We start from the raw sequence: 110350 nt of genomic DNA, 5'->3' as shown, positions 1-110350 counted from the left end.
GTATATGACAGCTTCATCGCCTATCCGGTGCCGCGCAACCTTAACTATGCGTGGACCTTCGGCGGCATCCTCACGATCATGCTGGTGGCGCAGATCCTGACCGGTATCGTGCTGGCCATGCACTATACCGCCGACACCAACCTCGCCTTCAATTCGGTCGAGAAGATCATGCGCGACGTCAATTCGGGCTGGCTGTTGCGCTACATGCATTCCAACGGCGCCTCGTTCTTCTTCGTCGCTGTCTACATCCACATCTTCCGCGGGCTTTATTACGGCTCCTACAAGGCGCCGCGTGAGCTGCTGTGGATCCTCGGCTGCATCATCTATCTGCTGATGATGGCGACCGGCTTCATGGGCTATGTGCTGCCCTGGGGTCAGATGAGCTTCTGGGGCGCCACCGTCATCACCGGCTTCTTCAGCGCCATTCCGCTGGTCGGAAACTGGATCCAGGAACTGCTGCTCGGCGGTTTCGCCGTCGACAACCCGACGCTCAACCGCTTCTTTGCGCTGCACTATTTGCTGCCGTTCATGATTGCCGGCGTCGTCGTGCTGCACGTCTGGGCGCTGCATGTGGTCGGCCAGTCGAACCCGACCGGCATCGAGGTGAAATCGAAGACCGACACCGTTGCCTTTACGCCCTATGCGACCATCAAGGATGCATTCGGCATGATCGTGTTCCTGTTCTTCTTCGCCTATTTCGTCTTCTACCTGCCGAACTTTCTCGGCCATCCGGACAATTACACGATCGCCAACCCGCTGAAGACGCCGGCCCACATCGTGCCGGAATGGTACTTCCTGCCGTTCTATGCGATCCTGCGCGCGATCACCTTCAACATCGGGCCGATCAACTCCAAGCTCGGTGGCGTGCTGTGCATGTTCGGCGCCATCGTCATGCTGTTCCTGGTGCCGTGGCTCGACACCTCCAAGGTGCGCTCGGCGGTCTACCGGCCCTGGTACAAGCTGTTCTTCTGGCTGTTCGTCGCCGACGCTGTCCTGCTTGGCTGGCTTGGCTCGCAGCCGGCGGAAGGCGGCGGTCTGTTGACCCTCCTGATAGGTGAGGTCTCGGGCAACTACGTTGGCTACGCTCAAGCGGCGACACTGTTCTACTTCGCCTTCTTCCTCGTCATCCTGCCGGTGCTTGGCCTGATCGAGACGCCACGCAGACTGCCGAATTCGATCACCGAGGCGGTGCTGGAGAAGAACAAGGGTGCCGGAGGGGGACATCCGGCCGGTGCGACCGCGGCGCCGGAAGCCAAAGGCTGAGTGAGAATCTAAGGGGATTTGGCATGAAAAAGATTCTCACCTCGCTCGCCCTGCTAGGCGTGTTTGCCGCTGGCATCGGAGCCGTCGGCAGTGTGGCGATTGCCGCTGAAGAGGCGCACAACGCGGCGGCACCGACGCATTTCCCGATCCACGAGCCGAAGGAGATGGACTGGACTTTTGCCGGTCCGTTCGGCACCTACGACCAGGCGCAGCTGCAGCGTGGCTTGAAGGTCTACAAGGAAGTCTGCTCGGCCTGCCACTCGATGAATTTGGTGGCGTTCCGCACGCTGGAGGACCTCGGCTATTCGGAAGCGCAGATCAAGTCCCTGTCGGCTGAGTACACCATCCATGATGGACCCAACGATGCCGGCGACATGTTCGACCGGCCGGGCAAGCCGTCCGACCATTTCCCGGCGCCGTTCGCCAATGAGGAGGCGGCTGCCGCTTCCAACGGCGGCGCTGCCCCACCGGATATGTCGCTGCTGGCCAAGGCCCGCGGCGTCGAGCGCGGCTTCCCGCGCTTCGTCTTCGACATATTCACGCAATATGCGCAGGGCGGCCCGGACTACATCCATTCGCTGCTGACCGGCTACGACGAGACGCCACCTGCCGGCATGGTGATCCCCGAAGGCACCCACTATAATCCATACTTCATGTCCGGCGTGTCGCTGAAGATGCCCAAGCCGCTCTCCGACGGCCAGGTCACCTACGATGACGGTTCGCCGCAGACGATCGACCAGTATTCGCGCGACGTCTCGGCGTTCCTGATGTGGGCGGCCGAGCCGCATATGGAAGACCGCAAGAAGACCGGCTTCCGCGTGCTGGTGTTTCTGCTTCTGTTTGGGGCGCTGATGTATCTGACCAAGCGCAAGGTATGGGAAGGCGTGGCCCACTAACCGCCGCTACCCCTGTGAAATCGGAAAGGGCGTCTTCGGGCGCCCTTTTTGCTTGCCGAAGCGGGCAGGGGGCTGTCGCCTTGGGTGCAACCACCCGCCTGGTCGAACAAGTCCGTTGGCAGGGCGCCATGTGATTGGTATGCACGCGCGACCGGTGATGAAGGATTGCCGGCGATAAGACACCTGGGAATCGATGATGCGGCTACGCGACTGTCACAACTTTTCCGATTTCCGGCGCATGGCCCAGCAGCGGTTGCCTGGGCCAATCTTCAACTACATCGATGGCGCGGCCGACGACGAGGTCACCTATCGCCGCAACACCGAGAGCTTCGAGCGCTGCGACCTCGTTCCCAACGTGCTGCGCGGGGTAAGCGAGATCGACATGTCGGTGACGGTGATGGGCCAGAAGCTGGCCATGCCCGTCTATTGCTCGCCGACCGCCTTGCAGCGGCTGTTCCATCATCAAGGCGAGCGCGCGGTGGCCAAGGCTTCGGCCAAATTCCGCACGATGTTCGGCGTGTCCTCGCTCGGCACTGTCAGTCTTGAGGAAGCGCGCAAGATCAGCAGCAGCCCGCAGGTCTACCAGTTCTATTTCCACCGGGATCGCGGCCTCAACCGGGCGATGATGCAGCGGGCGAAAGCGGTTGGAGTCGAAGTGATGATGCTGACCGTCGACAGCATCACCGGAGGCAACCGCGAGCGCGACAAGCGCACCGGCTTTGCCATCCCCTTCAAGCTCAACCTTGCCGGCATGCTGCAGTTCGCGCTGAAGCCGGGCTGGGCGATCAACTATTTCACCCATGAGGGGTTCAAGCTGCCGCAGCTCGACGAGCATGTCGACATGGGCGGCGGCACGATGTCGATCAGCCGCTACTTCACCGAGATGCTCGATCCGTCGATGACCTGGGACGATGTTGCCGAGATGGTCAGACTGTGGAGAGGTCCGTTCTGTCTCAAGGGCGTCATGTCGGTGGAGGATGCCAAGCGCGCCGTCGAGATCGGCTGCAGCGGCATTGTGCTGTCCAACCATGGCGGCCGGCAGCTGGACGGCTCGCGGGCGGCGTTCGACCAACTGGCCGAGATCGTCGATGCCGTCGGCGACAGAATAGACGTCATCATGGATGGCGGCGTGCAGCGCGGCACCCATGTGCTGAAGGCGCTGTCGCTCGGCGCCAAGGCTGTTGGCGTCGGCCGCTATTATCTGTTCCCGCTAGCGGCGGCCGGCCAGCCGGGCGTAGAGCGGGCGCTGGAGCAGATGCGGGTCGAGATCGAGCGCGGCATGAAGCTGATGGGCTGCAGTTCGATCGAACAATTGTCGCGCAACAACCTCCGTTTCAGGTAATCTCGACCCATGAAATCCTCGCTCGAAGACACGCTGCTCGCCGCGATCCGCACCATTCCGGACTACCCCAAGCCCGGCATCCTGTTTCGCGACATCACCACTTTGCTCGGCAATGCGCGCGCCTTCCGCCGCGCCATCGACGAGCTGGTGCATCCCTATGCCGGCCAGAAGATCGACAAGATCGCCGGCATCGAGGCACGCGGCTTCATCCTCGGCGGTGCGGTCGCGCACCAGCTTTCGGCCGGTTTCGTGCCGATCCGGAAGAAGGGCAAGCTGCCTTACGAGACGGTACGCGTCGCCTACAGCCTGGAATACGGGCTGGACGAGATGGAGATGCACAAGGACGGCGTTGCGCCGGGCGAGAAGGTGATCCTGGTCGACGACCTGATCGCGACCGGCGGCACGGCGGAGGCGGCGGTCAAGTTGCTGAGGCAGATCGGCGCCGATATTCTTGCCGCGTGCTTCGTCATCGACCTGCCGGATCTCGGCGGACGGGCGAAGCTCGAAGCGCTGGGCGTGCCGGTGCGGACGTTGATCGGGTTTGAGGGGCATTAGGGAGTAGGGAGTAGGGAGTAGGGAGTAGGGAGGGAAGCTCCGCATTCCGTGCAAGGCGCAGCACCCACTGCTGCCTAATCCCTACTGCCTAAAACCTACCCTCTACCCAGCCTTCACCAGCACGGCGCTGTCGAACTCCAGCACCTTGTCGCCTGCCGAATCGGAACCTTCCGAGCGCAGCGCCAGCAGGCGCCAGCCGGGGCGGGTGGCAAGCGGGCGGTGGGACAGGGCCGTGCGCATGAAGGTGACGGTTTCTCCGGCATAGACCGGCTTTGGCCATTTCAGGTTCCTGAAGCCGGGGGAGGGGCCGAATTCTGGTACCGGGCCGGGTCCGGTCCATTGAGAAGCGTCCATAGGATTTTTGAGATTGAGCTTCATCCAGGTGGCCGCGGTGTGCCAGCCTGAGGCGCAGAGGCGGCCGAACACGCTTTTCTTCGCCGCCTCCTCGTCGACATGAAAGACCTGTGGATCGTATTTGCAGGCGAACGCCTTGATCGCCTCGGCTTCGAATGTGTGCGAACCGAGGTTGATGGTATCGCCGATGCGGAAGAACGCGTCGAGGCTCATGCGCCGGCCTCGCGGGTCAAGAACATGACAGTGTTCTCAAGTTCGAAGACGCTTTCACCGCGCTGGTTGAACAGTTCGCTGCGCAAGGTGACGAGGCCGAGCTGAGGCCTGGATTTCGACAGGCGCCTGGCAAGCACGCTGGTGCTGCCGGCCAGCGTGTCGCCGGCCAGCACCGGCTTCTTCCATTTGACCTGGTCGATGCCGGGCGCGCCTTGCGCGGTCGAGTCGAGCAGGAAGGCGTCGCACAGCATGCGCATGAAGATCGCGCAGGTGTGCCAGCCGGAGGCGGCCAAGCCGCCAAGGATGCTGGCCTTGCCGGCGGCTTCGTCGAGATGCATCGGCTGCGGGTCGAATTCGGTGGCGAATTCGATGATTTCGGCCGCACTCACCTGCTTGGCGCCGAGGTCGATCGATGCGCCCTCGGTGAAATCCTCGTAGGCCCAGCTTTTTGCGGTCATGATCCCAATCCGGTTGTACGATCACCGGGCATCCGGATGCCGTCCGGGCGGCGTTTGGTCAAGCGAATTCTATTGGGCCTACAACCAGCCGCGGCGGCGGAAATACCAGAACGGCAGGATCGCCGACAGGATCATCAGGCCGATGGCGAAGGGATAGCCGAGCTCCCATTTCAGCTCCGGGATGACGTCGAAATTCATGCCGTAGATCGAAGCTACCAGCGTCGGCGGCAGGAAGATGACGGCGGCGACCGAGAAGATCTTGATTATGGCGTTCTGCTCGATCGAGATCATGCCGAGCGTCGCGTCGAGCAGGAACGAGATCTTCTGCGACAGGAAGGTGGCGTGGTCGGCGAGCGACAGCACGTCGCGTGATACTGTCTTGATGCGGGCGCGGACGTCCTTGCTCATCTTGATCTGGGTCGCGACATGGGCAAGGAAGCCGGTGAGGCGCTGCAGCGAGATAAGGCTGTCGCGGATCGAGGAGGCAATGTCCTCCTTGCGGCCGATGGCCTTGAGCAGTTCCTGGAAGTCGCGATTGCGCTTGTTCACCTTGGTCGACCGCGCTTCGAAGATATCGCGCGAGATCGTCTCGATGTCACGGCCGGCGCGTTCGAGAATATCGGCTAGGCGATCGACGATCGCCTCCAGCAGGCCGATCAGGATGGTGTTGCCGGTGGTGCAGCCTGTCGCCACCTTCTCGGCGCGCAGGGGAAAGGTCTTGAACGCCTTCGGCTCATGATAACGGATGGTGACCAGTCTCGGGCCGGCAAGCACAAAGGTAACCGGTGACATCAAGGGATCATCGATTTCGGTCTGCGCCGGCAAGGTGGCGGTCATGAAGTAGGCGCCGTCCTCGATGTAGAGGCGGCTCGAAATCTCGATCTCCTCCATCTCCTCGCGCGTCGGGATGGCAACGCCGAGCCAGGTCTCGATCGCTGTTTCTTCTTCCTTGGTCGGGTTGAGAAGGTCGGCCCAGACGACGTGATCGCCATTGGCCACGAGATCGTCGGCGGGGCGCAGGCGGTCATTGCCGACGACGAAGGCCTTGATCATCGCCGCTCTCCATTGGTTGAGCCCAAGAGGTTCCGTTCGATAGCGATGGGTCTTGCACGCGCGGCAGTTCCCACGGCCACGGCCAGTCGGATGCAGAGGGCCTTAGACCCGGTGCCAAGGGCAGTCAAGCGAAGCGGCAGGCTGGCTCCTCCACTTGACGCAGCTGTGATCGGCCGCGGTCAGCGCGCGAGCCGCGAGATGCCTCGGCGTCTCAGGTGTTGAACTTGAACAGCAGCACGTCGCCGTCCTGGACGACATATTCCTTACCTTCGTCGCGCGCCTTGCCGGCCTCCTTGGCCGCCACTTCGCCGCCCAGCGTGACGTAGTCGTTATAGGCGATGGTCTGGGCGCGGATGAAGCCGCGCTCGAAGTCGGTGTGGATGACGCCGGCGGCCTGCGGGGCCTTGTCGCCCTTGTGGATGGTCCAGGCGCGCGTCTCTTTCGGCCCGGCGGTGAAATAGGTGATGAGATGCAACAGATCATAGCCGGCGCGGATGACCTTGTTGAGGCCGGGTTCGTCGAGACCGAGCGACGACAGGAACTCCATCTCTTCTTCGTCCGAGAGCTGGGCGACTTCGGCCTCGATCGCGGCCGAGATTACGACGGTGCCGGCGCCCTGCGCTGTCGCCATCTTTTCCACGGCCTTGGTGTGCTCGTTGCCGGTGGCGGCGTCGGCTTCGGCGACGTTGCAGACATAGAGCACGGGGTGCGAGGTCAACAGGTTCAGCCCCTGCAGGATGCGCAAATCCTCGGCTGAAATGCCCTTGAGCAGGATGCGGGTCGGCTTGCCGGCCTGGAGGAGCTCGAGTGCGGCCTCCATCATCGGCAGCACGGTGGTTGCTTCCTTGTCCTTGCTGCCGGCGCGCTTGCGGAACTGCACGATGCGGCGCTCGAGGCTGTCGAGGTCGGCAAGCATCAACTCGGTCTCGACTGTATCGGCGTCGGCGACAGGGTCGATCTTGCCCTCGACATGGGTGATGTCGTCATCCTCGAAGCAGCGCAGCACGTGGACGATGGCGTCGACCTCGCGGATGTTGGCGAGGAACTGGTTGCCCAGCCCTTCGCCCTTGGAGGCGCCGCGCACCAGGCCGGCAATGTCGACGAAGGAGATGCGGGTCGGGATGATCTCTTTCGACTTGGCGATCGCGGCGATCTTCTGCAGCCGCGGGTCAGGCACTGCCACCTCGCCGGTGTTCGGTTCGATGGTGCAGAACGGATAGTTGGCGGCCTGCGCCGCCGCCGTCCTGGTCAACGCGTTGAAAAGCGTCGACTTGCCGACGTTGGGCAAGCCAACGATACCGCATTTGAAACCCATGTTCGTCCGGTCCTATCGGGAAACTAGAAATTTGATGAGGGCTATGGGCGATAGGGGTAAGGAACGTCAAGCCCTGCGGTCCCGATCCTATCGAAGCTCAGTCCTTCTTGCCGAACAGCTTCTTCAACATCGCCGCCATCGGGCCGCTTTCCGGCAGCTTGGCTGGCGCCTGCTGCGGTCGGGCCTGGCGGATGTGGCTTTGAGCCTTTGGACCTTCAGCCTTCGGCGCCTTGGGCGGCGGCCGGTCGTCGTCGCTGGTCGGCACCAGCTTGTCACGCAGGGCCAGAGTAATGCGGTTCATGAAGGAACTGTCGTCGCCCTTGGCCAGCAGCCCGGCATCGTCGGCGATGGTGTCGAGCAGCACATCCAGCCACTCGCGATCGGCCTTGGCGAAGTCGCCGAGCACATGGCCATGCACCATTTCCCGGACGCCGGGATGGCCGACGCCGATGCGCACGCGGCGAAAATTCTTGCCGACATGCTGGTCGAGCGAGCGGATGCCGTTGTGGCCGCCGGCGCCGCCACCGACCTTGACCCGCAATTTGCCGGCGGGCAGGTCGATCTCGTCATAGAAGACGGTCAGCGCCTCGGGGCCGAGCTTGTAGAAGCGCAAGGCTTCGCCGACCGCCTGTCCCGACAGGTTCATGAAGGTCTGCGGCTTGATCAGCAGAATCTTCTCGCCGGCAATCGTGCCTTCGGCGATCAGGCCCTGGAACTTCTTCGACCAGGGCGAAAACGAATGGCGGCGGGCAATTGCGTCCGCCGCCATGAAGCCGACATTGTGCCGGTTATCAGCGTATTTCGCGCCCGGATTGCCGAGGCCTGCAAAGACAAGCATCGTGAACTCCGGGCCCGAAAATTACTTCTCTTCGGCAGCAGGGGCCGCCGCTTCGGGGGCTGCCGCTTCCGCCGTCTCTTCCGTCTCCGGCTTCATCGCCGAGGAACCGGCAATGGTCGCGATGGTGAAGTCGCGATCGGAGATCACCGGCTTGACGCCGGCCGGCAAGGTAACCGCCGAGATGTGGATCGAATCGCCAATGTCGGCGCCGGTGAGATCGACGGTGATGAATTCCGGGATCGCATTGGCCGGGCAGTGGAACTCGACTTCGTGACGCACGATGTTGAGCACGCCGCCGCGTTTGATGCCGGGCGACTTGTCTTCATTGATGAAGTGGACAGGCACGTCGACGTTGACCTCGGTGTCCTTGCCGATGCGCAGGAAGTCGACATGGACCGGGAAATCCTTGACCGGGTCGAGCTGGAAATCCTTGGGCAGAACCTGGATTTTCTTGCCGTCGACATCGATCGTGGCGATCGTGGTCAAAAACCCGCCGCCATGGATTTTGTAGAAGACGTCCTTGTAGTTCAGCGCAATCGCCAGGGGAGGCTGTCTGTCGCCGTAGATAACTGCAGGCACTTTACCGTTGCGGCGAACTGCACGGGCGGACCCCTTACCGACCTGTTCGCGCGCTTCGGCCTTGAGCTCGTAAGTATCGTGGCTCATGGCATTTCCTTTCGCGTTTTATGGAGCGTTTGCGGTGGCAGTGTGCCTGGACCGTAAACGTCGAAAGCCGCCAGGCCTGGATGTCCGAATGCCAGAAACCGCATACGCGGAGCTTTGTTCGGGATCACAAGGGAAGGCAGCCTTCCGCCGCGTTGCCTCCAAGGGTGTCTACGCGGGTGGCGGCTCTATAGCGGAAGGCGGGCAGGCGTGCAAGCCATGGCGGGCAAGGGCGGCCGATGCCTGCGTTGGGCGCGCCGCATTGCGCTCAGGCCGGCAGGTCGGTGGGCGGATTTGATCCGTTTCCCTTGGCGCCACCGAGCGTGGACAGAGCGCTCAGCAGTTTCGTCCGGTCCTTGCCGATCATGAGCACGCCGCTGTCGGGCGCCAGCAGCGCCGAGAACGGCAGCATGGCGGCGCCGATCGAGGACGCTTCGGGGCCGAATTGCCCCGGCACGATCTCCGGCGCCACGATGCCGATGGCGCTGGCCTGGTTGAACTGGGCCTGCACCCTTGCCAGCAGTTCGAGATGGATCGGCCTGGGCAGGATCGAGTCGAGAACGATGGCCTCGATATCGATGATGGAGGTGATGGCGATGATCGCCTCGACCAGCGCGCTCGCGCAATCGTCGATCCATTCGAACAAGGGCGCGCGCGCCTCGGGCGGCAACGGATCGAGCTCTCGCACGCGGTTGATCACCACGCCGCGCGACCTCAGGTGATTGACCAGCACATAGATCGAGGCGCGATGCAGCAGGCTCTGGTAGCGCGCCGGTTTGGCCGCGACCGAATCGAGGCTCGAGGGCGAGACCGGCAAGGGCCCGAGTGCTGCGGTGTTGCCATGCGGGCCGGTATGGACCCTGCCGCCTTGCACCAGGCCGCCGCCGACGAAGGTGTCGATCGAGATGTGCATGAAATCGCGGAAGCGGGCGCCGGCGCCCTGGACAAGTTCGGCCAGCGCCGCCGACGTGGCGTCGTTTTCCACGAACACCGGCGTCTTTGCCGGCGTGGCAAAGCATGTCGTCAGGTCGATCGCTTCCCAGCGGCTGCCGAGATCGTCGGGAAAGCCGAGTTCCTCGCTCCAGCCGCCGAGGAAATAGGGGGAGGCAATGCCGACGCCGACGATGCTTGCATCGCCAAGTCCGTCGACGAGTTTCTCGAACGTGGCCAGCGCCATGTTGCCGGCCTTCAGCACCAGATCAGGATCGGGGAAGCGGTATTCGTGCGACTCTCTTGCGCGGATTTCACCGGCGAAGTCGACCAGAACGGCTTCCAGCGCACGCCGGCCGATCTTGATGCCGACGCTGTAGATGCGCTCCGGCGTCAGCCGGTACAGCGTGGAGGGCGAACCGCGCTGCCCGAACCTTTTTCCCACTTGCTTTACGAATCCGGAAGATTCCAAGCCGTCGACGATGGCAGCGACGGCCGCCGGCGTCAGGCTTGCCGCGCGCGCCAGATCGGACTTGGAGGCTTCCTTGAGGCGACGGATGGCGTCGAGCACGAAACGCTCATTATAGTGCCGAACTTTGACAGAATTGCTGCCTTTCCCTGACAAAACCCGAACACTCCCCAAATGTCCCGTTCCCGGCGCGAAGCCCGCAAACCACCTGCGGCCGAGCGCACCCTGCGGTGCCTATGCTGGCGGCGACAGTGCGCGTCGGAACCATGGAAGTCAATTTTGCCGTTGCGCCTTTGCGCTATTTAATATAGCAAATTGAAAAAATAACTAGGCAGGGAGGAGACGTGCTGCACTCGGGCACACAAAGCGAAGCCGACGCTGCGGTGGTGCGGGCTGTTCCCATTGCCCTGGTTCAGGCGACGAAGGCTTTCGGCGGCACGATTGCGCTCAAGGACGCCTCCTTCGAATTGCGCTCCGGCGAGGTGCTGGCGCTGCTTGGCGAAAACGGCGCCGGCAAGAGCACCTGCGTGAAGCTTCTGGCCGGCGTGCATTCCCCCACCAGCGGTCACGTCGAGGTCGACGGCAAGCCAGCAGCTTTCCATTCGCCGCATGACGCGCAGGCGGCCGGCATTGCGGTCATGCACCAGCATCCTGGCTTGTTTCCCGATCTGTCGGTGGCGGAGAACATCTATCTCGGCCACATGCCGCGCGACCGCTTTGGCGGCATCGACAATGCCGCCATGCTGGCCGGCGCCCGCAAGGTGCTGGCTACCGTCGGGCTCGACGTGCCGGCGGCAACGCGGCTGGGAACACTGCGTACCTCTGAACAACAACTGGTCGAGATCGCCCGCGCGCTGTCGCTGGATGCCCGCGTGCTGATCATGGACGAGCCCACGGCGGCGCTGTCACAGCGCGAGGTCGAGCGGCTGTTTTCCGTCGTTGCCGATCTCAGGCTGCATGGCGTGGCGATGATGTTCGTCGGCCACCGCATGGATGAAATCTTCCGCATCGCCGACCGCATCGCCGTGCTGCGTGACGGGCGCCTGATCGGCGTCAAGCCGAAGGCCGAGCTTGGCCGCGCTGCCGCCATCAGCATGATGGTCGGGCGTGAAGTCACCGACCTCTATCCCGAACGGCGCCATGCCTCAGGCGCGCTGGTGCTGGAGGCGAAGGGACTTTCGCGCGCCGGCGGGTTTGCCGGTATCGACCTCAAGCTTCACGCCGGCGAGGTGCTGGGGCTTGGCGGCCTGGTCGGCAGCGGACGCACCGAGATTGCGCGCGTGCTGTTCGGTATCGACCGGCCCGACGCCGGCGAAATCCTGATCGACGGCAAGCCCGTGCAGTTCGCCTCGGCGCGCGACGCCATGGATGCGCGCATCGCCTATGTGTCGGAAGATCGCATGGGCCAGAGCCTGGTGATGGATTTCTCCATCCTCGACAATGCGGTGCTACCTGTTCTCGACAAGGCCGCACAACGCGGTCTCTACGGCACCGACCGCGCCATCGGTCTGGTGGCGGACTGGCTGAAGCGCATGAAGCTGCGCTTTTCCGGTTATGGGCAGCCGGTGAAAGAGTTATCCGGCGGCAACCAGCAGAAGGTGGTGCTGGCCAAATGGCTGCGCACCGAGCCGCGCGTGCTCATCCTCGACGAGCCGACGCAAGGCATCGATGTCGGTACCAAGGCGGAAGTGCATGCAATGATTGCTGACCTTGCCGCGCAAGGCATGGCGATCCTGCTGATCTCGTCAGAGATGCCCGAACTGATCGGCGTGTGCGACCGCATTATCGTGCTGCGCGAAGGCCGCCAGACTGCCGAGTTTTCGCGCGGGCAAGCCACGCAGGAAAAAGTACTGGAAGCGGCGACCAGGACCGATGAACGTGCCGGCCAGGCAGCGCAGATAGAACGCGCCGCCGAGGAGGAAAAGGCAAAAGGACCGTTCGATTTTCTGAAGCGGCGGGAATTCGGCCTGCTTGCGGCAATGCTCGCCGTCGCCATTCCGGTCACCATCATCAACCCGCGCATGGTGAGCGCGGCGAACCTCACCGCTGTGTCGATGGACGCGGCCTTGCTGATTGTCGCCGCACTGGCGCAGATGCTGGTGCTGATCACCCGCAACATCGACCTGTCGATCGCAGCTGTGATCGGCCTCTCCGCCTATATGGCGGCCAGCATGGTTCAGGCCTATCCCGGATTGGACATCGGCATCGGCCTGATCACCGCCTGCGCCGTCGGCGGCTTTGCCGGACTGCTCAACGGCCTTGTCGTTACCAGGGGAAAGATCCCGGCCATCGTCGTTACGCTGGCTTCGATGTCGATCTTCCGCGGTTTCAACTCGATCTGGGCGGCGGGCGACCAGGTCAGCGCCGACGAAGTCACGCAAGCCTGGCTCGACATGACCGGGCTGAAGATCGCAGGCGTGCCGCTGATCGTCATCATCGCTATTGTCATCCTGTGCGCCGGCTATGTGCTGCTCTATCGCACCGCAACCGGGCGCGAGCTGTTTGCCACCGGTTCCAACCCGGACGGCGCAAGGCTGATCGGCATTCCGGTCGACCGGCGCATCCTGCTGGCCTTCGGCATGGCCGGCCTGCTAGGCGGCCTGTGCGGCGCCCTGTGGGCTTCGCGCTACGCCACCATCGATGCCCGCGTCGCGCTCGGCTTCGAACTCACGGTGATCGCCTCTGCGGTGGTCGGCGGCGTCGCCATCCGCGGCGGCTCGGGCACGCTGCTCGGCATCATCCTTGGCGCGCTCACGCTCTTGGTCATCAAGAACGGGCTGACGCTGGTGCGTGTCGACCCGCTCTGGCTGCAGGGCGTCTATGGCCTGGTGATCCTGGTTGCCATCGGCATCGACACCTTCATCGCGCGGCGTGCCGAACAGGCAAGACAGGCGAGGGCGAGATGAAAAAGTTTATCCGCTCGATCGACTTCTGGGATCTGCTGCTGGCGACCGCCTGCCTCGCTGTCTTCGTCTATGCGGCGGTCTTCGTGCCGAATTTCGTTTCCGGCTTTAACCTTTCTCAGCTGGCGGCGAGCGCCTCGGAAAAGGCGTTGCTGATCCTGCCGATGACGCTGCTCATCATCACCCGCGAGATCGACCTGTCGATCGCCTCGGTGCTGGCGCTGACATCCGTGGTGTTTGGCCTGCTCGTCCAGGGCGGCGTGCCGACGCTGGCGGCCATTCCGCTGACGCTGGTCTTCGGCGGCCTGCTCGGCGCCTTCAATGGCTATCTGGTTTCAGGGCTGGGGCTGCAGTCGCTGGTGGTGACGCTCGGCACCATGGCGCTCTATCGGGGCATTGGCTACATCCTGCTCGGCACCGGTTCGGTCAACATATTGCCGCCGGCGGTCGTCGATTTCGGCATCAGCAATCTGCCGGGCACACAAATCCCGTGGACCATCGTGCCGTTCCTGCTGCTGGCGCCGATCTTCGCGGTGGTGCTGTAGAAGACGCCGACCGGCAAGCGCATCTATGCGCTCGGCGGCAGCCCCGAAGTGGCGCGTTATTCCGGCATCGATACGCGCAAAATGGTGCTGAAGCTGTTCGTCGTTTCGGGCATGGTCGCAGCCATCGCCGGCATCGTCTACACCGCGCGCCTCTCCAACGCCCGCGCCAACAATGCGCTCGGCATGGAGCTCGATGTCATCACCATCGTGCTGCTCGGCGGCGTCAGCGTCTTCGGTGGTAAGGGGCGGCTCACGGGGGTCATGCTGGCGCTGCTGTTGATCGCCATCATCCGAAATGTGCTGGCGCTCAACCAGATCGGCGGCGACGCTCAAGGCATGATCATCGGCCTGCTTCTGATCGGCTCGCTGCTGGTCGGCAATTACTGGCGCTCCCTGGAGGAGCGGCTGTCAAGATCGCGCGTCCTGCGCGAAACCAAGGGGTGATCTCGGGCCCCTTTCTTCAAGCCCGAATTCTGACGGAGGAGACACAATGAAAGCGTTTAGAATAGCCCTGCTCGCATCCGCGGTTCTGCTTGCGCCGGCCTCGCTGGCCTACAGCCAGGAATGCGCCAAGGAACCGGTGACCGTCGGCTTCCTGCCCAAGCTCGACACCGATCCCTACTTCAAGGTGGCTTTCGGCGGCGCCGAAGAGGCGGCGAAGGAAATTGGCGGCACCGCCACCCAGGTCGCCCCGTCGCAGGCGACGGCCGAGGCACAGATCGAATTCATCAACAGCCTTGTGTCGCAGAAGGTCGGCGTCATCGCTATCGCCGGCAACGACGCCAATGCCGTTGCGCCTGCGCTGAAGCGCGCCGTTCAGCAAGGCGTCCGGGTGATCTCGTACGATTCCGACGTCGCGGCCGATGTGCGCGCGGTGTTCGTGAACCAGGTGAAGGGCGACAGTCTGGCCGAAATGATGCTGGAAAGCGCATTCAACCTCAGCGGCGGCGAAGGCGAGTTCGCCATCCTGTCGTCGACGCCGACGGCGACCAACCAGAACGCCTGGATCGACTTCATGAAGGCGAAGATGGCGGCAGAGCCGAAATACGCCAAGATGAAACTGGTGCAGGTCGCCTATGGCGAGGAGAGCGAGCAGGTCAACCAGCAGCAGGCCTTGGCGCTGGTGCAGGCGTTTCCGGATCTCAAGGTGATCATCGTGCCGGCAGGCATAGGCCTTCCGGCGGCCGCGCGCGCACTCGAGGAAGCCGGTATGATCGGCAAGGTCAAGCTGACCGGCCTTGCGCCGGCCACTTTGATTTCGAAATACATCAAGGATGGCGCTGCCCAGGATATCTGGTGGAATGTCACCGATCTCGGCTACCTGACCTATCAGGCGGCCCAGGCGCTGGCGCAGTGCAAGATCACCGGCAAGGAAGGTGAGAAGTTCACGGCAGGCAGGCTCGGCGAGTACACGATCGGCGCCAGCGGCGAACTGATCCTTGGCCCGGCCAAGATCGTGACGCCGGAAAACCTGGCCGAGTTTAAGTTCTAAGCCTCCCAAGGCCCGGCGGGCGCCGGTTCAAGCCGGCGCCCGCTCGTTCAATTGTCAGTCGAAAAGCGTGAGGGCGACGATGAAACTCTTGCTGGCAGGCGAGACCTTCGCGGCGACGACGTCGGTCGCTGCCGGCGGCGACGTTCTGACAAGTGCGACATGGGTGAATGGCGCGACGGCCTTCAATGCCGCCCTTGCCGCAGAGCGCATAGCGGTGACGCAGATCGGTGGCGATCGCTGTGCGGCCGAATTTCCGTATGACCTCGACGCGCTGGCCGAATACCAGGCGGTGGTGATCTCCGATGTCGGCGCGCTGACCTTGCTGGTCACGCCGGAGGCCCGCGCCGGGCGCATCGGCGTCAACCGCCTCGACGTCCTCAAGGCCTATGTCGAAGGCGGCGGCGGGCTGATGCTGGCCGGCGGCTATATGGGGTTCCAAGGCCTGTTCGGCACGGCGCGTTTCCACGACACCCCGGTCGAGGACGTGCTGCCCGTGCGCTGCCTGCCATTCTCGGACGGGCTGGAAGTGCCGCAAGGCCTGCAGCCGTCGATCCTTCAGGCGTCGCATCCGATCCTTGCCGGTGTCGCGGGTCCGTTGCCGCCGATCCTCGGCATGAACAAACTCGATTTCAGGCGCGACGGCTCGTCCTAGCTTCTGGCGACCTGCCAGTATCGCGGCACGGACTGGCCGCTGCTTGCGGTTCGTGAGCATGGCCGTGGCCGCACCGTCGCGTGGGCGACCGACATCGGCCCACACTGGCTGTCGCAGGACTTTTTGGGATGGCCGCTCTACGGCAAGCTGATGGGCAACGTCGTGCGCTGGCTGGCCGGCAAGGATTAAGCCTGGCGTGTTTGTAGGGCAGCTAGTCCGGCTTGCTGCTCAACGCTTCGCGCAGCGCCTGGATCCGCCGATTCAAGGCATCGAGATCAGCCATCGTCATGCCCGAGCGTTCGATCAGGGTTTCGTTGAGGCAGTTGCACTGGACGAGCAGCGCGCGGCCGGCAGGCGTCAGGTCGACCTGCACCTGGCGCTCGTCCGTCTGGCTGCGCTGGCGGGTGACGAGACCGGCCTGTTCCATGCGCTTCACCAGCGGCGTGATGGTGCTCGATTCCAAAGCGAGCCTGTGCGCAATCGAGCCGACCGACATCCCGCCGGCTTCGGCAAGTGCGTTCAGCACGAGATATTGCGGATAGGTGATGCCCATCTCGTCCAGCATGGGCTTGTAGGTGCGATTGATTGCCATGCTGGTGGCGTAAAGCGTGAAGCAGAGCTGGTTGTCCAACGGGAGAGGCACGAGGCATTCCTTTGCCGACTGAGCACATCAATATGTACCACGAAAAATGATATCGCGATACATATTTTCTGTAGACAAGGATTTGGACCTGCGCTAGTCGTATGGTTATCGCGATATTGATTATCGCGGAAGCATTCAATGGAGAGCGAGATGACCAAGCCCGGCAGCAGCACGATCACCACCAAGGACGGCACCGAAATTTTCTACAAGGATTGGGGAACGGGACAACCCATCGTCTTCCATCACGGCTGGCCGCTGAGCAGCGACGACTGGGACGCCCAGATGCTGTTCTTCCTGTCCAAGGGCTACCGCGTCATTGCCCATGACCGGCGCGGCCATGGCCGCTCCACCCAGACCGATACCGGCAACGAGATGGACACCTACGCCGCTGATGTCGCGGAGCTTGCGGCGCATCTCGACCTCAAGGACGCGATCCATGTCGGCCATTCCACCGGTGGCGGCGAAGTGGCCCGCTATGTCGCGAAGTACGGTTCCGGTGGCCGTGTCGCCAAGGCCGCACTGCTCGGCGCGGTGCCGCCGATCATGCTGAAGACGGCGGCCAATCCGGGTGGCCTGCCGATCGAGGTGTTCGATGGTTTCCGCTCCGCCCAGGCAGGCAACCGCGCCCAGTTTTTCCACGATGTTGCGGCCGGCCCGTTCTACGGCTTCAACCGCCCCGGCGCCCAGGTGTCGCAGGCTGTCGTCGAGAATTGGTGGCGCCAGGGCATGATGGGCGGCACCAAGGCGCATTATGATTGCATCAAGGCGTTCTCGGAAACCGACTTCACCGACGATCTGAAGGCCATCGACGTGCCGGTGCTGGTGATGCATGGCGACGACGACCAGATCGTTCCGATCGCCGACTCCGCGCTGCTGGCTGTCAAGCTGCTCAAAAAGGGCGAGCTCAAGGTCTACAAGGGCTTCCCGCACGGCATGGCGACGACCCATGCCGATGTCATCAATGCCGACCTCCTGGCCTTCTTCAAGGCGTAGAACCGTTCAGTTGAATAGACATCGTCCAGTCGGATAAGCAAGGCACCCGCCGCCGGGCGGGTGCCTTTGCTTTCATCGAAATGTCAGCGAGGCGGTGCCTTATTTATCGAGAAAACCAGTGATCAGCTTGACGGTCGCGTCGGGATTTTCCTCCATGATCCAGTGACCGGAGTCGGGCACGATGCCGCTCGTTACATCGGTCGCAACAAGCCGCAGGAGATCGGCCTGCGTAGTGCCAGCGGATTTTTCACCGCCGACAGCCAGTAGCGGCATGGTCAGTTTGCCGCCGGCGGCAAGCATCGCCTGGTTGTCGATCGCGTCCTGGTCAAACGCCTTGAACTGCTCGAAAGCGTCATGCATCGCATGCGGGCGGGCATAGAGTTTGGCGTAGTGCCTGCGCGTCGCCTCGTCGATCTTCTTGGGGTCAGCCGACAGCTCGTTGTAGAAGCGGTCGAGATAGATGCGCTCGCGCCCCGCGACCAGCCGCTCCATATCAGGGCCGCGGAAGTTGAAGTGCCAAAGCAGCGGGCTTTGCTTGATCTTTTCCCAGTCGCCTATGCCGGGCAGCGGCGCGTCGATGATAACCCATTTGGTGATGCGCTTGGGATACTGAGCGGCGAGCGCATAGCCGACCATGTTGCCGATGTCGTGGGTGACGAGATCTGCCTTGTCGATCTTCAGGGCATCCAACACGCCGGCGATGTCGACGGCCTGGTTCTTCTTGGCGTAGCCCGCTTCCGGGTGGGCCGACAGACCCATGCCGCGCAGGTCCGGCACGATGACGGTGTGGTCCTTTGCGAGGGCGATGGCCGCGGCGCCCCACATGTCTCCGGTATCGGCAAAGCCGTGCAGCAGCACGACGGCGGGACCCTTGCCGCCAACGCGCACATAGAGTTTGGTGCCGTTGGTTTCGACGGACTGCGTCTTGAAACCCGGTGGAAAGGGAACGATGCGTGCCGTCGCCGGCAGGGTAACAAGAAGCACACCCAATACGGCCAATACGATCTTGCGCATGTCATCCCCAGAGACGTCGAAGGCCCCAAGCCTTCGTTGATGACTATCTCTAGCAGGCTTTTCAACCAGCGCATGGTGAAAGAATCACAGAGGGCGCAGCAATGCCGCGCCCTGCGTCAAATCCGCAAAATCGACCGGTTTTATCTGGCCGCCGCTTGCGCCTTCCTGGCTTCCATCATGTTGGGCAGGAACACCGTCAGCAGGCCGAGCAGCGGCAGATACGAGCAGATCTGGAAGACGAAATCGATGCCCTTCATGTCGGCGACGACGCCGAGCACGGCGGCTGCAATGCCGCCCATGCCGAAGGCGAAGCCGAAGAAGATCCCGGCGATGGTGCCGACACGTCCCGGCACCAACTCCTGCGCAAACACGACGATGTTGGAGAAGGCCGAGGACAGGATCAGGCCGATCAGCACCGTCAGCACCATCGTCCATTCGAAATTGGCGTAGGGCAGCGCCAGCGTGAACGGCAGCACGCCGACGATCGAGAACCAGATCATCGCCTTCTGGCCGTAGCGGTCGCCGAACGGTCCGCCGAGCAGGATGCCCAGCGCCGAGGCGCCGAGGAACAGGAACAGCATGACCTGGCTCATCTGCACCGACACGCCGAACTTATGGATGGAATAAAAGGTGTAGTAGCTGGAGAGCGAGGCGATGTAGGCGTTCTTGGTCAGCACCAGCAGCGTCAGCACCGCCAGCGCTCCCATCACCTTCTTGCGCGGGAAGGGGGAGACGAAGCTTGCCGCCTTGCGATTGCCCTGCGCGGCGCGCATCCGGCTGTACCAGCCGCCGACCCGCGACAAAACGATGATGCCGATCAGAGACCCGACGGCGAACCATGAAATGCTGGTCTGGCCGAAGGGCACGACGATGAAGGCAGCGAGCAGCGGCCCCATCGACTGGCCGAAATTGCCGCCGACCTGGAACAAAGATTGCGCCAGGCCAAAGCGGCCGCCGGAGGCAAAGCGGGCAATGCGCGAGGATTCCGGATGGAAGATCGCCGAGCCGATGCCGATCAGCGAGGCGCCGACCAGAAGCAGCGCATAGTGGCCGGCATAGGCGAGCATGATCAGGCCAATCAGCGAGGACGCCATTCCGTAGGGCAGCGAATAGGGCATTGGCCGCTTGTCGGTGATCATGCCGATGACCGGCTGCAGCAGCGACGCCGTGACCTGGAACGTGAAGGTCAAAAGACCGATCTGCCAGAAATCGAGACCGTAGTTCTCTTTCAGCAGCGGATAGATCGCCGGCAGCAGCGATTGCATGATGTCGTTGATGCCGTGGCAAAAGCTCACCGCCAGAATGACGGTGAAGGCGGTCGCCTGGGCTGAAGGGAGGCTGGCGCTTGGCTGCGGTGCAATGCTGGTGGCTGTCGTATCGGTCAAGGCAGGCTCCGAGGTCTTTTTGGCGGGTGTTTGCCCGCGGGCAGGCTTGGCGGCCGCTCCCGCGGACCGCCTTAAGGACGCTCGTCTGAAGCGCTTGGGCGACGCCCCTGCGGAGCGCCTTGGGGATGGCTGCCTTATAAGCCGCTTGCCAGGCGACTTCTTTCGTGGTTTGGTCCAATAGTTTCGCAAGTGGGCCATAGCCGATGCCACATGGCAGGGACATCTTCCGCGCCGGCAATGCCGATCTCGGCCGATTGCACGAAAGCCGCTGGCAGTGGCTGGAGGAGGTTTCCGGGCCGGCGGTGGCTTTGCCGACCGAATATCCCGACGGTTACCTCGTGCCGCAACACCGCCACAGCCGCAGCCAGCTGCTGCATGCGCTGGTCGGTGTCGTGCTGGTGACGACCAGGTACGGGCGCTGGATGGTGCCGCCCGACCACGCAATGTGGATACCGGCCGGCACCGAGCATTCTGTCGAAATGCTGGGCGACGTCTCGATGCGCTCGGTCTATGTCATGCCGGGCGCTATCCCCGGCCTGCCGGAAGGTTTGCGCGTCGTCGGCATCACCGAGCTGATGCACAGCCTGATCGTCGAATCGGAAAAGCTGCCGCAAGGCAGCGAACTGGAAGGCCGCGGCGGGCTGATCATGAACCTCTTGCTGCACGAGATCCCGACCTTGCCGGAACGGCCGCTCGGGCTGCCGTTCCCGTCCGACCCGAAGCTGGCGGCGCTCTGCCGACGCTTTGTCGCGGCACCTTCGCCGCACGCCACGATCGACGAGTGGGCGGATGCCGCAGGCATGAGCCGCCGTTCGTTCACCCGCGCCTTCCAGCGCCAGACCGGACTGTCCTTGTCGACTTGGCGCCAGCAGGCCTGCCTGTTTGCGGCCCTGCCCAGGCTCGCCGATGGCGAGCCGATCACCAGGGTGGCGCTCGACCTCGGTTATGACAGCGTGCCGGCATTCATAACCATGTTCAAGCGCATGCTTGGCGCCTCGCCGCGCGGCTATATGCGCGGCGCCCGCGACGAAGGCATGCGGCGGGCTCAGCCTCGACTTGAGGCCCCGGCGCCGTAGCGCCAGGAAAAGCCCGCAGTACTTTGCCGTAGGCCCTAGTCCAGCTGAACGCCGCTGGCCTTGACGATCGGTTCCCATTTGGCGAGTTCGGCCTTCACATGCACTCCAAGCTCTTCCGGGGTGGAGGCCACGATCGAGGCGCTGAACTGGGCCATGCGGGCGATCACATCAGGGTCTTTCAGGGCTTCAACTGCCGCCTTCTGAAGAACGGCGACGGCCTCCGGCGGCGTGCCTGCGGGCGCGAACAGAGCGTTCCAGCTGTAGGTTTCATAGCCGGGAATGGTTTCGGCAATGGCCGGTATGTCGGGGAAGGAGGGAACGCGCTCCTTGGTGGTGACGCCAAGCGCTCTCAGCGTCCCGCTCTTGATATGGCCCGATGAAGAGGGGAGGTTGTCGAACATCATCGGCACCTGATTGCCGATAACGTCGTTCAAGGCCGGTCCGGCGCCCTTGTAGGGAATGTGCTGCATGCTGACGCCGGCCATCGTCTTGAAAAGCTCGCCGGAGAGATGGAGCGGGGTGCCATTGCCTGATGAGGCGTAGGCATATTTGTCCGGGTCCTTCTTCAGCATCTCGATCAGTTCCTTGACGTCCTTGGCAGGGAATTCAGGGTTCACGACCAGGACGTTTGGCACCAGCACGAGCAACGATATCGGCGCAAAATCCTTCTCCGCATCGTAGGGCTTTGTCTTCAGGATCAGCGGGTTGAGCGCGTGGGTTGCGACCGTGCCCATCAGGATCGTGTAGCCGTCCGGTTCGGCTCGGGCGACCTGGGCAGCGCCGATGCTGCCCCCGGCGCCGCCGACATTTTCGACGACAATCTGCTGGCCCAGCTTTTCGGACATCTTGTTGGCGACTAGGCGCGCGACCAGATCCGTCGAGCCACCGGCGGAAAAGGGGACAACCATGGTGATGGTCCGGTCCGGAAAATCGGCGGCCCAGGCCGCCGGTACTGAAAGGGTGGCTGCAATGGAAACCGCGAGCCCGAGCAAAGTCCTACGCCGCATCTGCTACTCCTCCGTTGATTGGAGGGGCAGTATGGCCATGGTGAACTCCTCGCACAATGCAACCATGGACTGACTGCCCGCCTCAGGAGATCGGGCTTGACACCGATGCTTCGGTTGGCGTGCGCGAGAACGCCTCACCCCTCAGTTCAATCAGCCTTGGTCCAGCTGAAAACAAGCCATTTGTATCGTGACGTCTCTTCAGGCTCGGCCGTGTAGGTCATCTGCATGTCGCCGCCCTCGGTGTAGATGTCGAGCCTGGGTGCCGTGTCCAGTTCGAGCCACACGGAATCGTTCTTGAACGACCATGTCCCGCACCAGACGCAAGGCCCCGATGCCGGGTCACCCGGTTGGTGAAAATTGTAGCGGCCGTCCGCCGTGATCTCCAGATAGTCGAAGGCGCCATAAAAGGCGGTCACAGTCTGCTGAAACAGCCGCTTCCTGGTGGGGCTTCGCCGGCTCTTTCAGATCACGCGGTGGCCGGATTGCGGACCCTGCGATGCTCCATTTGCCGATGAAATCCTTTTCGGTGGGAAGAAATTCCGTTTGCGCCTGCGCGGTCGAAACCGGAGCGATTGTCGGCGCATAGGCCGCGCTGGCGATGCCGATTGCGAGAAGCATTCCTGCGATGCCTGCAGCCTTGATTCGATTGCGCATCAGCTGGCTCCTTTCACGACGGTTTGGGGCAGATTCCAAAAACGAGATTACCCCCGAGCCAGGCCCGGGGGCACGCTTTTGGGCAACATGGATTAATCGAACAGGCTCGACACGGACTCTTCGGTCGCCGTGCGCGAAATCGCCTCGCCCATCAGGTCGGCGATGGAGATGACGCGGATGTTCGGGGCGTCGAGCACGCCTTGCGTCGGCTGGATGGAATCGGTGATCACCAGTTCCTGCAGCTTCGAGCCGCTGATGCGGGCGACCGCACCGCCCGACAGCACGCCGTGGGTGATATAGGCGGTGACGCTGGTAGCGCCGTTGGCGAGTAGCGCATCGGCGGCGTTGCACAGCGTGCCGCCGGAATCGACGATGTCGTCGATCAGCAGGCAATCCTTGCCGGCGACCGCGCCGATGATGTTCATCACTTCGGATTCACCGGGACGTTCGCGGCGCTTGTCGACGATGGCCAGCTGTGCGTCGAAGCGTTTGGCGAGCGCGCGGGCGCGCACCACGCCGCCAATATCGGGCGAGACGACGACGACATTGGCAAGCTGTTTGTATTTTGCCTTCACGTCACGGGCCATCACCGGCACCGAGAACAGATTGTCGGTCGGAATGTCGAAAAAACCCTGGATCTGGCCGGCATGGAGGTCGAGCGTCAAAACGCGGTCGACGCCAGCGCGGGTGATCATGTTGGCGACCAGCTTGGCCGAGATCGGTGTGCGGCCCGAGGCCCGGCGATCCTGCCTGGCGTAACCGAAATAGGGGATGACCGCGGTGATGCGCTTGGCCGAGGAGCGCATGAAGGCATCGATCATGATGAGCAGTTCCATCAGATGATCGTTGGTCGGGAACGAGGTCGACTGCAGGATGAAGACATCCTCGCCGCGCACGTTTTCCTGGATTTCGACGAAGATTTCCTGATCGGCGAAGCGTCTGACGCTGGCCTTGCCCAGCGGGACATTGAGATAGCGGGCGACCGCTTCGGCCAGCACCCGGTTGGAATTGCCCGCGAAAAGCTTCATGCACCGTTCCTGGCGAAGGATGGGGAGGTCCTCTTAATCGGGCTTGTAGCGAGCCGTGCCGGTATTGCAAGCCTCGTTGACGGGAATCCGCCGGCTAATCTCAAAAACGTCAACAGTGAACGGAAGCCGGTAACAGGCGGATCAGCCGGCGCTGCCGCCGAGCCAGGCCGCGAACTGGTCGATCGTCTGGTCGGCGATCGCCTGCATGGTAGCGGGTGCAACCGCGGGCCAGCCTTCGGCGGCATTGACCGAGGGCGCCTTCTGCTGGCCATTGATGCGGTGTAGCCGGTTGCCGGCGGGGTCATAGACGTCCCAGACATAGATAACGGTGGTGTCCTTGCCTTCCGTCATCGTCGAGAAGTAGCCCTTCAGCACATGGGTGGCGGCCTGGTCGGCGCTGCCGGCAAGGGTGATGCCGCGCTGCTTGGCGCGTGTCTGCAGTTCGGCCGTCAGCGGCGTTGCCGCTTCCACGGAGGCGCCGACGATCGGCGCGATCTGCAGCCGGGTCTTCGACAAAGCGGCGGCGCTCTGCGCGGGGTTGGCGGGTGTCGTGGCGCCGACGACCGGCGCTGGTGTGGCGGCGGGCGCGATGCCCGGGGCAGCCAAGGGCTGAGCCGGTTGGGCCGAGGCTGCCGGCGGCGTGATGGCGGACGGCTCAAGGACGTCCTTGGCATTGGTGCAAGCGGCCAGCACGAGCGCTGCGAGCAATGACACGGTCGTCACATGCGATCGTCTCATCTGCCCGAAAACTCCTTAGTCGCGAACGCCCCCGCGTGGACCAACCATTATGGATTCACTGTACGATCAAGTCGAGATCATGGCGTGAAAGCGGCTTCGGCTGGGATTCGGTGGTCAGGTAGGTGCGGCCAAGCGTCATCGCCGTCTCGGTTTCGGAGTCCATGATGATCATGTGCGCGAACAATGTCATGTTGGGCGCGATCGGCTCGGGATTGCCCTGGTAGAACATCGGCATATCCATCCAGGACGGGGTGAAGCGGGCGCCGACGGAATAGCCGCAGGCGTTCAACCGATGCTTGGTCAGGCTGTGCGCCTCCAGCGTGCGGGCATGCGCGTCGAAGACGTCGCCGAAGGTGTTGCCGGGCGTCATCGCCTTCTCGACCGCCAGAAGAGCCGCGCGGGCGGCGTCGAACAGCTCCTGATGGCGCTTCGACGCCTTGCCGGTCAGCACGGTGCGCATCATCGGCGCGTGATAGTGATGGAACACGCCGGCCCATTCGAGCGTCAGCTGATCGTTCTTGGTCAGCTTGCGGCGCCCGGCCTTGTAGCGGCAGAGCAGCGCGTCGATGCCCGAGCCGATGATGAATTCATTGGCCGGATAGTCGCCGCCGCCGGCAAACACCGCGCCCTGCATGGCGGCAAGGATCAGCGCTTCGTCGCCGCCCTGCTTGATCAGCGGCAGGGCCGCGTCGAGCGCGTCGTCGGAAAGGTTGGCGGCCTTTTCGGCCTTGGCGATTTCAGCCGGGCTCTTGAACAGGCGCAGACGGCCGACAATACCGGAGGCGTCGGCGATCTGGCCGAAGGTCTGCAGCTGCTCGTCGACGCGGCGGCCATTGAAGGCGGTCAGGCCATGGGTGTCGTATTCGACGCCGATGCGGGCGCCGAGGAGATTGAGGTCGTTGAGCAGGTTGCGCAGGTCGACCGCCGGGTTGGCGCCGTCGCGGTCGGTCCACAGCACGATGTTGTCGATGATCGATGTGTGGCGCGCCTGGCGCAAATCGGCCGAGCGGGTGAGCAGCACCATCGAGCCGTCAGCCTTCACAACCAGGCACTGGAAGAAACAGAAGCCGAACGTGTCGTAGCCGGTTAGCCAGTACATGCTCTCCTGGGCGAAAAGCAGTACAGCATCGAGCTTCTTTTCCGTCATCTCGATCATCAACCGGTCACGCCGGGCGTCAAATTCCGACCGTTCGAAATGCAGCGCCATTATCCCTTCTCCAAAACAATTGCCGAAACCTGCCGACCGTAGTCCGGTTCCTTGCGATGCGTCGCGCGCCGGTAGGAAAAGAAGAGATCCTCCTCGGCATAGGTGCAGCGGCCAAGCCCCTGCGCGGTCACGCCAGCCTTCTTCAGCCGGTCGACCGTATAGAGGTTGAGATCGAACATTGCATGCGCCGGATTGGCCGAAGGCGCGAAATAGCCGATGTTTTCGGCATCGGCTTCGACGAAACGGGCGACGAATTCCGGCCCGACCTCGTAATTGTCGGGGCCGATCGAAGGACCGAGAACCGCAATGATGCGCTCACGGCGGGCGCCGAGGCTTTCCATCGCGGCAATGGTGTTTTCAAGCACACCGGTGAAAGCGCCCTTCCAGCCGGCGTGTGCAGCGCCAATGATGCGCGCTTGCGCATCGGCGAACAGCACCGGGCCGCAATCGGCCGTCGAGGCGCCGATGGCGATGCCCGGCCGGTCGGTGACGATGGCGTCGGCCTTGGGCCGCGGGCCGGGAAAGGGTTCCCTGGCAATAACGACATCGGGCGAGTGGACCTGATGCGCGGTCAGGAGATGGCTGGCCGGCACACCCATCCAGGCAGCGACGCGGCGGCGGTTCTCGGCGACCAGCATCTGATCGTCATCCGACCCGGTGCCGATGTTAAGTCCCTGATAGATGCCGCCGGAGACGCCGCCGATACGGGTGAAATAGCCATGGCGGATACCTCGCGGCTTGGCCGCTTCCAGCAGCGGCGAGCGAACAGGATCCGGTTTGGTCTGATTCAGCATGGATGGGTTTGTTGTCCGCGCCGGCGTTTTCGTCAAGGCGAAGTTCGGCCGAGTGATTGCGACAGTGCTGCTGCGTCGACTTTGCATTGGCCAAAAGCAGGCATGCGACCACAAGCGACATGGCGGGACGGCTTGTAACGATCTCCGAGGGTCAGACTGGCTGATGCGGCAGGATTTTCAGGATTTTGAACAGCGTGCCCATGCCGTCGGGTCCGGCCAGGCGCTCGACGGCATCGGCAATGGTTTGTCGTGCCTCTTGGCTTGCCTGGCTGCCCAACTGGCCAGCTCGCTCAAGCAATCCCATGCCAAGCAGAAAGTCGCCCTGCGTCGCCAATTCCACATCGAGGCCATGCGCCCGCACGACGGCGGCCAGTGCCGCGAAGTCGACATGGGCGGTGAGATCGGCTTCGCCGGGATTGGCCAGCACATCTTCGGGGGCGTGCCTGCGCACGGCCTGCAATGTGTCGCCGAAACCGGGCTGGAGATGGCCGTAATCGGGGAACAGCCCGGCGCCGCCGTGGTCGGCTATGCGTTCGGCAATGGTCGCCATCAGTGCCGCGCGGGCCGGTGCTATTTCGAAAATAGAGCCTTGTGGCGCCTCGGCGGCGTCTTCCGGCAGCAGCGTCGCCTCGACCGAGCCGGCGCCGGCGAAGAAGCTCAACTCGTCTGAGACATCGAGGCCGATCACCCGTTCGCGCCAGCCGGCGCCGGCGCGGATGAACTGGCGGATCGGCACAGCGTCGAACAATTCGTTGCCGACAATCAGCAACGGCGCCTGCGGTAGTGTGGCGATGGTTTCGTGCCAGCCGAGCTCAACCGAAGTTTCGGCAAGCGTCTGCTTCTGGATTTCAGTCAGCCGCGGACTGGTCTCGACCAGAGCGAAGGATGCTCCGGCGGCGATAGCCGGATCGAGCCGCGTCAGGGTGCGAAGCATGTCCTTCATCAGCGTGCCGCGGCCAGGCCCGATCTCCGCGATGGTGACCGGCAGGGGTCGGCCGATCGCCAGCCAGGCCTGATAGAGCCAGACGGCGACGAGTTCGCCGAACATTTGGCTGATCTCGGGTGCGGTGACGAAGTCGCCGGCGGCGCCGAACGGCTCGCGCGTGGTGTAGTAGCCGTCGCTGGGATCGAACAGGCAGAGCGCCATGTACTCGTTGACCGGGAGGGGGCCGAGCGCGCCGATCAGGTCGACGATGCGGGTCTTCAGCCGTGTCATGCCGGCTGTGGTTGCGGCGCCGGTTTGGCTGTGGCCATCGCCCAGATGCCGGCCAGCACCATCGGCAGCGACAGCACCATGCCCATGGTGAGCCAGCCGCCGAGGAGGTAGCCGAGCTGCTGGTCGGGCTCGCGGAAGAACTCGACGAAGATGCGTGACAGGCCGTAGCCGCAAATGAAGGCGCCGCCGACAAAGCGCGGCGTCTTCAGCTTCAGCCGCGAATGGGTGAGGAAGCGCAGGACCAGGAACAGCACCGCGCCCTCGAGCAGCGCTTCGTAGAGCTGGCTCGGATGGCGAGGCTCCAGGCCCGCGACACAACCCGCCACGGTCTGCTGGAGACGCTCGTTGCAGAAGACGACGCCCCACGACACGTCGGTCACGCGACCCCAGAGTTCGGCATTGACGAAGTTCGCGATGCGGACGAGGCCGAGCCCGACCGGCACGCCGGCTGCCACCACGTCGAACAGCGTCCAGGTGCGGATGCCGCGCTTGAGGGAAAACAGCGTCATGGCGAGGATGACGCCAAGCAGGCCGCCATGGAACGACATGCCGCCCTGCCAGACGGCGAAGATGTCGAGCGGGTGGTCGATATAGCGCTTTAAATCGTAGAAAAGCACATAGCCGGTGCGTCCGCCGAGCACGACGCCGACGGCGGCCCAGACGATGAAATCGTCGAGGTCGATCGGCTTCATCGGCAAGACGCCATCAGGCCACAGCCTTGTGTTGGTGACGAGCCGCTTGGCGTACCACCAGGCGAACAGGATGCCGACGATATAGCCGATGCCGTACCAGTGCACAGCCAGCGGGCCGATCTGAACCAGGATCGGGTCGATGTTGGGGAAGGACAGCGACGCCATCGGCAGCGGGAAATAGTCGTTCAACAGGATCTCCTGGGAGGGCTCGCGTTAGGGCGCGGACCATGCGGCAGGGTTTTGGCGGGGTCAAGGCAAGGTGACGACAGCCTGATCGTCAGAGATAATGGGCTCAACCCTGCGGCTTGCCGGCGACCAATTGCCTGAGCGCATCGTTGATCCTGTCTTGCCAGCCGGGGCCATCTTCCTGGAAATGGTCGAGCACGGCGCGATCGATCCTGATCGAGACAAGCTCGCGAACGTTTGGTGCGGCGGAGGGTTCGCGAATGGGAGGCGCGGGTTTCTTGACCGGCTTGAAGGCCGCTTCAGCGGCTTCCATCGGATTGGTCGGTCGGCGCGGGGGCGTTGCCATTGGTTGATCCTGAATGAGAGTGACTCTTGCCTGGAGCAAGTCGTGAGGAAAACTAGGCCGCTGGTCTGTGAAGACCAGTAACTTCACTTGGTTCTCTCTGCCATTGCCCTGTATTTGGCTTCAAGCCTGTCCAGCACCTCGTCGCCAGGCTAGACCCGGCCCGCACTGGCATCCGAAATGCCCTTTGCGAGTGCTGCATCGAGTGCTGCAAAGCGCTTCTCCAAGTCCGCACTGTCCGTCACGGCAACCGTCGTTCCAAGAATCCATTTGCGATAATAGCAATCTGTCGGCCGGACCGTGAGCCAAATCGCGTCCGACATGAAGCCGCACCAGCTTCAACGTTCTTGCATTCCGCAGGCAGTGCCACTACGTCAATTCCAGCAAGCGAGGATTTGCCATGTCGACCGGACCGAACCGCATTCTCGATGAATTCGCCAAGCTGATGACCGATGCCGCGGGTGCCGCACAAGGCGTGCGCCGCGAGGTGGAGACTGCCTTCAAGGGGCAGGCCGAGCGCATCCTCAACACCATGGATGTGGTGCAGCGCGAGGAGTTCGAGGCTGCCCGCGACATGGCTGCCAAGGCCCGCGAAGAAAACACCAGGCTGGCCGCCCGCATCGATGCGCTCGAGGCCAGGCTTGCCGAATTGACCGGACAGGCCGCACCTGTGGCTGCGGCAAAGCCCAAAGCAAAAAAATAAAATTTGAACTTTTCCACAAAGCACAATCCGAAAAAATGCTTTGCCGTGAATCGTTTACCGGCGATGCATGAATCTTTGTGACAGCGCCTTTCCACATGCTGATGACGCAGTGCGAAAAATTAGGCTGTTCACGCGACTCCCGATCAATAGACTGAATTTGTTGCATGATTCGGAGCAGGGTCATGCGGCCGGGCGGTGGGGTCCGGTCCGGGGTCTTTGTGTCGTGAAGTCCTGGCCGTCCGAGTTCAAGACAAGATTGTTCGTCGTGTGTGCCCCGCGGAGCGTGTGGCGCTCCCCTGAACACAGGAAGCATTCCATGGAACTTCTCGAACTCGAATTCTCCCGCGAAATCCATCCGGTGGATGTCATCGAGCAGGTCGCCCATAACAATGACTGGTCCTTCGAACGGGCCGGCGATGACGAAATCTCGATCTCGGTTGCCGGCAGCTGGACCGACTATCACGTCTCCTTCTCATGGATGGAGGATTTCGAGGCGCTGCATCTGGCCTGTGCTTTCGACATCAAGGTGCCGGAAGCCCGCGCGCTGGAAGTGATGCGGCTTTTGTCGCTGATCAACGAGCAGATGCTGTTTGGCCATTTCGATCTCTGGGAGCAGGAGGGCGCGATCATGTTTCGCCAGTCGCTGCTGCTCGCCGGCGGGGTCGAACCGTCGAGCCAGCAGGTCGAGGTGCTTTTGTCGTCGGCGCTTGAAGCCTGCGAGTGCTATTTCCAGGCCTTCCAGTTCGTTGTCTGGTCGGGAACCTCGGCCAAGGATGCGCTGGCCGGCGTCCTGTTCGAGACCTATGGCAACGCTTGAGCTTCCATGAGTTCGAGCAGCGCGCGCAAGCCCGAGATCAGCTTTGCCGATTTTGATCGTGTCGACATCCGTGCCGGCACGATCGTCGAGGCCGAGCCTTTCCCCGAGGCGCGCAAACCCGCCTTCAAGCTGAAGATCGATTTCGGCCCTGAGATCGGCGTGAAGAAATCCTCGGCACAGATCACGAAATACTATGCGCCGGAAACGCTGGTGGGACGGCAGGTGTTTGCGGTGGTGAATTTCCCGCCGCGCCAGATCGGTCCGTTCATGTCGGAAGTGCTCACGCTCGGCTTCCCTGATGAGGAAGGCGCCGTGGTCCTTGGCGCCATCGAGCGCAAGGTGCCGGACGGCGGCAGGTTGTTTTAGGAAGATTGCGTCAGGCGGCCAGCTTGCGCCTTGTGCTCAGCGCCTCTTCGACCGTGTCCATGAACATTTCGGCGCAGGCTTTCCAGCTGTAGCGCATGGCGCGTTCGCGCGCCTCGGCGCGGTCGACATTGAGCGCGGCGAGCGAGGCCTCGCGCAGATCGGTCGACACCGCGCCGCCGATGCCGTCGCCGACAATGTCGATCGGTCCGGTGACCGGATAGGCGGCCACCGGCGTGCCGCTGGCCAGCGCCTCGATGATGACGTTGCCGAACGTGTCGGTGCGGCTGGGGAAAACGAAAACATCAGCCGAGGCGTAGATCTCGGCCAGCTCATCGTTCGGGCGATGGCCGAGGAAGTGCGCCTGCGGGTACTTCGCCCTGAGCCTAGCCAGTTCCGGTCCTTCGCCGACGATCACCTTGCTGCCGGGCAGGTCGAGATCGAGGAAGGCGCTCAGGTTCTTCTCGATGGCGACGCGGCCGACGCACAGGAATACCGGGCCGGGAAAGCCGAGGTCCTTCTTCTTGTCCGGGCGGAAGTGATCGGTGTCGACGCCCCGCGTCCACGGCCTGAGCTTGGTGAAGCCTCGCGACGCAAGGTCCTCCGCCAGCGACTGGGTGGCGACCAGCGTGCCTTGTCCCGAATTGTGGAAATCACGCAGCCAGCGATAGGCCCAGCTCTCCGGCACCGGCAGGCGGGCGCTGAGATATTCGGGAAAGCGGGTGTGATAGCTGGTGGTAAAGGGACGGCCAGCATTGCGGCAATAGCGCCGCGCCATGATGCCGAGCGGGCCTTCGGTGACGATATGGATATGGTCGGCCTTGCGAGCCTCGATCAGCCGCGCGACATGACCGGGCGTGGTCAGCGCCAGCCTGATGTCGGGGTAGGTCGGCAACGGCAAGGTGCGAAAGATGTTCGGGGTCAGGAAGTCGACCGCAACGTCGAAGGTTTTCAGCGTTTCGGTGAGCCGCTCCAGCGTGTGGACGACGCCGTTGACTTGCGGCCGCCAGGCGTCGGTGACCATCAGGATGCGCATGGCGGTCCTTTGCTCGGGTCGACGGTTGCCTTGATGCGATAGCGGTACGGGCCGGCTGCCCTCGCTTCGCTCCACCGCACCCGGGCATGCACGAGGTCGAAGTAAGGCGGCTGAGCCGAATCAACTGAGGTCGCGCGCTTCATGCGCGCTCTTGACCATGGTTTCATGACGGGCGGATGAAGGTGGTTTTTGGCCGAGCCCGCCTTCCAGATCATGCTTTGGTCAGGCGGGCACCTTGATCACCGCCCGCAGGCCGCCGAGCGGGCTGTCTTCCAGCATGATGTCGCCGCCATGGCTGCGGGCAATATCGCGGGCGATAGAGAGACCAAGGCCGGTGCCGCTGGCGTCGAGGTTGCGCGCCTCGTCGAGCCGCACGAACGGTTTGAACACGTCCTCGCGCTTTTCCGGCGGGATGCCCGGACCGTCATCGTCGATGGTGACGACGAGTGAGCCGCGGCCGTGATCGGCGCTGATCTCCACCGTCTTGGCATAGCGCAAGGCATTGCCGGCGACATTGGACAACAGCCGGGCGAAAGCGTGCGGGCGCACATGCACGTCCGGATCACCGGCAAGCACGGTCGATAGCTTGCGCTTGTGCAGCGACGCCTCCTCGCCGAGCTTTTGGAAATAGGCCTCGAGATCGAAATGGCCGGCATCTTCCGACGCTTCGCCGCGGGCAAAGGCGATATAGCCTTCCAGCATCGACTGCATGTCGTCGATGTCCTGGTTGAGCGCGGCCTTGGTCTCGGGCTTGCCGCCAGCCAGCGCCAGCTGCAGCTTGAAGCGGGTGAGGATGGTTCTGAGATCGTGGCTGACGCCGGTCAGCATGGCGGTGCGCTGTTCCAGCTGGCGTTCGATGCGCTCGCGCATCTGGATGAAGGCAAAGCCGGCCCGTCGAACCTCCTCGGCGCCGCGTGGGCGGAAATCGCGCGGCATCTGCCGGCCCTTGCCGAAGCTTTCGGCGGCCTCGGCCAGAGACAGGATCGGCCGGATCTGGTTGCGAAGGAAGGGGATGGCGATCGTCAGCAGCACCAGCGACGTCCCGACCATCCAGATCAGGAAGATGTGGGTGTTGGAGGCATAGGCCTGGCTGCGGCGCACGAAGACGCGCAGCACCTTGCCCTCGAGCTGGATGCGGACCTCGACGATGTTGGAATTGCCGACCGTGTCGATCCAGAACGGGCGGTTGATCTGGCGGGTGATCTCGGTGGAAAGGACGTCGTCAAGGATCGAGAAGAAGGGCTTGGGTCCAGGCGCCGGCAACGGGTCGGGCGGCAAGAGGTCGACCTTCAACTGCATGCGGTCCTGGGCGATGCGGATGATGTTGGCGTAGTCGCCATCATGCGGATAGGTCTCGATCATGTCGATGATCGCGGCGATGTCGCGCACGGTGGCCTGCGACAGGCGCTGCGTCACGGTTGCCCAGTGGCGTTCCATGAAGTCGAAGGCGACGACCGACTGCAGAAGGATCATCGGCGCGATGACGATGATCAGCGAGCGGGCATAAAGCCGCTTGGGCATATAGAACGCAACCAGCCGCCAGAACCGCTTCCAGGCACGCGGCATTGCTTTCAGCGCGCGTGATACGCGCGCGCCAAAGCCGCCTTGTTCCGGCCGTTCCAGTTGCGTGGTCGCCATTTATCCTTCCGCTGGGTCAATGGCCGCTGGTCGATGGCCACATATCTATGGCCAAAGGGCGGCCGTCAGCGGCATTCTATTCCACGCTGAGCCGATACCCAATACCGCGCACCGTCTGCAGCCAGACCGGATTGGACGGATCGCGCTCGATCTTGCGGCGCAGCCGGTTGATCTGAACGTCGATGGTGCGCTCGCCGACTTCCGAATCGTCGCCGACAAGCTCATGGCGCGGGATGGTTTCGCCGGCCCGCGCGGCAAAGATCGCCAGGATCTCCTGCTCGCGGTCGGTCAGCTTCAGAGCCTCGCCGCCCCGCTTCAGCTCGCGCCTGGCGATCTGGAAGGTGTAGGGGCCGAAGACCAGCTGCTCGACCTTGGGCGTCGTCGCCGGGCCGCCGCGGCGCAGGATGTTGTTGATGCGCAGGATCAGTTCGCGCGGGTCGAAGGGCTTGGGCAGATAGTCGTCGGCGCCGGCCTCGAGCCCAGTGATGCGGCTGTCGGTTTCCGATAGCGCGGTGAGCATCAGGATCGGTACGTTCTTCTCCGCCCGCAGCGCCTTGGTGAGGTCGACGCCGGTCTCTCCGGGCATCATGACGTCGAGGACAAGGAGGTCGAAGTCGAGTCCTGCAAGCTTTCGCCTGGCCTCGCCGGCATTTCCGGCGACTGTGACGCGAAAACCATTTTCGGTCAGATACTGCTTGAGCAAATTGCGAATGCGGGTGTCGTCGTCGACCACAAGCAGATGCGGCGCGTCATCGTCCGGCGCCGTCGGCTGGTCCACCCTCTCAATGGTCTCCATGGCTTTTCCCTGACATGTTTGCAGGCACAATGTCGATCTGCGCCCTTAGTTCCGGATTGACCATGGCTTCCAGGAATCGTTCGATCAAGGGACGCTCGCTGGCTCCGGAATCTTCCAATGCAGCACGGATGCGGCGTGACTGTGGCCGCGCCAGGGCCAGCGCCAGGGCGCGCCCCTTGGCTGTCGGATAGAGCTCCCGCTGGCGGCGGTCGCGCGGACCCTGCAATTGCACGATATGGTCGGTGTCGATCAACTGCTTGAGCACCCGCGCCAGGCTCTGCTTGGTGATCTTGAGCACGTCGAGCAGTTCGGCGACCGTCAGTCCCGGCCGGCGGTTGACGAAATGCAGCACCCGGTGATGGGCGCGGCCAAAGCCGTAATCGGCCAGGATCTGGTCCGGATCGGAAGTGAAATCGCGATACGCAAAGAAGAACAGTTCGATGATGGCGAAGTCGATGCCGTCCTCGTCGGTGATCGGCGTCTTGATCGGTTTTCCGGCAGCTGGGCTTCGATCCGTCATCATTTCTCCGTCCATAGAGGGAAATATGTCAGTACTATTGACGTAATTCCCCTGCAATGGTAATTTTTGGCAAGCTTTTGGGCGGATTGCGAACGAAAAGGCAAGGGAGTGCGGTTTTTCCGGAACTTCCTGAGTTTGCCAGAGTTCGATTCTCCGCTTACGCTTCAAGGGCCGCCCGACGCGGCTGTCGCGCAACAAAAACAACACCAATGATATGCGGGTCGCCGCCCGCGGGAGGTTTCCATGGCATCCGTTCCCTTCGACCAACTGGACGGCTTCATCTGGATCAACGGCGAGTTCGTCAAATGGGCCGACGCCAAGATCCACGTGCTGACCCACGGCCTGCACTATGCCAGCGCCGTCTTCGAGGGCGAGCGCGCCTATGGCGGTGCCATCTTCAAGCTCAATGAGCACACCGAGCGTCTGCATGAATCGGCGCGCCTGCTCGGCTTCAATATTCCCTATTCCGTGGCCGAGCTCAATGACGCCTCGACCACGCTTCTGAAGAAGCAGGGTTTCCAGGATGCCTATGTCAGGCCGATCGCCTGGCGCGGCAGCGAACAGATGGGCGTGTCGGCGCAGAACAGCCGCATCAACTGCGCCATCGCCATCTGGCAATGGCCGAGCTATTTCGACCCGGCGCAGAAGCTCAAGGGCATCCGTCTCGATCTGGCGGAATGGCGCCGGCCCGATCCGCGCACCGCGCCGTCGAAGTCGAAGGCCGCCGGCCTCTACATGATCTGCACCATGTCCAAGCATGCCGCCGAGGCCAAGGGCTATGCCGATGCCATGATGCTCGACTGGCGCGGCCAGGTCGCCGAAGCAACGGGCGCCAACATCTTCTTCGTCAAGGATGGCAAGATCCACACGCCGAAGCCCGATTGCTTCCTCGACGGCATCACCCGCCGCACCGTCATCGGCCTCGCCAAGGACCGCGGCCTTGAAGTCGTCGAGCGCGCCATCATGCCTGAGGAACTCGAAGGCTTGGAACAGTGCTTCCTCACCGGAACGGCAGCGGAAGTGACGCCGGTCTCCGAGATCGGTCCCTACCGATTCGAGGTCGGCGAGATCGCCAAGACTTTGATGAACGACTATTCTGCTGCGGTGCAACCTAAGCATGCGATAGCCGCAGAATAACGAAAGTCACAGCTTTTTTCGCAAGCAGGGGCGGTTTTGAGGCCGGCCCCTTTATTTCAGCATCTGTGCATTTGACTTTCGTATAATTCAGCGTCTCATGATGGTGTCGGCCCGGGAGGCTGGCAGCTATGGAGGGACTAGGTACATGGATACGAATACGCTCATTGCGCTCGTTGTGCAGGTAATTGCAGGTGTTGTCGGTGGTCAGGCGGTCGGCGTTGCGCTGAAGAATGCGGCGATGGGCCAGCTGACCAAAATCCTCGGCGGCGCCGTTGGCGGCGTCGGCGGCGCGGCGATCCTCGGCAGCCTGCTCGGCGGTACGGCCGACCCGGCAGCGGCTGCCACGGCAGCGGGCGGATTGGGTGATACGCTGAACCTCAAAAACCTGCTCGGCGGCGCCGGCGGCGGCGCCATCCTGACCGGCATCATCGGTGCGGTCATGGGCGCGATGAAGAAGTAAGCCTCTAGATCATTCACCGTTTCACGGCGAATGATCTAGTTTGTTGTTTTACGCAATTCCGGACGGAAAACCGCTTTACACTTTTCCTGGAATTGCTCGAGACTCAGGCTTCGTCAAATGGGCGGCCGTTGGGCCGCCCATTTCTGTTTTAGGACGGACTGTTTGCCTTTCAGCAGTGGACGGCCTTCGCCCGCGCCTCTACATCACGCTGGAACAGCGAAAGGACAATCATGGGTCAGCTCAATGCCGGCATCGTGCCGGTCACGCCTTTCCAGCAGAACTGCACCATCCTGTTCGACATGGATGACAAGCATGGCGTCGTCGTCGATCCGGGCGGCGACATCGACAAGGTGCTGGCGGTGCTGAAGGACAATGCGATCACCGCCGCTGCGATCTGGATCACCCATGGCCACATCGATCACGCCGGCGGCGCCATGGAGCTGAAGGAAGCACTCGGCATCGAGATCATCGGCCCGCACGAAGCCGACAAGCTATTGCTCGACAATCTCGAGAACCAGGGCCAGCGCTACGGCATTGCCGGGGCGCGCAACTGCGTGCCCGACCGGTTTCTCGCAGAGGGCGAGACGGTTTCGTTCGGCTCACATATGTTCGAGGTGCTGCACTGCCCCGGCCATGCGCCCGGCCATGTCGTATACTACAATCGCGCGGCGAAGTTCGCTCATGTCGGCGACGTGCTGTTTCGCGGCTCGGTCGGGCGCACCGACCTGCCGGGCGGCGACCATGCGGCGCTGATCGCCTCGATCAAGGACAAGCTTTTGCCGCTCGGTGACGAGATCGGCTTCATCTGCGGCCACGGCCCGGGTGGCCGCTTTGGCGAGGAAAGGCGGACCAATCCCTTCCTGACTTAGCGATGTCTTTCTGCCAAGAAAAAAAGCGCTGGCCTTGCGGTCAGCGCTTTTTGTGGGACAGGGAAGCTCAATTCGCGACGCAGAAATGCTGCTCACCGTCATTGCCGGTGAACGTGCCGCTGCGGGCATTGAAGCTCCGGTAGCGGTCCGAGCAGTATTCGTACCAGTCGCGGGTCCACGGCTCGGCATAGCGGTCGGCATAGACGACCCGCGGTTCGGCATAGTAACGGCGCACCGGCGCCGGCCGCACTTCGCGGTAGTCGTAATCGTCGTCATAGCTGCTGTAGCGCGGCTGCGGGTTGCTCAGCGCACCGGCGATCAGAGCGCCGGCCGCAAGGCCGACGACACCGGCCGCAAGCGCGTCGCCATTATGATGACGACCATGGCCATGATGCCAGCGGTTCCAGTCCTTGGCATTGGCGGCAGGCAAGGTGGCGAGGGTGGTCGCGGCCAGAGCGGCGCCCAGGATGGCGGTCTTGAAAATGCGATTCATTTTGGTCTCCTTCGTGCCGGCCCGGATAGTTTTCGGGGATGCGGTCCAGCCTAGGGGACGATTAATAGAAGACCGTGGCTGAACGGGGGCTGAACGGAATTGGCTGATACGATCCAGTTCTTGCGGCAAAACCAAGCGCGTACGCAAGGCGCTCCGCCTCGTCAATCTCCGTCCGGACTGTCTTGAGCCGGCTTAGCCGACCGACAGGTTGACGGCCTTCGGACCCTTGCCGCGCTTGTCCGGCTCGGTGTCGAATGTCACTTTCTGTCCATCCTCCAGACCGGAAAGACCCGAAGCCTGCACGGCCGAAATATGAACGAAGACATCCTTCTGCCCGTCGTCGGGCGTAATGAAGCCGAAGCCTTTGGCATGATTGAAGAATTTGACGGTGCCGGTCTGCGGCATGGGAAGCTCCCTTTGATCCCATAAAGTCCAGTTTCGGGCCGGCAAATGCCCGAAGGGAAATTTGTCCTTTATTTTAGCGCTATCGGCAAGAGAAAGTTTTGGCGACGGCGGCAACGCTGAAGGCTGGTCAAATAGATCGTGGCACCGAAGGCAATTCGCGCCAGACGATTGCTCCGGCGATCAGCCCCGGCATTGACCGATAAAGCGTCCTTTGCCTCCGGCGACGGCGGTCATGAAAAAGGCGCAACGGGAAACGTCGCGCCTTCGAAACTCTGGACGGCTGACAAAGCCGGTTCAAACACGCTTTAGGTGCTTTTTCGAGCGCCCTGACGGGCGCGCGGGCACCGCCGGTTCAGGCCGCGCGGAGGTTGACCGCCTTCGGACCCTTGCCCATGCGGTCGGGTTCAACGTCGAAGGTGACCTTCTGGCCGTCGACGAGGGTACGCAGGCCCGAGGCCTCGATCGCGGAAATGTGGACGAACACATCCTTGGCGCCGCCGTCGGGCGTGATGAAGCCGAAGCCTTTGGTCGCGTTGAAGAATTTAACGGTGCCGGTCTGGGCCATTGGGGAAACTCCTTCACCCGTGTCAGTCTTGTGGTTTGCCCGCCGCCTGGCATCGTGGGCAAGTCCCGGTGGTTGCTTCGGCAGTCCTGCATTTGCGCATGGTAAAACCCCCCGCCGAAAACGGGGCCGTCAGAGATTCACAGTATCGGGGAAAGGTCGTCCAAAACGTTCCGCTCTCCGGGTCGCAAATGCCCGAACACAAAATTTATCGCACGGAAACGTGATCGTTGCAAGATAGCGCCGCGGGCCGCGTCCATCGACGCATCCCAACGAAGGCGCTTCGATAAACCTGGGTTCTTAAGAGTTCATCAGCCAGAGCCCGGCCACGCATGGTCCAGCGGTCTGGTCCAGGGCCAAAGCAATGCGCGGGCCGGGCATCGCATGGCTCCCGCGCCGCAAACGGGGGTTGCATTTGGCAAGGGAATGGCGAGGATCGGCAGGCGCGTTTTGCGCCGGGGACGGGGGGCTCGAGGGAGGCATATTCATGAGATTTCTTGCGACGATCTTCTCGCGCCAGGGTTTTATTATTCTCTTCCTGTCGGGTCTTCTTGCGGCCTGCACCGTCGTCGTCGATGACGGGCCGGGACCACGTCCGCGCCCGCCACGGCCGGAACCGGAATTCTGCACCAGGCAATACGAGCCGGTCTGCGCGCGGCGCGGCGGTGACCGCCAGACCTTCGCCAATGCCTGCCTTGCCGAACGGGAAGGCTACCGCATCGTTCGCGACGGCCCTTGCCGCGACGGCGGTGGTGGCGGCGAAGAGCCGACATTCTGCACGCGCGAATACGCCCCGGTCTGCGCCCGCCGCCATGGCGAGCTGCGCACCTTTCCCAACGCCTGCGAGGCCCGTGCCGCCGACTACCGCGTCGTCGAGGACGGCCCCTGCTGATTTTTCCTTCTCCCCTGTCGGGTGAGTCCGCCGGAGGCGAATTCACCGTCCCACTGGCACGATAAAAGGCGGCGAATGCCGGGACCCTGCGAAGCAACGGGGACCGGGCGGGTGGACCGGACCACCCTTGGTCCTTCGCAGGCTCAGGGCGTTCGAAACTCGAAAAGCCAACAATCGGCTTTTCGTCTGCTGCGCGGACCGCTTCTCACCCCCAAGGGAGAAGGCAAGGTCGCGGATCGGAGTGGTTGCCTACGCCGAATACGCCCCGTCGGCCGGGCCGGCATAAAGCTCTGCGCCGTCCTCGTCGCAAATGCGCAGACGGTCGGGGATCTGTGGCATGGCGAGGCTGTGGAACAGCGCGGTGGCGCCCTGCAGGGCGGCGCGCAGGTTCGGCGCGTCCAGCGATACCTTGTCGAGCGTGGCTTCGTCGGCGTCGCGCGAGCGGCTCGATGAAGAACGTCAAGCACGCCTCCGTTGCAGAGTTTTGCGCGAGATCGTCAGTCCGAGATCGTCAGTCCATTGCCGGCAGGCGCCAGGCGCGCCCCTGGCTGGTCAGCCCTTCGACTTCGGCTTCAGGCTGCTCTCGGCTTGCTTGACCGAGGAACCGAACGGGGAGGCGGCCTTGGCCACCACCTTGTCTTTCCTGGGCTTGCGCGTTTCGCGATTGCTGCGCTGCTGACCCTTGGCCATCTGTCTGCTCCTTCGTACGTGCTGGGTGGGTGCGGTGTCAGACGGCCGGGCTGTCGGGGACAGCCGGGGCGTCCGCTACTTCGAGGTTGTCTTCCGTGGTGACCCGCTCATAGGTCTCCTCCTCGCTGCGGATGCGATATTGCGGCGAGCCATCCTTGACCGGCAATCTGCTCTTGATCTGAAACAGCTCGGCGGTCTTCTGGGCGAGCCCGCTGCGGCTCTTCATGCGCACGGTCTGGCCGATGGCGAAGAGGTGCGAGGGCGTGTCGGTGCGCGGACGCGCATTCTGCTGGAAGCGGATCATGCTGCGTTCTCCTGGTCGCGCCTCAGCGCTGTTTCGAGTTCGAGGTAGTCGATGGCGACAAGCTGGCTGGTGGCCGGGTTCTTCACCGCCCTTGCCGGCAAATGGATGAAGGTGGCGACGCGACGCCAGGCAAGCCGCGACATGCCCTCGATCAGCTCTTCGTCGTGATCGATGTCATAGTCGCCGGCCGGCAGTTGCCCTTCCAGCCCGCCAAGCACGAAGGGTGCCGCGAAATGGGCGATGGAACGGGTGGTGCGATCCGGCATTGGCTTGGCTCTGGTTCGTCGATGCATTCCGGCATCAACCGGGAACTCAACCATCGGCGATTGGAATGAGTTTGGCGGGTCGAGTATCTCCGACGCCGCTATATGCCAAGCTTGACCCAAAAAACGATCTCAGATCAATAATCCGAAATTGTTGGTTATTCAAGCTGATTTCCGCCACGGCTCGACCGGTATAAAAAATTTCTCGTATAAACCCCTAATAAATCTGCTATCGTGGAACAATATCAGCCAATTTCTTATTTAGAGAACATCGGAATAATTATTCCGGTGCCCCTAAGATTATTTTTTACGAAAGGAAAGAATATATGAGATTCATGAAAACGCCGGATCGTCCGACCGCAACAATCGAGCCAATCGTCCTCTTCCCCAAGGCAATATCAGTGCGCCTGACGATAAGAAGCGACGAAGCGGCACGGCGCAAGATTGCCGACACCGACGGCACGCTACGGCGGGAGCGCCGGCTCGCCGAGAGCCACCGGCTGATTTGAACGCTACATTTTGCTGGAATTCCTCTAGAGTTTCGAAGAGGTCCGCGCCCTTGGCGAGCCCACTCTTCCCTTGAACCTGCAGCGCCGATGGCCTAGATCGCGGCAAGCGGACAAAACACGGCAGGTTTCCCATCAACAGAGATCAGAGAAGAGCGGCGGGTGCTGGAGCTGGCGGACAGGCGCCGCTGGGCCTCGACCAATATGTGCAGCAGGCGCTGCAGCTGCATCAGGCCGGGCGCCGGCAGGAGGCCGAGACGCTGTACCGGCAGGTTCTGGCGCGCAAGGCCAATCACCCGGCAGCGGCGCATTTCCTGGGCCTGTTGCTGCACCAGACCGGGCGCAACCCCGAAGGGCTGGAGCTGATCGAGCAGTCTGTGCGTCTGCAGCCGAAGAATCCCGATTTCCTCAACAATCTCGGCACGGTGATGCGCGATCTCGGCCGCGTTGCCGCGTCCGCCGATTTCTTCCGCGGCGCGGTCGATCTCAAGCCCGACCAGCTCGCGGCACGCGACAATCTGGGTTCGGCGTTGAAACAGCTCGGCCAGTTCGAGGCTGCGGAGGACATCTATCGCGGCACAATCGGGGGCAATCCCTTCCATGTCCGCGCCCGCATCGGGCTTGCCGAAACGTTGCAGGAAGCCGGTCGTCTGGACGAGGCGCTGGCGACCTTTCGCGAGGCGCTGACGATCCGGCCCAAGGATGCCGACCTGTTGCATGGGCTCGGCGTCGGGCTGATGGAAAAAGGCAAGCTCGATGAAGCGGCAGACCTGTTTCGGCAGGCGTTGGCGATCACGCCAGGCATGGCAAAGGCCTGGCTGATGCTGACGCAGGTCAAGCGCCAGAAGGAGCGCGACGCCGAACTCGCCGGCATGGAGGCCCAGCATGCCAAGGCGCCGGCCGACAGCCTGGCACGCATGCAGCTGTCCTTCGGTCTCGGCAAGGCCAATGACGATTTGAAGGACTATAACAGGGCCTTCGACTATTTCGCTGAAGGCAATGCGATCCGCCGCAAGGGCATCGATTATGATCCGGTCAGGACGCGGGCCGAATTCGAGGCGATGAAGACGGTGTTCAACGCCGGCTTTTTCGAAAAGCACAAGCCAAGTGCAATCTCCGACGACACGCCGATTTTCGTCGTCGGCATGCCGCGCTCCGGCACCACGCTGGTCGAACAGATCATCGCCAGCCATCCACAAGTCTATGGCGCGGGCGAGCTCAGCATGTTGAAAACCGCGGTCGGCAAGCAATTTCCGCTGACCATGCCGGGAGGTTTCCCCTGGGGACTGGTCGATGTATCCGACGCGGAGTTTGCGGAGGCGGGCCAAGCCTATCTCGACATGCTGCATGAGCGCTATCCCAACTTCAGGCATGTCACCGACAAGATGCCCGGCAACTTCCTGCTCATCGGCTTCATCCATATGATGCTGCCGAAAGCCAAGATCATCCATTGCGCGCGCGATGCGGCGGCGACCTGCCTTTCGATCTACAAGGTGCATTTCCGCGGCGACAACCACCGCTACGGCTATGATCTGGGCGAGCTCGCCGATTTCCACAACATCTACACCGACATCATGGCGCATTGGCACGATGTTCTGCCGGGCGTCGTCCATGACGTGCGTTACGAGGATTTCGTGGCCGACCAGGAGGGACAGACGCGGGCGCTGATCGGGCATCTCGGCCTGTCCTGGGACGACAAGGCGCTGTCGTTCCACGAGACCGACCGCCCGGTGCGCACGGCCTCGGCCGCGCAGGTGCGCCAGCCGATGTATCAGGGCTCGGTCGATCTCTGGAAGCGCTATGGCGACAGGTTGAAGCCGCTGCTGGACAAGCTGGACTGAGCAGCGGCTAAAGCTCGATGAAGGGCTGGAAGCCGCCGAAGATCATGCGCTTCATATCGAAGGGCATGGGCCCCAAATCGGGTGTCAAACGGGGATCGGCCATCACCTTGGCCATTACCGCGTCGCGGCTTTGCCTGGACGAATAGACGGCCCAAGCAAAGACGACGATCTCGTCGTCTTTTGCCTGAACGGCACGCGGAAACGAGGTCAACTCACCATAGGGCACGTCGTCGGCGATACATTCGACATAGGCGAGCGCTCCGTGTTCCTTCCATATCGGGCCTGCGAGGTTGGCCAGCTTCTTGTAGTCATCGATATTTGCCTTCGGCACGGCGAGCACGAAACCATCGACATAGGACATCAGGTTCTCCTTGGAGTATCTCACAAAGCTCCTTACCGGCGTCAGCCGGTGAGGAGCTTTGTCAGCAGTGGTCAGTCTTTCTTCGCCGGCGCGTTCATCGCCCATTCGACCCCGAAGGGATCGCGCATGTTGCCCCACTGGTCGCCCCAGAACATCAGCTGCAGCGGCACTGCGACTTCGCAGCCGGCATCGACCGCGCGCTTCCACCAGTCATCGATCTCGTCGGCGCCGAGATGGAGCTGCATGGTATAGCCCTGCGGCGTGACGGCAGGCATGCCGTTTTCGGGGTAGAAATCGGAAATCATCAGCGTCGAGCCGTTGATGTGGAGATGAATGTGCATCGTGCGGCCCTGCTCATCGGGCGGATAGAAGAACACCTGTTCGGCGCCGAAAGCCTTCTTGTAGAATTCGGCGGCCTTGAAGGCGCCGTCCAGCTGCAGATAGGGGGTCAATCCACCGAGAACTTTCGCGGCCGGCTGAATGGGGGTCTGGTCGGTCATGTCTTGTTCCTCTTTGGGTTTGGTCTGGGCGCTTGGTTGGCCTTGCGAAGCCTAGGACGAACGAGGCGGCGGCGATCCTACATGTCTGATGCGATTTTCTGGGCCGATGCGATTTTCTGGCGAAACGAACTTGCGTCGGCGGCGCCCAATCAGAGCGCAATCCTCGCTGTCAGCAGGCTAGAACGGGGACCGCTTCTTCAACCCGCTGAGACGACAATGATCCTCTATTACCAGACCCATTCGCCCTTTGCGCGCAAGGCACTCGTCTTCGCCCATGAGGTTGGGCTTGCCGACCGGCTCGAGGTCATTCATCACGAGACCAGCCCGACCTTGCGCAATGCCCGTGTCTACGCCGAAAACCCGCTCGGCAAGGTGCCGGTGCTGCTGCGGCCGGATGCGTCGCCGCTCTTCGATTCCGATGTCATCTGCGCCTATCTCGATACGCTGCATGACGGCCGCAAATTGCTGCCGCAGGACGGCGAAGCGCGCTGGCAGGCGTTGCGGCTGCAGGCCGTCGCCCAAGGCCTGGCGCAGACGGGCATAGGCCTGCGCTGGGAGACGGAAAGGCGGCCCGAACAGTTGCGCTATGCAGCGCTTGCCGAAGGCTACCGGGAAAAAATCGAGGCCAGCTATGACTGGATCGAAAGCGCGCTGGACGCCGAGACATCGCTCCATGTCGGCCATGTAGCGCTTGCCACCACGCTGTCCTGGATGGCGTTCCGCCAGCTGCCGTCGTTTCGCGCGCGGGCGCGGCTGACGCGCTGGTTCGAGGCGTTCGAAAAGCGTCGATCGATGCAGGCGACGCCGCTGTCTGGCGATACGCATGACTGAGCAACGGTCGCCCCGCGGCGGCCTGCATCGATCTTTCCCGACCGCATGGTCAGGGCGCCCTGCAGATCCGCGGGCCGTTTTGCGCGTCGATGAGGATTTCCGGCCAGCCGATATCCTTGCGCAGTTCGATCGGCAGGGCCAGAAGCTCGCGCTCGCTGCGATAGCGGGCGCGGTTCTGTGCGTAACGGGCGGCGACGCGGCCTATGGATGACAAAATGGACATGATGCGTTCTCCTCAGATGAAGCCGGCATCATCGTGTCGGCATCCCAAGGACGCAGCAGGTTCAGCCGATCCGACAGAACGCTGAAAATATTTGCGGGAGATGTGAAACCATGGGCCGCAACACAGTGCGGCCCATGGTGGTAGTTCCTCAGCCCGCCGTTTCAGCCACTGAGCGGAAGAAATCCTCGGGGTCTTCGACTTCGGTCAGCTTCCGCTTGTCGATCAGCCAGAAGCGGTTGCCGATGGCGCGGATGAAGGAACGGTCGTGCGAGGCGAGCACACAGCTCGCCTGGTGCTTGAGCAGTTCCTCCTCCAGCGCTTCCTGGCCGTCGATGTCGAGATGGTTGGTCGGCTCGTCGAGCAGGTAGAAGTTGGGGTTGGCGAGTCTCAGCGCCAGCATCATCAGCCGCGCCTTCTGGCCGCCGGACAGCACGCCGATCTTCTTCTCCTGCATCTCAATGACAACGCCGGCGCCGGCAAGCAGCGAACGGGCGCGTTGCTCGCCGACATCGTAGCGGTGCGAGACCAGGGCCAGCGGCGTGTCGTCGCCACTGATGCCGGCCAGCGCCTGGTCGCTGTAGCCAAGCACCGTCGACGGCGTCACCTTGACGTTCGGCACCGTGTCCGGCTCGGCGATGGCGTTGCGGATCAGATCGACGAAACGCGACTTGCCGACGCCGTTGCGGCCGAGCAGCACGATGCGGTCGCCCTGGCAGATGTGGCGCTTGCCGGTCTTGAACAGCAGCGTGCCGTCCGGCGTTTCCACTGCGGCGTCATCCAGCGTAATCAGCACCTTGGCATGGGTGCCGCGGTTGGCCAGCCGGATCGCGCCGGCCGATTTCTCGCGATGCGCCGATACCGCGGCGTCTTCCAGCTTCTCCGCCCGTTCCCTGAGTTGCTTGGTCTTCACCGTCAAAAGGTCGCTGCCGGAATTGATGCCGATGTTGTTGAGCTTGGCGGCCTGCTTGCGCAGTTGCTGCGCCACCTTCATGTCTCGCTCGAACCGGCGCGCCGTCGAGGCGTCCAATTCGTCCAGGGCCTGCCGCGCCCTGGAATAGGGCAGTGCAAACACCGGCGAGTCCTCCGGGCGCAAGAACAGCGTGCGGTTGGTGACGGCATCGAGAAAGGCGCGGTCGTGACTGGCGATGACCACCGGCACTTCGCGCGGCAGGGCGTTCAGCCAGCTTTCCAGCTGGCTGATCTTAGCGAGGTCGAGATGATTGGTCGGCTCGTCGAGCAAAAGCACATCCGGATCGGTGACCCAGACGCGGGCGATCAGCGCCAGCCGCTGCCATCCGCCGCTCAGCGCCTGCATCGGCCGTTCGCGCATCGGCTCGGGCACGTCCAGCGAATCCAGCACCACGTCGACGCGCCACATCTCGCTGTCGGCCTGCTCGGCCGGCAAGGCATCGGCCACCACCTGATGGAAGGTGCGGCTAAGAAGGGCAGGCGGAACCGACTGCCCGACATGGCCGACACGCAGGCCGCGCGTGCGAGAAATGTCGCCCGAGGTCGGCTCCAGCGCGCCGGTCAGGCATTTGAGCAAGGTCGACTTGCCGCGGCCATTGGCGGCAACGATGCCGAGCCGGTCGCCGGTGCCGATGGTGAGATCGAGGTTGGAAAACAGCGGCGCACTCATGGTGACACCGAGGGATTTGAGGCTGATCAGGGCCATTGTGATTTCTCTGGTCTCGCCGGAGACAACTCCGGATGCACTTTGACGGTGTGCTTGCCGGCCATCAGGCTCAGCTTTGCGCACCACGAAAGGCAGACCAAAAAATCGAAACGGGAAAAAACCCGTAATGTCCCTGGTCAACCCTGCAAGCGAACTCGCAGGGCAGAAATCGGGCCACGCTGATGATGGTGATCGATAGACACGCAGCCCTCCTTTCAAGACAAAACTTTGAGTGTGTGGAGCGATTACACCAAAGGCGGGGGTGGAGGCAAGTGGGCGACGGATGCGGCGGTGGTGGAGCGCTCTTTCCTTCTCCCACAAGTGGAGAAGGAAAGAGGTGCTATTTCCCCGGCCGTCCCGTCTTGCCCGGCCGGCGCTTTTCGCGGCGGGCGTCGCCTGGGTCTTCGTAGGAGCCGATGCCGGCGCGCTGGCGAACGAATGGCTTTGGGGAATCGTCGCGTTCCTTCGCGCCCCCCTCTGCCCTGCCGGGCATCTCCTCCACTCGGGGGGAGATTGGCTGGGGCTTGGCCGGCACTTTCCCTTCGACCGGCTTTTCCGTGCGCCGCACGGTCATCTCGTCGAGCGAATTCTTCTTGAACAGTGGCTTGGTGGCGCCGCCCGGAATGCCGAAGTCGGAGCCGTGCGCTTCCTGCGCCGACTGTTTCTTGAACAGCGAGCGCGACACCGCGCCTGACGGTGTCGGCATGTCGGTACCAGGCCCCATATCGTCGATCGACGGCTTGGCAAATAGCGGTTTCTTCACCGGCACGGCGCCGTCGGCGCCCATTTCGTCGAGCGCCGGCTTGCGGAAGAGGTTGGACCGGGCAGCCCTGGCCGCCTCTTCGGCGGCACGTGCCTCATCGAACTTGCGAAAACGCTCCTGTTCCTCAGCCGTACGGTGCTTGGCCACGCCCTTGTTGTGCTTGCCCTTCTCGCGGCCGGAGACCGGGCTTTCCATGTCGGCGTATTTGGCCAGAGGGTCTTCCGAGATGGACAGTTCCATCTCGCGCAGCCGCTTGATCTCGTCGCGGATGCGGGCGGCCTTCTCGAAGTCGAGATTGGCGGCGGCGTCGCGCATCTGCTTTTCCATGGCGTCGAGATGAGCCTTGAGATTGTTGCCCATCATCGCACCGGCGCCGTCGGTGAACTGCGAGATATCGGCGCGGACATGGTCCTTCTCGTAGACCGAGTCCAGAATGTCGGAGATGCGCGACTTCACCGATTCCGGGGTGATGCCGTTGGCCGCGTTCCATTCCATCTGCTTTTCGCGGCGGCGGTTGGTCTCGGCCATCGCCCGCTCCATCGAGCCGGTGACCTGGTCGGCATAGAGGATGACCTTGCCGTCGACGTTGCGGGCGGCGCGACCGATGGTCTGGATCAGCGACGTCTCGGAGCGCAGGAAGCCCTCCTTGTCGGCGTCGAGGATGGCGACGAAACCGCATTCGGGAATGTCGAGGCCTTCGCGCAGCAGGTTGATGCCGACCAGCACGTCGAAAGCGCCGAGGCGGAGATCGCGCAGAATCTCGATGCGCTCCAGCGTGTCGATGTCGGAGTGCATGTAGCGAACGCGCACGCCTTGCTCATGCAAATATTCGGTCAGGTCTTCGGCCATGCGCTTGGTCAAAACGGTGACCAGCGTGCGGTAGCCGGCGGCAGTGGTGTCGCGGATTTCGCCGACGACATCGTCGACCTGGCTTTTCGCCGGGCGGACTTCGACCGGCGGATCGATCAGGCCGGTCGGGCGGATGACCTGCTCGGCGAACACGCCGCCGGCCTGTTCCATCTCCCAGGCGCCGGGTGTCGCAGAAACCGCGACGGAGAGCGGACGCATCGCATCCCACTCCTCGAAGCGCAGCGGACGGTTATCCATGCAGGAGGGCAGGCGAAAACCATACTCCGCCAGCGTCGCCTTGCGGCGAAAGTCGCCACGATACATTCCGCCGATCTGCGGCACGGTCACGTGGCTTTCGTCGATGAAGACCAGCGCATTGTCAGGGATATATTCGAACAGGGTCGGCGGCGGATCGCCCGGCTGGCGTCCCGTGAGATAGCGCGAATAGTTCTCGATGCCGGCGCAGGAGCCGGTGGCTTCCAGCATCTCAAGATCGAAGCGGCAGCGCTGTTCGAGCCGCTGTGCCTCCAGCAGGCGGCCGGCGCGCTCGAGCTCGACCAGCCGGTGCTTGAGCTCCTCCTTGATCGACTTGATCGCCTGGTTGAGCGTTGGACGCGGCGTCACATAGTGCGAGTTGGCGTAGATCTTGACGCTCTTCAGCTCGCCGGTCTTCTGGCCGGTGAGCGGATCGAATTCGGTGATCGCCTCGATCTCGTCGCCGAACATCGAGATGCGCCAGGCGCGGTCCTCAAGGTGGGCCGGGAAGATTTCGATCGTGTCGCCGCGCACGCGGAACGAGCCGCGCACGAAATTGATGTCCTGGCGCTTGTACTGCTGGGCGACGAGGTCGGCGAGCAGCGCCCGCTGGTCGAGCCGATCGCCGATCTGCATCTGGAAGGTCATCGCCGTGTAGGTCTCGACCGAGCCGATACCGTAGATGCAGGACACCGAGGCGACGATGATGACGTCATCGCGCTCGAGCAGCGAACGCGTCGCCGAATGGCGCATGCGGTCGATCTGCTCGTTGATCGAGGATTCCTTCTCGATGAAAGTGTCGGTGCGCGGAACGTAGGCTTCCGGTTGGTAGTAGTCGTAATAGGAGACGAAATACTCCACCGCATTGTCTGGGAAGAATTTCTTGAACTCGGAATAGAGCTGCGCGGCCAGCGTTTTGTTGGGCGCCAGGATCAAGGCAGGGCGCTGCGTCTGCTCGATCACCTTGGCCATGGTGAAGGTTTTGCCGGAGCCGGTGACGCCGAGCAGTACCTGGGTGCGGTCATTGTTATCGACGCCCTCGACAAGATCCTTGATGGCGGTCGGCTGGTCGCCGGCCGGCTCGAAATCCGACACCATCTTGATAGCGATGCCGCCTTCGGATTTTTCCGGGCGGGCAGGGCGGTGCGGCGTCCACAGCACGCCGTCCTTGTGCAGCGGGTTGCCGGATTCGATCAGCGCCGACAGCGCCGCGACCGTCGCGGTGACGCTGCCCGAGGCCATCGTCTCGGCGTCTTCCAGCGAGATGTCGAGACCGGCGACCGGGTTGAGGCCGGCGGCGGTGCGCTCGCGCGCCGTTGCCGCGCCACCCATCGAGGTCCCGCGCGAACTGCGGCCGGGGGAGGTTGAGCGTTCCGGAATCTTCTTCGCCACCTTCGGCGGCTTGGCGCCGCCGGAACTACGCCCTTCCTTCTCGGCCTCCTGCTCGATCTGCTCTGCCCAGTCGGCAATCGAGCCGCTCAGCGGCGTGCCGGTGAAGTCAGCCTGCGGCGCCTCGGCGAAGCCACCCTTGTGCAAGGGCTCCGAAGCATCGAGGAAATCGGTCAACGGGCTGCGCCGCTTGGGCGGCGAAGCGCTGTTGTCACCCGCCGGAGACGGTGTCTTTTTCTCGGGAAGTTTGGCCATGCCCCAAATATGGGCAGAGTCCGCCAAAATGGAAAGAGTGCAGTGGCAAGGGACACTAAGCGGGTCGAAGCTCCTGACACAAGGGTGTCAGGAGCTGTGTCACGCAAAGCCGGGCCACCTGCTCAATTGAACCACAGCGCGAAGGTCAAAAACCCACCGCCACCGAACTGACGCTGGATCTGGTCGAACTCGCCGCTGGTCACGATCTCACCGCTCTCGAGGTAGGGCGCGATGGCCGGGCCGGTAATCGACAGAACTAGGTCGAAAGGCTTCGGTTCTTCGAAGAAACGCTTCATGTTGATGCCCTGGCCGGTGCTGGCCGTGATGCGGAAATGCGGCAGCAGCTTGCGGCCTTCCAAAAGGTCTTCGGCCATGGTCAGAGTGGCGAGCCAGGCCTCGACCTGCTCCTCGCCGACTTCGAGCCCGGTGAGCGGGTTCTCGCCCTTCTGCTGCGGTCCCGGTAGCCATTCGCGGTCATTGTCGGTCTCGGCGCGGATCGCCTTCCAGTCCTGGCGCGACAGCCGGATCATTTCGAGCAGATGGCGGCGCGCCGCTTGACGTCGCTCGGGCTCGACCACCGGCCAGTTGACGAGGTGAACCATGGAGATGAAATCCGCGATGCGCCATTCCGATGAGAAGATGCTGCTGCCCATGTCCCCGGCGGGAGGCACCAGAACGTCCTGCAGCGGCAGTTTGGCGTGCGGGAACAGCATGTGGAACGAGCCGTCGAACATGGTCCTGAAATCATGCGCCAGCCAGAAATCGGCCTGCGCCATCAGGAATTCGGCATAGCCCTGCAGCCAGAAACCGTCGGCCCGGTCGAAGCGGAATGTGAGCGAGGGAGCGGCGCCGTCCGACGAGATACCGCCGCGCGACAGCGAGGCCATGATCGCGGCCATGCTTTCATCCGGCGCGATGGCACCGTCTTCGTTGAGATCGATGCCGGCATGGGTGAGGTCGACGACCATGCCGATATCGGCATCGGCGGGTACCGAGCCCAGAGTGGCCGCGGATGTCTCCAGCCGGTCGCGAAAGGCGACCAGAATGGCGCGGAACTGCTCATAGGTCAGCGGTTCGGGATCGGGATTGTCCGGAATCGGCAGCCGCATCAGCGGCAGCATGAAGGATTGCGGGCTTTCGAACCCGTGGCGGTGCAGACCGCCGGCGAGGATTTCCAGCGCGGTGAAGAATTCGCCGGCGCCGGCGGCATAGGCTGACGCCGGATCGCCCTGGGCTGCAGCCTCGAGCGTGGTAAGCGCGGCGTTGCGCTCGGTCACCGTTTTGGCCTCGAACAAAGCGGTTGCCGCTTCGGGCGCGGCGGCGCGGGCCGAAGATAAAGGCAGCAACAGGAGGAGGGCGGACGCCAGCAGGCCTGCAAAACGTGTCATCTCATCCCTCCACTATGCGATGCGCAGACATTACACGCATTTGGCGCCGTGTCTGCCGGCGGCAGTGTTTCAAGGACTGACGGTCGACACTTCCCGGGCAGACCGTCTACACAAGCTAACCGATTGGGCAAACGATTGGGCGTCGCGTGTCGAATTATCCGCTTTCCTACAAACTGTCATGGCTGCCGCGCTTCCTGAAACCGTCTCTCGGCGGCGATGTCAGGGATTTTGCGCCGATCGCGGCAACGACACTCATCGATCCACCGCCAGGGCGCAAGGTGCGGCTGGCCTTTGTCGGCGATATTTCGGCGGTGGCCAACCATAGTGCGCCGGAGTGCGATCCGGAGATCGCAAAGCTCTTGGGCTCAGCCGATCTGGTGATCGGCAATTGCGAAAGTCCGGTCGTCGAGCGGCCGAGCGTGGCGTTTGGCACGCGGCTTGGCACTCACCATGCGATGAGCGAGCGGTTTCTTGCCGCGGCGCTTGCCGCCGTAGGCATCGCGCGCGAAAGGCTCGTGCTGTCGCTGGCCAACAACCATGTGCTCGACCAGGGCGTCGCCGGTTTCGACGAGACGGTTGCGGCGCTGAAGCGGCTTGGCATCCGCCCCATCGGCACCGCGAAAAAAGGGCCGGTCGAACAGGTCAAGGCCGGGCCGCTGACGATCGGCTTTGCCGCTTTCACACTGTGGCGCAATGCCGACGCCGCAGTTTTCAATGAGCGTGTGTCGATGCAAAGCGATCCGGCGGCATGGCCGAGCGGCGCGGCCGACAAGAACATCGACCTCACCTGTGCGGTGCCGCACTGGGACTGGGAGTTCCGGCATTTTCCGCAGCCGCAAACGCAAACGCTGGCGAGGTTGCTGGCCGGTCACGGCGTCGGACTGATTGCCGGGCACCACGCCCATGTCGTGCAGCCGGTGCAATGGGTCGGCAAGACGCTCGCGGCGTACGGGCTTGGCGACTTCCTCGGCACGGCGCTGGCGCGACAGCCCTGGCCCAGCCGCATCGGCGGCATTTTCGTCGTCGATGTCAGCGCCGATCTCGGCAAGCGCGGCGCGATCGCCGGCTACCGGATGCATCCCTTCATGCGGCTGCGCTCAGGCGGGCATGAGCGGTTGGTTCCGGTCGAGGCGCTGACTGGCCGGATGAAGGGCAAGGTCGAGGCCAGGCTGAAGGCGATCTTTGGCGACTGACGACTTTCCCGCTATCATAGGCATAATAGGACTTTGCGAGGGGGCGATGGAAGCAGCTGAGTTCATGCCTGATGAAGCGGTGGTCGCCGGCATCAGGAAGAATATCGAGATCTATGAGGCTGGACGGGCTTCGGCCTGCCGCCAGGTGCGCTGGCGGGTGCCGGTGTTTCTGGGGCTGCTGCTGGTTTTTGTCGTGCTGGTGGCCTGGCTGTTCAACAAGGTCGCCGACTTGAACGAGCAATGGTTCTCGACGCCGCATGTGTTCCTCTATGTCGGCGGTTTCTTCGCGGCGCTGCTGCTGTACTTCCTGGCGATCAGGCCGGCGACGCGGCTGCAGCAATCGTTCCGTGACACGCTGCTGCCGATCATCTTCGGCTTCATCAGGGATGTGCGCTATCAGCACAGCGTGACGCCGAATTCCTTCGACCGGCTGCCGCGCGCCGTGGTCGGCGCCTTCAACCGGCAGAGCTTTGACGACATCGTGTCAGGCCGCTACGAGGATTTTCCGTTCGAGCTCTACGAGGCGGAGTTGCGCCAAGGTTCGGGCAAAGGCTCGTCGACGGTCTTCAAGGGCGTCATCGTTGCGTTCGAAACGATCGCGCCGTTCCCCGGCATATTGGTCGCGACGCGCCGCAGCAACGCGGTGGTCGGTTTCTTCCGCGGCATCTTCGCCGGCAAGATGCAGGAACTGTCCAGCGGCGATCCGCTGCTCGACGGCGACTACGAATTTCGCACCGACAATGTCGCCGCCGCCCAGCCGTTGGTGAGCGGCCGGCTGGCGCAGGCGCTGAAATGGCTGCACGAGACATGGCGCGATGATCCGGCGCGGGTGGCGCTTAATGGCAGCGATGGTTTCCTGCTCTTGCCGCAGCCGAAGAATTTCTTCGAACTGGCCGCCATTTCCGTGCCACTCGATTACACCAAGCACATCGCGCCGATGATCGCCGATATGGGCGCGATCTTGGCGACGGCGGCGCTGGTGCGCAAGACCGGCGCGACGGATGGCGAGGCCTAAAGCGCCGCGCGTCGAAACGAATTCATGCGACGCGCTTCAGGTCTTGTTTTGATGCATATCGTTGCCCCAAAACGGAGGTCCTGTTTAGGCGCATGCATTAGCCAGGCTGCCGCGCGTCAGCAGGCGAAGCCGTAGTTCTGGCGGTAATATTCGACGTCTTCTTGCGCCATCGTCTTGAACATCACGCAGACGGTGAAGCTCCCGACCTGGCGACCGTTTCTGGTGTAGCCCCAGTCGGAAATATCGTCCCGCTTGAATTCGAGTTCCTGGCCGGCCACGACATTGTGCACCGCTTGCGGCTCATTGGCCAATGTTCCTGCAAATCCGGTCGCGGTCTTGTGGAAGGGGATGATCCAGAAATGCTCCGGGCGTCTCCGTCCCTGACCTCGACTTTCAACTTGTAGCTGGTTGTCCCGGCTGGCGGCGCATCCGACAAGGACAGGAATTCATCGAGGCTGGCGCGCGCCTGCGCAATGGCCGCCGCCATGTCCGGATCGTCCCTGGCGACGCCTACAACCTTGTCGCCGCCCTGGCCGGAATCCTGCGCACCGGCCGGAACCGGCGCCAACGCCAGCACCAGGGACAGCACGGTTCGAACTGCATGCTTCATGAAATGGCGCTCCTGCGTGTCGATGCCTGACACCATCATGCATCTATCTGGAGTTTTCAACGGCAGTGCGACAGCGTGGTATGGTCCGAACGGCAGGCCGCTCACAACCCGCTCGGCACCAGCCCTGCCAGCCAGTTCGCGGACCGCTTGGCAATGCCGACCGTTGCCGACGCGACGCGGCCGAGATCTGTCTTGACCACGGCGTAGCCGTTCCTGGTGCGGTAGAGCACGCCTGTTCCGCCATCGACCACTTGCTCGTAGGCGACGGGCCGTACCGCTGCTGCCTCCATGGCCGTCGTCGGGGAGCCGACGGGAACGCTCGGCCGATGGCTCAGTTCCGGCGGCAACGGGGTTTGGACATTCCGGCTGGCCGGCTTCAGTTCCGGGCGGGATGCGGCCGCCGCCAGTTGCGAAGAAGACGCCGACCCCTTGCTGCGGCAGATGCCAGAGACCAGCGGATAGTCGAAGTTCTTCTGGTGCAGCATCTGGCTTTTCATCGCCGCTTCGCAGTCGGCGATGGTCGCCCACTTCGCCGGCGTCTCGCCGATATATTCGCAAAGCTTGGCGTCGCAGTCGCAGCCGACAATGGTCATGGCGACAAGGGCGGTCTTGATCACGGTCTTGTCCTTCGGATTGCCCCCCGGCAGCCAGTCCTTCCATCGCGCGCGAACAAGGCGGGATTTTGGCCGCGATCACGCGATGAGCCGGGGGATGCGTTTTTCGGGTACGGCTCACTATAGGTGGATTTCGAGACACCCGGTAGCAGATAGGGCGGGAGCGTGATGCATTTGCAGAAGAAGCCTGAATATCTTGTCGGCTATGGCCGCGACAACTGTTTCTTGGCCCGGTTTTCTACTACGATACTCACGGGGCGATACAACAATATAGGAGGGGTTTGTCATGGGAAGAATTGTCCGGTCCGCTGAGCCTGTGCCGAAAAGGGATTCAACGCTCGAGGGCATTCCAGGCGATGCTCCGCTCGGCGTCGACGATGACAAGCAAGAAGATCAAGGATCGAAAGGCGGCGACGGCTATCTCGACCGGGTTGCGAAGTACGTGCCTGCCGAAGTCGTGGCATTTTTCATCTTCGTCAACTCCATCCTGGTCAATGCCACTGAGCAGCCGGTTGCCAAGGCGTTGACCGATGCGGTGGCGGAAGAGACCAAAGGCAATCCGGGGGACATTCCGGGTAAGGTGCAGGCAGCCATCTATAAGATTGAAATGGCCGGTATCAGCGTCTGGACCATTTCATGGATCATGTTGATCGTCGCGCTGGCGATGACGCCGGTGTATCTGAAATCGGTCAGCGATTCAGCCGACAATGCGGAGGCTCCGGGAGCCAACATCGTCATGTCGATGCTCGCCTTCCCATTCTGGGCCTATGCCGTCAACGCGCTGGCCCTCAGGCCATGGCATGACGGTGCGCTGGCCAGCATCATGCTCGCCACCTTCACGCTCATCAGCGGCGCCATACGGCCGGAATATATAAACGCTGGCCTCAATTTGATCCCGGGCATCGGCCCGAAGAAGTAGCTGGCCCGCCGGGCAGGCCGCGGTGCAGGGCGCGGCTTCAGTTGTAGACGCGCTCCAGCCTCGCGCCTGCTTCGAACAGCGCCGGCAGCACGATGTGCAGCTTGCGCACGGCGACGATCAGCCCGGTGCGACGGGTGGCCGGATCGATCGGAACGGTTGGCTGAACAGCGCCCGGGCGCCTTCGGGCGGAGCGAAGTCTGCCGCCGAAAGCACGGTGAGCATGATCGCGTCATTGCCACCGATCTCGACGAAGGACACGCCTCTGTCGATCAGGCGCGGGATCATGTCGGTGAATTGCTGATCGCGCCTGGTGATGAAGATGGTTCCGTCAGCGCCGAAATCGCGTTCCAGCAAAGTATCGGCTTCTTCACGCGTCGCTTCGCCGACCGGACCTTGGCCCAAAAGACAGTCGGCGCCGGGATTTCTCCCAGCGCCTCCCTGTCAGATCAGGACACGGTCGCGGCAGCAACTTCCGCAAAGTCGTCGCGCCATGCCGGCCTTGATTTTGACGGTCCTGCCAGTCACCGCCCGAGGGCAGTGCCCGTTCCAGACCACGCCGTTCTCCACCCTTGCGAGCTTCGTTCGGCGCGCCATCGAAGGTTTTCGCCGTCCTTCATGGCAGCATCGGTCCGCCGTTGGCGTTCGCACGCTTTCCGCGGCCCCGTAGGTCTCGGCATCCGTCCCTCGAACAAGCAAGCCTGCTCTCGCTTCGGGCCGTACGGGCCTCAGGAAATCCGCCTTTTCGCTTTGCCTTTCGGCGTGGCGATCGGTAGCCGCCTGAGATGGTTAAACTTACGCCGGGTAAGGGTTTTGGGGAATGGGCGTGAGCCTGTGGATAACGGGATTATCGGGGATCGTTTGCCACAAAGCTCGGAATTTCGACTCCAGCTGCATTAGACAGCCCGCCCGCTTTTTGGCGCCTGATCGGCTGTGCCCCTTGCTCCGCCGGCTGGCGCGGGCTTCAATGCCGGCAAGCATCGAGCCTATCGGCTCGGTGCGGGGAGGGTGCGCATTGAAAGTCGGGGTGGTGCTCAATCCGATTGCCGGCGGCGGCCGGCTGAAACGGCATTGGCCGGAGGTCGCCGCATCGCTGAAAAAGCATTTCGGCGAATTCGAGCTGCGCGAGACGCAGGCCGAGGGCGACGCCGAAAGGCTGGCGCTCGACCTCGCGGCAAGCGGCTTCGGGCTGGTGATCGCGGCCGGCGGCGACGGCACCGCCAGCGAGGTGGCCGACGGATTGCTGCAGGCATTCGATGAGAGCGGCCGGACAACCGAACTTGCCTTGCTGCCTTGCGGCACCGGCATCGATTTCGCGCGCGGACTTGGCCTGCCGAAAGAGGTGGATGCGGCGTTGAAGCGGATCGCCGAAGCCAAGGCGCGCAAGGTCGATGCCGGGCGCATCTGCTACATCGACGACCATGGCGCGCTGGCCAGCCGGCACTTCATCAATATCGCCAGCCTCGGCCTGTCCGGCGCCACGGACCGTGCGGTCAATGCCGACAAGCGCAAGGGCAGGATGTCGGCCAAGGCGCGGTTTTTCTGGCGCACCGTGGTCGAGTTCATCCGCTACCGCTTCCAGGACGTCAGGATCACCGTCGACGATGGCACCCCGGTCGAGGCGCGCATGGCGCTGGTGGCGGTCGCCAACGGAAAGTTCTTCGGCGGCGGCATGATGATCGCCCCGGACGCCGAACTCGCCGACGGCCAGTTCGACATCGTCATCCTGCGCGCGGCCGGCAAGCTGAAGCTGATCTGGGATATTCGGCTGCTCTATGGCGGCCGGCACCGCAACCATCCGGCCATCACCATATTGCGTGGCCGGAAAGTGGTGGTCGAACCTATCGGCGATGTCGAGAAGAACGGCGCGCTGGTCGACATAGATGGCGAGTCGCCGGGGCGTATACCCGCGACGTTTGAGATCCTGCCCGGAGCGCTGACGCTGAGATATTGAATCAAGGCGTTGAGGGATTGATTCAGGTGGTTTGAGCGGCGAACCGGCCAAGGGCCTGAATCGCAGGACATATCTACCCGGCTTAGCTTTCCAGCTTGGCTGGGAAACCGGGCGCGCGCAGATCCATGTCGACGGCATCCTCAAGCAGTTTGACGATCTGGGTCGACCAGGCGCCGCCGCCATATTCCTGTTTGCCCATCAGGAAAATCTCACTCACAAGCGGCGCCAATTGGAGTGGCAGTCTGAACTCCCTGCCCATCGCAAGCGCAAAGCCGAGGTCCTTCAGTGCCAGGTCCATGGTGAAGCCAATGTCGTAGGAGCCGTTGAGGATGAGCTGGCTTTCGGTCTCATGGGCGAAGCTGTTGCCGGAGGAGGCGACGATGGCGTGGTAGGATTGCGCGAGGTCGAGGCCGCCTTGCTTGGCCAACATCAGCGCCTCGCCGGCGGCGACGAGATGGATGAAGGCCAGCATGTTGGTGATCACCTTGATCACCGCCGCCGAGCCGACCGGACCCATCAGGAACGACTTTGCGCACATCGCTTCGATGGCCGGACGATGGCGCTCGTAAAGCGCAGCATCGCCGCCGACAAGCGCGGTGATCTTTCCGACCGCGGCCAGATGCACGCCGCCGGTGACCGGGCACTCAAGCGTTTCGACGCCCTTGGCCGAGGCGAGGGCGGCGAGGCGCAGAATCTCGTCGCGGCCATTCGTCGACATCTCGATCCATGTGCCGCCCTTGGGCAATCCTTCCAGCAGTCCACCGGGACCAGCCAGCACCGCTTCACTGACCTTGGGCGAGGGCAGGCATGTCATGGCGTTGCCGGCTAGCGCTGCCGCTTCAGCCGGGCTGGTCGCGGCCGTGGCGTCGAGCGCCACGAGGCGTTCGACGGCGGCGGGGTCGCGGTCGAAGACGATGACGACAAAACCGTTGCGCAACAGGCTGGCGGCAAGGTTGGCGCCGAGATGGCCAAGGCCGATGAAGGCGTAGCGTTCGCTCACGGCATCAGCGGCGTTTGCATCATCTGCAAATGCAGGTCCTTGCCGGTGTAGGGATGCGCGTCGCAGACCGCTTCGTCCAGCTCGACGCCGAGGCCCGGCTCCTTCGATGGAATGACATTGCCGTCCTGCCATTCGATCTTCTTCTTGAGCAGTGTCGCGTGGAAGCCGTCCCACTGCTTCAGCGATTCCAGGATGAGGAAATTGGGCAGCGTCACCGCCAGCTGGATGTTGGCGGCGCCAACGATCGGCCCACAATAGCAGTGCGGCGCGATCTGGATGTGGTAGGCCTCGGCCATGGCGGCGATCTTCTTGGTTTCGAGAATGCCGCCGGAACGGCCAAGGTCCGGTTGCAGGATGGTGGCGGCGCGGTTCTCGATGATTCGGGCGAATTCGAACTTGGTCGTCAACCGCTCGCCGGTGGCGATCGGGATCGACGTGCCTCGCGCCACCTGAGCCATCACTTCGGGCATGTCGGGCGGCACCGGCTCTTCGAACCACAAGGGATCGTAGGGCTCGATGGCACGTGCCATGCGCAGCGCACCCGACGCGGTGAACTGGCCATGCGTGCCGAACAGAATATCGGCGCGGGTGCCGACCGCTTCGCGGATCGCCTTGACCATGCGGGTGGAGACATCGATGTCGATCAGGCGCGGCTGGTGGCCGTCGAAGGCGGTGTAGGGGCCTGCTGGGTCGAGCTTGACGGCGTTGAACCCCTGCTCGACATATTCGAGCGCGCAGGCGGCCGCCAATTCGGGGTCATTGTAGACGTTCCGGCCGTCCGGCGCGTCCTCCGAATGGACGCTGCCGGTGTGCGGATAGAGATAGGTGTAGGAGCGCAGCGTCTCGTGCACCTGGCCGCCGAGCAGTTTGTAGACCGGCTTGTCGGCTTCCTTGCCGACAATGTCCCAGCAGGCCATTTCCAGCGCCGAGAAACAGCCCATGCCGGTAACGTCGGGGCGCTGGGTAAATCCTGAGGAATAGGCGCGGCGGAAGAAGGTCTCGATGTCATGCGGATCGTGGCCGATCAGGTAACGCTCGGCCATGTCCTCGACCAGCTTCGCTGTTATGTGAGCCGAGAAGGTGGCGTTGTAGGCCTCGCCGTAACCGACGACGCCGCCATCGGTGGTCAGCTTGACGAAGATGAAATACTTGCCGCCGATGCCGGGCGGCGGGTTGCCGACTACCCAGGTCTTGACGTCGGTGATCTTCATTTTTGGTCCTCCAGAACCAGTTCGGCGCCCTTCCATCCGGTCATGACCGAGGCGGCGTTGGTGTTGCCGGTGATGTTGGCGGGAAAGATCGAGGCGTCGATGACACGCAGACCTTCGAGCCCGTGCACTTTCAGGCGCGGGTCGACGACGGCGGCCCCGGCGTCCGGCCCCATGCGGCAGGTCGAGACCGGGTGATAGACGGTGCCTGAGCGCTTCCTGAAATCCTGGATCAGGTCGGCATCCGATTGGATCGATGGGCCCGGCAAAACCTCCTCAGTGATGATCTCGGCCATGGCGGGCATCGAGGCTATCTTGCGCACGAATTTCACCGCCGCCAGCATCTCGTCGACATCGGCGTTGGTGGAATAGGCGTTGGCGACGATCCTGGGATAGTCCAGCGGATTGCTGGAGCGGATCATGATCTCGCCGCGGCTGGACGGGCGGCAGTTGGAGAGGCCGATGGAAAAGCCCGGCCACGGATCCGGCGTCAGGATCGGCCGCTCGCCGCTCTTCGGAATGACGGTCGAGAAAGCCTGGAAATAAAGCTGCATGTTGGGGCGCGAAAACGCCGGGTCGGTTCGGAAGAAGCCGCCGCCATGGTTCATCGACAGCGACAGCGGGCCGGAGCGGGTGAGGATGTACTGCATGCCGACCAGCAGCTTGCCCCACCAGGGCCGCAGGATTTGGTTGAGCGTCGGCACGTTTCCCTTGAAGGTATAGTTGATGCCGACATGGTCCTGCAGATGCGCGCCGACATTTTCGTTGGCGTGGACGACCGGGATGCCAAGCCCCTTGAGCAGTGACGAGGGGCCGACGCCGGACAGTTGCAAGAGCTGCGGCGAGTTGATCGAGCCGGCGGACAGGATGACTTCGCGGCCGGCCCGCGCCGTCTTGGTCTCGCCGTTCTGCAGATATTCGATGCCGACGGCTCGCTTGCCCTCGAACAGGATCCTGCTCGCCAGCGCATTCGTCTCGACGCGGACGTTTTTGCGCTTCATCGCGGGGCGCAGGAAGGCGCGCACGGCCGACATGCGGCGGCCGTTTTTGGTGGAGATCTGGTAGGTGCCGACGCCTTCCTGGGCGGCACCGTTGAAGTCGGGGTTGAGCGGCAGCCCGGCTTGCTGGCCGGCGGCGAGGTAGCGCCTGGTCAGCGGATGGACGGCGTTCGTCGTGTCGGTGATATGCAGCGGCCCGCCGGTGCCGCGCCATCTATCGGCGCCGGCCTCATTGTCCTCAAGCGCCTTGAAGCCCGGCAACAGATCGTCATAACCCCAACCGGGATTGCCGGCATCGCGCCAGTCGTCAAAGTCCTCGCGCGCGCCACGGATCCAGACCATGGCGTTGATCGAGCTGGAGCCGCCAAGCAGCTTGCCGCGCGGCCAATGGTCGACATTGCCGGCAAGGCCGGGGTCCGGCTCGGGCTTGTAGTTCCAGTTGACCGCCGGATCGAAGAAGGTCTTGCCGTAGCCGAGCGGCATCTGGACATAAAAGCGGCGGTCGCTGCCGCCGGCCTCCAGCACCAGCACGGAGAAGCGGCCCGAAATCGACAGCCTGTCGGCCAGAACCGAGCCGGCCGAGCCGGAGCCGACGATGATGAAGTCATAAGTCTGCATGATTGGTGTTGGCGGCTCCGCAAAACTGAGCGCAGCCTATCCGCGACGGCTTGGCCGCGCCCCTGCGGCTTCCGGCATGGCTTGTGAAAAAAGCGACCGTGAGACGCCTGGTCGGAAAAGCCACCATGGAACCGACATTGCGCCGGGAGCCTCGCCCGTCGCGTTGACCTCTTGGGTCCATGACGCTACGGGATCAAGGGCTATCGCTTCAGGGGAATCTCGGATGGTGCATTACGCGGACGGACGGCCGATCGGTGATCTGACCTTGCGTACGCTCGCCATGCCGGCCGATGCAAATGCGGCCGGCGACATCTTTGGCGGTTGGGTGATGGCGCAGATGGATCTTGCCTGCGGCATCCGTGCGGCCGAGCGGGCCAAGGGTCGCGTGGTGACGGCGGCTGTCAAGGAAATGTCCTTCGCCAAGGCGATGAAGATCGGCGACACGCTGTGCATCTACACCCATGTCGAGCGCGTCGGCCGCACCTCCATGACGCTCAAGGTCGAGGCCTGGGCGCAACGCTACCTCTCCGACCTGATGGAGAAGGTCACCCACGCCGATTTCGTCATGGTGGCGCTGGATAGCGACGGCAAGCCGAAGCCGATTCCAACCGAAAGTTGACATCGTCGATTCTGCCAAGCTTGCGCTTATGTAACATCCCCCGCGCGGGCGATGCGCTGCGCGACATCCAATGGTTGCCTTCCACATCCGATTCTGCGGGCGGCGGAGGGAAGACAATGCGTCAACACATGCTGAACGGCTGGCTCGTGGCGGCCCTTGTCGCGGTGATCTGCGTGCTTGGCACGACCGCTTATACCGAGATCAGGAAAGAGCTCCCAAGCGTCGCCTGCACGCACGACCGGACCGTTGGCAACGAGCGGACTGCCCAGCGGTCTGCAAGGGTAGAGACGTGCGGCGCAGTGTGTTGCAGCAACCCTGCGTCAAAGTGCCTGAGGGCCCGTCAGCGGAAGACCTCGTCAGCCTCAAAATGATGATGCGCCGGCGAACGAAACGCTGCAGCTATGTCGCGATGGCGTGACCAACGATGCACGGGCGGATCCAGTTAAACCCGGGTACGCGTCGTCGACGGCAAAATCCGTAAACTATTGCTGGGCAACGGTTTTCAGGCGTGCACGCCATCGAATCTTTCACGCGCCGCCTGGACCCGCGAGGTGTTCTTCCGCGCCCATTCGCCGAGCGCGCCGACCGGCACCAGCAGCTCATGGCCGAGCTCCGTCAGCTCATAGTCGACGCGTGGCGGGATGGTCGGGAACACGGTTCGGGTGACGAAGCCGTCGCGCTCAAGACCGCGCAAGGTGGTGGTCAGCATCTTCTGCGAAATGCCGCCGACAGCGGCGCGCAACTCATTGAAACGCAGCGGTCCGCCGCCCAGCTTGCCGACGACCAGAACGGTCCATTTGTCGCCGACGCGCTGCAGGATTTCCGAGACGGCGCGGCAGTCTTCGGTGTTGTGCGGGTGCCTCAGTAACATAACGGTGCCTCCTTGCGCTGCCATTTGTCAGTATCTCATATAGCGCCGGTATCCAAACGATACCAGCTTCTGCATATATGGAGAGCCCCATGTCCAAGCCCAAAATCGCCATCGTCGTCGGTTCGACACGCGCCGCGCGTTTCGCCGATGTGCCCGCCCAGTGGATCGCCAAGATCGCGAAATCTCATGCCGACATCGACGTCGAGACCGTCGACCTGCGCGACTGGCCGCTGCCCTTCTTCGACGAGGTCGCCTCGTCCGCCTGGGCGCCGTCGCAGAACGAAGTTGCCCAGCGCTGGCAAAAGAAGGTCGCCGAATTCGACGGCTTCATCTTCACCGCCGCCGAATACAATCATGGCCCGACGGCCGTGCTGAAGAACGCCATCGATTACGCCGCCAATGAATGGAACAAGAAGCCGGCCGGTTTCGTCGGCTATGGCAGCGTCGGCGGCTCGCGCGCTGTCGAACATTTGCGTCTTGCCGCGGTCGAATTGCAGATGGCGCCGGTCAAATCCGCCGTTCACATTGCCTGGAGCGATTTCCTGGCGGTGCGCCATGGCGAGAAGAAGCTCGAGGAGATCGAGCATCTGAACCAGGCTGCCACGGCGCTGGTCAACGACGTTGCCTGGTGGGCCCGCGTGCTCAAGGCAGCGCGTCAGGCCGACGCGATTGCCGGCGAAGCCCAGGCGGCCTGAGCCTTATCCTCCCAAGGATCGATGATTTTTCCAAAGGGCGGCGTTTGCGCCGCCCTTTTTCATTCACGTGAAGAGGCGCTCTCGGCTCCCTTGGCCGGATGGTGGAGTCGGACCGGCAAGGTCGCGCTGATGCCTTGACGATCCCGCGCGAAGGATCGCCGCCTGTCACAGCCAACCGCCGGAAAACCCGGCCCGGCGCAGTCCTGTGGTGATGGCCGGCACGCGGCGCATCAATCGCCACAGGAAGTCGGACCGGTAGTTCTCGATCATCAGGGCGATCGGCCCCTGGTTGATGCCGACATGGTCCGGCGATACCCAACCGCAGGCGCGGCCGTCGTCGGCAGCGATCGTCGGGTTGAAGCTCGCGGTGAAGCCGTAAGGGTTGCCGTCGCGCAGGTCCATCTCGTGGAAATGGCGCAGCGCCGGCAGCACGATTTCCGGCGCAAAAGGCAAGGAGGCGATTGCCGCCCATGGCGACAGCGTGCCGTCATCGGGGCCAAACGGTGCGCCGCGGGCGAGATAACCGAAGAAGCGGCGTCCATCGGCTCGCCGCGCGATCGGACCTGGGCCGTCGCTGGCGGTGACGCCCCAGCAATTCTCGCCATAGCCCGCGAACCCCCTCGGATTGCGGATTGCGTAATCGCGCTGCAGATACGTCGCCTGGCGGCTGTTTTCGAAATAGTCCCGGTCGTGATCGCGCATGAAGGCATCGCGGATGTCGCGAAAATCGATCCAGATATGCGAGAACTGGTGGATGAAAAGCGGGCCGGCATAGACCATCTCGCGGCCGTAGATGGTCTTCCATTTGTAAGTGGACAGCCAGGCCGCGTAGCTCTCGGGAGTTAGCGAGTGGGTCGGCGAACCGAGACCCAGGACGTACAGGATCAGCGCCTCGTCAAATCCTTCCCAGCGGTAGCGGAGAAAGCCTTTTCCAGGCCGCCAGCCATGGGTGACGGTGGCGCCGCCGTTCTGCGCCCAGCGCCAGTCGGCACGGCGGTAGAGCGCATCGGCAAGCTGGCGGATTTCCAGTTCGAGCTCATCGTCCTCGTCGAAATAAGCGCCGGCGGCCAGAACACCGGCAAGCAAAAGGGCGGTATCGATCGTGGACAGTTCGCAATTCCAGACGCGGCGGCCGGTCTTCATGTCGAGGAAATGATAGTAGAAACCCCTGTAGCCGGTGGCATCGGGCTCCGGCCCGTGCGGGGAGTTCCAGAAGAAGCGAAGCGTGGCGAGCGTCCGTTCGATTGCGGCATCGCGCGTCATGAAACCGCGATCGACACCGACGGGATAGGACGACAAAGCGAGCCCGACGGCGGCTATGCTGGCAGGCGACGCCTGCGTGTTGCGGTCGGCGACCAGGCCGTTGGCAGGGTTGGCCTCGTTGAGAAAATACTCGAAGGACAGGCGCTGGATATCTTGGAGAAGCTCGTCGTTTAGCGCGTGTTCGTTCGATGCATCCATGACAATCGATATAGAGGCTTTGGCTGCTTTTGCCATTCTTCCAGCGGATCAATCATGGGTGAGGGCAGGCTGGGGCCGATAGCGAAAGGCGCTGCCGACGCACCGAATTCAAATCGAGGGGCTGCGAAGATCGGTTGGACCGCCATATGCACGGCCCTGCCATCTGGCCCGGCCGTCCTCCCCTGATATATCCGGCTGCGATCCATCACATGAGCATGCCCCGTGAAGTCACCCAGCCTGTCAGGCGTCGTTTCCCCCATGACCCCGGTGCTGATCTGTGCACTTGCGATCTTCCTTCTGTCCGCCATGGATGCGGCGATGAAAATCCTGGTGATCGCCGTCGGTGTCTACAACACGGTGCTGTGGCGAAGCATGCTTGCGAGCGTGGTCGCGGGCACGGCCTGGGCGGCGGGGCCGCGTTCCCTTCCCACGCCTTCCGTGCTGCGGCTACACGCGCTGCGCGCCGTGGTCGTGGGCATCGTTCTGCTGTCGTTCTTCTGGGGCCTTGCCAGATTGCCGCTGGCGGATGGGATCGGGCTTAGTTTCGTCGCGCCGCTGTTCGCTCTCCTGCTGGCGGCGCTGCTTTTGGGCGAACGCATACAGCGCCAGGCGATCTGGGCGTCGCTGGCGGGCATCGCCGGCGTCGTCATCATCATGGCCGGACAGTTCGGGCAAGGGAATTATACCGGGGATGCCCTGCTTGGCACGGTGGCGGTGCTCGCATCGACGGTGTTCTACGCCTACAATCTGATCCTCTCGCGGCGGCAGGCGCTGGTGGCCAAGCCAGTCGAGATCATGCTGTTCCAGAACCTGTGCGTTGCCGCCGTCCTTCTCCCCGCCGCTCCCTGGCTCGCGGTTGCCCTGCCGGGCAATCTCTGGCTTCCGCTGGCCGGGGTGACGGCGCTGTCGCTCTCCGGGCAATTCCTGATGAGCTGGTCCTACGCGCGGGCCGAAGCGCAATATCTGATCCCGACGGAGTATTCTGCCTTCATCTGGGCGATCGTGTTTGGCTGGCTGTTCTTCGACGAGGCGGCGACCTGGACCACGCTGGCTGGAGCGGCCCTGATCGTGGCCAGTTGCCTGATCGCCTCGCGCTCCAATCCGAAGCTTGCCGAACCGATCGAAGCCGCGGTCTGAGGGCGCTATTCGCTTTGACGGCAGAGTGTCAACGCACCACTTCGCGATGGCCGCTGGGCAGCCGGGTGGCGATCAGCTTGTCGATGCGGCGGCCGTCGAGGTCGACGACCTCGAAACGCCAGCCTTGCGCGTCGACGCATTCGCCGGTCGCCGGCAGATGGTGCATGTGCGACAGCACATAACCGGCGACGGTCTCGTAGTCGCGATTTTCCGGCAGGTCGATACCGAGAACGTCAGCCATCTCGTCGGCTTGCATGTATCCCGCGAGCAGCCATGAGCCGTCCTCGCGCTTGACGGCGTTTTCCTCGTCGCCGGCGTCGGTATCGGCCCGGAAGACGCCGGTGATGGCCTCGAGAATGTCGGCAGGTGTGACGATCCCTTCGAAATGGCCGTATTCGTCATGCACCAGCGCCATCGGCACGTCGGATTCCTTCAGCTTCTGCAGCACATCCAGCGCGTCGGCCTGGTCGTAGACGATGGGGGCGGCGCGCACATGCTTGCGCGGATCGAGTGCGCGGCCGGCGAGCAGGGCGGCCAGCACGTCGCGCGTCTGAACAACGCCAACCATGACGTCGACGCCGCCGTCGCCGGCCGGCAGGCGCGAATGCTGGGTCTCCATCAAGAGCTTGCGGATGGCACCCTCATCGGACTGCAAGTTGATCCAGTCGACCTCGGTGCGCGGCGTCATCACGGCGCGCACGGCGCGATCGCCGAGCCGCATGACGCCGGCGATCATGCGCCGCTCGTCAGATTCGATGGTGCCGTGGTGCTCGGCCTCGGCGACCAGCATCTTGATCTCTTCGTCGGTGACTTTTTCCTCGCTCTCGCCGCGCTGGCCGAGCAACCACAATATGGCGCGGCCGGAAATGTCGAGCAGGAACACCAGCGGCGCTGAGACGGTGGCGAGGATGGTCATCGCAGGCGCTGCGCGGGCCGCAACACGCTCGGGATCGCGCAGCGCGATCTGCTTGGGCACCAGTTCGCCGACGATCAGCGAGAAATAGGTGATGATCGCAACGACAATGCCGACGCCGAGCGGATCGGCGATGTTTTCGCGCATGCCGGTCGAGGCCAGGTACACCGACAGCCTGTCGCCCAGCGTGGCGCCGGAGAAGGCGCCCGACAGCACGCCGACCAGAGTGATGCCGATCTGCACTGACGACAGGAATTTGCCGGGATTGGAGCCGAGCGTCAGCGCACGCCCGGCGCCATTAACGCCGCGGTCGATCATCGCCTTGAGCCGCGCCGGGCGCGACGACACGATGGCGAGCTCGGACATCGACAGAAGGCCGTTCACACAGATGAGGACGACCACGGTGGCGATTTCGACGTATAGCATCAGGGCTCAATAGCATTGCGGCGGGCCGCAGGAAAATAGTCCGCGATGATTTTTGGAAAATGACAGTGGTTCAGGGGAATTGCCTGAGCACCCCGACAACAGCCTTGCCGTCGGTGAAATAGGGATCGCCGCCGCCGTTGCGTCCGGTCCTGGTGGCGCCGATGCCCGGGATGTCGCTCACCGAGATCACCATGCCGGCCGCCGACAGGTCGTGGATCACGAGATCGCGCTCGGCGTCGATGTCAGGGGCGATATGGTGGGTGATGGCGCCGGTATCGTGGCTGAGACCAACGCCGCGGTCGAAGCTGGCCGAGCCCATCCAGAGCGTTCGGCCGTCGTCGCCGGTCGCATCGCTGCGCCAGAAGCGGACATGATGGCGCCGGTCGGCGCTGCCGCCGACCGGCTTTTCGAAGGCGAGATCCTGGGCGCGGCCTTCGAACAGCAGCCGGCTGACCGGGGCGTCAGGATAGGGATGATCGAACAGCACGCTCTCACCGATTTCGATCGCGGTCTTTAGCGTCACGCCATCGGCCGTATCCCATCCGGCCATGGCGAAGGCATGGATCATCTCTTTTTCGGTACCGACAAGGCCGATATTGATCGGGTCGCCCGGAATGCCTTGCGGCGTGTGTGTCACCATCTCGAAAGTCTGCGTGCGAAAGCCGCGGTCGCGAACCGTCCAGAATTCCGGCGCAGCGACATAGGCGAGGGCCAGCCAGACCGCCAGAAGAGCGGCGAGCCAGGTCAATGCGCGTCGTTGCAGGCTTCGTCGGCTCATGAAAGCGGCTCGATCCGTGCGGTATCTGTGCCTGACGGACCCTGGAAATCAATGGCCAGCGGCGAGCAGCCGTTCTATCGTCGGCCATCGTTTTTGCGGGGGGTGAGCAGCAATGGATAAGAAGCCGGTGGGTCGCAGCTCGATGGCATTGACCGCGGACCTTGTCGCAAGGGTGGAGCGTGTCGAACCGGATCCGGGTCCCGAGCCCGGAACAACCGAGCATACAGACGCGGAGTTCGATAGTCTTGTCGAGCAACTTCTGTCGGAGCATCGGCCTGAAGCGCTATGGGTCTTTGCCTACGGGTCGCTGATCTGGAACCCCGAATTTGCCCATGTCGAGCAGCGCCCGGCCACGGCGCCAGGATGGCACCGCTCGTTCTGCCTGACGCTGACCCGTTGGCGCGGAACCCGTGATTTGCCGGCGCTGATGCTGGCGCTCGATCGAGGCGGCAGCTGCAACGGCATCGTCTATCGGCTGCCCGCGGAAGACCATGTCGGGCAACTTGGCCAGTTGATGCGCCGCGAGATCGATGCCAATCCGCCGACTAACGTGCCATGCTGGATCAAGGTCAAGACCAAGGATGGGCCGTTGCGGGCCTTGGCTTTCGTCGCCGCGCCAGACGGCAGGGCCTATGCCGGCCGGCTGCCATTGGAGCAGGTTGCCGACACGCTGGCGCGGGCTGCCGGGCATTGGGGCTCGTCGGCTCAATACCTGTTCCGAACCGTCAGCAAGTTGGAAGAGAGCGGTATCCGCGACAGGAACCTTTGGCGCATCCAGGATCTGGTGGCCGAGCAAATCATCGCTTCCACCGGGAACGCCAATCCCGACTGATTTCTGAACGGTGAAACGCCTTAGCGGCAGGCGCGGTAGCCGCTTTTGCGGTTCTTGATGTCGAAATGGAAATGGTTGCGGTGATCGTAATTGTAGCCGGGACCGAGCACGGTGGTGAAATACTGGCAGCCGTCGGCACGCACATTGTTGAGGAAGCCGCGGGTGCGGAAGGCAAACAGGCCGGGCTTGCGCACGTCGATGTCGTCGCCGTTGTTGAGCTCGATGCTCATGACGTCGAGGGCGTTGCCCTTGCCGTGCTCGGACAGGACACCTTCGCCGGCGATGTTGCGGCAGGAATAGCTCGAGCCCTGGTGGATGGTCTTGACGCCCGAGAAATAGCGCCAGCGGGCGGAAGGAACCAGTTCGTTGCTGGTCCAGGCGGCGAAACTTGCGGCCATGTCGCAGGTCAATGTCGCGGCGGGCTTCATCTGGATGCCGCCGATGGCGGAGACCTTGACCGGCCAGTCTATGCCGCACTGTCCCTCATGGATCGGCTGGACATCGGTGTAGACGACGCGAAGGCGCTTCAGCTCGCCACGGCAATCGGTTTCGCTGGCCGGCATCTGCTGCGGCTCCGACATCGGCTCGTCCATGCGCGGATAGGCGGCAGTCATATAGGGATTGGACGGGACGAGCTTCTGCATGCCTTCATATTGCGGCACGGCCGCGGTCTGCGAGCCGACATCGACGGCCGGCTGCAGCGACAGCACGCTGCCAGTGTTGCAAGCCGAAACGGCGGCCAGCGCAAGACCGGTGGCCAGTATCGCTGCGCTTTTTGCCTTCGCGGCGCGAAATATTGCGGCCATGGGCGGAATCCTGTCCTTGATCGGTGGGATTTTAACGATCAAGGGTAAAGGAAAACTCAGCGTTCCCGTTCATGCCTGCGGCCGAAATGCGGCAGCCAGACCATCACCGGCATGACGATCACTGGAGGGCCATTACTGGCAGAAAGTGCCACCATTCCGGCGCGGTTCGAGATCGAGATGGAAATGCAGGGAATGGTCCGGGTCCGCGCCCGGTCCAAGCACGGTGTTGAACGGTCCGCAGGCGGCCTTGCGCACCGCATTGAGGAATTTGCCGTCCTTCTCGGGCGGCGTTGGACCGACTTCGACCTTTCTGCCATCCGACAACGTGAAGCTGGCAATATCGAGCGCGTTGCCGAAGGCATGTTCCGACAGATGGCGCGTGCCGTTGCGCGGCCGGCAGACAAAGGCCGATGCCTGGTTAATCGATTTCAGGTCAGCTCCGAACTCGGCTTTCGCCGCCGGCTGTATGATTTCGGCGGCAAAGCGGGCTGCAGCCTCGGCCATTGGGCAGTTGAGTTCGGTCGCGGGGCCGATGGCGATGGATTTTCCGAGCGACTTCAGCACCAGGGGATAGGGGATCGAGCAGCCGATGTCGGGATTGCTTTCCGCCTTATGCTCCTCGAATTCGACACCAAGGGCCGTCAGCCGCTCGCGACAGGCGACTTCCGCCGCCGGCATTTTTGCATCGGGCACATCGGCCGAGCGCGCATCGGGCAGCATCTTCTTGTCGCCGGCATCGGGTTTTTCAGGTGGTTGCGGAGCAACGGCCAGCGGCTGAGCTTCAGGTTCCGAAGTGTCTGGCTTTTGTGTCGGAATCGGCACCGCGGCCGGCGGCTCGGGCTCGCTTTGCTTATCGGTCGACGGCTTCGGGGCTGACGGTCCGGGCCGCGCCTGCTTTTTCAAACGGGACTTTTCTTCGTTGAATCGATCGTCATTGGACCGGTTGGGCGCGCCAAGGGGGTTCGGACCTTCGGCCTTTGTCGGTGCCGCGCCGGTCTTCGGCGCCTCTGAAGGACGCGCCTCGGGCAGCGGGACAACGCGCGAGGGCTGCACCGGAACATCGGCGGGCGAGGGCTCTTTATCCGGGGTCTTTTGTTCCACCTGCTTTGGCGTGATGTGCCGCTGTGGCCTGGGCTTCTGGCGGTGTTTGCTGCGCGGCTTAGGATGCGAGTCGACCCGCGGTGAAAACAGCTGCTCCAACCGCTGTGACAGCGGCGTGTAATGCTTCTTGCGCTGTTTGGCGTCGGCTTGCGTCAGCAGGGGCGTCAGCAGCAGAGCCGTGACGACCATGACCAGTGCAACCCTGCATGTTCGGGAAAGTACAACAGACCCCATCGTCCTCAACGGCGCGAGCGCCCGGAGGTTGCCTGCGGCCCATCACGAACGGTAACGACGTCGTTACGCGCCAATCGCTTCCAGCCCTTCTTCCAGCCAGTCGGCCAAAAGCGGCATGCCGAGCAGGTATTTCGCCGTGCGCTTGTTGGCGCGGTCGCGCGCAGCGGCAACCGCATCGGACCATTCCGCTGCGTCATAGTCGCCGCGGCCGACCCAGGCCAGCGCGATCAACTCGGCCGCTTCGTCGACGTTGAGGTCGTTGATCAGCTCGCGCAGCTCTTCCTCGGTGAGGTCTTCCGCGCTTTCCTCCGCCAGACCGTCATGGTGGTGATTGGCATGTGATTCACCATCGAGCTCGACCTCATGCTCGGCATCGTCGGCATAGTCTTCGTTGACGGCAGCACTCAGTCCCTTTGCCTTGAGAATGAACAGGCGCACGGTGTCCGGGCCGATCGATAGCTCCCATTCCCGCTCACGGCGCTGTTGCACTCTCGGGCACCCCCGCTGATCATTTCCCGAATGATAGCGGATTTGCAGCGCGCGTCACGTCATGTTCTGATCCCTGGCTCCCGCCTTTGACCGAATTCAGGTTAGGCACGGCCGCACAAATAGTTTCGGCGGCTGCGGGTTTCCGGGATGAAAAGTCTGCATCCCGGCGTTAGCTTTTCATTATCGTCATTTTCCCTCAAGATCGTCATTATCCCTCAAGGAGGCTTCGATGCATAAAAGAGTGTTGATCCAGGCGGCTGCGGCGCTTGTGGCGCTGCAGTTCTTTGCGGTTCCGGTGTTTGCGGCCGGCGGCGGTGGCGGTGGTACCGAGACCACCACCCAGTGCAAGAAGGGGCAGGTCTGGGACAAGAAAAAGCAGAAATGCGTCGCGCCGAAGTACGGCATGCTGGACGACGACAACATCTACGATGCTGGTCACGACCTGGCCATGGCCGGGCGTTATGATGAGGCGATCGCCGTGCTCAGCCTTGCCGCCAACAAGCAGGATCCACGCATCCTCAACTATCTCGGCTATTCGCATCGCCATTCCGGCCGTGTCACCGTCGGCCTCGGCTATTACGAGGAAGCGCTCCGCATCAACCCGGATTACACGCTGGTGCGCGAATATCTCGGCGAGGCCCATCTGCAGATCGGCGATCTGGCCGGCGCCCAGGCGCAGCTGGCCGAGATCGAGAAGCGGACCGGCAAAGGTTCCCGCGAATACGGCATGCTGGCCGAACAGATCTACCATTTCATGAGAAGCTGACCCAACCCCAACGGCTTCTCTGGGCCGGCTGCGAGCAATCGCAGTCGGTTTTTTGGTTGTCGCAACTGCAACACGCTGCACGTGCCGTAACGACAATTGGACAATCGGCTCATGATTTTTCAAAAAGCCTGCTTTTTCAGCGTGAAAAACGCGCGAGGATCGCTATATTGGGGAAAACTGCGGTGAAACGGTTCCGTTAGCCCGAGGCTGCCGGACCCGTTTTCTTTTTATACCCATCGACAAGGCTTTCCCCGAAATGCGGGGGTGGCGGCAGGAAAGGTCAGGCATCATGAACAAGGTCCCGATGACAGGCGAGGGGTTCGCGTCATTGAAGGAAGAACTGCGCTGGCGCCAGCAGCAAGAGCGGCCGCGTATCATCGAGGCGATCTCCGAAGCGCGCTCGCATGGCGACCTGTCCGAAAATGCCGAATATCATGCCGCCAAAGAGGCGCAGAGCCTCAATGAGGGCCGTGTCAACGAACTGGAAGACTATATTGCTCGGGCCGAGGTGATCGACGTCACCAAGCTTAGCGGCGACAAGGTCAAGTTCGGCGCCACGGTGGTGCTGGTCGACGAGGACACCGAGGAAAAGAAGACCTACCAGATCGTCGGCGACCAGGAAGCGGATGTGAAGTCGGGCCGTATTTCGATCTCCTCGCCGATCGCGCGCGCGCTGATCGGCAAGGAAGTCGGCGACGCCATCGAGGTCAACGCCCCTGGCGGCGCCAGGGGTTACGAGATCGTCCAGGTGCAATTTATCTAGCACCTCAGAATTTCTGGAAGGTCCTATGCCGCAGCTTGGAGCTTAAGGGCTAATAGCTTTTCTGCTTCCGACACCACCTGTGCCGGCACGAGGCGCTCCCCCGATGTGGCCAGCAACGTTGAGGCATATTGCCCGCGCGGGCCGGTCAAACCCGGCTCGGTCGCCAGGAACACCGCGACCGTCGGCAGGCCGAAGGCGCTGGCGAGGTGGGTCAGACCGGTGTCGGCGCCGATAACCAGCGTCGAGCGGCCAAGGATCGCGGCAATGTCTGCCAGCGGCGATCTCGGCACCACGATCGTTGGCGGCACGGCTTTTGCGATCGCCTTGGCCACCGCCTTCTCACGCTCGTTCGACCAGGTGGTGACCGGCGTCATTCCGCTACCAACCAGCAGGCGAGCCGTTTCGATCCAGTCTTCGGCGGGCCATTTCTTGTCCTCGCGGCTGGTGCCGTGCAGCAGGAAGGCCGTCTTGCCGTCAATGCCGGCCAGGCCGCCGGGAGGCGGCACAATCCCGGATGCGAGCGCCGAAAGATCGGGCTCGTAGCCGAGCGCCAGCCCGAACAGCCGGCGCGTGCGTTCGATGGCGTGCAGGTTGCGCGGCACGGCGTATTTGCGCTGGTAAAACAACGTTGCCGAGGGCTCCCGCGCGCTTGCGCGGTCGAAACCTGCGATTGGTGCCGCTGCCTGTTTCGCAACCAGGGCCGATTTCAGCAGCCCCTGCGCATCGATGACGAGGTCGTACTCGCCTGCTTGCAGAGCGCGGCGCAAGCTTGTCGCCTCCCGCCATGTGCCGGCGTTGAACAGATGCTTGCGCCAGCGCCGGATGGCGACGGTATGGATCTTTGCTATCGCCGGATGCAGCGCGACGATGCCGGCAAAGGCCTCTTCGACGCACCAGTCGAAGGCGATATCGGGGCGCTTGCGGCGTGCATCTTCGACGGCGGGGAAGGTGTGGATGACGTCGCCCATCGAGGAGGTCTTGACGATCAACACCTTCATGCGGCGGCCGGGAGTTCCAGCAACCTGTCCGCCGCCGCTGCCACTCGGGCAACGTCCAGCGTCTTCAGGCAGTTGAGGTGGCCGAGCGGACAGATCTTCCGATGGCAGGGCGAACAGGACAGATGCAACCAGATCAGTTCGCGCTGTTCAGCCAACGGCGGCGTGTTTTCCGGCGAGGTCGAACCGTAGACGGCAACGACCGGCGTGCCGACGGCGGCCGCGACATGCATCAGCCCGCTGTCGTTGGACACCGCCAGCCTGGCCGCGGCGATCAGGTCGATGGCGTCCTCCAGCCGTGTCTTTCCTGCCAGATCGACGACACCGGGCGCGAGTGCTGCGATCTCGGCGGTGACGTCGCGATCGTTCTTCGAGCCGAACAACGCGACCTTGAATCCTTTCGCCATCATCTCTCCGGCGAGGCCGGCATAGCTTTCGCTAGGCCAGCGTTTGGCCGGACCAAATTCGGCGCCGGGCATCATGGCGACGAATTTTCCCGGCTGCAGGTCGAAGCGGGCGAGCAACTCTTTCTGATTGCCGCCATCGACGGTCAGGTGCGGCGCCCGGAAATGGCCACCCTGGGCAAGACCGAAATAGGCCTGCGCGGTGCGCCGTTTGACGGCATCGGGCAGCGGCACGATGTCGGTCAGCAGGCCGTAGCGCATTTCCCGGAGATTGCCGAAACGGCGCGGAATGCGGGCAAAGAACGGGATCAGCGCCGATTTCCAACTGCCCGGCAGGACGTAGGCCATGTCGTAGCGGCCGCGCAGCAGGCGGCCGAAGCGGCGGCGAATGATGAATTCGAGCGCGCCGGGTTGCAGCGGGAAATCGATCTGCTGGCGAATCTCGGGCATTCGCTTGACCAGCGGGGCCGCCCAGGCCGGGGCAAGCACGTCGATGGCGGCGTTGGGATGGACGTCCTTCAGCGCTGAAAACAGGCACTGAGCCATGACCATATCGCCCACCCAGCGTGGGCCGATCACGAGGATCGTTGGGCTTTCAGCCATTCGACATAGTCTCTGACGCCGGTTTCCACTGTGCGGAATTGCCCATTATAGCCGGCTGCGCGCAAGCGGGACATATCAGCCTGGGTAAAACTCTGGTAGCTGCCCTTGAGGTGATCGGGGAATTCGATGAACTCGATCTCGCCCTTGCCCAGCGTATCGATCACGGTCTCGGCAATGGCGCGGAACGGCTGGGCGCGGCCGGTGCCGCAGTTGAAGATGCCGCTCGAGCCGCGCTTCCACAGCCACAGATTGACGTCGGCGACATCGCCGACATGAATGAAGTCGCGGCTCTGTTCGCCAGGCCCGAAGCCGTCATGGGCGCCGAACAGCTTTGGGTTTTCGCCGCGCCCGACCTGGTTGAACAGATGGAAGGCGACCGAGGCCATGGCGCCCTTGTGCGCCTCGCGCGGGCCATAGACGTTGAAGTAGCGCAGGCCGGCGACCTGCGAATGATCGGTGTCGAACACGGTGCGCCTGACATAGTCGTCGAATAGTTTCTTCGAATAGGCGTAGACGTTGAGCGGCCGCTCAAGTGCGGGGTCCTCGCGAAACTCCGAACCGCCGCCGTAGACGGAAGCCGAGGAGGCATAGAGGAACGGTATGCGCAGCGAAAGACAGCCATGCAGCAACCGCTTTGAGAAGGCGTAGTTCACGTCCATCATGAACTTGCCGTTCCATTCCGTGGTGGTCGAGCAGGCGCCCTGGTGGAAGACGGCCTCGACTCGGCCTAGGTCGCCGGCTTCCAAGGTGGCCAAGAATTCGTCCTTGTCGAGATAGTCGGCTATCTGCAAATCGGCCAGGTTGGCGATCTTGTGGCCGTCGGTGAGGTCGTCGACGACGAGGATGTCATCATGGCCTTCGGCATTGAGTGCGGCGACGATGTTGGAGCCGATCATGCCGGCCCCGCCCGTGACGATGATCATGAAGGCCTCTGGTTGCTTGCGATTCCGGTCCTTATAAGGGAGGGCAGCCGGGCTGTCGATGAAGCACCACGACGCCACAGCGAGACCGCGAAGCGCCCGCTTTATCGAGGCCCGCAAGCTAGGGGACAAAAAATGCCGTCGACCGAACTGCTCATTGCGTTTTTCGCCACCACGGCGATCTTTGCCTATATTCCAGGACCGGCCATGCTCTATGCCGCCGCGCAGACCATGGCGCGCGGGCGCTGGTCGGGGCTGACGGCGGCACTTGGCATCCATCTTGGCGGTTATTTCCATGTCTTTGCGGCTGCCGCCGGGCTGTCGGTGCTCTTCCATGCGGTGCCGCCGCTCTACATGGCGGTCAAGTTCATCGGCGCGCTCTATCTGATCTGGCTTGGCGTGTCCTTGTTCCGCAAGCGCGGGGACGGTGACACGGCGCTGCCGGCGATCGAGCGCAAATCGGCGCGCCGCGCATTTTTCGAGAGCATCACCGTCGAAGTGCTCAATCCGAAGACGGCGATCTTCTTCATGGCGTTCCTGCCACAGTTCATCGATGCCTCGGCGGGGTTCCCGGTGTGGCTGCAATTCGTCGTGCTGGGCACCATCGTCAATTTAATGTTCTCTTCGGCAGATATTGTCTGCGTGTTGCTGGCAGGCATGGTGATCGCCCGGCTGAAGCGCTCCAGCCGTGCGCAGCGCATCATGCAGAGGGCGGGCGGGGCGGTGCTGGTCGGACTGGGCGTCCACGTCGCGTTGCAGAAGAGCTGACGGCCGCCCTGACGTTGCGCTGCGCGGATTTGCGGTATATCGGCTTCGCCATGAACGATCCGGCCCGTAAATTGACAATTTTCAGCGTGATTGAGGTCGGCCTTTCCCTCGCATTGCCAGTGACATGATCAAGCACAATCCGCCTTCGCCCGAACCTTTGCACCGCGCCATTGCCCGCTTTGGCGACGTTGCCGTGCTGGTGGTCGGCGACTTCATCCTCGACCGTTTCGTCAACGGCGTCATCGAGCGCATCTCGCCGGAAGCGCCGATCCCGGTGCTGCACGGGCGCGGCGAGACCTCGACGATGGGCGGCGCAGGCAACGTTGTCGCCAACATCGTCTCGCTGGGTGCCAGCGCTATTCCCATATCGGTGATCGGCACCGATATGGCCGGCGACAATCTGGTGCGCATGCTGCGCGAACTCGGCGCCGATACGGCTGATATGGCGCAGGAGCGCGGTCGCATGACGTCGTCGAAGAGCCGCTTCAGCGCGCTCAATCAGCAGGTGCTGCGCTTCGATGAGGAAGAGATCAAGCCGCTCGACGACAAGGAACGGGCGGACCTGGTCCGGCATTTTCGCGCCGCACTCACGCGCGCCGACATCGTCATTCTGTCCGACTATGGCAAGGGCATCTTGCTCGACGGCGTCGCCGCCGACCTGATCGCCATCTGCCGCGAGGCGGGAAAACCGGTGCTGGTCGATCCCAAGGGCCGCGACTATGCGCGCTATGCCGGCGCGACCGCCATCACGCCCAACCGCAAGGAGCTTGGCGAAGCTGTCGGTCGCCCGGTTTTCGCCGACGACGAGATCGTCGCGGCGGCACGCCAGCTGATTTCGGCACATGGCTTCGACTTCGTCGTCGCCACCCGCAGCGAAAAGGGCATGAGCGTCGTCGGCGCGGATGAGGCGCGCCACATCGCCACCCAGGCGCGCGAAGTGTTCGACGTTTCGGGCGCCGGCGATACGGTCATCGCGAGCTTCGCGCTGGCTCTGGCCGCGGGCGCCGATCGCGTCATGGCCGCCTCCATCGCCAATGCCGCCGGCGGTGTGGTGGTCGGCAAACGCGGCACCGCGCGGCTGACCGTGGAGGAACTCACCGGCGCGCTGTTCCGCTCGCACGGCCCCACCGCCCACAAGGACGCCATCCTCGATGCCGCATCGGCCGCGCGCATGGTGGCGGCGTGGAAGGACGAGGGCCTGAGCGTCGGCTTCACCAATGGCTGCTTCGATATATTGCATGCCGGCCATGTCAGTCTTCTCCACGCGGCGCGCAGCCAGTGCGACCGGCTGGTGCTCGGCCTCAACAGCGATGCCTCGGTGCGTCGGCTGAAAGGCGCCGGGCGCCCGGTCAACGATCAGCATGATCGTGCCTGCGTGCTCGCCGCCCTGGCCTCGGTCGATGCGGTCGTGGTGTTCGAAGAGGATACGCCGCTGGCGCTGATCGAGGCGCTTCTGCCCGACATTCTGGTCAAGGGCGCCGACTACACGGTCGAAACCGTTGTGGGCGCCGATGTGGTGCAGAAGGCGGGCGGGCGCGTCGTCCTGGTCGACCTTGTCGCCGGCAAGAGCACCACCGGCACGATCGGCAAATTGCGCGCCGGCGGCGGTACCAACTGAGGGATTTCATGTCCGGACTGAATGACTATCTGGTCCGCTCGGCGGCCGCGATCACCGCGACAGTCGAGCGTGACCTGACCGCCGAGATGGAACGTGCTGTGAGTGCGGTCGTCGCTGCGCTTTCCTCGGGCAAGGCGCTGCTGGTCTGCGGCAATGGCGGCTCGGCCAGCGACGCCATCCACATTGCCACCGAACTGGTCGGCCGCTTCCTTAAGGAGCGCAAGGCCTACAATGTGATTGCGCTGCCGGCCAACGCGGGCATGCTGACCGCCTGGGGCAACGACTATGGCTTCGACACCGTGTTTTCGCGCCAGGTCGAAGCGCATGGCGCGGCCGGCGGCGTGCTTCTGGCGATCTCGACCAGCGGCAATTCGCCGAGCATTCTGGCTGCCGCCGAACAGGCGCGCATGATGGGCATGACGGTGGTCAGCCTCACCGGCGACGGCGGCGGCAAACTCAAGCCGCTCACCGACATCCTGCTCAACGTGCCCTCGACCTCGACGCCGATCATCCAGCAGGGACATCTCTGCCTCTACCACTATCTCTGCGAGGTGGTGGAAGACCGTCTGTCGAATGGCTGACACCGGGGCCTACGGCCCATACCCGCTGGCTGAACCCGGCCTGTGGGTCGAGCGGGTGGGTTTGCAGTCCTTTCTCGCTGGGACGCCGGCGCTGTTCTTCGACCGCGACGGCACCATCAATGTCGATACGGGTTATCCCGACGATCCCGCCAAAATGGTGCTGCGCGACGGCATCGTGCCGGTCATCGCGGCGGCCAACCGGGGCAACATCCCGGTGGTCATCGTCACCAACCAGTCCGGCATCGCGCGCGGCTATTTCGGCTGGAAGGAATTTGCCGCGGTCAACGGCCGGGTTCTCAAGCTGCTTGCCGCAGGCGATGCCTTCGTCGACATGGTTCTGGCCTGCGCCTACCACGAGGCGGGCAGCGGGCCACTGGCGGTCGCCGACCACCCGATGCGCAAGCCCAATCCGGGCATGCTGCTCGAGGCCCAGCAGCGCCTCGGCCTCGATCTCAAACGCTCGCTGATCGTCGGCGACAAGGCCGCGGATATGCAGGCCGGACAACGTGCCGGCCTGCCGCGCGGCTGGCTGGTGGATGGCGAGGGAAGTAATGAGCCGGGCTTCGAGGTTCTGCCGCTGCGCAACCCCGATGATCTGGAACGGCTTTTGAGGGCTGTCGAGTCGCTCGCCCGAATCTAGGACGATCATGGGGCGCTGAACGCCACCAGCCCTTCGTCCTTGACGCGGCGGATGGTCAGCGCGGTGCGCACCGTGTCGACATTCGGCGCCGAAGCCAGTTCTTCGATGACGAAGGTCTGGAAGGTGCCGAGATCACTCGCCACGCAATGCAGCAGGAAGTCGGATTCGCCCGAGACCATCCAGGCGTCGCGCACGATCGGCCAGCCGCGAGTGCGCTCGGCGAAGGTTTTGAGTTCCGCGTCGGCCTGGTGATGCAGGCCGATCAGGCAGAAGGCGACGACATCCATGCCGAGCGCCGGCGCGTTGAGCAAGGCGCGATAGCCTCTGATGATGCCGCTTTCCTCCAGCCGCCGGACACGGCGCAGGCAGGGCGGGGCGGAAATGCCGACACGGCTCGACAGTTCGACATTGGTCATGCGCCCGTCGGCCTGAAGCTCGCGCAGAATCTTCCAGTCGATGGCGTCGAGGTCGGCTTTCAGGGGCATGGCGGTCTCGGCTTAGCGCAAGAATCTTTCGCACTCTCGTCCTTAAACGACTTTTGTGTCGATGCCAGCCCGTGGTCGGGCGATTTCGCAACCGTAACGAAAGCGGCCATTGCGCGAATAAGCCTGTAGGCCGAAGCTTTCCGGGGACGACGGCCTGATCGTCTTGCTGGCGTGGTTGGCAACCCTTACATTACCAGCAACATTTCACGTCGTTTTCCAAGGCACACTCGATTGTCTGCCCCGCAGAGGCTTTAGATGACCACCAAGCACGCGTCTGTCCTTATCATCGGTTCCGGCCCGGCCGGCTATACCGCCGCAGTCTACGCCGCGCGCGCCATGCTCAAGCCGATGCTCGTAGCAGGCTTGCAGCAGGGCGGGCAGCTGATGATCACCACCGATGTCGAAAACTATCCAGGCTTCGCCGATCCGATCCAGGGCCCGTGGCTGATGGAGCAGATGCTGAAGCAGGCCGAGCATGTCGGCACCGATATCATCAACGACATCATCACCGAGGTTGACCTCAATGTGCGGCCGTTCCGCGCCACGGGCGATTCCGGCACCACCTACACGGCCGACGCGCTGATCATTGCCACCGGCGCACAGGCGAAATGGCTGGGCATCCCCACCGAACAGACCTTCATGGGCTTCGGCGTGTCGGCCTGCGCCACCTGCGATGGGTTTTTCTATCGCGGCAAGGAGGTCGCTGTCATCGGCGGCGGCAATTCGGCGGTGGAGGAGGCGCTCTATCTCTCCAATCTGGCGAAGAGCGTGACCGTCATCCACCGGCGCAACGATTTCCGCGCCGAGCGCATCCTGCGTGAGCGGCTGCTGAAAAAGGACAATGTCCGAGTCATCTGGGACACGATCGTCGACGAGATCACCGGCCGGCCTGGCAAGACGCCGCTGCCGCCTTCGGTCGAAGGGCTGAAGCTCAGAAATGCGGTGACCGGCGAGGTCACCCATCTCCAGGTGGACGGCGTGTTCGTGGCGATCGGCCATGCGCCGGCGGTGGAATTGTTTGTCGGCAAGCTGAAGCAGAAGCCGAACGGCTATCTGTGGACGGCGCCGAATTCGACCCGCACCGATGTGCCCGGCGTGTTCGCCGCCGGTGACGTAACCGACGACATCTACCGTCAGGCGGTGACCGCCGCCGGGCTCGGCTGCATGGCCGCGCTCGAGGCGGAAAAATACCTGGCCGGCATCGAGGTGCACCGCGAAGCGGCGGAATAAAATCTATCAAGACGGCGTCGCAAGCCGTTCAAAAGCCTGATTTTTCATTCAGACGCCAAGAACAGAACGAGGGGAATTCAATGGCGTTGGACTGGGACAAGCTTCGCGTGTTTCACGCAGCGGCGGAGGCTGGGTCGTTTACCCATGCCGCCGAGACTTTGCACCTGTCGCAATCGGCGATTTCACGCCAGGTCAGCGCGCTCGAGCATGACGTCGGGGTGCCGCTTTTCAATCGCCATGCCCGCGGCCTGGTGCTGACCGAGCAGGGCGAAATGCTGTTCCGCACGGCGCATGACGTGCTGATGAAGCTGGAGACCATCAAGTCGAAGCTGACCGAGGCAAAGGACCGTCCCTCAGGCGTGCTCAGGGTGACGACGACAGTCGGGCTTGGCGCCGGTTGGCTGACCGAACGGGTGCAGGAGTTCATCGAGCTCTATCCCGAAATCAGCCTGCAGCTGATCCTGGCCAATGAGGAACTCGACCTCACCATGCGCCAGGCCGACTGCGCGATACGGCTGCGCCAGCCGCAGCAGCCCGACCTTATCCAGCGCCGCCTGTTCACCGTGCATTTCCACCTCTATGCCTCGCCGTCCTATGTCGGCAAGCACGGCAAGCCGACCTCGGTCGCCGATCTGAAGAACCATCGCATCGTCACTTTCGGTGTGCCGGTGCCGTCGCATCTGTCGGAGCTGAACTGGCTGGAAACGATCGGCGATTTCGACGGTGGGCAAAGGGTGCCGACGCTGCAGATCAACGACATCTTGTCGATCAAGCGCGCCGTGCAGGGCGGCGCCGGCATCGCCATGCTGCCCGACTACGTGATCTCCAAGGAATCGGATTTGGTGCAGCTTTTGCCGGAGACCGAGGTGCCGTCCTTCGACACCTATTTCGCCTATCCCGATGCAATGAAGAACCAGGCCAAGCTGCACGTCTTCCGCGACTTCATCATCGCCAAAGCGCGCAGCTGGTCATTTTAAACATGCCCTTGGGAGGTGCTGGTCACCCCCGCCAAGGCGTCAGCCGTGGCAGCCAGCCGGGAACATTGCGGCGGTAGGTCTCGTATTCGCCACCGTAGCGGCGGGCGAGAGTCGGCTCCTCATAGAACCTGACGAAAGAGCCCATGACGATCGCGCCGATGGCGGCATAGGCAGCGACGCTCCAGCTTGAAAACAGCAACGCCTGGCCGAGGATGATCGACAGCACGGCGACGTACATCGGGTTGCGGACATGGCGGTAGACGCCGCCGATCACCAGTCTCTCGGTGGGTGCTACAGGCGCCGGCGTGCCCATGCCTTCGAGCGCGAAGCGGGCAAAGGAATGGACGAGCAGGGCGATGGCCGCGACGATTAGGATGGAGCCAGCCGGCACGAAGCCGGGCACCGTCGACAGCGGCAGACGGTAGCGGTCCGTCAGCAGCCAGGGCACCAGCCCGGCCACGACACAAGGTGCGGCGATGAAGAAGACCGCGCTGCCGGCGATCGCCTGGGGTGTCCGCATGTCAGGTCTCCCTTCTTCCGGCCGACCCTTCCCATCCCGCTGCCGCAAAAATAAACGCCTGCTGCCCGATTCAACGTCATTCGGCTTTTTGCCCGCGAGCGCGAGAATCAGCCCGACTTGCGGTTCTGCGAAGGCAACAGCACGGTCGCGCTATTCATTTGGCAACTTTTCGTGGTCCTATGGCCCCTAGACATGGGTTAGACCACAGCCTGTACCTTTTTGCATGCGTGTGTTGCAAAATAGATGCTTGTTTCTTGGGCATGAACAGCACATATATAGATCATCTCCTGGGCGCGTTCTCCTCCCATTAGCGCCCTCGAGTGTTCCCCTCTGGAGGTTAGCCTTAACAGGCACTTCCAATCAAACTCAGCCGGATCTTCATTGATCCGGCTTTTTTGTTTCCGGGCCTGCCGTAGCCAGCGAAAAATCGAGCAAAATCGCCGCGTAACAGTGACATGTAACCTCAGGTAACATGCCGCAGGCGCGATTCATCGTTTAAGCAGATCATAGGACGCGGTGTGGTTCGACCGGGAGATGGGGGCATCACTCGGAAGATCCGGGCTCAGGCGGCTACCGCGTCCGAACCTATTCGTCTGTCAGTGCCGTATGGCGCGGCGGATACGTGCGGCGGACCTGCCGTTTTCCTCCCAAGAAGACGGTCCGCAATAAGAGCGGCGTCCGGATCATCCGGGCGCCGTTTTTTGTGCGGATCATCCTTTGGCCTGTCAGGCAGCCTTGCCGTTGGCGTTCATCGCTTCGTCGGCCAACCGTCCGGTCAGCTCGGCCATGTGATCGAAGGCGCAACGATAGCTGGCGACGCCGGAGGTCGCCGAGCGCAGTTCGATGATCAGGCCGCCGATCTCGGCCTGCGGCATGGTCGCCTCCACGACATCCCATCCCGGCCAGTCAGGCCGCGCGTCGTAGCCAAGGATCTGCCCGCGCCGTTGCGGGATCAGCGCGATGATCTTCGAAGTGGCTTCGGACGGCGTGACGATCTCGACCTTCATGACCGGCTCGAGCAGCACCGGCGAGCAGGCCGCCATGCCTTCCTTCATGGCCAGCTTGGCCGCCATCTGGAAAGCCATGTCGGAGGAATCGACGGCGTGGTAGGAGCCGTCGGAGAGGTTGACGGCGACATCGACGACAGGGAAGCCGAGCGGGCCGGATTTCAGATAATCGCGCACGCCGGTTTCGACCGACTGGATGTAGGTCTTGGGCACGACGCCGCCGGTGATGGTGTCCGAGAACTGAAAGCCGGAGCCGCGCGGCAGCGGCTTGATCTCGATCACCACATCGCCGAACTGGCCATGGCCGCCGGACTGCTTCTTGTGGCGGCCGCGCTGCTGCACCGTCTTTCGGATCGTCTCGCGATAGGGGACGGCAGGCGCATGGCCTTCGACCGGAATCTGATTCTTGCCTTCCAGCCGCTCGCGCACGACCCGCAGATGCATCTCGCCATGGCCGGACAGCACGGTCTCGGCCGAGTCCTGGTTGTGGCGCAAGGTGAGCGAGGGATCTTCCTCGGCCAGGCGCTGGATGGCCGCCGACATTTTGACCTCGTCCTTGCGCTCCTTCGGCCGCAGGGCAAAGGCAAAGACCGGCTGCGGCGGCGTCAGCGTGACCAGCGGCTTGATACCGCCCTTCGTGGAGCTCAACGTCTGGCCGGTCTTGACCTCGTCCAGCTTGCCCAACGCCACCGTGTCGCCGGCCTTGGCAGCGGTGAGCTTGGATTGGTCCTTGCCGAGCATCTTGTAGATGCCGGAGACCTTCGCCGTCTCGCCATTCGACAAATAGAGTTCGGCTGCATCGGCGATCTGGCCGGAGAGTACGCGCGACACGGACAGCTTGCCGCCATGCGCGGTGTGGATGGTCTTCATCACCTGGACCACGGTGTGATTGCCGTCGGGGACGCCGAGCCGTTTGCGCGTCGCCTCGACATCCGGTGCGTCATGGCGGATCGCCTTCAAAAGGCGCAGCACGCCGTTGCCTTTTTCGGCGGTGCCGATAAGCACCGGCGTTATGGCGCCGGCGCGCAGGTCGGCGGACAGATCGTCGAAGACCGCGTCTTTCGGCGGCTCGATCTCCTCCAGCAACTGCTCCATCAACTGGTCGTCATGGTCGGCAAGCGTCTCCAGCATGGAGAAGCGAGCCTCCAGTTCGCGCGCCTTGTCATCAGTTGGAATTTCGGCAACCTGGCTTTCGGCATATTCGCGGTAGATGTAGGCGCGCTCTAGCGCCAGGTCGATGGAACCGATCACCACATTGTCCTTGCGCAGCGGAATCTGGCGCAGCAACAGCGGCGCCGCGCTCGTCGGCTGCAGCATCTTCAGCGTATCGCGTACGCCGGCGATTGCCTTGTCGACCTTGTTGAGGAACAGGATGCGCGGCACGCCGAGATCGTCGAGCTTGCGCATGATGAGCTGCAAGGCTGGGATCTTCTTCTCGTCGGCCTCGGCGACGACCACCGCGAGATCGCAGGCTGCCAGCACCGGCTCGGCCTCGAAGGAGAATTCGATCGATCCGGGACAGTCGACGAAGGTGATCTGCTCGCCCATGAATTCGGTGGTGGCAAAGGTCGCCTCGACGCTCATGGCGTGCGCCCGCGCCTCGGGCGAATGATCGGAAACGGTGCTTCCCGATGAAACGGGATTTTGGCGGGGGATGGCGCCCGTACGGGCGAGGATGGCTTCGAGAAGTGTCGTCTTACCGCTTGCAAAGGGACCGACTATGGCAATGCATTTCGGTCCCGTGCGTCGTCCTCCGGCGCGAGTACCCATGGCTGACCTCCACTCAGGCGTTGCCCTTGGAAGCGATCAGCAAAAGTGGAAACGTTTTGCGCCGATCGCACCCTGTCGTGAGCGGCGGCCGGCCTGTTCGACCGTCGCGGGCGGGGTTGTTTTCATTTAGCCACCTGCCCAACCCATCGTCCCACGGGTTAGCCGGCAGGGCAAGGAAAATAGAAATCGCGCCGCCGCCAGACGGACGGAGCGAGAGCCGGGGTCAGAACCGCCGGTAGATTTCAGCGGGCCTGGGTGCGGCGCGCCGGCCTGGCTGCGCTTTGCTTCACCACCGTCTCGGCGTAGCGCGACAGCAACGGGTTGAACAGGTCCGGACGTTCCCAGAAGGGCGCATGGCCGGCGCCTGGTATGACATGGCACTGTTCCCACAGCGAGCTGTAGGCGACGGTCTCGAAATAGCTCAGCCGCACCAGCGGATCATGCTCGCCATTGATCACCGCGACGGGGAACGGAGCGTGCTCGACCACCTGTTTCTGGTCGGCGCCCTTGCCCGCAAACATGGAGCGCGCCACGCCGGCGCGAAGCCGGCCGTCGGTGCGCCTGATGGCTTCGCGGAAAGACGGACTGGCGGTGTCGCCGTAGCACAGAGCCTCAAAACGCTCGATGTCGCGTTCGGAGTAGACCTTCTTGGAGGCGAGCAGCATGTCCCAGTTGGCGTGAAAGCCGCGCAGCATGCCAAGCGGCCCCCGCGACACCGGCGGCGCTCCGGTCAGCACCAGGCCGCTGACCGCATGGTGAAAGCTGGCCAGTTCGACCGCCACATGGCCGCCGAGCGACCAGCCGAAGATGATCGCGTGGCCGATGCCCAAAGCGTCGAGAAGCCGGGCTGAGGTCTGGGCAAGGCCGGTAATCGTATAGGCGGTCGCCGGGTCGCGGGCATCGGAGGACTCGCCATGGCCGGGAAGGTCGAAGGCGATCAGCCGATGGGCATCGGCAAGCGGGCTGTCGAACTGACGGGCAAACACGGCGCGCGAACTGCCCGAGCCATGGATCATGACGATGGGCATGCCGGACCCAGACGACTGGCTGAGGCGCAAGTCGGCCTGCGGCGTGCGGATGGTGCGGTGAGTGATGCTCATGCTGGATTAGACCTTGAGATTTGCCTGACCGCCAACATCGCATCGCTGGCTCTATATGTTCTTTAAACATGTGGTTAAGAAAGGATTTCTAAAGAGATAGCCGGCACGATCGCTGGCTCCATGGCAATCACGCGCGGAATCCCGACAATGGAACCAGTCCTCGATCTTCTTGTCTCGATCTGCAGCATCGCGACGGTTGGCCAATATGTCTGGTCGATGCGGGCTCATTTCCAATCCCAGGCGATGTCGCCAGGCGCCATGGTGATATCGGCGGCGGTCATCGCCACGGCGCTGTTCTTTCTCGCCATCCTTTGGATCCAATCGCAGCCGGTTTCGGCAAAGCTCACCGGGCTCGCCGTCGAACTGGCGAGCTCTGCCCTGTTCTGGTGGGCGATTGTCACGTCGCGCAAGGCGCGGCTGCGCTTCGCCTTCGCACCCGACGATCCGCACAGCCTGCTGATCGACGGCCCCTACGGCCATGTCCGCCACCCCTTCTATACGTCCTACATCATCTTCTGGATCGGCTGGGGGATCGCGACCTGGTCGATCTGGGTGGTGGTGCCGGTCGCCGGGATCGCTATCCTCTATGTGTTTGCGGCGCTGGACGAAGAGAAGAAATTTTCGCGCACGCCGCTGGCCGGAGCCTACGCGGACTATCGCGTGCGTGCCGGCCTGTTCTGGCCCCGGCTGGGGTGGTAGCCGGCACCGGAGCAGGGGAGCTTCTGCCAAACTTAGGGATCACCAGAGATGAAGATCATTGCCTGCGGCAGCGTGCCGACCATCGTCGCACCGGAGAAGTATTTCACCGGCCGCGTGTTGCAGACGCCCATCATCGAGAAGGAAGCGCCGGCCCGGCTCAGAGCCACGCTGGTCAGCTTCGAGCCCGGTGCGCGCACCCACTGGCACACACATCCGCTGGGGCAGACGCTTTATGTCACTTCGGGCGCCGGCCTTGCGCAGACATGGGGCGGGCCGATCCAGGAGATCAAGGCGGGCGACGTGATCTCGTTCGAGCCCGGCGAGAAGCACTGGCACGGCGCGAGTCCGAAGACGGCAATGACCCACGTCGCCATGCAGGAAGCGCTGGACGGCGTCCATGCCGATTGGATGGAAGCGGTCACCGGCGAGCAGTATGGCGGCTGAGGTCTGCTCCTAACAAAAAACCCGGCTCGGAGCCGGGTTTCATGTCTCGGTGCCGCCAGTTCAGATCAACGATGCGGTAAAGCGCTGGATGCGCGTGCAGGCTTCCTCCAGCAGCGTCTCCGACGTGGCGTAGGAGATGCGGAAGTTGGGGCCGAGGCCGAAGGCCGAGCCGAACACCACTGCGACACCCTCGCCTTCGAGCAATTCGGAGCAGAAAGTCTCGTCGGTGTCGATTATCTTGCCGGCTTTGGTCTTCTTGCCAATCAGCTGGGCGCAGGACGGGTAGACATAGAAGGCGCCTTCCGGCGACGGGCAGGTTATGCCGCGCGCCTGGTTGAGCATCGACACGACGAGGTCGCGACGGCCCTGAAAGATCGCCTTGTTCCTGGCGACGAAATCCTGCGGGCCGTTGAGCGCCTCGACCGAGGCCCATTGCGCGATGGTGCAGGCGCCCGAGGTCTGCTGGCCCTGGATCATGTCCATCGCCTTGATCAACTGGACGGGACCCGCGGCATAGCCGATGCGCCAGCCGGTCATGGCGTAGGCTTTTGAGACGCCGTTCATGGTCAGCGTGCGCTCGTAGAGTTTCGGCTCGACCTCGGCGATCGTCCTGAAGACGAAGTCGCCATAGGTCAGGTGTTCGTACATGTCGTCGGTCAGTGTCCAGACATGCGGATGCTTCAAGAGCACGTCGGCCAGCGCGCGCAGCTCGGCTTCCGTGTATGCGGCGCCGGACGGGTTCGACGGCGAGTTCATCAACAGCCATTTGGTCTTCGGCGTGATCGCCTTTTCCAGCACGGCGGGAGTGAGCTTGAAACCATTGTCGATCGAAGTATCGGCGAACACCGAGGTGCCGCCGCAGATCGCCACCATTTCGGGATAGCTGACCCAATAGGGGCGGGGGATGATGACCTCGTCGCCTGGGTTCAGCGTCGCCATGAAGGCGTTGAACAGGATCTGCTTGCCGCCGGTGCCGACAATTGTCTGCTCGGGCTTGTAGTCGAGATTGTTCTCGCGCTTGAATTTTTTCGCGATCGCCTCGCGCAGCGGCGCGATGCCCGAAACCGGCGGGTACTTGGTCTCGCCGCGGCGGATCGCCTCGATCGCCGCATTCTTGATGTTGTCGGGCGTGTCGAAATCCGGTTCGCCGGCGCCGAGGCCGATAATGTCGCGGCCGGCATTTTTCAGCTCGCGGGCTTTCTGCGTCACCGCGATGGTGGCGGAAGGCTTTACGCGGGCAAGGGCGTCGGCAAAAAAGGCCATGACCAGATATCTCCAGAGGGGTCGGCGCAACCGCAAACAGCTGCGGCGCTTCTCATGTCGCATCGACCCGGCAAGTGCAAGCATTGTCGGATGAGCCAGGGTCAAGGACCCGTGGAGATCGGCTTTTTGGAGCGCGTGCATGACGGTTTCACTCTGCGTTGCGGGCTCTGCAATCGACGCCTATCCCCGGCAAGACTAAATTCATCAACGGCCGCTAAAACCTTTGACGGCAGGATCGCCAGCCATTTCGCCTGTCTCGCGGAGCGAGGGACCCTTGTCGCGCAGCACCGGGCTTGCCCACATCATCCGTCACGATGACGGCACCGCTTCAGGTGTCTGGGGTCCCTACACGCTGCAGAGCGCCTTTCAGCCGATCTTCGCCTTCAAGGACGGCAAGCTCTCGATCGCAGCGTTCGAGGGGCTGATCCGGCCGTTTCGTGACGGCGAGCCGCAATCGCCGATGAACTTCTTCCGCACCTGTCCGGCCGGCGACCGCCTGCATATCGAGGCGCTGACGCGCACGCTGCATTTGCTCAATGCCGGCGCCTGCCTGCCGCAAGAGGCTTCGATCTTCGTCAATTTCGATCCGTCGGTGTTTACCGAGCGCTCCATCGCCGACAACGCGTTGCGCGACATGCGGCTGGTGCTGCACGAAGCCGGGATCGATCCGCGCCGCATCGTGTGCGAGGTGACCGAGCAGAAGTCGGCGTCGCAGGAAACGCTCTACAGCTTTGTCGAGGCGCTGCGGGCCAATGGCTTTCGCATTGCCGTCGACGATTACGGCGCCGATGAATCCGACATCAACCGCATCAAGGAGCTCAAGCCCGACATCGTCAAATTCGATGCGCACTGGATCACGCAGCTCATGGAATCCGGCGCCGGCTTTGCCCTGCTGACTGCCATGGTGACGAACTTCGAACTACAGGGCATCCGCACGGTGTTCGAAGGCATCGAGGAAGGCTGGCAGCTTGAATTGGCCGAGAAATCCGGCGCATCGATGGTGCAGGGCTTCGTGCTGGCGAAGCCGGAACTGGCGCCGACCAGCTTTCGCGCTTTCGGCAAGGATGGGCAGCCATCTGTCGCGGCGGCCGAGCCTGGCAAGACGCCTGCCGGCCCGACTGCAGCGCCTCCGGCGCGGCCGGGCAGGGTGTTCGGGCGCAGGACCGGGCCATGACCGGGCAGCGCGAGAGGCGTCGCGATATCGGCGAAGCGATCTTTGCCGACGAGGTCGGCATCGAATACGGCGTCTACGGCGCGTTCCGGCTGAAGAGCGCCTACCAGCCGATCTTTGCGCCACGCGGTGGCGCGTTGGCCGCGGTTGCCGTCGAGGCGCTGATCGAACCGCAGCGCGCTTCCATGCCGGTTGCACCGGCCATGTTCTTCGACAGTGTTGCGCCGGGCGACCGCCTGTTTGTCGAGACGATGTGCCGGATGCTGCATCTGAAAAACTTCCGCAACATCGGCGTCGACGGGCTCGACCTGTTCTTCAATTACAACCCGATGATCAACGATCATCTCGGGCGGGCGCTGGCCGAGATCCGGCTGATGACGCGGCATCTCGGCGATCTCGACCTGCATGCCGCCATGCTGGTCTGCGAGATCACCGAACAGGCGGCCGACGATAATGTGCTGGCCCCGCTGGTGCGCGAGATGCGGCGCCACGGCATCCGCATCGCCATCGACGATTTCGGCACCGGCCACTCGACCGCGGAGCGGATGAGCCTGCTTCAACCGGATATTGTGAAGATCGACGGCGGCTGGTTCGCCGAATTCTGCCGCCACGCTGCCGCCGAGCGCTTCTTCCGGCCGCTCGTCTCGTCGCTGCACGATCGCGGCGCCAAGGTGCTGGTGGAAGGCATCGAGCAATCCGTGCATCTGCGCGTCGCGCTGGATGGCGGCGTCGACCTGCTACAGGGGTTCCATCTCGGCCGCCCGGCGCTGGCCGGCACGATCTTCAACCGGGAGCCGCTGTCGATCGAGGCGCTGCTTGGCGCCGACAACAAGGTGGTGCCGCTGCATCTGCGGCGCTGATTTTGTCCTCACGCTTGCCGCCGCTTCGCGGCTCGTTCCGGACGGGACGCCAACGGGCGCGATGCCCGGTTGGGCTTGCGGCCTTCGGCCGTAGCGCGCATTCAAAGAGGGCGAACTCGGCCCGCGTGAAGTTCAGCCAAAGCCTGCTCGGCAAACTTATCCAGCCGGCCAGCCTTGGCGTCCGCCTCGATCTGCATATCCCACACTTCTGCCTGATACGCTGCGAACCATTTGGCAAAGGCCTTTAGTTCTGTGGTGTTCAGGGCTGCGATGGATCTTTCAATCTGTTCGAGCTTGGTCATGGGGCGAAACTAATAGCATGGCCATCGTCCAATTCCAGACAAACAAAAAGGCGGGATAAATCCCGCCTTCCCATTTTCGGTAGCCTGATCGGAGCTTTAAGTCCGGGCCGGCAGCTATCTGCTGATCCAGCTTGTCGGGTCTTTCCGCTCCAGCGCGCTTCTCGCGCGACCGTCAGTACATCCGTGACTTGCCGCGCGCCCCGAACTCTCGTCCGGCGCGCGCTATCGCAAAATCAGGCTGCCTTGCTCAGAGAACCAGCGGACGACTTGCCTGTGCGGCGGTCCTGCTCGATCTCGAAGTTGATTTTCTGGCCTTCGACCAGGGTCGACAGTCCAGCGCGCTCGACAGCGGAGATGTGAACGAAAACGTCCGCACCGCCCGAATCAGGCTGAATGAAGCCGAAGCCCTTGGTGGCATTGAACCACTTGACCGTACCAGTTGCCATATGAATAGTCCTCGCATTTGCTTTGGTTTGACCGAACCGAGGTTCAGCCGGTTTGTATCGAGATTTTGGAGATAGACGTCAGCAAACGCGAAGATCGCGAGGCCCGGATCGATCGGCCGAAATATCAATGGAGCTGATATAGGCGGGTTTCGCACCAAAAACAAGATGGCTCGAAAAATGGCGTTGCGGTGGCGCCGCCCAAAGGCCGCCCCAATCGCATGAAAGCGTCGAGCAATCGGGAAGACCGGGACGCCCGACGGCGTTAGTCCGGTTTTGGGAGACTGTCATGAAAACGGTTGTGAAAACCATTCTGCTTGCCGCCTGCCTGACGCTGGCGGCTGCCGAGGCGCAGGCAATTTCGCGCTACGACCCCACTCGTATGAGCTGCGACACGGTGCAAGGCACGATCGCCCGCCAGGGCGCGGTCATCCTGCGCTATCAGTCCAGGCGCGTGCCCGGGCTGCCGCTCTTCGACCGCTATGTGCAGAGCCAGCAATTCTGCAATGTCGGCGAGGTCAGAAAGCGCGCCTATGTACCGAGCGCCGATACCGAATCCTGCCCGGTCTATCTCTGCAAGCGGATCGAGAACGATCATTTTCACCGCCGCTTCCTGCGCCGTCATTAGGCATATTGATATTCAGGTGAGGCCGGCCGGCGAACGATGGTCTTCTGCGCGTCCGGTGCCCACGTACATTAAGTACGCTCCGCTCCGGTTCTCGAAGACCATAGTTCTCGGTGGCGGCCTGACCTGAATCTCAACATACCCAGCCGGCATACCATTCAAGCTCTTAGAACCCGAACGAGACCTGCGCCGCCGGCGGCGGGCCGACGCGCACGCCTTCCATGGCCAGCATCTTTTCCTTGGTGGCCGAGCCGCCGGGCGCCGAGAAGCCGCCGATCTTGCCGCCCGCGGCTAGAATCCGATGGCAGGGGATGACCAGCGGCACCGGGTTGGCGCCCAGCGCTGCCCCGGTTTCGCGCGGCAGGCCGGCTTGGCCGGCGCGCTTGGCCAGTTCGCCATAGGTGGTGGTTTCGCCGTAATGCAGTTTCCGCGCCGCGTCGTAGATGGCGAGACGGAAGTCGTCGACGCCGTCGAGATCGACCGGCACGCCGGAGAAATCGACGTCCTCGCCTGTGGCATACGCCTTGATCGAGGCGATCAGCTCGACCACCCATTGCGGCTGCCCAGTGTTCGCAGTGGTATTGGCGGCAACACCGGCATGCCGCATCAGCCGGCGCTCCACTGCTTCGCGGCTCCTTTCGGGCAGGCAGAGCCGGATCAGGCCCTTTTCGCTCCAGGCGATGCCCATGAAGCCGATCACTGTTTCTAACACTGCGTGGCCGGCTGTGATCGAAGATGCCGTTTCCATGATGCGCTCCTTTCCGCAAAGCGGCGAAAACCGGGATACCAACCGGTACATATGCAGAACAATATGGCATCTGATCCCGGCTCTCGCCACCCGAAAACCACCAGATGGTCCCGATTGCCCACCAGGAATCGCTGGTGTAAGGACTTCTTAACAACCGACAAATCGGACCCGCGCGGCTTGCCAGCAAAATTCAACCTTTTCGCGATCTCTGTGATCGTCGGCGCAGCTGCCCTCAGCGGCTGCCAATCGACCTCGCAGATGAAGGCTACGCCTGCGCTAACCGAAACCGCGACCGCCGCCGGCAGCGATGCCGGCTTCACCTTGCCGCTGCCCGATACGGTTTCGGTGCTACCGCAATCCTCGGGCATAACACCCGTTCAGTCGGCCGAAGCGACGCCGGCCACGCCAGCGCTCGATGCCGCTGCGCTGCCGGTTGCCGCGACCGCGGCCTTTGCTGGCGCGACGCCCACGGCCCCGGCCCTGCCTGCGGTGATGGCCGCCAATGCCTGGCAGGCGCCTGCGCCCGCCAAGGCCGGACAGCCGGTCGCGGCGCAATATACGACCGCCGGCCTTGTCATGCCGGCGACCGCCAAGGGCGGCCAGAACGCCATGCCCGGCGTGCAGCAGGTAGCCTATGTCGTGCCGCAGAACCCTGCTTCCCTGGGCCAGTTCCCCGCCGCGCCCCTCGGTCTCCCGGAAGAAGAGCATGCGACCGGCATGCGCGGCGACGTCGACCGGCTGATCCAGAAATACGCTGCTCTCTACGAGGTGCCGGTCGATCTGGTGCGCCACGTCGTCAACCGCGAAAGCACCTACAATCCCAAGGCTTACAATAACGGCCATTGGGGGCTGATGCAGATCAAGCACGCGACGGCGCGCGGCATGGGCTATGACGGGCCGGCCAAGGGCTTGTTCGACGCCGAGACTAATCTGAAATACGCGGTCAAATATCTGCGTGGCGCCTGGCTGGTGGCGGGTGGCAACGCCAAGAAGGCCGATTGGCTCTACCAGACCGGCTATTATTTCGACGCCAAGCGCAAAGGCCTGCTCGAGGCCACCGGCCTCGGTGTCGACCGCAAGCGCCGCCGGCTGCAGCCCGACGCCTGAGCGCGATGCCTGAACCGCGCCCGCCGGCTCCAAACGACATCCGGCTGCGCAAGATCCTCGACGAGACGCTCGTTGCACCGCACTGGCCGGACGGCTTTACCATGCGCTGCTTCGAACATGGTGACGCGCAGCCCTTGCATGCGCTTTTGACCGAGGTGTTCGAGGACGGCGCTGACGGCCCGTTCGACGAATGGTGGCCGCGCATATCCAGCGATGCCGAATTCGACCCGGCGCTGTGTTTCCTGGTCATCGACGCCAAGGGACGGCTGGCGGCGGCAGCGCTGTGCTGGACCAGGGCCTTCGTCAAGGACCTCGCGGTCCATCCCGAAGCACGCGGCAAAGGCATTGGCGAAGCGCTGATGTGGCAGGCTTTCAACGCCTTTCGGGATCGGGGCGCGGCCCATGTCGACCTCAAGACCAACACGGTCGAGAACGCCGCCGCGCTCCGGCTCTACGAGCGGCTGGGAATGATGCCTGTCGCCTGGGAAGGGTAAGGGCTTTTTTCTTGCCGCAATTCCCTGGGGAAAAAGCTACGCGCTTTTCCCGGGAAAACCGGTTCCCACCTTTCCTGGAATTGCTCGAGCGCTGTTGAAAACCTCCGGATTGTGAACTGCTTCACATTGGCCGCCGCAACCGGATGCTACCTCACCATCCATGCCTTTCGACCGATGGCGGATCGACGACTGGCAGATGTGGGGCGGCTGCACCGGCATGTGTTCAGCCACTCCTTGGCGGGTCCCAGGCGGGGGTTTGGGGCCCGCCAGTCGTTTTGCGGTAGCCCTCAGATATCGGGCGCATTGCCGATCTTCTTTTTGAGCTCAAGCGCCCAGGCGCGGCCCTCGTCGCCGCCCCACAGCAGCCAGGCGATATGGCCGGCCGATGGATTGTCTTCATTGCCGTAATTCTTGCCGCGCTTGTCGACCTCGTGGCGGGCGAAGTAGCTGACCATGCGGCGGATAGTGGATGGCGCCAGCTTTTCGCGGTTCTTGAGTTCCGTCGCCCGCGCCACGCCGATCTCGGTGCCGCCCCGGCCGAATTCTCTTCGCAGCCTCAACCCCTTGGCGGCATTGTCGGCCACCACTTGCGGGCAGCGCAGATCGATCTCTTCATCCTCTTGCATGTGTCTCCCCAGCTCCGGAAACCTAACCTGCAGACTCAATACAGGGAAGTGCAACCGGCTCCCAATGCAGCGCCGTCCATCAGGACCAGGATCAGCGCGCCATCGGCATCTGCGAGATCCTGTGGAACCTTATGGATTTCACGCCTGAGGGTCGGCCGAACTGGAACGAACAGCTGCAATATGGCGAGGCGTGCTGTCCTGGAGGTTTGTCCGCCAGGGGCTCGGGACGGCCCTTCGGCAGATGGTCGCTGACGAATAGTTCTCCGGACGCAACCCTGCCGCCAATGCCGCGTTTGATTAGCCGAGGGAAATTTTCAAAATCGGAGACCTCAGATGAAAACGCTTCTCACCATTGCCGCCGTCGCCTTGTTCGCCGGTGCCCCTGCCGCCCTTGCGGCCAACTCGACCGCGGTCGCGCCTGCCATGGCCGCCAGCAAGGTCGATACCCCAACCTTCGTCAAGACCGTGCCCAGCTCCAACGAATTCGAAATCCAGTCGAGCAAGCTCGCGGAGGAGAAATCCAAGGCGGCTGACGTGAGGAAATTCGCCAAGCAGATGGTCAAGGACCACACCAAAGCCGGCAAGGAGTTCAAGGCGGCGCTGAGCCAGGGCCAGACCACCGGTTCGACCAAAGCCGCGGGACCGGCCCTGCAGCCGAAGGAGCAGGCAATGCTCGACGAGTTGAAGAGCGCAAGCGGTAAGGATTTTGACGCCAAGTACATCCAGATGCAGACGGACGCGCACAAGGAGGCCGTTGCCCTTTTCAGCACCTATGCCAACTCGGGCGACGACCCGGCGATGAAGGAATTCGCCAAGAAGACGCTGCCGACGCTGCAGATGCACGAGAAGCACGTCAAGGAACTCGCGGCGGCGCATCAGGGTTGAGGGTTGGTGACTGGCCAGCAATAGCATTCTACGGCGCCCGCCTCTGTCCTGCCGGACATCTCCCCCACGAGTGGGGAGATCAGCAGCGTCGGCGCCGTGCTTTTCTTGCGACGGTGAAAATTGGCGAAGGCTGAGGCGACAGCCAATCTCCCTCCTTGTGGGGGAGATGTCCGGCAGGACAGAGGGGGGCGCCGTAGAGTGCGACGGCGATGCCTGCCGTTGGCAAGGCATTGCGGCAAAGTGGCTCTGTGGCTGCGCCGGCAGTGACATACACTGCCGCCACCAATTCAATGGAGCTCCCATGCCCAAGATCGACCTGTCCACCGTGCCTGTCCGCAAGGGCTCCGGCTACCCCGCACCCTTCGACGCCCCTTGCGCCGAGCGCACACGCCACCGCCTCGGCGATGCCGGCGGCCTCACCGATTTCGGCGTCAACCTGATGACATTGCCATCAGGCGGCTGGTCGAGCCAGCGCCACTGGCACAGCCATGAGGACGAGCTCGTCTATGTGCTGGAAGGCGAACTGGTGCTGGTCGAGGATGGCGGCGAGACGCTGCTCAAGGCCGGCGACTGCGCGACCTTTGCCAAGAACAGCGGCAACGGCCACCACATGATCAACCGCTCGTCCACAACGGCGCGCTATCTCGAAGTCGGCTCGCGCAATCCGGATGATCTCATCACTTGCTCCGACATCGACATGATGAGCCCGAGTTCCGATGGCAGGTTTCTGCACAAGGACGGCATGCCCTATCCGGGGCAGGGGTGAGGGCTGGACTATGGTCCGGCGCTGGTGTTCGCTGGGCGGGGGGATAAGCTCCTCACAATCAAAGGTGGCGCAGGCCCCCTCATCCGACCGCTTCGCGGCCACCTTCTCCCCACTGGGGAGAAGAGGGAAGCGCTGGCGCTGACCGGCTCCTCTCCCCTCGGGGAGAGGTCAGCCGAGCGAAGCGGAGGCTGGGTGAGGGGGCCTTGGCGCCAGCTTGGCAAACAAAGGGAGCATCACCGTGAAAAAAGAAGTCATCGAAGTGCCCGTCATGTCGGCCAAGGTGCGGGCGCTCGGGCTGCCTTGCTCGACGGCGGTGAGGGCCAATGGCTTCGTGTTCATATCCGCGACGCCGCCGGTGGACATGGTGAGCGGCGAGATGGTGCGTGGCGATATCGAAACGCAGACCGAGGCGTCGCTGAAGGCGCTGAAACACTGCCTGGAAGCCGCCGGCACCTCGCTGGACAATGTGGTGATGGTGCGCATCTACGCCGTCAATTCCGGCTTCTACAACGCCATCAACCGGGTCTATGCTAGGTATTTCAGCGTCAACCCGCCGGCGCGGAGTTTCGTGCCGGTGGCGTCATGGCCGATGGAGTTCGACATCGAGATCGAGTGTGTGGCAGTGGGGTGAGTTTTCCTCCTCCCTTGTGAGGGAAGCTGGATCGGCGCATCGTCAGCCTTTGCCTTCCGCCGCCCTCATCAAGCCAACTGGGGTCGCTGTACAGAAATCGGTCCCAAATTTTGTGGGTGTTATTGAATCACTTAAGCAAATTCACCAGCCTACATTTTTGGAGTTTTCTAAGCAGGTTGAAATTGTAGGTTGATCTGGAGAATCAGGTGTTGCCAGGCGCCGATGGACGCGTGGGCTGGGCGCAAGGTTTCCACAGAGGCGCGATGTTTGCTGGACCTGTGCCGTCCTTCGGCCACCTTTTGTCTCCTCACAGTGAGAGATAGGCATATCGCCTACGCAAAATACTCTTGCAGCGGCCTGACCTCCAGGCTCCCCGCCTTCAGCGCCGCAATCGCTTCCGCCACAGCCGCAGCGCCCGACAGCGTCGTGTAATACGGCACCTTCTGCATCAGCGTTGCCCTGCGCAGCGATTTCGAATCCGACACCGCCTTCTGGCCATCCGTCGTGTTGAAGACGATCTGGACCTGGCGGTTGCGGATGGCGTCTTCGATGTGGGGGCGGCCCTCCAGCACCTTGTTGATCTTCTGCGCGTCGACGCCGTTTTCGGCGAGGAAGCGGGCGGTGCCGGAGGTCGCCAGCACTTTGAAACCCTGCCCGGCGAGGCGCTTGACCGCCGGCAGGATGCCCGCCTTGTCCTCGTCGCGCACCGACACGAACAGCGTGCCGGAGCGTGGCAGGTCGACGCCGGCGCCGAGCTGGCTCTTGGCGAAGGCGAGCGCAAAGTCGCGGTCGAGGCCCATGACCTCGCCGGTCGAGCGCATTTCGGGGCCGAGCAGGATGTCGACGCCGGGGAAACGGGCGAAGGGGAAGACGGCTTCCTTGACCGCGATGTGGCCGGGGTTTCTCGGGTCGGGCATCGCGCCGTAATGGGCGAAGGCGTCTTCCAGCTTTTCGCCGGCCATGATGCGTGCGGCAATCTTGGCGATGGGCCGGCCGATGGTCTTGGCTACGAAGGGCACGGTGCGCGATGCCCGCGGATTGACCTCCAGCACATAGACCGTGCCATCCTTGATCGCATACTGCACGTTCATCAGGCCGCCGACATTGAGCGCGCGGGCAAGGGCCGCCGTCTGTCGCTCCAGCTCGTCGACCAGCTCGGAAGGCAGCGAGTGCACCGGCAGCGAGCAGGCGCTATCGCCGGAGTGAATGCCGGCCTCTTCGATGTGTTCGAGAATACCCGACACGAAGGTCGACGTGCCGTCGCAGAGGCAGTCGACATCGACCTCTATGGCGCCGGAGAGATAGGTGTCGAACAGCAGCGGGTTCTTGCCCAGCAGCGTGTTGATCTGGCCGGTCTTGTCGTTGGGGTATTTCTGCTTGATGTCCTCCGGCACCAGGCCAGGCACGGTGTCGAGCAGATAGGACTGCAGCATGCCCTCGTCATGGATGATCTGCATGGCGCGGCCGCCGAGCACATAGGAGGGGCGCACCACCAAGGGGAAACCGAGCTCGCCGGCGACGAGGCGGGCCTGCTCGACCGAATATGCGATGCCGTTCTTCGGCTGGGTCAGGTTCAGCTTGTGCAGCAGCTTCTGAAAACGGTCGCGGTCTTCGGCGAGATCGATCATGTCGGGTGACGTACCGAGGATCGGGATGCCGGCCTTCTCCAGCGCATCGGCCAGCTTCAGCGGCGTCTGGCCGCCGAACTGGACGATAACGCCGACCAGTTCGCCCGAGGCCTGTTCGGCGCGCAGGATCTCCAGCACGTCCTCCGCCGTCAGCGGTTCGAAGTAGAGCCGGTCGGAGGTGTCGTAGTCGGTCGAGACGGTCTCGGGGTTGCAGTTGATCATGATCGCTTCATAGCCGGCGTCGCGCAGCGCGAAGGCGGCATGGCAGCAGCAATAGTCGAACTCGATGCCCTGGCCGATGCGGTTGGGACCGCCGCCGAGGATGACGACTTTTTTCCGCGATGACACTTGCGCCTCATTGGCCAGCGCGCCGGCGAAGGGCACTTCGTAGGTCGAGTACATGTAGGCGGTGGGCGAGGCGAACTCGGCGGCGCACGTGTCGATGCGCTTATAAACCGGATGAACGTCGAGCTTTTCGCGAATCCTTTGAATCACTTCGGCGTCGGACTTCGTCAGCGAGGCGAGGCGGGCATCGGAGAAGCCCATCGCCTTCAGCATGCGCAGATTGACTGCGTCTTGCGGAATGCCGTGCTCGCGGATGCGGGCTTCCATGGAAACGATGCCGGCGATCTGTTCGAGGAACCACGGGTCGATCTTGCACATGGCGTGCACGTCTTCCAGCGAGGTGCCCATGCGGATCGCCTGCGCCACCATGCGCAGCCGGTCGGGCGTCGGCGTGCCGAGCGCGGCGCGGATGGCGTTGCGGTCGTCGGCGTGGTTGGCAGCTACGGCACCGTGGCCGAGGCCGGGGATTTCGATCTCGTCGAGGCCGGTCAGGCCGGTTTCCAGTCCACGCAAAGCCTTCTGCAGGGACTCCTGGAAGGTGCGGCCGATGGCCATGACTTCGCCGACCGACTTCATGGCGGTGGTCAGCACCGGCTCTGCGCCGGGAAATTTCTCGAAGGCAAAGCGCGGGATTTTTGTGACGACGTAATCGATGCTTGGCTCGAAGGAGGCGGGCGTGGCGCCGCCGGTGATGTCGTTCTCCAGCTCGTCCAGCGTGTAGCCGACAGCGAGCTTGGCCGCGATCTTGGCGATGGGGAACCCGGTCGCCTTGGACGCCAGCGCCGACGAGCGCGAGACTCGCGGGTTCATCTCGATGACGACGAGGCGGCCATCGGCCGGATTGACGGCGAACTGCACGTTGGAGCCGCCGGTCTCGACGCCGATCTCGCGCAGCACCGCGATCGAGGCGTTGCGCATCATCTGGTATTCCTTGTCGGTCAAGGTCAGCGCGGGGGCAACGGTGATCGAGTCACCGGTGTGTACGCCCATCGGGTCGATGTTCTCGATCGAGCAGACGATGATGCAATTGTCCGCCTTGTCGCGGACGACCTCCATCTCATACTCCTTCCAGCCGAGCACGCTTTCCTCGATCAGCACTTCGGTGGTCGGCGAGGCGTCGAGGCCGGACTGGACGATGTCGTAGAATTCGGCGCGGTTGTAGGCGATGCCGCCGCCGGTGCCGCCCATGGTGAAGGACGGGCGGATGATGGCGGGCAGGCCGACATGGTCGAGCGCCTGGGCGGCAATCGCCATGCCATGGCTGATGTAGCGCTGCTTGCGGTCGCCTTCGCCGAGGTTCCAGCGGGTTTCCAGCGCGTCGAGCGCGGCGTCGAGGTCGGCAGGCGCCTCGGCCTTGACGGCGGCGCGCTCGGCCTCATGCGTCTTGCGGTCGGCGTTCTTGACGTCGGTGGCATTGGCCAGCATCGACTTCGGCGTTTCCAGGCCGATCTTCTTCATCGCCTCGCGAAACAGCGCCCGGTCCTCAGCCTTGTCGATCGCCGTGGCGTCGGCGCCGATCATCTCGACATTGTAGCGGTCGAGCACGCCCATTCGGCGCAGCGACAGAGCGGTGTTGAGCGCGGTCTGGCCGCCCATGGTCGGCAGCAGCGCGTCGGGCCGCTCCTTGGCGATGATCTTGGCGACGACTTCAGGCGTGATCGGCTCGATATAGGTGGCGTCGGCCAGTTCCGGGTCGGTCATTATGGTGGCCGGGTTGGAATTGACCAGGATGACGCGAAAGCCCTCTTCCTTCAGCGCCTTGCAGGCCTGTGTGCCGGAATAATCGAACTCGCAGGCCTGGCCGATGACGATGGGGCCGGCCCCGATGATCAGGATCGACTTGATGTCGGTGCGTCTTGGCATCGTTGTGAGTTCCGTTCGGCGAGCGGCTTGCACGAAAAACCGGGACGGGAAGACCCGGCCGGTTGTGCTTGCGATTCTGGTATCAGGCTAGGAGGGCCTTATAGGGAAGAGTTTTGGGAGATGTAACCCCGAAAATGAGGCTAGGCAGTAGGGATTAGGCAGTAGGGATCAGGCAGTGGGGATTGGGCAGGAGCGAGGTTAAGGCGCCTATTGCCCATTCCCTACTGCCTGACACCTAATCCCCCAGCGCGAGCTGATCCGTAATCTCAAACCGCTCTGATACCCCGACGCGGATCATGTTGAGGCTGCCTTCCCTTGTGAAGCGGAAGTCCTTGCCCAAATCCGAGTTGGCCGGCATGCCGGCAGAGAAGGAGATGACGCGGGTGCCGCCGTCGGGCCAGGTCACGGTGATGTCTGCCTTGTCGGCGCCATTGTGGACGATGTTGACGGCGCAGCGGGTCATCGGTTGTCCGACATAGCGGGCGCAGGGGATCTCGGCGGTGGCGCCGAGGGCGGGCGGGGGTTCCAGCCGTGCAACGGTTTGCGTAGCGGTCGCAGCTTTGGCCTGGTCTGGCCGTGGCGTCGGGGATGGTACCCCCGGCGCGGACGCCGTATCCGGCGCTGCTCCCGCAGACGCGGCGGAATCCTGTACCGGCGTCCCCGTGGCCTCCGTCGCCGGAGCCTCCGTGGCGGGGATCTCGCCCGTCCTCGGGCTTTCATTGGCTGCGAAGGCGAGGCCGTAAGCATCCTGCATGGCGGTCCTGCCGATCTCGGCGGCGGACTTCGGCGCGCCCGGATCCGTGCTGCCAAGGCGCTCCGTCAGGTCGAGTGGAGCCGGCGCGGGTGCAGCCGGGGTGGGTGGAGCCTGAGTGGGTGCAGCCGGAGCGGCAGAGGCGGCGGGTGCAGTCGTCCGGGGCGCTGCGGCCACGTCGGCCGGCTGCGTCGGCATGTCGGGCGCGAGCGTCGGGCCGCCGGCTTCAGCGCTGGCGGTCGCCTGGGGCGGCGCGGCGTCAACTTCGACCACGGTCGGATTGTCGGGGATAAGATAGCGCGCGGGCGCCCAGCCGTTGACCAGTGGATTGTCGATCTCCTCGACCTTGCACCAGCGGTGGCCGTCCACTTCGCTGCAGCCGAAATTCCTGACGCTCGAGCCGATCGGCAGGCGCGCCTGGGTTCTGCCCACAGGCGACGGCGTGGCGCGGATGTTGAGGAGATCGCCTGGGCCGAGTTCGGTCACGATGGAAACGATGTCGGCAGGCGCGTCCTCGGCATTCGCCGGCAGGCTCACCAACAACGGGCCCACCAACAACGGGCCCACCGACAACGAGCCCATGAGCAACGGGGCCGCAAGCAGGAGCGGAGCGCCAGTCAGTCGATGCAAAATGGTTCGGATTGTGCGCCTCATCATTTGGCCGTGCGCCGATTACCCTTGCGGCAGCAGTCCTGCCGTATGCCAAGGCGGTTTTATAAGGGACGATATGCGGCCATGTAAGTCCGAAAATGCGTCCGATGTTTGGTGCCGCGAGGCCAAGGCAGGCGCAGCCGTGCGGTCAAGCAGAGCCTTGCCAAGAGGGTTTGGGCATGAAGCCGGTCCTCAGCGCATGCGCCCATTCCGGTCGGCCCGCCTGTGCGGCCTGTCTCGCCGCCGCTTCGTGGTCGTAGTCGACGGCGATGGTCTCAAAACGGTCGGGTTCTTCGCCATCCAAGGTGAGGATGCCGTAGCGCGCATGCGGGCTGCCTTGCTCCGAAACGTGCGCCGGGGGCGTGTCGTCGTCATAGGCGGGGGCGCCGACGCTGCCGGGATTGAAGAGGATGGGGCCGCCGGGGATACGGACCAGTTCCGCGCGGTGGCTGTGGCCGCACAGCACGATGCGGCAGGCCGGGTCCAGCGCCTGCAACCGCCGCTGAATAGCGGCAAGCGGCGCGCGCACCAGTTGGCCATCGACGATCGCGTCGAGCAGGTATTTCTCGTCATGGTCGGGCCGCGCATGGAAAGCGACCACGCCGGGAACAATCTCCAGCGTGAAGGGCAGGGCGAGCAGGGCTTCGCGCTGCGTCTCCGTCAGCCGCTCCTGGGCGTACCGGTCAGAAGCCCACATCGCATCGTCGGCCGGATCGACGGCGACGCGGCGGTCATGGTTGCCGCGCACCGTCGGCAGGTCGAGCGCTTCGAGCCGCTCGAACGTCTCGCGCGGCCACAGTGGGCCGGAGACGCAATCGCCCAGGTTGACGGTGAGATCGGCGCCGCCGCGTCTCTCGAGATCGGCGAGGACGGCATCCAGCGCCAGCACATTGCCATGGATATCGGCGAGAACGGCAATGCGCATGCGAGGGCTCCCTTGATGCAGCCCGTTGAGGCTTGCGGCCCGGCTTCCTATCAAGCCGCTGCCTTCATTATCAAGCCCTTGAGGCCGTTCGAGACAGCCGGGAGCTGGCTATCGCAGAAGCACTCCATCTGCTAGCGTCCATGACGTTCCAGAGTTCATCCGGGGGAGGACAGGCGATGACCCGCGACCAGATGGTTGCCCACCTCCGCGCCGCCAATGACGTCGCGCGCGAGACTGCCGCGCATGGGCACCATCCTTTCGGCTGCGTGCTCGTCGGCCCCGACGATCGCATCCTGATGCGGCAAGGAAACATCAACACCGTGCGCCACGCCGAAACGGAGCTCTCCCGGCGTGCCGCGGACGCCTATCCGCCGGAATTCCTCTGGTCCTGCACGCTGGTCACAACCGGCGAGCCCTGTGCGATGTGCACGGGAACGCTGTACTGGGCCAATATCGGCCGGCTGGTCTACGGCTTCGAGGAGACCAAGCTTCTCGCGCTGACTGGCAACCACGCCGAGAATCCGACGATGAACCTCTCGTCGCGCACAGTCCTCGGCTCCGGGCAGAAGCCGGTCGAGGTCCACGGACCCTTCCCCGAGATGGACGAGGAGCTCCTCGCCCCGCATATCGGTTTTTGGCAGCGCTAGGACCTTGACTTCTAAACCGGTTAGGCCGGCATTTCGATGTCGTGGCCACCGACGATGGGCAGAGCCGGATCATCTCCGGCCGCCGCAATCACGCTGTCGAGCAGGCCGGGGAAGCGGGCGTCGAGGTCGGCGCGGCGCAGCGTGATCATCCGGTTGGTGCCAGCCACTTCGGCGCGGGTGACGCCGGCCTCGCGCAGTTTGGCCAGGTGATAGCTGAGATTGGTCTTGGAGCCGAGGTCGAGGAACCGGCTGCAGTTCAGCGGCACGCCTTCCTTGCTGGCGAGATAGCGCACGATGGCGAGCCGGGTCGGGTCGCCAAGCACGCCGAGCACAACCGGCAGGCTGATCTGGTCTGTATTGGGGTGCGGCAAAGTCATGGCCCGAAACTAAGCACAGTCGGTGGCGATTTCAACGCGTCCATGTTTCGCGGGCATGCACAGTCCGCTTCGCGATTGGCCAATGGCTGTCCTGACACAGGGCTGTCAGCAGGCTTCAGCTATTTTCGTCTGGCTTCATTGACATCACGCCCTGTTATGTCCAATTGTTCAATAACTTTTGAACTAAGGACACGCCCTATGGACAAGCGCCTCTTTTGGCTTGCGCTCGGATCGTTCACGATCTCGACCGAAGGCTTCGTCATCTCCAGCCTGCTGCCTGACATCGCCACCGACGCCCGCATTTCCATTCCGCTCGCCGGCACGCTGATCACCGCCTTCGCGCTGGCTTACGCCATCGGCACGCCGATCCTGGCAACGCTGACCGGCGAATGGGACCGGCGCCGCGTCATCTTGTGGACGCTGGCGTTCTTCGTCATCGGCAATGTGGTGGCGGCGCTGAGCTCGTCCTTCGAGCTGCTGCTCATTGCCCGCATCATCATGGCGCTGTCGTCAGGCCTGTTTGCCGCTACCGCTCAAGGCACGGCGGTGGCGCTGGTCGATGACCACCACCGGGCGCGGGCCATTGCCGTCGTCGTCGGCGGAACCACGGTGGCGGTTGCGCTCGGTGCACCGCTCGGCGCGCTGGTTGCCACGATAGCCGGCTGGCGCGGGACCTTCTTTGCCATTGCCGGGCTCGGCGCGCTGGTCGGCGCCATCCTGTGGTACCGGCTGCCGCGCGGCATTGTCGGTACCAAGCTGCCGCTCAGGCGGCGGCTGGCTGCGGCGCTGCGCCCCGGCGTCATGCCGATCCTGCTGACCACCGCTCTTGCCCTGATCGGCGCCTTCTCGGTGTTTTCCTATATCGCGCCGCTGGCCATCCAGAGCGGCGGCCTCAGCCCGATTGCGCTGCCCGGCATGCTGCTCGCCTTCGGTGTCGGCGCCGTCATCGGCAACATAGCCGGCGGCCAGGCGGCCGACCGTTTTGGTGCGACGCGCACCGTCGGCTGGTCGCTGGCGCTGAGCGCCGTCATGCTGGTGATGCTCTCGGTCATCCCGACCTTCCTGCCGCAGCATCTCGCCGGGCCGGCATTGATGGCCATGATGGTGCCGTGGGGCATGGTCGGCTGGGCATTTCCGCCGGCGCAGGCCAGCCGTATCATCAAGCTGGCGCCCGACGCCGCCCCGATCGTGCTGTCGCTCAACGCTTCGGCGCTCTATCTCGGCGTGGCGCTGGGTGCTGTGGTCGGCGGCGCCGTGCTGCGCTACGGCGTGCCGGCCGACCTCGGCCTGGTCGCCGCCATCTTCCCGCTGATCGGGCTTGGGGTGGTGCTGGCCGGCCGCTGGGCGGCCCGGCCGGTCGCCATGCCGGCCGAATAGATCTTTGCAAAGGACCGGCGGCCGCTCTTTCAGCTTGAAGGGGCGGCTGCGGGCACGTCGTAGTCCAGCGCCGCGACTTCATCCAGCATAGCGCGCAGATCTGCCGCTCGCTGCTGGCCGACCAGCGCCTCGAAGCGCTGCTGGGCAATGGTCCACAATTTCGTCGTCTCCTCGAGCTTGGCCAGGCCTTGGTCGGTCAGCCGCACCCGCTTGACGCGGCGATCGTCCTTGTCAGCGAAGGTGTCGACATAGCCGTCGCGGATCAGCGGCTTCAGCGTGTGGCCGAGCGCCGAGAGATCCATGACCATCGCTTCGGCTATCGTGCCCATCGCCGGCTCGTTGCTGACATGGATCTGGTAGAGCAGGCCGTACTGCGTGCCCTTCAGACCCGAAGGCGAGATTACATCGTCATAGAAGCGGCCGAGCTTGCGCGCGGCGCGCCGCAGCGTGGCGTTGTTGCAAAGGCTGAATCCCGGCAGCGCGGTCTTGCTCATCACGACTCCTTGCCGGCAAAACCGCTGCCGGCCTGTCGCAGAAATAGTTTCTGCCGCCTCCGTTGACAAGATGGTGGTATATGCCTACTTCCCGGAAAGTGGTATATGCCACTAATTGGAGATCAGGGCGGGACGAGGGTTCATCGACCTGTCTCGCCGGGCAGAAAAAAGGAACAGGACAATGAGTGGACAGGACAACAAGGGTACCGCAGTCGTCACCGGCGCATCGGCCGGCATCGGCGCGGTCTATGCCGACCGGCTGGCCGGGCAGGGCTACGATCTGGTGCTGGTGGCGCGGCGCGCCGACCGGCTGGAGGAACTGGCTGAAAAGCTGCGATATGCCTACAAGCGCAAGGTCAGCGTGATTGCCGCCGACCTCGCCGACGACAATGATGTGCGCCGCGTCGAGCAAGCGATCGCAGCCGACGATAGCGTCACGCTGCTGGTCAACAATGCCGGTATGGGCGGCCAGCAGGTGGTGGCAACGGCCGACGCCGACGAGGCCGAGCGCATGATCAAGGTCAACGTCATCGCCTTGACCCGCCTGACCCGCGCCGTTCTGCCGGGGCTTCTTGCGCGCAACCGCGGCGCCATCGTCAACATCGCCTCTGTGCTCGCCTATGATACCTCGTTCGGCGGCATCTACAGCGGCACCAAGGCCTATGTCGTCAACTTCACCGAGGCCCTGCACCGCGAAGCCGCCGGCACCAATGTGAAGGTGCAGGCGGTGCTGCCGGGCGCGACCCGCACCGATTTCTGGGAGCTCGCCGGTGGCGACATCGACAATTTGCCGAAGGAGATCATCATGACCGCCGACGATATGGTCGATGCCGCGCTTGTGGGCCTATCCAGGGGCGAAGCCGTCACCGTGCCGGCACTGGCCGATGCGGGGAAGCTCGACACGTTCCTCGGCGCCCGGCAGGCCTTCTATGGCAGCCTGCACGCCGACAAGCCCGCGGCCCGCTACGCGGCCTGAGAGTAGCTGGTTCGTTTCGCTAACCAGGACCCCCACCCCGACCCGCTATGCGGGTCGACTTACCGGGGCGAGCCACGGGTCTCGCCTGTCCTTCGGACCCCACAAGGGGGAGGGTAGAAGGCGCGCTCTCTTACCTTCCCCTTGCGGGGAGGTCGGACTGCAGGTCCGGGTGCGGTACTGGCGCCGACCTCTGCGTTTACGCTCCCCGCCACATCGGAATGATCGACGCAGCCAGCACCAGCGCCAGCACGATGTTGAGCGCGCGCCATTGCCATTCGGTCTTGAGCAGCCGTGCCAGCACCATGCCCGCCACGCACCAGATCGACAGCGAGATGGCTGCGGTGAAGCCGAAGGTCGAGCCGAGCAGCAGCGCGAGTTGTCCCGGACCGTCGGCAAGGGCTGCGAACGAGGCCGCCGCACCCAGTCCCATCGCCCAGCCCTTCGGGTTCATCCATTGAATGCCGGCGCCGCCCAAGAAGCTGTTGGGTTTTGCCATCGCCACATCGAGATCAGGCGGCCCGGCGCGGCCGATCTTGATTGCCAGCCAGATGAGATAGAGCGAGCCGATGATTTTCATCGCCAGTTGCAGCGACGGCATGGCCAGCAGCAGACCGGCGAGCCCGGCGGCGGCAACACCGGTCACGGTGGCGAGGCCGGCGGCGCTGCCGACCAATAGGGGAACGGAACGGCGAAAACCGAACTGCGCGCCTGAAGCGGTCGACAGGGTGGTGGCGATGCCGGGCGTGACGGTGGCCACGAAGGCAAACAGGATGAGCGGAAAGATGGGCTGCAACATGAGGCGTCCTCCATCGAAGGCCCTACGGTAGACTTCTGCATACTTCAGTAAATGCAATGTTTGCGATGGTTGGCATTAGCAGATATAATGCCAACCATGATCCGCAACCTCGACACAGCGCTGATCCGCACCTTCGTCACTGTCGCCGACAAGGCCAGCATGACGGCGGCGGCGAACGCGCTGCATCTGACGCAAGGCGCCGTCAGCCAGCAGATCAAAAGGCTGGAGGAGGCGCTGGGCTGCAGCCTCTTCGAGCGCGACCGGCGTGGCTTGCGGCTGACGCGGCCCGGCGAGCGGCTGTTCGGCAAGGGCAAACGGTTGCTTAGCCTCAATGACGAGATCTGGGCCGAGATGGCGGGCACCGAGGCCGCCGGCCAGGTGCGGCTCGGTGTTCCCTATGACCTTGTCGGCACCTTGCTGGCGCCGGTGCTGAAGGCCTATGCCGAGACCTATCCGCAGGTTGAGATATCCTTACTCTGCGCCGCCTCGCCGGATCTTGCCGCGGCCCTTGCGGCCGGCACTATCGACCTTGCCGTCATCGAGGAACCGGTCGGCCCGTCCGCCGGTGAGTGCCTGGCCATTGACCGGCTGGTCTGGGTGGGGGCCAAGGGCGGCGTCGCCCGCGCCAAGCGGCCGCTGCCGGTGTCGATCGTCGCCGACACCTGCGCCTTCCGCCCGGTGGTGCTGTCGGCGCTGAACGAGCACGGGCTGGAATGGCGCACCGTGTTCGAGAACGGCAACATCGACGCCACGACCGCGACGGTGCGCTCCGACCTTGCCGTCACCGCCTGGCTGGCCTCCACCGTGCCCGCCGACCTCGACATCCTGCCTTTCGATGCCGGGCTGCCGCCGCTGCCGAATTTTTCCATCAATCTGCATTTGCCGAGGTTTGGCGCGGCGCCTGCCGCGCAGGAGTTCGCGCGGTATATCCGGGATGGGCTGGAACGGCGGGCTGTGGCGGCTTGACAGAACTTGGATTTCCTCTCCCCCGTCGATCGGGGGAGAGGTGTCGAGCGCAGCGCGCCGGAGGGGGGGGGGGCCCAGAGCGCGGGACGGGAGGATTGATGGGCCGTGTGCCGGTTGAATTTACGGTTTGGGCCGTTGTCACGGGGTTGCCCCC

Annotated in this window: 114 protein-coding genes and 3 pseudogenes (1 of these 117 cut by a window edge); 51 read left to right on the top strand and 66 right to left on the bottom strand. The window is 63.3% G+C overall.

What is annotated here, in order from left to right:
- The 4 genes from NKI46_RS00585 to NKI46_RS00570 form a co-directional block, all read left to right on the top strand.
- Nucleotides 1–1263, top strand: partial view of a cytochrome b gene (locus tag NKI46_RS00585; protein ID WP_352744263.1) — the 3' portion only. 81 nt of this gene lie to the left of the window's left edge; 1263 of the gene's 1344 nt are visible here — the last part of the coding sequence; the start codon falls outside the window, past its left edge; it ends in the stop codon at nucleotides 1261–1263.
- A 23-nt stretch (nucleotides 1264–1286) separates the two neighbouring features.
- Entirely contained in the window at nucleotides 1287–2159 is an 873-nt protein-coding gene (locus NKI46_RS00580) for a cytochrome c1 (RefSeq protein WP_023737806.1), read from the top strand.
- A 196-nt stretch (nucleotides 2160–2355) separates the two neighbouring features.
- Nucleotides 2356–3501: an alpha-hydroxy acid oxidase gene (locus NKI46_RS00575; protein ID WP_352459846.1), complete on the top strand. Its 1146-nt coding sequence runs from the start codon at nucleotides 2356–2358 to the stop codon at nucleotides 3499–3501.
- 9 nt (nucleotides 3502–3510) lie between these two features.
- Nucleotides 3511–4056, top strand: coding sequence for an adenine phosphoribosyltransferase (locus NKI46_RS00570; protein WP_013529989.1), 546 nt, complete (start codon nucleotides 3511–3513; stop codon nucleotides 4054–4056).
- 102 nt (nucleotides 4057–4158) lie between these two features.
- On the opposite strand, the gene NKI46_RS00565 is transcribed toward NKI46_RS00570, so the two are convergent.
- The 7 genes from NKI46_RS00565 to NKI46_RS00535 all read right to left on the bottom strand — a co-directional run bounded on the left by NKI46_RS00565 (nucleotide 4159) and on the right by NKI46_RS00535 (nucleotide 10451).
- Entirely contained in the window at nucleotides 4159–4623 is a 465-nt protein-coding gene (locus NKI46_RS00565) for a MaoC family dehydratase (protein ID WP_023733357.1), read from the bottom strand.
- Nucleotides 4620–5081: a MaoC family dehydratase gene (locus tag NKI46_RS00560; protein WP_023670033.1), complete on the bottom strand. Its 462-nt coding sequence runs from the start codon at nucleotides 5079–5081 to the stop codon at nucleotides 4620–4622. Before NKI46_RS00560 ends, NKI46_RS00565 begins: the two co-directional genes overlap by 4 nt.
- A 78-nt stretch (nucleotides 5082–5159) precedes the next feature.
- Nucleotides 5160–6134 carry a magnesium/cobalt transporter CorA gene (corA, locus tag NKI46_RS00555; RefSeq protein WP_023728252.1) on the bottom strand — a complete coding sequence of 325 codons (975 nt, stop codon included), beginning with the start codon at nucleotides 6132–6134 and terminating at the stop codon, nucleotides 5160–5162.
- A gap of 211 nt (nucleotides 6135–6345) precedes the next feature.
- Complete coding sequence (ychF, locus tag NKI46_RS00550; RefSeq protein WP_023695807.1) at nucleotides 6346–7449, bottom strand: redox-regulated ATPase YchF; 1104 nt, start codon at nucleotides 7447–7449, stop codon at nucleotides 6346–6348.
- 97 nt (nucleotides 7450–7546) lie between these two features.
- A complete protein-coding gene (gene pth / locus NKI46_RS00545) occupies nucleotides 7547–8287 on the bottom strand; it encodes an aminoacyl-tRNA hydrolase (protein WP_023737808.1) in 741 nt (246 codons plus the stop codon).
- A gap of 21 nt (nucleotides 8288–8308) precedes the next feature.
- Nucleotides 8309–8953 carry a 50S ribosomal protein L25/general stress protein Ctc gene (locus NKI46_RS00540; protein ID WP_023686131.1) on the bottom strand — a complete coding sequence of 215 codons (645 nt, stop codon included), beginning with the start codon at nucleotides 8951–8953 and terminating at the stop codon, nucleotides 8309–8311.
- Between the two features lie 265 nt (nucleotides 8954–9218).
- Nucleotides 9219–10451: an ROK family transcriptional regulator gene (locus tag NKI46_RS00535; protein ID WP_245260363.1), complete on the bottom strand. Its 1233-nt coding sequence runs from the start codon at nucleotides 10449–10451 to the stop codon at nucleotides 9219–9221.
- Nucleotides 10452–10693: 242 nt separating this feature from the next.
- Between NKI46_RS00535 and NKI46_RS00530 the strand changes: the two genes are divergently transcribed.
- The 4 genes and pseudogenes from NKI46_RS00530 (at nucleotide 10694) to NKI46_RS00515 (ending at nucleotide 16130) form a co-directional block, all read left to right on the top strand.
- Nucleotides 10694–13255 carry an ATP-binding cassette domain-containing protein gene (locus NKI46_RS00530; RefSeq protein ID WP_352744257.1) on the top strand — a complete coding sequence of 854 codons (2562 nt, stop codon included), beginning with the start codon at nucleotides 10694–10696 and terminating at the stop codon, nucleotides 13253–13255.
- A pseudogene (locus NKI46_RS00525) lies at nucleotides 13252–14241 on the top strand (ABC transporter permease). The gene NKI46_RS00530 and the pseudogene NKI46_RS00525 overlap by 4 nt, the downstream one beginning before the upstream one ends.
- A 46-nt stretch (nucleotides 14242–14287) precedes the next feature.
- Nucleotides 14288–15289, top strand: a complete 1002-nt coding sequence (locus NKI46_RS00520; protein ID WP_352459848.1) for a rhamnose ABC transporter substrate-binding protein — start codon at nucleotides 14288–14290, stop codon at nucleotides 15287–15289.
- A 79-nt stretch (nucleotides 15290–15368) separates the two neighbouring features.
- A pseudogene (locus NKI46_RS00515) lies at nucleotides 15369–16130 on the top strand (glutamine amidotransferase).
- A 22-nt stretch (nucleotides 16131–16152) separates the two neighbouring features.
- Here NKI46_RS00515 and NKI46_RS00510 read toward each other — a convergent pair.
- Nucleotides 16153–16584, bottom strand: coding sequence for a MarR family winged helix-turn-helix transcriptional regulator (locus NKI46_RS00510; protein WP_023670043.1), 432 nt, complete (start codon nucleotides 16582–16584; stop codon nucleotides 16153–16155).
- 150 nt (nucleotides 16585–16734) lie between these two features.
- Between NKI46_RS00510 and NKI46_RS00505 the strand changes: the two genes are divergently transcribed.
- The gene (locus NKI46_RS00505; RefSeq protein ID WP_155927111.1) at nucleotides 16735–17577 is read left to right on the top strand and encodes an alpha/beta fold hydrolase; all 843 of its coding nucleotides are present in this window, start codon (nucleotides 16735–16737) and stop codon (nucleotides 17575–17577) included.
- A 99-nt stretch (nucleotides 17578–17676) separates the two neighbouring features.
- On the opposite strand, the gene NKI46_RS00500 is transcribed toward NKI46_RS00505, so the two are convergent.
- Both NKI46_RS00500 and NKI46_RS00495 read right to left on the bottom strand, forming a co-directional pair.
- Nucleotides 17677–18591, bottom strand: a complete 915-nt coding sequence (locus tag NKI46_RS00500; RefSeq protein ID WP_023823413.1) for an alpha/beta fold hydrolase — start codon at nucleotides 18589–18591, stop codon at nucleotides 17677–17679.
- A 140-nt stretch (nucleotides 18592–18731) separates the two neighbouring features.
- Nucleotides 18732–19976: an MFS transporter gene (locus NKI46_RS00495; RefSeq protein WP_352744253.1), complete on the bottom strand. Its 1245-nt coding sequence runs from the start codon at nucleotides 19974–19976 to the stop codon at nucleotides 18732–18734.
- A 203-nt stretch (nucleotides 19977–20179) separates the two neighbouring features.
- Here NKI46_RS00495 and NKI46_RS00490 point away from each other — a divergent pair, with 203 nt between their 5' ends.
- Nucleotides 20180–21052, top strand: coding sequence for an AraC family transcriptional regulator (locus NKI46_RS00490; protein WP_352510482.1), 873 nt, complete (start codon nucleotides 20180–20182; stop codon nucleotides 21050–21052).
- A 35-nt stretch (nucleotides 21053–21087) separates the two neighbouring features.
- Here the strand turns inward: NKI46_RS00490 and NKI46_RS00485 are convergent, their stop codons facing one another.
- The 9 genes from NKI46_RS00485 to NKI46_RS00445 form a co-directional block, all read right to left on the bottom strand.
- Nucleotides 21088–22059: a Bug family tripartite tricarboxylate transporter substrate binding protein gene (locus NKI46_RS00485; RefSeq protein ID WP_023695796.1), complete on the bottom strand. Its 972-nt coding sequence runs from the start codon at nucleotides 22057–22059 to the stop codon at nucleotides 21088–21090.
- Nucleotides 22060–22205: 146 nt separating this feature from the next.
- Complete coding sequence (locus NKI46_RS00480; protein ID WP_352744251.1) at nucleotides 22206–22475, bottom strand: hypothetical protein; 270 nt, start codon at nucleotides 22473–22475, stop codon at nucleotides 22206–22208.
- A gap of 330 nt (nucleotides 22476–22805) precedes the next feature.
- The gene (locus tag NKI46_RS00475; RefSeq protein ID WP_023686119.1) at nucleotides 22806–23741 is read right to left on the bottom strand and encodes a ribose-phosphate pyrophosphokinase; all 936 of its coding nucleotides are present in this window, start codon (nucleotides 23739–23741) and stop codon (nucleotides 22806–22808) included.
- A 141-nt stretch (nucleotides 23742–23882) separates the two neighbouring features.
- Nucleotides 23883–24479: a hypothetical protein gene (locus NKI46_RS00470; protein ID WP_023713943.1), complete on the bottom strand. Its 597-nt coding sequence runs from the start codon at nucleotides 24477–24479 to the stop codon at nucleotides 23883–23885.
- Between the two features lie 55 nt (nucleotides 24480–24534).
- Nucleotides 24535–25686 (bottom strand): M24 family metallopeptidase, encoded by a 1152-nt coding sequence (locus NKI46_RS00465; RefSeq protein ID WP_023683716.1) that lies wholly within the window; start codon nucleotides 25684–25686, stop codon nucleotides 24535–24537.
- Nucleotides 25686–26480, bottom strand: coding sequence for a peptidoglycan editing factor PgeF (pgeF, locus tag NKI46_RS00460; protein WP_023751246.1), 795 nt, complete (start codon nucleotides 26478–26480; stop codon nucleotides 25686–25688). Before pgeF ends, NKI46_RS00465 begins: the two co-directional genes overlap by 1 nt.
- 151 nt (nucleotides 26481–26631) lie before the next feature.
- On the bottom strand, nucleotides 26632–27696 hold the full coding sequence (locus NKI46_RS00455) for a class I SAM-dependent methyltransferase (RefSeq protein ID WP_352744249.1): 1065 nt from the start codon (nucleotides 27694–27696) through the stop codon (nucleotides 26632–26634).
- A complete protein-coding gene (lgt, locus tag NKI46_RS00450) occupies nucleotides 27693–28577 on the bottom strand; it encodes a prolipoprotein diacylglyceryl transferase (protein ID WP_023672032.1) in 885 nt (294 codons plus the stop codon). Before lgt ends, NKI46_RS00455 begins: the two co-directional genes overlap by 4 nt.
- Nucleotides 28578–28680: 103 nt before the next feature.
- Nucleotides 28681–28920, bottom strand: coding sequence for a BrnA antitoxin family protein (locus tag NKI46_RS00445; RefSeq protein WP_023683720.1), 240 nt, complete (start codon nucleotides 28918–28920; stop codon nucleotides 28681–28683).
- A 397-nt stretch (nucleotides 28921–29317) separates the two neighbouring features.
- Between NKI46_RS00445 and NKI46_RS00440 the strand changes: the two genes are divergently transcribed.
- From NKI46_RS00440 to NKI46_RS00430, 3 genes are all read left to right on the top strand, one after another.
- Entirely contained in the window at nucleotides 29318–29620 is a 303-nt protein-coding gene (locus NKI46_RS00440; RefSeq protein ID WP_023672029.1) for an accessory factor UbiK family protein, read from the top strand.
- Between the two features lie 316 nt (nucleotides 29621–29936).
- Nucleotides 29937–30437, top strand: coding sequence for a type III secretion system chaperone family protein (locus NKI46_RS00435; protein ID WP_006202532.1), 501 nt, complete (start codon nucleotides 29937–29939; stop codon nucleotides 30435–30437).
- Nucleotides 30438–30443: 6 nt separating this feature from the next.
- Entirely contained in the window at nucleotides 30444–30803 is a 360-nt protein-coding gene (locus NKI46_RS00430) for a tRNA-binding protein (RefSeq protein WP_023672028.1), read from the top strand.
- Nucleotides 30804–30813: 10 nt separating this feature from the next.
- Here the strand turns inward: NKI46_RS00430 and NKI46_RS00425 are convergent, their stop codons facing one another.
- The 4 genes from NKI46_RS00425 to NKI46_RS00410 all read right to left on the bottom strand — a co-directional run bounded on the left by NKI46_RS00425 (nucleotide 30814) and on the right by NKI46_RS00410 (nucleotide 34790).
- On the bottom strand, nucleotides 30814–31836 hold the full coding sequence (locus tag NKI46_RS00425; protein WP_023683722.1) for a glycosyltransferase family 4 protein: 1023 nt from the start codon (nucleotides 31834–31836) through the stop codon (nucleotides 30814–30816).
- Between the two features lie 222 nt (nucleotides 31837–32058).
- The gene (locus NKI46_RS00420; protein WP_352744246.1) at nucleotides 32059–33474 is read right to left on the bottom strand and encodes an ATP-binding protein; all 1416 of its coding nucleotides are present in this window, start codon (nucleotides 33472–33474) and stop codon (nucleotides 32059–32061) included.
- Nucleotides 33475–33550: 76 nt separating this feature from the next.
- Nucleotides 33551–34270 carry a response regulator gene (locus NKI46_RS00415; RefSeq protein WP_023672025.1) on the bottom strand — a complete coding sequence of 240 codons (720 nt, stop codon included), beginning with the start codon at nucleotides 34268–34270 and terminating at the stop codon, nucleotides 33551–33553.
- The gene (locus NKI46_RS00410; RefSeq protein WP_023683723.1) at nucleotides 34257–34790 is read right to left on the bottom strand and encodes a MarR family winged helix-turn-helix transcriptional regulator; all 534 of its coding nucleotides are present in this window, start codon (nucleotides 34788–34790) and stop codon (nucleotides 34257–34259) included. Before NKI46_RS00410 ends, NKI46_RS00415 begins: the two co-directional genes overlap by 14 nt.
- A gap of 243 nt (nucleotides 34791–35033) precedes the next feature.
- On the opposite strand from NKI46_RS00410, the gene NKI46_RS00405 reads away from it, so the two are divergent.
- From NKI46_RS00405 to NKI46_RS00395, 3 genes are all read left to right on the top strand, one after another.
- On the top strand, nucleotides 35034–35927 hold the full coding sequence (locus NKI46_RS00405; RefSeq protein WP_023695790.1) for a branched-chain amino acid aminotransferase: 894 nt from the start codon (nucleotides 35034–35036) through the stop codon (nucleotides 35925–35927).
- Between the two features lie 145 nt (nucleotides 35928–36072).
- Nucleotides 36073–36387, top strand: a complete 315-nt coding sequence (locus NKI46_RS00400) for a hypothetical protein (RefSeq protein ID WP_023672022.1) — start codon at nucleotides 36073–36075, stop codon at nucleotides 36385–36387.
- Nucleotides 36388–36617: 230 nt separating this feature from the next.
- Nucleotides 36618–37256, top strand: coding sequence for an MBL fold metallo-hydrolase (locus tag NKI46_RS00395; RefSeq protein WP_023683724.1), 639 nt, complete (start codon nucleotides 36618–36620; stop codon nucleotides 37254–37256).
- Between the two features lie 67 nt (nucleotides 37257–37323).
- Here NKI46_RS00395 and NKI46_RS00390 read toward each other — a convergent pair whose 3' ends face one another.
- From NKI46_RS00390 to NKI46_RS00380, 3 genes are all read right to left on the bottom strand, one after another.
- Nucleotides 37324–37749: a BA14K family protein gene (locus NKI46_RS00390; protein WP_023672020.1), complete on the bottom strand. Its 426-nt coding sequence runs from the start codon at nucleotides 37747–37749 to the stop codon at nucleotides 37324–37326.
- Between the two features lie 192 nt (nucleotides 37750–37941).
- Complete coding sequence (locus tag NKI46_RS00385; RefSeq protein ID WP_023672019.1) at nucleotides 37942–38154, bottom strand: cold-shock protein; 213 nt, start codon at nucleotides 38152–38154, stop codon at nucleotides 37942–37944.
- Nucleotides 38155–38506: 352 nt separating this feature from the next.
- Nucleotides 38507–38719: a cold-shock protein gene (locus NKI46_RS00380; RefSeq protein ID WP_006202520.1), complete on the bottom strand. Its 213-nt coding sequence runs from the start codon at nucleotides 38717–38719 to the stop codon at nucleotides 38507–38509.
- Nucleotides 38720–39203: 484 nt separating this feature from the next.
- Between NKI46_RS00380 and NKI46_RS00375 the strand changes: the two genes are divergently transcribed.
- Nucleotides 39204–39608 (top strand): Kazal-type serine protease inhibitor domain-containing protein, encoded by a 405-nt coding sequence (locus NKI46_RS00375; protein ID WP_023695788.1) that lies wholly within the window; start codon nucleotides 39204–39206, stop codon nucleotides 39606–39608.
- Nucleotides 39609–40160: 552 nt separating this feature from the next.
- Here NKI46_RS00375 and NKI46_RS00370 read toward each other — a convergent pair.
- Genes NKI46_RS00370 through NKI46_RS00360 form a run of 3 tightly spaced genes read right to left on the bottom strand, consistent with a single transcriptional unit; the run spans nucleotide 40161 to nucleotide 40868 of the window.
- Nucleotides 40161–40298, bottom strand: a complete 138-nt coding sequence (locus NKI46_RS00370; protein WP_023695786.1) for a hypothetical protein — start codon at nucleotides 40296–40298, stop codon at nucleotides 40161–40163.
- 37 nt (nucleotides 40299–40335) lie between these two features.
- Entirely contained in the window at nucleotides 40336–40602 is a 267-nt protein-coding gene (locus tag NKI46_RS00365; RefSeq protein ID WP_023695785.1) for a hypothetical protein, read from the bottom strand.
- Nucleotides 40599–40868 carry a hypothetical protein gene (locus NKI46_RS00360; RefSeq protein ID WP_023672014.1) on the bottom strand — a complete coding sequence of 90 codons (270 nt, stop codon included), beginning with the start codon at nucleotides 40866–40868 and terminating at the stop codon, nucleotides 40599–40601. The genes NKI46_RS00365 and NKI46_RS00360 overlap by 4 nt, the downstream gene beginning before the upstream one ends.
- Nucleotides 40869–41191: 323 nt before the next feature.
- Between NKI46_RS00360 and NKI46_RS00355 the strand changes: the two genes are divergently transcribed.
- Both NKI46_RS00355 and NKI46_RS00350 read left to right on the top strand, forming a co-directional pair.
- A complete protein-coding gene (locus NKI46_RS00355) occupies nucleotides 41192–41374 on the top strand; it encodes a hypothetical protein (RefSeq protein WP_023728228.1) in 183 nt (60 codons plus the stop codon).
- A 203-nt stretch (nucleotides 41375–41577) separates the two neighbouring features.
- Entirely contained in the window at nucleotides 41578–43212 is a 1635-nt protein-coding gene (locus NKI46_RS00350) for a tetratricopeptide repeat-containing sulfotransferase family protein (protein ID WP_352744240.1), read from the top strand.
- Nucleotides 43213–43219: 7 nt separating this feature from the next.
- Here NKI46_RS00350 and NKI46_RS00345 read toward each other — a convergent pair whose 3' ends face one another.
- Nucleotides 43220–43573 carry a DUF1428 domain-containing protein gene (locus NKI46_RS00345; protein WP_023683729.1) on the bottom strand — a complete coding sequence of 118 codons (354 nt, stop codon included), beginning with the start codon at nucleotides 43571–43573 and terminating at the stop codon, nucleotides 43220–43222.
- On the opposite strand from NKI46_RS00345, the gene NKI46_RS00340 reads away from it, so the two are divergent.
- Nucleotides 43460–43825: a hypothetical protein gene (locus NKI46_RS00340; RefSeq protein ID WP_352460608.1), complete on the top strand. Its 366-nt coding sequence runs from the start codon at nucleotides 43460–43462 to the stop codon at nucleotides 43823–43825. The genes NKI46_RS00345 and NKI46_RS00340 overlap by 114 nt on opposite strands.
- Here NKI46_RS00340 and NKI46_RS00335 read toward each other — a convergent pair.
- Nucleotides 43732–44073 (bottom strand): annotated as a pseudogene (locus NKI46_RS00335) (VOC family protein); the annotation flags it as partial. The gene NKI46_RS00340 and the pseudogene NKI46_RS00335 sit on opposite strands and share 94 nt — an antisense overlap.
- A 216-nt stretch (nucleotides 44074–44289) precedes the next feature.
- Between NKI46_RS00335 and NKI46_RS00330 the strand changes: the two are divergent.
- Nucleotides 44290–44904 (top strand): glutathione S-transferase family protein, encoded by a 615-nt coding sequence (locus NKI46_RS00330; protein WP_352460603.1) that lies wholly within the window; start codon nucleotides 44290–44292, stop codon nucleotides 44902–44904.
- A 49-nt stretch (nucleotides 44905–44953) separates the two neighbouring features.
- On the opposite strand, the gene NKI46_RS00325 is transcribed toward NKI46_RS00330, so the two are convergent.
- The 4 genes from NKI46_RS00325 to NKI46_RS00310 all read right to left on the bottom strand — a co-directional run bounded on the left by NKI46_RS00325 (nucleotide 44954) and on the right by NKI46_RS00310 (nucleotide 51701).
- Nucleotides 44954–45127: a hypothetical protein gene (locus NKI46_RS00325; protein ID WP_023672009.1), complete on the bottom strand. Its 174-nt coding sequence runs from the start codon at nucleotides 45125–45127 to the stop codon at nucleotides 44954–44956.
- Between the two features lie 148 nt (nucleotides 45128–45275).
- A complete protein-coding gene (locus NKI46_RS00320) occupies nucleotides 45276–46802 on the bottom strand; it encodes an ABC-F family ATP-binding cassette domain-containing protein (RefSeq protein ID WP_352460602.1) in 1527 nt (508 codons plus the stop codon).
- Nucleotides 46803–47142: 340 nt separating this feature from the next.
- Nucleotides 47143–50313: an excinuclease ABC subunit UvrB gene (uvrB, locus tag NKI46_RS00315; protein WP_352460601.1), complete on the bottom strand. Its 3171-nt coding sequence runs from the start codon at nucleotides 50311–50313 to the stop codon at nucleotides 47143–47145.
- 122 nt (nucleotides 50314–50435) lie between these two features.
- A complete protein-coding gene (locus tag NKI46_RS00310; protein ID WP_352460600.1) occupies nucleotides 50436–51701 on the bottom strand; it encodes a hypothetical protein in 1266 nt (421 codons plus the stop codon).
- Between the two features lie 146 nt (nucleotides 51702–51847).
- On the opposite strand from NKI46_RS00310, the gene NKI46_RS00305 reads away from it, so the two are divergent.
- Both NKI46_RS00305 and NKI46_RS00300 read left to right on the top strand, forming a co-directional pair.
- Nucleotides 51848–52894, top strand: coding sequence for a CapA family protein (locus NKI46_RS00305; protein ID WP_352460599.1), 1047 nt, complete (start codon nucleotides 51848–51850; stop codon nucleotides 52892–52894).
- A 46-nt stretch (nucleotides 52895–52940) separates the two neighbouring features.
- Complete coding sequence (locus NKI46_RS00300) at nucleotides 52941–53909, top strand: hypothetical protein (RefSeq protein ID WP_352460598.1); 969 nt, start codon at nucleotides 52941–52943, stop codon at nucleotides 53907–53909.
- A gap of 116 nt (nucleotides 53910–54025) precedes the next feature.
- Here NKI46_RS00300 and NKI46_RS00295 read toward each other — a convergent pair whose 3' ends face one another.
- Both NKI46_RS00295 and NKI46_RS00290 read right to left on the bottom strand, forming a co-directional pair.
- Nucleotides 54026–54259, bottom strand: coding sequence for a DUF2314 domain-containing protein (locus NKI46_RS00295; RefSeq protein ID WP_352460607.1), 234 nt, complete (start codon nucleotides 54257–54259; stop codon nucleotides 54026–54028).
- A 361-nt stretch (nucleotides 54260–54620) separates the two neighbouring features.
- Complete coding sequence (locus NKI46_RS00290; protein WP_023672002.1) at nucleotides 54621–55136, bottom strand: hypothetical protein; 516 nt, start codon at nucleotides 55134–55136, stop codon at nucleotides 54621–54623.
- Nucleotides 55137–55419: 283 nt separating this feature from the next.
- Between NKI46_RS00290 and NKI46_RS00285 the strand changes: the two genes are divergently transcribed.
- The gene (locus tag NKI46_RS00285; RefSeq protein ID WP_155923215.1) at nucleotides 55420–56052 is read left to right on the top strand and encodes a hypothetical protein; all 633 of its coding nucleotides are present in this window, start codon (nucleotides 55420–55422) and stop codon (nucleotides 56050–56052) included.
- Between the two features lie 117 nt (nucleotides 56053–56169).
- Here the strand turns inward: NKI46_RS00285 and NKI46_RS00280 are convergent, their stop codons facing one another.
- The gene (locus tag NKI46_RS00280; protein WP_023737830.1) at nucleotides 56170–56454 is read right to left on the bottom strand and encodes a hypothetical protein; all 285 of its coding nucleotides are present in this window, start codon (nucleotides 56452–56454) and stop codon (nucleotides 56170–56172) included.
- A 610-nt stretch (nucleotides 56455–57064) separates the two neighbouring features.
- Here NKI46_RS00280 and NKI46_RS00275 point away from each other — a divergent pair.
- Nucleotides 57065–58003, top strand: coding sequence for a diacylglycerol/lipid kinase family protein (locus NKI46_RS00275; protein WP_352744235.1), 939 nt, complete (start codon nucleotides 57065–57067; stop codon nucleotides 58001–58003).
- Between the two features lie 82 nt (nucleotides 58004–58085).
- On the opposite strand, the gene NKI46_RS00270 is transcribed toward NKI46_RS00275, so the two are convergent.
- The 3 genes from NKI46_RS00270 to NKI46_RS00260 are packed head-to-tail and all read right to left on the bottom strand — an operon-like array spanning nucleotide 58086 to nucleotide 61827.
- A complete protein-coding gene (locus NKI46_RS00270; protein WP_023737832.1) occupies nucleotides 58086–59003 on the bottom strand; it encodes an NAD(P)-dependent oxidoreductase in 918 nt (305 codons plus the stop codon).
- Nucleotides 59000–60214, bottom strand: a complete 1215-nt coding sequence (locus tag NKI46_RS00265; protein ID WP_023671997.1) for a mandelate racemase/muconate lactonizing enzyme family protein — start codon at nucleotides 60212–60214, stop codon at nucleotides 59000–59002. Before NKI46_RS00265 ends, NKI46_RS00270 begins: the two co-directional genes overlap by 4 nt.
- On the bottom strand, nucleotides 60211–61827 hold the full coding sequence (locus NKI46_RS00260; protein WP_023737833.1) for a GMC family oxidoreductase: 1617 nt from the start codon (nucleotides 61825–61827) through the stop codon (nucleotides 60211–60213). Before NKI46_RS00260 ends, NKI46_RS00265 begins: the two co-directional genes overlap by 4 nt.
- Before the next feature lie 223 nt (nucleotides 61828–62050).
- Between NKI46_RS00260 and NKI46_RS00255 the strand changes: the two genes are divergently transcribed.
- Nucleotides 62051–62446, top strand: coding sequence for an acyl-CoA thioesterase (locus NKI46_RS00255; protein WP_023671995.1), 396 nt, complete (start codon nucleotides 62051–62053; stop codon nucleotides 62444–62446).
- Between the two features lie 502 nt (nucleotides 62447–62948).
- Here the strand turns inward: NKI46_RS00255 and NKI46_RS00250 are convergent.
- Nucleotides 62949–63317 (bottom strand): winged helix-turn-helix transcriptional regulator, encoded by a 369-nt coding sequence (locus NKI46_RS00250; protein ID WP_023683744.1) that lies wholly within the window; start codon nucleotides 63315–63317, stop codon nucleotides 62949–62951.
- Nucleotides 63318–63406: 89 nt separating this feature from the next.
- Here NKI46_RS00250 and NKI46_RS00245 point away from each other — a divergent pair, with 89 nt between their 5' ends.
- On the top strand, nucleotides 63407–64012 hold the full coding sequence (locus NKI46_RS00245) for an NADPH-dependent FMN reductase (protein WP_023737834.1): 606 nt from the start codon (nucleotides 63407–63409) through the stop codon (nucleotides 64010–64012).
- A gap of 165 nt (nucleotides 64013–64177) precedes the next feature.
- Here NKI46_RS00245 and NKI46_RS00240 read toward each other — a convergent pair whose 3' ends face one another.
- Entirely contained in the window at nucleotides 64178–65473 is a 1296-nt protein-coding gene (locus NKI46_RS00240; protein WP_023737835.1) for a glucoamylase family protein, read from the bottom strand.
- A 258-nt stretch (nucleotides 65474–65731) separates the two neighbouring features.
- Here NKI46_RS00240 and NKI46_RS00235 point away from each other — a divergent pair, with 258 nt between their 5' ends.
- Entirely contained in the window at nucleotides 65732–66610 is an 879-nt protein-coding gene (locus NKI46_RS00235; RefSeq protein WP_050593096.1) for a DMT family transporter, read from the top strand.
- Nucleotides 66611–66638: 28 nt separating this feature from the next.
- Here NKI46_RS00235 and NKI46_RS00230 read toward each other — a convergent pair whose 3' ends face one another.
- Both NKI46_RS00230 and NKI46_RS00225 read right to left on the bottom strand, forming a co-directional pair.
- Entirely contained in the window at nucleotides 66639–67949 is a 1311-nt protein-coding gene (locus NKI46_RS00230) for a hemolysin family protein (RefSeq protein ID WP_023683747.1), read from the bottom strand.
- Between the two features lie 70 nt (nucleotides 67950–68019).
- Nucleotides 68020–68727: an LssY C-terminal domain-containing protein gene (locus tag NKI46_RS00225; RefSeq protein ID WP_023724930.1), complete on the bottom strand. Its 708-nt coding sequence runs from the start codon at nucleotides 68725–68727 to the stop codon at nucleotides 68020–68022.
- A 112-nt stretch (nucleotides 68728–68839) separates the two neighbouring features.
- On the opposite strand from NKI46_RS00225, the gene NKI46_RS00220 reads away from it, so the two are divergent.
- Nucleotides 68840–69559 (top strand): gamma-glutamylcyclotransferase, encoded by a 720-nt coding sequence (locus NKI46_RS00220; RefSeq protein WP_023737837.1) that lies wholly within the window; start codon nucleotides 68840–68842, stop codon nucleotides 69557–69559.
- A 20-nt stretch (nucleotides 69560–69579) separates the two neighbouring features.
- On the opposite strand, the gene NKI46_RS00215 is transcribed toward NKI46_RS00220, so the two are convergent.
- From NKI46_RS00215 to NKI46_RS00205, 3 genes are all read right to left on the bottom strand, one after another.
- Nucleotides 69580–70365, bottom strand: coding sequence for an extensin-like domain-containing protein (locus NKI46_RS00215; RefSeq protein ID WP_023737838.1), 786 nt, complete (start codon nucleotides 70363–70365; stop codon nucleotides 69580–69582).
- A gap of 132 nt (nucleotides 70366–70497) precedes the next feature.
- Nucleotides 70498–71565, bottom strand: a complete 1068-nt coding sequence (locus tag NKI46_RS00210) for an extensin family protein (protein ID WP_352744622.1) — start codon at nucleotides 71563–71565, stop codon at nucleotides 70498–70500.
- A 198-nt stretch (nucleotides 71566–71763) separates the two neighbouring features.
- Nucleotides 71764–72189, bottom strand: coding sequence for a DUF3775 domain-containing protein (locus tag NKI46_RS00205; protein WP_352460596.1), 426 nt, complete (start codon nucleotides 72187–72189; stop codon nucleotides 71764–71766).
- Between the two features lie 229 nt (nucleotides 72190–72418).
- Here NKI46_RS00205 and NKI46_RS00200 point away from each other — a divergent pair, with 229 nt between their 5' ends.
- Complete coding sequence (locus NKI46_RS00200) at nucleotides 72419–72955, top strand: tetratricopeptide repeat protein (RefSeq protein WP_023741092.1); 537 nt, start codon at nucleotides 72419–72421, stop codon at nucleotides 72953–72955.
- Between the two features lie 289 nt (nucleotides 72956–73244).
- A complete protein-coding gene (gene greA / locus NKI46_RS00195; RefSeq protein WP_023683753.1) occupies nucleotides 73245–73718 on the top strand; it encodes a transcription elongation factor GreA in 474 nt (157 codons plus the stop codon).
- A 23-nt stretch (nucleotides 73719–73741) separates the two neighbouring features.
- On the opposite strand, the gene waaC is transcribed toward greA, so the two are convergent.
- The 3 genes from waaC to rfaD are packed head-to-tail and all read right to left on the bottom strand — an operon-like array spanning nucleotide 73742 to nucleotide 76643.
- Entirely contained in the window at nucleotides 73742–74716 is a 975-nt protein-coding gene (waaC, locus tag NKI46_RS00190) for a lipopolysaccharide heptosyltransferase I (RefSeq protein ID WP_352744227.1), read from the bottom strand.
- On the bottom strand, nucleotides 74713–75720 hold the full coding sequence (gene waaF / locus NKI46_RS00185) for a lipopolysaccharide heptosyltransferase II (protein ID WP_352744223.1): 1008 nt from the start codon (nucleotides 75718–75720) through the stop codon (nucleotides 74713–74715). The genes waaC and waaF overlap by 4 nt, the downstream gene beginning before the upstream one ends.
- Complete coding sequence (gene rfaD, locus NKI46_RS00180; RefSeq protein WP_023671978.1) at nucleotides 75693–76643, bottom strand: ADP-glyceromanno-heptose 6-epimerase; 951 nt, start codon at nucleotides 76641–76643, stop codon at nucleotides 75693–75695. Before rfaD ends, waaF begins: the two co-directional genes overlap by 28 nt.
- A 132-nt stretch (nucleotides 76644–76775) precedes the next feature.
- On the opposite strand from rfaD, the gene NKI46_RS00175 reads away from it, so the two are divergent.
- From NKI46_RS00175 to NKI46_RS00160, 4 genes are all read left to right on the top strand, one after another.
- Entirely contained in the window at nucleotides 76776–77408 is a 633-nt protein-coding gene (locus NKI46_RS00175; RefSeq protein WP_352744220.1) for a LysE family translocator, read from the top strand.
- Nucleotides 77409–77532: 124 nt separating this feature from the next.
- Complete coding sequence (gene rfaE1 / locus NKI46_RS00170; RefSeq protein ID WP_352744217.1) at nucleotides 77533–79026, top strand: D-glycero-beta-D-manno-heptose-7-phosphate kinase; 1494 nt, start codon at nucleotides 77533–77535, stop codon at nucleotides 79024–79026.
- A gap of 8 nt (nucleotides 79027–79034) precedes the next feature.
- Complete coding sequence (locus tag NKI46_RS00165; protein ID WP_023701614.1) at nucleotides 79035–79607, top strand: D-sedoheptulose-7-phosphate isomerase; 573 nt, start codon at nucleotides 79035–79037, stop codon at nucleotides 79605–79607.
- Nucleotides 79600–80247, top strand: a complete 648-nt coding sequence (locus tag NKI46_RS00160) for a D-glycero-alpha-D-manno-heptose-1,7-bisphosphate 7-phosphatase (protein ID WP_352744214.1) — start codon at nucleotides 79600–79602, stop codon at nucleotides 80245–80247. The genes NKI46_RS00165 and NKI46_RS00160 overlap by 8 nt, the downstream gene beginning before the upstream one ends.
- A gap of 5 nt (nucleotides 80248–80252) precedes the next feature.
- Here NKI46_RS00160 and NKI46_RS00155 read toward each other — a convergent pair whose 3' ends face one another.
- Entirely contained in the window at nucleotides 80253–80732 is a 480-nt protein-coding gene (locus tag NKI46_RS00155; protein WP_023705869.1) for an Lrp/AsnC family transcriptional regulator, read from the bottom strand.
- A 255-nt stretch (nucleotides 80733–80987) separates the two neighbouring features.
- On the opposite strand from NKI46_RS00155, the gene trxB reads away from it, so the two are divergent.
- Both trxB and NKI46_RS00145 read left to right on the top strand, forming a co-directional pair.
- Nucleotides 80988–81962 (top strand): thioredoxin-disulfide reductase, encoded by a 975-nt coding sequence (gene trxB / locus NKI46_RS00150; protein ID WP_352744211.1) that lies wholly within the window; start codon nucleotides 80988–80990, stop codon nucleotides 81960–81962.
- An 80-nt stretch (nucleotides 81963–82042) separates the two neighbouring features.
- The gene (locus tag NKI46_RS00145) at nucleotides 82043–82939 is read left to right on the top strand and encodes a LysR family transcriptional regulator (protein WP_023671970.1); all 897 of its coding nucleotides are present in this window, start codon (nucleotides 82043–82045) and stop codon (nucleotides 82937–82939) included.
- Nucleotides 82940–82961: 22 nt separating this feature from the next.
- Here the strand turns inward: NKI46_RS00145 and NKI46_RS00140 are convergent, their stop codons facing one another.
- From NKI46_RS00140 to NKI46_RS00130, 3 genes are all read right to left on the bottom strand, one after another.
- Entirely contained in the window at nucleotides 82962–83459 is a 498-nt protein-coding gene (locus NKI46_RS00140; protein WP_023671969.1) for a methyltransferase family protein, read from the bottom strand.
- Between the two features lie 725 nt (nucleotides 83460–84184).
- Complete coding sequence (locus NKI46_RS00135) at nucleotides 84185–86236, bottom strand: elongation factor G (protein ID WP_023805975.1); 2052 nt, start codon at nucleotides 86234–86236, stop codon at nucleotides 84185–84187.
- Nucleotides 86237–86478: 242 nt separating this feature from the next.
- On the bottom strand, nucleotides 86479–87336 hold the full coding sequence (locus tag NKI46_RS00130) for an alpha/beta fold hydrolase (RefSeq protein WP_352744208.1): 858 nt from the start codon (nucleotides 87334–87336) through the stop codon (nucleotides 86479–86481).
- A gap of 147 nt (nucleotides 87337–87483) precedes the next feature.
- Here NKI46_RS00130 and NKI46_RS00125 point away from each other — a divergent pair, with 147 nt between their 5' ends.
- Nucleotides 87484–88035 carry a methyltransferase family protein gene (locus NKI46_RS00125; protein ID WP_023817643.1) on the top strand — a complete coding sequence of 184 codons (552 nt, stop codon included), beginning with the start codon at nucleotides 87484–87486 and terminating at the stop codon, nucleotides 88033–88035.
- A gap of 48 nt (nucleotides 88036–88083) precedes the next feature.
- On the top strand, nucleotides 88084–88479 hold the full coding sequence (locus NKI46_RS00120) for a (R)-mandelonitrile lyase (protein ID WP_352744206.1): 396 nt from the start codon (nucleotides 88084–88086) through the stop codon (nucleotides 88477–88479).
- A 60-nt stretch (nucleotides 88480–88539) separates the two neighbouring features.
- Here NKI46_RS00120 and NKI46_RS00115 read toward each other — a convergent pair whose 3' ends face one another.
- Nucleotides 88540–89742: a pyridoxal phosphate-dependent aminotransferase gene (locus NKI46_RS00115; protein WP_352744203.1), complete on the bottom strand. Its 1203-nt coding sequence runs from the start codon at nucleotides 89740–89742 to the stop codon at nucleotides 88540–88542.
- 274 nt (nucleotides 89743–90016) lie between these two features.
- Between NKI46_RS00115 and NKI46_RS00110 the strand changes: the two genes are divergently transcribed.
- On the top strand, nucleotides 90017–90916 hold the full coding sequence (locus NKI46_RS00110; RefSeq protein ID WP_023728195.1) for an EAL domain-containing protein: 900 nt from the start codon (nucleotides 90017–90019) through the stop codon (nucleotides 90914–90916).
- On the top strand, nucleotides 90913–91773 hold the full coding sequence (locus NKI46_RS00105; RefSeq protein WP_023689726.1) for an EAL domain-containing protein: 861 nt from the start codon (nucleotides 90913–90915) through the stop codon (nucleotides 91771–91773). The genes NKI46_RS00110 and NKI46_RS00105 overlap by 4 nt, the downstream gene beginning before the upstream one ends.
- A 101-nt stretch (nucleotides 91774–91874) precedes the next feature.
- Here NKI46_RS00105 and NKI46_RS00100 read toward each other — a convergent pair whose 3' ends face one another.
- Nucleotides 91875–92075, bottom strand: coding sequence for a hypothetical protein (locus tag NKI46_RS00100; protein ID WP_023748189.1), 201 nt, complete (start codon nucleotides 92073–92075; stop codon nucleotides 91875–91877).
- A gap of 233 nt (nucleotides 92076–92308) precedes the next feature.
- Nucleotides 92309–92521: a cold-shock protein gene (locus NKI46_RS00095; protein ID WP_015316174.1), complete on the bottom strand. Its 213-nt coding sequence runs from the start codon at nucleotides 92519–92521 to the stop codon at nucleotides 92309–92311.
- Nucleotides 92522–92819: 298 nt separating this feature from the next.
- Here NKI46_RS00095 and NKI46_RS00090 point away from each other — a divergent pair, with 298 nt between their 5' ends.
- Entirely contained in the window at nucleotides 92820–93146 is a 327-nt protein-coding gene (locus NKI46_RS00090) for a hypothetical protein (protein ID WP_023748190.1), read from the top strand.
- A 163-nt stretch (nucleotides 93147–93309) separates the two neighbouring features.
- Here the strand turns inward: NKI46_RS00090 and NKI46_RS00085 are convergent, their stop codons facing one another.
- On the bottom strand, nucleotides 93310–93891 hold the full coding sequence (locus NKI46_RS00085) for a methylated-DNA--[protein]-cysteine S-methyltransferase (RefSeq protein WP_023691537.1): 582 nt from the start codon (nucleotides 93889–93891) through the stop codon (nucleotides 93310–93312).
- A gap of 177 nt (nucleotides 93892–94068) precedes the next feature.
- Between NKI46_RS00085 and NKI46_RS00080 the strand changes: the two genes are divergently transcribed.
- Both NKI46_RS00080 and NKI46_RS00075 read left to right on the top strand, forming a co-directional pair.
- Nucleotides 94069–94998, top strand: coding sequence for a lytic transglycosylase domain-containing protein (locus tag NKI46_RS00080; RefSeq protein ID WP_023805970.1), 930 nt, complete (start codon nucleotides 94069–94071; stop codon nucleotides 94996–94998).
- Between the two features lie 5 nt (nucleotides 94999–95003).
- Nucleotides 95004–95492, top strand: a complete 489-nt coding sequence (locus NKI46_RS00075; protein WP_023711187.1) for a GNAT family N-acetyltransferase — start codon at nucleotides 95004–95006, stop codon at nucleotides 95490–95492.
- A gap of 287 nt (nucleotides 95493–95779) precedes the next feature.
- On the opposite strand, the gene NKI46_RS00070 is transcribed toward NKI46_RS00075, so the two are convergent.
- Nucleotides 95780–96118, bottom strand: a complete 339-nt coding sequence (locus tag NKI46_RS00070; protein WP_023697061.1) for a hypothetical protein — start codon at nucleotides 96116–96118, stop codon at nucleotides 95780–95782.
- Between the two features lie 333 nt (nucleotides 96119–96451).
- Here NKI46_RS00070 and NKI46_RS00065 point away from each other — a divergent pair, with 333 nt between their 5' ends.
- The 3 genes from NKI46_RS00065 to NKI46_RS00055 all read left to right on the top strand — a co-directional run bounded on the left by NKI46_RS00065 (nucleotide 96452) and on the right by NKI46_RS00055 (nucleotide 98400).
- On the top strand, nucleotides 96452–97003 hold the full coding sequence (locus NKI46_RS00065) for a DUF4142 domain-containing protein (protein ID WP_352744199.1): 552 nt from the start codon (nucleotides 96452–96454) through the stop codon (nucleotides 97001–97003).
- Nucleotides 97004–97304: 301 nt separating this feature from the next.
- On the top strand, nucleotides 97305–97769 hold the full coding sequence (locus NKI46_RS00060) for a cupin domain-containing protein (protein ID WP_023672418.1): 465 nt from the start codon (nucleotides 97305–97307) through the stop codon (nucleotides 97767–97769).
- A 238-nt stretch (nucleotides 97770–98007) separates the two neighbouring features.
- A complete protein-coding gene (locus tag NKI46_RS00055; RefSeq protein WP_352744196.1) occupies nucleotides 98008–98400 on the top strand; it encodes a RidA family protein in 393 nt (130 codons plus the stop codon).
- Between the two features lie 332 nt (nucleotides 98401–98732).
- On the opposite strand, the gene carB is transcribed toward NKI46_RS00055, so the two are convergent.
- The 3 genes from carB to NKI46_RS00040 form a co-directional block, all read right to left on the bottom strand.
- Nucleotides 98733–102236: a carbamoyl-phosphate synthase large subunit gene (gene carB, locus NKI46_RS00050; protein ID WP_352744193.1), complete on the bottom strand. Its 3504-nt coding sequence runs from the start codon at nucleotides 102234–102236 to the stop codon at nucleotides 98733–98735.
- A 235-nt stretch (nucleotides 102237–102471) separates the two neighbouring features.
- Entirely contained in the window at nucleotides 102472–103524 is a 1053-nt protein-coding gene (locus tag NKI46_RS00045; protein WP_352744190.1) for an SH3 domain-containing protein, read from the bottom strand.
- A 262-nt stretch (nucleotides 103525–103786) separates the two neighbouring features.
- Nucleotides 103787–104563, bottom strand: a complete 777-nt coding sequence (locus NKI46_RS00040; protein WP_352744187.1) for a metallophosphoesterase family protein — start codon at nucleotides 104561–104563, stop codon at nucleotides 103787–103789.
- Between the two features lie 176 nt (nucleotides 104564–104739).
- Here NKI46_RS00040 and NKI46_RS00035 point away from each other — a divergent pair, with 176 nt between their 5' ends.
- Nucleotides 104740–105210 (top strand): nucleoside deaminase, encoded by a 471-nt coding sequence (locus NKI46_RS00035; protein WP_023691527.1) that lies wholly within the window; start codon nucleotides 104740–104742, stop codon nucleotides 105208–105210.
- A gap of 20 nt (nucleotides 105211–105230) precedes the next feature.
- Here NKI46_RS00035 and NKI46_RS00030 read toward each other — a convergent pair whose 3' ends face one another.
- Complete coding sequence (locus tag NKI46_RS00030) at nucleotides 105231–105587, bottom strand: ArsR/SmtB family transcription factor (RefSeq protein ID WP_023683780.1); 357 nt, start codon at nucleotides 105585–105587, stop codon at nucleotides 105231–105233.
- 198 nt (nucleotides 105588–105785) lie between these two features.
- Here NKI46_RS00030 and NKI46_RS00025 point away from each other — a divergent pair, with 198 nt between their 5' ends.
- Nucleotides 105786–106964: an MFS transporter gene (locus tag NKI46_RS00025; protein ID WP_023683782.1), complete on the top strand. Its 1179-nt coding sequence runs from the start codon at nucleotides 105786–105788 to the stop codon at nucleotides 106962–106964.
- A gap of 29 nt (nucleotides 106965–106993) precedes the next feature.
- Here NKI46_RS00025 and NKI46_RS00020 read toward each other — a convergent pair whose 3' ends face one another.
- Entirely contained in the window at nucleotides 106994–107458 is a 465-nt protein-coding gene (locus NKI46_RS00020) for a MarR family winged helix-turn-helix transcriptional regulator (protein WP_023705852.1), read from the bottom strand.
- Between the two features lie 181 nt (nucleotides 107459–107639).
- Between NKI46_RS00020 and NKI46_RS00015 the strand changes: the two genes are divergently transcribed.
- The gene (locus NKI46_RS00015; RefSeq protein WP_023705851.1) at nucleotides 107640–108434 is read left to right on the top strand and encodes an SDR family NAD(P)-dependent oxidoreductase; all 795 of its coding nucleotides are present in this window, start codon (nucleotides 107640–107642) and stop codon (nucleotides 108432–108434) included.
- A 196-nt stretch (nucleotides 108435–108630) separates the two neighbouring features.
- Here the strand turns inward: NKI46_RS00015 and NKI46_RS00010 are convergent, their stop codons facing one another.
- Nucleotides 108631–109230 (bottom strand): LysE family translocator, encoded by a 600-nt coding sequence (locus NKI46_RS00010; protein WP_023705850.1) that lies wholly within the window; start codon nucleotides 109228–109230, stop codon nucleotides 108631–108633.
- 87 nt (nucleotides 109231–109317) lie between these two features.
- Between NKI46_RS00010 and NKI46_RS00005 the strand changes: the two genes are divergently transcribed.
- Nucleotides 109318–110196: a LysR family transcriptional regulator gene (locus NKI46_RS00005; protein WP_502896770.1), complete on the top strand. Its 879-nt coding sequence runs from the start codon at nucleotides 109318–109320 to the stop codon at nucleotides 110194–110196.
- Nucleotides 110197–110350: the final 154 nt, after the last annotated feature.

The sequence above is a fragment of the Mesorhizobium sp. M0615 genome (genome assembly GCF_040320805.1).
GTDB lineage: Bacteria > Pseudomonadota > Alphaproteobacteria > Rhizobiales > Rhizobiaceae > Mesorhizobium.
The sequence above is the reverse complement of the archived record's forward strand: the minus strand, read 5'-3'. Positions and strand labels throughout refer to the sequence as shown.

Coding starts and splice junctions, on each gene's coding strand:
- NKI46_RS00580 (WP_023737806.1), top strand. CDS start 1,287: ATGAAAAAGATTCTCACCTCGCTCGCCCTGCTAGGCGTGTTTGCCGCT.
- NKI46_RS00575 (WP_352459846.1), top strand. CDS start 2,356: ATGCGGCTACGCGACTGTCACAACTTTTCCGATTTCCGGCGCATGGCC.
- NKI46_RS00570 (WP_013529989.1), top strand. CDS start 3,511: ATGAAATCCTCGCTCGAAGACACGCTGCTCGCCGCGATCCGCACCATT.
- NKI46_RS00565 (WP_023733357.1), bottom strand. CDS start 4,623: ATGAGCCTCGACGCGTTCTTCCGCATCGGCGATACCATCAACCTCGGT.
- NKI46_RS00560 (WP_023670033.1), bottom strand. CDS start 5,081: ATGACCGCAAAAAGCTGGGCCTACGAGGATTTCACCGAGGGCGCATCG.
- corA (WP_023728252.1), bottom strand. CDS start 6,134: ATGATCAAGGCCTTCGTCGTCGGCAATGACCGCCTGCGCCCCGCCGAC.
- ychF (WP_023695807.1), bottom strand. CDS start 7,449: ATGGGTTTCAAATGCGGTATCGTTGGCTTGCCCAACGTCGGCAAGTCG.
- pth (WP_023737808.1), bottom strand. CDS start 8,287: ATGCTTGTCTTTGCAGGCCTCGGCAATCCGGGCGCGAAATACGCTGAT.
- NKI46_RS00540 (WP_023686131.1), bottom strand. CDS start 8,953: ATGAGCCACGATACTTACGAGCTCAAGGCCGAAGCGCGCGAACAGGTC.
- NKI46_RS00520 (WP_352459848.1), top strand. CDS start 14,288: ATGAAAGCGTTTAGAATAGCCCTGCTCGCATCCGCGGTTCTGCTTGCG.
- NKI46_RS00505 (WP_155927111.1), top strand. CDS start 16,735: ATGACCAAGCCCGGCAGCAGCACGATCACCACCAAGGACGGCACCGAA.
- NKI46_RS00500 (WP_023823413.1), bottom strand. CDS start 18,591: ATGCGCAAGATCGTATTGGCCGTATTGGGTGTGCTTCTTGTTACCCTG.
- NKI46_RS00490 (WP_352510482.1), top strand. CDS start 20,180: ATGCCACATGGCAGGGACATCTTCCGCGCCGGCAATGCCGATCTCGGC.
- NKI46_RS00485 (WP_023695796.1), bottom strand. CDS start 22,059: ATGCGGCGTAGGACTTTGCTCGGGCTCGCGGTTTCCATTGCAGCCACC.
- NKI46_RS00475 (WP_023686119.1), bottom strand. CDS start 23,741: ATGAAGCTTTTCGCGGGCAATTCCAACCGGGTGCTGGCCGAAGCGGTC.
- NKI46_RS00470 (WP_023713943.1), bottom strand. CDS start 24,479: ATGAGACGATCGCATGTGACGACCGTGTCATTGCTCGCAGCGCTCGTG.
- NKI46_RS00465 (WP_023683716.1), bottom strand. CDS start 25,686: ATGGCGCTGCATTTCGAACGGTCGGAATTTGACGCCCGGCGTGACCGG.
- pgeF (WP_023751246.1), bottom strand. CDS start 26,480: ATGCTGAATCAGACCAAACCGGATCCTGTTCGCTCGCCGCTGCTGGAA.
- NKI46_RS00455 (WP_352744249.1), bottom strand. CDS start 27,696: ATGACACGGCTGAAGACCCGCATCGTCGACCTGATCGGCGCGCTCGGC.
- NKI46_RS00445 (WP_023683720.1), bottom strand. CDS start 28,920: ATGGCAACGCCCCCGCGCCGACCGACCAATCCGATGGAAGCCGCTGAA.
- NKI46_RS00440 (WP_023672029.1), top strand. CDS start 29,318: ATGTCGACCGGACCGAACCGCATTCTCGATGAATTCGCCAAGCTGATG.
- NKI46_RS00435 (WP_006202532.1), top strand. CDS start 29,937: ATGGAACTTCTCGAACTCGAATTCTCCCGCGAAATCCATCCGGTGGAT.
- NKI46_RS00430 (WP_023672028.1), top strand. CDS start 30,444: ATGAGTTCGAGCAGCGCGCGCAAGCCCGAGATCAGCTTTGCCGATTTT.
- NKI46_RS00425 (WP_023683722.1), bottom strand. CDS start 31,836: ATGCGCATCCTGATGGTCACCGACGCCTGGCGGCCGCAAGTCAACGGC.
- NKI46_RS00420 (WP_352744246.1), bottom strand. CDS start 33,474: ATGGCGACCACGCAACTGGAACGGCCGGAACAAGGCGGCTTTGGCGCG.
- NKI46_RS00415 (WP_023672025.1), bottom strand. CDS start 34,270: ATGGAGACCATTGAGAGGGTGGACCAGCCGACGGCGCCGGACGATGAC.
- NKI46_RS00410 (WP_023683723.1), bottom strand. CDS start 34,790: ATGACGGATCGAAGCCCAGCTGCCGGAAAACCGATCAAGACGCCGATC.
- NKI46_RS00405 (WP_023695790.1), top strand. CDS start 35,034: ATGGCATCCGTTCCCTTCGACCAACTGGACGGCTTCATCTGGATCAAC.
- NKI46_RS00400 (WP_023672022.1), top strand. CDS start 36,073: ATGGATACGAATACGCTCATTGCGCTCGTTGTGCAGGTAATTGCAGGT.
- NKI46_RS00395 (WP_023683724.1), top strand. CDS start 36,618: ATGGGTCAGCTCAATGCCGGCATCGTGCCGGTCACGCCTTTCCAGCAG.
- NKI46_RS00390 (WP_023672020.1), bottom strand. CDS start 37,749: ATGAATCGCATTTTCAAGACCGCCATCCTGGGCGCCGCTCTGGCCGCG.
- NKI46_RS00385 (WP_023672019.1), bottom strand. CDS start 38,154: ATGCCGCAGACCGGCACCGTCAAATTCTTCAATCATGCCAAAGGCTTC.
- NKI46_RS00380 (WP_006202520.1), bottom strand. CDS start 38,719: ATGGCCCAGACCGGCACCGTTAAATTCTTCAACGCGACCAAAGGCTTC.
- NKI46_RS00375 (WP_023695788.1), top strand. CDS start 39,204: ATGAGATTTCTTGCGACGATCTTCTCGCGCCAGGGTTTTATTATTCTC.
- NKI46_RS00370 (WP_023695786.1), bottom strand. CDS start 40,298: ATGGCCAAGGGTCAGCAGCGCAGCAATCGCGAAACGCGCAAGCCCAGG.
- NKI46_RS00365 (WP_023695785.1), bottom strand. CDS start 40,602: ATGATCCGCTTCCAGCAGAATGCGCGTCCGCGCACCGACACGCCCTCG.
- NKI46_RS00360 (WP_023672014.1), bottom strand. CDS start 40,868: ATGCCGGATCGCACCACCCGTTCCATCGCCCATTTCGCGGCACCCTTC.
- NKI46_RS00355 (WP_023728228.1), top strand. CDS start 41,192: ATGAGATTCATGAAAACGCCGGATCGTCCGACCGCAACAATCGAGCCA.
- NKI46_RS00345 (WP_023683729.1), bottom strand. CDS start 43,573: ATGTCCTATGTCGATGGTTTCGTGCTCGCCGTGCCGAAGGCAAATATC.
- NKI46_RS00330 (WP_352460603.1), top strand. CDS start 44,290: ATGATCCTCTATTACCAGACCCATTCGCCCTTTGCGCGCAAGGCACTC.
- NKI46_RS00325 (WP_023672009.1), bottom strand. CDS start 45,127: ATGTCCATTTTGTCATCCATAGGCCGCGTCGCCGCCCGTTACGCACAG.
- NKI46_RS00320 (WP_352460602.1), bottom strand. CDS start 46,802: ATGGCCCTGATCAGCCTCAAATCCCTCGGTGTCACCATGAGTGCGCCG.
- uvrB (WP_352460601.1), bottom strand. CDS start 50,313: ATGGCCAAACTTCCCGAGAAAAAGACACCGTCTCCGGCGGGTGACAAC.
- NKI46_RS00310 (WP_352460600.1), bottom strand. CDS start 51,701: ATGACACGTTTTGCAGGCCTGCTGGCGTCCGCCCTCCTCCTGTTGCTG.
- NKI46_RS00300 (WP_352460598.1), top strand. CDS start 52,941: ATGGAAGCAGCTGAGTTCATGCCTGATGAAGCGGTGGTCGCCGGCATC.
- NKI46_RS00285 (WP_155923215.1), top strand. CDS start 55,420: ATGGGAAGAATTGTCCGGTCCGCTGAGCCTGTGCCGAAAAGGGATTCA.
- NKI46_RS00265 (WP_023671997.1), bottom strand. CDS start 60,214: ATGAAGATCACCGACGTCAAGACCTGGGTAGTCGGCAACCCGCCGCCC.
- NKI46_RS00260 (WP_023737833.1), bottom strand. CDS start 61,827: ATGCAGACTTATGACTTCATCATCGTCGGCTCCGGCTCGGCCGGCTCG.
- NKI46_RS00255 (WP_023671995.1), top strand. CDS start 62,051: ATGGTGCATTACGCGGACGGACGGCCGATCGGTGATCTGACCTTGCGT.
- NKI46_RS00250 (WP_023683744.1), bottom strand. CDS start 63,317: ATGTTACTGAGGCACCCGCACAACACCGAAGACTGCCGCGCCGTCTCG.
- NKI46_RS00245 (WP_023737834.1), top strand. CDS start 63,407: ATGTCCAAGCCCAAAATCGCCATCGTCGTCGGTTCGACACGCGCCGCG.
- NKI46_RS00240 (WP_023737835.1), bottom strand. CDS start 65,473: ATGGATGCATCGAACGAACACGCGCTAAACGACGAGCTTCTCCAAGAT.
- NKI46_RS00235 (WP_050593096.1), top strand. CDS start 65,732: ATGACCCCGGTGCTGATCTGTGCACTTGCGATCTTCCTTCTGTCCGCC.
- NKI46_RS00230 (WP_023683747.1), bottom strand. CDS start 67,949: ATGCTATACGTCGAAATCGCCACCGTGGTCGTCCTCATCTGTGTGAAC.
- NKI46_RS00225 (WP_023724930.1), bottom strand. CDS start 68,727: ATGAGCCGACGAAGCCTGCAACGACGCGCATTGACCTGGCTCGCCGCT.
- NKI46_RS00220 (WP_023737837.1), top strand. CDS start 68,840: ATGGATAAGAAGCCGGTGGGTCGCAGCTCGATGGCATTGACCGCGGAC.
- NKI46_RS00215 (WP_023737838.1), bottom strand. CDS start 70,365: ATGGCCGCAATATTTCGCGCCGCGAAGGCAAAAAGCGCAGCGATACTG.
- NKI46_RS00200 (WP_023741092.1), top strand. CDS start 72,419: ATGCATAAAAGAGTGTTGATCCAGGCGGCTGCGGCGCTTGTGGCGCTG.
- greA (WP_023683753.1), top strand. CDS start 73,245: ATGAACAAGGTCCCGATGACAGGCGAGGGGTTCGCGTCATTGAAGGAA.
- waaC (WP_352744227.1), bottom strand. CDS start 74,716: ATGAAGGTGTTGATCGTCAAGACCTCCTCGATGGGCGACGTCATCCAC.
- waaF (WP_352744223.1), bottom strand. CDS start 75,720: ATGGCTGAAAGCCCAACGATCCTCGTGATCGGCCCACGCTGGGTGGGC.
- rfaD (WP_023671978.1), bottom strand. CDS start 76,643: ATGATCATCGTCACGGGCGGGGCCGGCATGATCGGCTCCAACATCGTC.
- NKI46_RS00175 (WP_352744220.1), top strand. CDS start 76,776: ATGCCGTCGACCGAACTGCTCATTGCGTTTTTCGCCACCACGGCGATC.
- rfaE1 (WP_352744217.1), top strand. CDS start 77,533: ATGATCAAGCACAATCCGCCTTCGCCCGAACCTTTGCACCGCGCCATT.
- NKI46_RS00165 (WP_023701614.1), top strand. CDS start 79,035: ATGTCCGGACTGAATGACTATCTGGTCCGCTCGGCGGCCGCGATCACC.
- NKI46_RS00160 (WP_352744214.1), top strand. CDS start 79,600: ATGGCTGACACCGGGGCCTACGGCCCATACCCGCTGGCTGAACCCGGC.
- NKI46_RS00155 (WP_023705869.1), bottom strand. CDS start 80,732: ATGCCCCTGAAAGCCGACCTCGACGCCATCGACTGGAAGATTCTGCGC.
- trxB (WP_352744211.1), top strand. CDS start 80,988: ATGACCACCAAGCACGCGTCTGTCCTTATCATCGGTTCCGGCCCGGCC.
- NKI46_RS00145 (WP_023671970.1), top strand. CDS start 82,043: ATGGCGTTGGACTGGGACAAGCTTCGCGTGTTTCACGCAGCGGCGGAG.
- NKI46_RS00140 (WP_023671969.1), bottom strand. CDS start 83,459: ATGCGGACACCCCAGGCGATCGCCGGCAGCGCGGTCTTCTTCATCGCC.
- NKI46_RS00135 (WP_023805975.1), bottom strand. CDS start 86,236: ATGGGTACTCGCGCCGGAGGACGACGCACGGGACCGAAATGCATTGCC.
- NKI46_RS00130 (WP_352744208.1), bottom strand. CDS start 87,336: ATGAGCATCACTCACCGCACCATCCGCACGCCGCAGGCCGACTTGCGC.
- NKI46_RS00125 (WP_023817643.1), top strand. CDS start 87,484: ATGGAACCAGTCCTCGATCTTCTTGTCTCGATCTGCAGCATCGCGACG.
- NKI46_RS00120 (WP_352744206.1), top strand. CDS start 88,084: ATGAAGATCATTGCCTGCGGCAGCGTGCCGACCATCGTCGCACCGGAG.
- NKI46_RS00115 (WP_352744203.1), bottom strand. CDS start 89,742: ATGGCCTTTTTTGCCGACGCCCTTGCCCGCGTAAAGCCTTCCGCCACC.
- NKI46_RS00105 (WP_023689726.1), top strand. CDS start 90,913: ATGACCGGGCAGCGCGAGAGGCGTCGCGATATCGGCGAAGCGATCTTT.
- NKI46_RS00100 (WP_023748189.1), bottom strand. CDS start 92,075: ATGACCAAGCTCGAACAGATTGAAAGATCCATCGCAGCCCTGAACACC.
- NKI46_RS00095 (WP_015316174.1), bottom strand. CDS start 92,521: ATGGCAACTGGTACGGTCAAGTGGTTCAATGCCACCAAGGGCTTCGGC.
- NKI46_RS00085 (WP_023691537.1), bottom strand. CDS start 93,891: ATGGAAACGGCATCTTCGATCACAGCCGGCCACGCAGTGTTAGAAACA.
- NKI46_RS00075 (WP_023711187.1), top strand. CDS start 95,004: ATGCCTGAACCGCGCCCGCCGGCTCCAAACGACATCCGGCTGCGCAAG.
- NKI46_RS00070 (WP_023697061.1), bottom strand. CDS start 96,118: ATGCAAGAGGATGAAGAGATCGATCTGCGCTGCCCGCAAGTGGTGGCC.
- NKI46_RS00065 (WP_352744199.1), top strand. CDS start 96,452: ATGAAAACGCTTCTCACCATTGCCGCCGTCGCCTTGTTCGCCGGTGCC.
- NKI46_RS00060 (WP_023672418.1), top strand. CDS start 97,305: ATGCCCAAGATCGACCTGTCCACCGTGCCTGTCCGCAAGGGCTCCGGC.
- carB (WP_352744193.1), bottom strand. CDS start 102,236: ATGCCAAGACGCACCGACATCAAGTCGATCCTGATCATCGGGGCCGGC.
- NKI46_RS00040 (WP_352744187.1), bottom strand. CDS start 104,563: ATGCGCATTGCCGTTCTCGCCGATATCCATGGCAATGTGCTGGCGCTG.
- NKI46_RS00035 (WP_023691527.1), top strand. CDS start 104,740: ATGACCCGCGACCAGATGGTTGCCCACCTCCGCGCCGCCAATGACGTC.
- NKI46_RS00030 (WP_023683780.1), bottom strand. CDS start 105,587: ATGACTTTGCCGCACCCCAATACAGACCAGATCAGCCTGCCGGTTGTG.
- NKI46_RS00025 (WP_023683782.1), top strand. CDS start 105,786: ATGGACAAGCGCCTCTTTTGGCTTGCGCTCGGATCGTTCACGATCTCG.
- NKI46_RS00020 (WP_023705852.1), bottom strand. CDS start 107,458: ATGAGCAAGACCGCGCTGCCGGGATTCAGCCTTTGCAACAACGCCACG.
- NKI46_RS00015 (WP_023705851.1), top strand. CDS start 107,640: ATGAGTGGACAGGACAACAAGGGTACCGCAGTCGTCACCGGCGCATCG.
- NKI46_RS00010 (WP_023705850.1), bottom strand. CDS start 109,230: ATGTTGCAGCCCATCTTTCCGCTCATCCTGTTTGCCTTCGTGGCCACC.
- NKI46_RS00005 (WP_502896770.1), top strand. CDS start 109,318: ATGCCAACCATGATCCGCAACCTCGACACAGCGCTGATCCGCACCTTC.